The organism is Stagnihabitans lacustris (assembly GCF_025950525.1).
Taxonomy (GTDB): Bacteria; Pseudomonadota; Alphaproteobacteria; order Rhodobacterales; family Rhodobacteraceae; genus Stagnihabitans.
The window spans coordinates 110,960-222,339 of record NZ_JAPDGS010000006.1; the positions used below are offsets into that span (position 1 = coordinate 110,960).

General features: G+C 66.0%; 106 protein-coding genes, 1 tRNA gene and 1 pseudogene. 60 read left to right on the forward strand and 48 right to left on the reverse strand.

Features of this window, described 5'->3' with window-relative positions:
• Positions 1–92 precede the first annotated feature (92 nt).
• The 3 genes from aspS to NX862_RS14670 all read left to right on the forward strand — a co-directional run bounded on the left by aspS (position 93) and on the right by NX862_RS14670 (position 3,278).
• Positions 93–1,871 (forward strand): aspartate--tRNA ligase, encoded by a 1,779-nt coding sequence (gene aspS, locus NX862_RS14660; protein WP_264494674.1) that lies wholly within the window; start codon positions 93–95, stop codon positions 1,869–1,871.
• Between the two features lie 169 nt (positions 1,872–2,040).
• Positions 2,041–2,511 carry a DUF1993 family protein gene (locus NX862_RS14665; RefSeq protein WP_264494675.1) on the forward strand — a complete coding sequence of 157 codons (471 nt, stop codon included), beginning with the start codon at positions 2,041–2,043 and terminating at the stop codon, positions 2,509–2,511.
• 59 nt (positions 2,512–2,570) lie between these two features.
• Entirely contained in the window at positions 2,571–3,278 is a 708-nt protein-coding gene (locus tag NX862_RS14670) for a GNAT family N-acetyltransferase (protein WP_264494676.1), read from the forward strand.
• 78 nt (positions 3,279–3,356) lie between these two features.
• Here NX862_RS14670 and NX862_RS14675 read toward each other — a convergent pair whose 3' ends face one another.
• Entirely contained in the window at positions 3,357–3,608 is a 252-nt protein-coding gene (locus tag NX862_RS14675) for a DUF167 domain-containing protein (RefSeq protein WP_264494677.1), read from the reverse strand.
• Positions 3,609–3,714: 106 nt separating this feature from the next.
• On the opposite strand from NX862_RS14675, the gene NX862_RS14680 reads away from it, so the two are divergent.
• Positions 3,715–4,287, forward strand: a complete 573-nt coding sequence (locus tag NX862_RS14680; protein WP_264494794.1) for a nitroreductase family protein — start codon at positions 3,715–3,717, stop codon at positions 4,285–4,287.
• Positions 4,275–4,970, forward strand: coding sequence for an EI24 domain-containing protein (locus tag NX862_RS14685; protein WP_319800887.1), 696 nt, complete (start codon positions 4,275–4,277; stop codon positions 4,968–4,970). Before NX862_RS14680 ends, NX862_RS14685 begins: the two co-directional genes overlap by 13 nt.
• On the opposite strand, the gene NX862_RS14690 is transcribed toward NX862_RS14685, so the two are convergent.
• Both NX862_RS14690 and mce read right to left on the reverse strand, forming a co-directional pair.
• Positions 4,936–5,229, reverse strand: a complete 294-nt coding sequence (locus tag NX862_RS14690; RefSeq protein WP_264494678.1) for a DUF1467 family protein — start codon at positions 5,227–5,229, stop codon at positions 4,936–4,938. The two genes, NX862_RS14685 and NX862_RS14690, sit on opposite strands and share 35 nt — an antisense overlap.
• A complete protein-coding gene (gene mce, locus NX862_RS14695) occupies positions 5,226–5,624 on the reverse strand; it encodes a methylmalonyl-CoA epimerase (RefSeq protein WP_264494679.1) in 399 nt (132 codons plus the stop codon). The genes NX862_RS14690 and mce overlap by 4 nt, the downstream gene beginning before the upstream one ends.
• A gap of 174 nt (positions 5,625–5,798) precedes the next feature.
• Between mce and NX862_RS14700 the strand changes: the two genes are divergently transcribed.
• The gene (locus NX862_RS14700; protein WP_264494680.1) at positions 5,799–6,449 is read left to right on the forward strand and encodes a response regulator; all 651 of its coding nucleotides are present in this window, start codon (positions 5,799–5,801) and stop codon (positions 6,447–6,449) included.
• Here NX862_RS14700 and NX862_RS14705 read toward each other — a convergent pair.
• The gene (locus tag NX862_RS14705) at positions 6,446–6,673 is read right to left on the reverse strand and encodes a DUF8831 family protein (RefSeq protein ID WP_264494681.1); all 228 of its coding nucleotides are present in this window, start codon (positions 6,671–6,673) and stop codon (positions 6,446–6,448) included. The genes NX862_RS14700 and NX862_RS14705 overlap by 4 nt on opposite strands.
• A 108-nt stretch (positions 6,674–6,781) precedes the next feature.
• Between NX862_RS14705 and NX862_RS14710 the strand changes: the two genes are divergently transcribed.
• The 3 genes from NX862_RS14710 (at position 6,782) to NX862_RS14720 (ending at position 8,236) form a co-directional block, all read left to right on the forward strand.
• The gene (locus NX862_RS14710) at positions 6,782–7,033 is read left to right on the forward strand and encodes a DUF6455 family protein (RefSeq protein WP_264494682.1); all 252 of its coding nucleotides are present in this window, start codon (positions 6,782–6,784) and stop codon (positions 7,031–7,033) included.
• Between the two features lie 96 nt (positions 7,034–7,129).
• A complete protein-coding gene (locus NX862_RS14715; protein ID WP_264494683.1) occupies positions 7,130–7,480 on the forward strand; it encodes a hypothetical protein in 351 nt (116 codons plus the stop codon).
• Positions 7,481–7,594: 114 nt separating this feature from the next.
• Positions 7,595–8,236, forward strand: coding sequence for an EF-hand domain-containing protein (locus NX862_RS14720; RefSeq protein ID WP_264494684.1), 642 nt, complete (start codon positions 7,595–7,597; stop codon positions 8,234–8,236).
• 38 nt (positions 8,237–8,274) lie between these two features.
• On the opposite strand, the gene carB is transcribed toward NX862_RS14720, so the two are convergent.
• Positions 8,275–11,619, reverse strand: a complete 3,345-nt coding sequence (gene carB, locus NX862_RS14725) for a carbamoyl-phosphate synthase large subunit (protein WP_264494685.1) — start codon at positions 11,617–11,619, stop codon at positions 8,275–8,277.
• 335 nt (positions 11,620–11,954) lie between these two features.
• Entirely contained in the window at positions 11,955–13,541 is a 1,587-nt protein-coding gene (locus NX862_RS14730) for an amino acid permease (protein WP_264494686.1), read from the reverse strand.
• A gap of 257 nt (positions 13,542–13,798) precedes the next feature.
• Between NX862_RS14730 and NX862_RS14735 the strand changes: the two genes are divergently transcribed.
• Positions 13,799–14,905, forward strand: a complete 1,107-nt coding sequence (locus NX862_RS14735) for an aminodeoxychorismate synthase component I (protein ID WP_264494687.1) — start codon at positions 13,799–13,801, stop codon at positions 14,903–14,905.
• A 14-nt stretch (positions 14,906–14,919) separates the two neighbouring features.
• Complete coding sequence (locus tag NX862_RS14740; RefSeq protein WP_264494688.1) at positions 14,920–15,474, forward strand: aminotransferase class IV; 555 nt, start codon at positions 14,920–14,922, stop codon at positions 15,472–15,474.
• Here NX862_RS14740 and NX862_RS14745 read toward each other — a convergent pair.
• The 4 genes from NX862_RS14745 to NX862_RS14760 all read right to left on the reverse strand — a co-directional run bounded on the left by NX862_RS14745 (position 15,457) and on the right by NX862_RS14760 (position 19,024).
• A complete protein-coding gene (locus NX862_RS14745; protein WP_264494689.1) occupies positions 15,457–16,164 on the reverse strand; it encodes a CDP-alcohol phosphatidyltransferase family protein in 708 nt (235 codons plus the stop codon). The two genes, NX862_RS14740 and NX862_RS14745, sit on opposite strands and share 18 nt — an antisense overlap.
• Before the next feature lie 385 nt (positions 16,165–16,549).
• A complete protein-coding gene (locus tag NX862_RS14750) occupies positions 16,550–17,275 on the reverse strand; it encodes an EF-hand domain-containing protein (RefSeq protein ID WP_264494690.1) in 726 nt (241 codons plus the stop codon).
• A gap of 142 nt (positions 17,276–17,417) precedes the next feature.
• Positions 17,418–18,353: a tyrosine recombinase XerC gene (locus NX862_RS14755; RefSeq protein ID WP_264494691.1), complete on the reverse strand. Its 936-nt coding sequence runs from the start codon at positions 18,351–18,353 to the stop codon at positions 17,418–17,420.
• On the reverse strand, positions 18,341–19,024 hold the full coding sequence (locus tag NX862_RS14760; RefSeq protein WP_264494692.1) for a DUF484 family protein: 684 nt from the start codon (positions 19,022–19,024) through the stop codon (positions 18,341–18,343). Before NX862_RS14760 ends, NX862_RS14755 begins: the two co-directional genes overlap by 13 nt.
• A gap of 220 nt (positions 19,025–19,244) precedes the next feature.
• Here NX862_RS14760 and NX862_RS14765 point away from each other — a divergent pair, with 220 nt between their 5' ends.
• A complete protein-coding gene (locus tag NX862_RS14765; RefSeq protein ID WP_264494693.1) occupies positions 19,245–20,486 on the forward strand; it encodes a mandelate racemase/muconate lactonizing enzyme family protein in 1,242 nt (413 codons plus the stop codon).
• Positions 20,487–20,860: 374 nt separating this feature from the next.
• On the opposite strand, the gene NX862_RS14770 is transcribed toward NX862_RS14765, so the two are convergent.
• A complete protein-coding gene (locus NX862_RS14770; protein ID WP_264494694.1) occupies positions 20,861–21,166 on the reverse strand; it encodes a TFIIB-type zinc ribbon-containing protein in 306 nt (101 codons plus the stop codon).
• Between the two features lie 124 nt (positions 21,167–21,290).
• On the opposite strand from NX862_RS14770, the gene yghU reads away from it, so the two are divergent.
• Positions 21,291–22,124, forward strand: coding sequence for a glutathione-dependent disulfide-bond oxidoreductase (yghU, locus tag NX862_RS14775; protein WP_264494695.1), 834 nt, complete (start codon positions 21,291–21,293; stop codon positions 22,122–22,124).
• Here the strand turns inward: yghU and NX862_RS14780 are convergent.
• Positions 22,121–23,890: a beta strand repeat-containing protein gene (locus NX862_RS14780; protein ID WP_264494696.1), complete on the reverse strand. Its 1,770-nt coding sequence runs from the start codon at positions 23,888–23,890 to the stop codon at positions 22,121–22,123. The genes yghU and NX862_RS14780 overlap by 4 nt on opposite strands.
• Before the next feature lie 183 nt (positions 23,891–24,073).
• Here NX862_RS14780 and zapE point away from each other — a divergent pair, with 183 nt between their 5' ends.
• The gene (gene zapE, locus NX862_RS14785) at positions 24,074–25,162 is read left to right on the forward strand and encodes a cell division protein ZapE (protein WP_264494697.1); all 1,089 of its coding nucleotides are present in this window, start codon (positions 24,074–24,076) and stop codon (positions 25,160–25,162) included.
• Between the two features lie 65 nt (positions 25,163–25,227).
• Here the strand turns inward: zapE and NX862_RS14790 are convergent, their stop codons facing one another.
• Positions 25,228–25,794: a DNA-3-methyladenine glycosylase I gene (locus NX862_RS14790; RefSeq protein ID WP_264494698.1), complete on the reverse strand. Its 567-nt coding sequence runs from the start codon at positions 25,792–25,794 to the stop codon at positions 25,228–25,230.
• Between the two features lie 129 nt (positions 25,795–25,923).
• On the opposite strand from NX862_RS14790, the gene NX862_RS14795 reads away from it, so the two are divergent.
• The 4 genes from NX862_RS14795 (at position 25,924) to yddG (ending at position 30,161) form a co-directional block, all read left to right on the forward strand.
• On the forward strand, positions 25,924–26,745 hold the full coding sequence (locus NX862_RS14795; protein ID WP_264494699.1) for an EAL domain-containing protein: 822 nt from the start codon (positions 25,924–25,926) through the stop codon (positions 26,743–26,745).
• A gap of 186 nt (positions 26,746–26,931) precedes the next feature.
• Entirely contained in the window at positions 26,932–28,107 is a 1,176-nt protein-coding gene (locus tag NX862_RS14800) for an acetyl-CoA C-acetyltransferase (RefSeq protein WP_264494796.1), read from the forward strand.
• A 100-nt stretch (positions 28,108–28,207) separates the two neighbouring features.
• Positions 28,208–28,933, forward strand: a complete 726-nt coding sequence (phbB, locus tag NX862_RS14805; protein ID WP_264494700.1) for an acetoacetyl-CoA reductase — start codon at positions 28,208–28,210, stop codon at positions 28,931–28,933.
• Positions 28,934–29,309: 376 nt separating this feature from the next.
• A complete protein-coding gene (gene yddG, locus NX862_RS14810; RefSeq protein ID WP_264494701.1) occupies positions 29,310–30,161 on the forward strand; it encodes an aromatic amino acid exporter YddG in 852 nt (283 codons plus the stop codon).
• Between the two features lie 93 nt (positions 30,162–30,254).
• Here the strand turns inward: yddG and NX862_RS14815 are convergent, their stop codons facing one another.
• The 3 genes from NX862_RS14815 to NX862_RS14825 all read right to left on the reverse strand — a co-directional run bounded on the left by NX862_RS14815 (position 30,255) and on the right by NX862_RS14825 (position 31,491).
• On the reverse strand, positions 30,255–30,419 hold the full coding sequence (locus tag NX862_RS14815) for a YdcH family protein (RefSeq protein ID WP_264494702.1): 165 nt from the start codon (positions 30,417–30,419) through the stop codon (positions 30,255–30,257).
• 110 nt (positions 30,420–30,529) lie between these two features.
• Complete coding sequence (locus NX862_RS14820; protein ID WP_264494703.1) at positions 30,530–31,273, reverse strand: tRNA1(Val) (adenine(37)-N6)-methyltransferase; 744 nt, start codon at positions 31,271–31,273, stop codon at positions 30,530–30,532.
• Positions 31,270–31,491 carry a putative signal transducing protein gene (locus NX862_RS14825; RefSeq protein ID WP_264494704.1) on the reverse strand — a complete coding sequence of 74 codons (222 nt, stop codon included), beginning with the start codon at positions 31,489–31,491 and terminating at the stop codon, positions 31,270–31,272. The genes NX862_RS14820 and NX862_RS14825 overlap by 4 nt, the downstream gene beginning before the upstream one ends.
• Before the next feature lie 56 nt (positions 31,492–31,547).
• Between NX862_RS14825 and NX862_RS14830 the strand changes: the two genes are divergently transcribed.
• On the forward strand, positions 31,548–32,546 hold the full coding sequence (locus tag NX862_RS14830) for a polyprenyl synthetase family protein (RefSeq protein ID WP_264494705.1): 999 nt from the start codon (positions 31,548–31,550) through the stop codon (positions 32,544–32,546).
• Positions 32,547–32,716: 170 nt separating this feature from the next.
• Here NX862_RS14830 and NX862_RS14835 read toward each other — a convergent pair whose 3' ends face one another.
• Entirely contained in the window at positions 32,717–33,748 is a 1,032-nt protein-coding gene (locus NX862_RS14835) for a hypothetical protein (protein WP_264494706.1), read from the reverse strand.
• A 38-nt stretch (positions 33,749–33,786) separates the two neighbouring features.
• Entirely contained in the window at positions 33,787–34,257 is a 471-nt protein-coding gene (gene greA, locus NX862_RS14840; protein WP_264494707.1) for a transcription elongation factor GreA, read from the reverse strand.
• Positions 34,258–34,495: 238 nt separating this feature from the next.
• Between greA and NX862_RS14845 the strand changes: the two genes are divergently transcribed.
• The 3 genes from NX862_RS14845 to NX862_RS14855 all read left to right on the forward strand — a co-directional run bounded on the left by NX862_RS14845 (position 34,496) and on the right by NX862_RS14855 (position 38,839).
• Complete coding sequence (locus tag NX862_RS14845; RefSeq protein WP_264494708.1) at positions 34,496–36,145, forward strand: electron transfer flavoprotein-ubiquinone oxidoreductase; 1,650 nt, start codon at positions 34,496–34,498, stop codon at positions 36,143–36,145.
• A gap of 179 nt (positions 36,146–36,324) precedes the next feature.
• The gene (locus NX862_RS14850; protein WP_264494709.1) at positions 36,325–38,025 is read left to right on the forward strand and encodes a tetratricopeptide repeat protein; all 1,701 of its coding nucleotides are present in this window, start codon (positions 36,325–36,327) and stop codon (positions 38,023–38,025) included.
• Positions 38,015–38,839, forward strand: a complete 825-nt coding sequence (locus NX862_RS14855; protein ID WP_264494710.1) for a 4-(cytidine 5'-diphospho)-2-C-methyl-D-erythritol kinase — start codon at positions 38,015–38,017, stop codon at positions 38,837–38,839. The genes NX862_RS14850 and NX862_RS14855 overlap by 11 nt, the downstream gene beginning before the upstream one ends.
• Before the next feature lie 145 nt (positions 38,840–38,984).
• Here the strand turns inward: NX862_RS14855 and NX862_RS14860 are convergent, their stop codons facing one another.
• A complete protein-coding gene (locus NX862_RS14860; protein WP_264494711.1) occupies positions 38,985–39,773 on the reverse strand; it encodes an inositol monophosphatase family protein in 789 nt (262 codons plus the stop codon).
• A gap of 206 nt (positions 39,774–39,979) precedes the next feature.
• Between NX862_RS14860 and NX862_RS14865 the strand changes: the two genes are divergently transcribed.
• The 4 genes from NX862_RS14865 to NX862_RS14880 all read left to right on the forward strand — a co-directional run bounded on the left by NX862_RS14865 (position 39,980) and on the right by NX862_RS14880 (position 42,282).
• Positions 39,980–40,294 (forward strand): hypothetical protein, encoded by a 315-nt coding sequence (locus tag NX862_RS14865; RefSeq protein WP_264494712.1) that lies wholly within the window; start codon positions 39,980–39,982, stop codon positions 40,292–40,294.
• Positions 40,295–40,429: 135 nt separating this feature from the next.
• A complete protein-coding gene (locus NX862_RS14870; protein WP_264494713.1) occupies positions 40,430–41,140 on the forward strand; it encodes an energy-coupling factor ABC transporter ATP-binding protein in 711 nt (236 codons plus the stop codon).
• Positions 41,121–41,708 carry an energy-coupling factor transporter transmembrane component T family protein gene (locus NX862_RS14875; RefSeq protein WP_264494714.1) on the forward strand — a complete coding sequence of 196 codons (588 nt, stop codon included), beginning with the start codon at positions 41,121–41,123 and terminating at the stop codon, positions 41,706–41,708. The genes NX862_RS14870 and NX862_RS14875 overlap by 20 nt, the downstream gene beginning before the upstream one ends.
• Positions 41,709–41,745: 37 nt before the next feature.
• Positions 41,746–42,282, forward strand: a complete 537-nt coding sequence (locus tag NX862_RS14880) for a biotin transporter BioY (RefSeq protein ID WP_264494715.1) — start codon at positions 41,746–41,748, stop codon at positions 42,280–42,282.
• 4 nt (positions 42,283–42,286) lie between these two features.
• On the opposite strand, the gene NX862_RS14885 is transcribed toward NX862_RS14880, so the two are convergent.
• From NX862_RS14885 to aroQ, 3 genes are read right to left on the reverse strand one after another with little or no spacing between them, the layout of a single operon-like run.
• Positions 42,287–43,339, reverse strand: a complete 1,053-nt coding sequence (locus NX862_RS14885; RefSeq protein ID WP_264494716.1) for a thiolase family protein — start codon at positions 43,337–43,339, stop codon at positions 42,287–42,289.
• Positions 43,336–44,439, reverse strand: a complete 1,104-nt coding sequence (locus NX862_RS14890; protein ID WP_264494717.1) for an AMP-binding protein — start codon at positions 44,437–44,439, stop codon at positions 43,336–43,338. Before NX862_RS14890 ends, NX862_RS14885 begins: the two co-directional genes overlap by 4 nt.
• On the reverse strand, positions 44,436–44,870 hold the full coding sequence (gene aroQ, locus NX862_RS14895; RefSeq protein WP_264494718.1) for a type II 3-dehydroquinate dehydratase: 435 nt from the start codon (positions 44,868–44,870) through the stop codon (positions 44,436–44,438). The genes NX862_RS14890 and aroQ overlap by 4 nt, the downstream gene beginning before the upstream one ends.
• Positions 44,871–44,966: 96 nt before the next feature.
• On the opposite strand from aroQ, the gene dnaE reads away from it, so the two are divergent.
• Positions 44,967–48,398: a DNA polymerase III subunit alpha gene (gene dnaE / locus NX862_RS14900; RefSeq protein WP_264494719.1), complete on the forward strand. Its 3,432-nt coding sequence runs from the start codon at positions 44,967–44,969 to the stop codon at positions 48,396–48,398.
• A 147-nt stretch (positions 48,399–48,545) separates the two neighbouring features.
• Here the strand turns inward: dnaE and NX862_RS14905 are convergent, their stop codons facing one another.
• The 6 genes from NX862_RS14905 to NX862_RS14930 form a co-directional block, all read right to left on the reverse strand.
• Positions 48,546–49,127 carry a GNAT family N-acetyltransferase gene (locus tag NX862_RS14905; protein ID WP_264494720.1) on the reverse strand — a complete coding sequence of 194 codons (582 nt, stop codon included), beginning with the start codon at positions 49,125–49,127 and terminating at the stop codon, positions 48,546–48,548.
• Positions 49,124–49,684 (reverse strand): molybdenum cofactor guanylyltransferase MobA, encoded by a 561-nt coding sequence (gene mobA / locus NX862_RS14910; protein WP_264494721.1) that lies wholly within the window; start codon positions 49,682–49,684, stop codon positions 49,124–49,126. Before mobA ends, NX862_RS14905 begins: the two co-directional genes overlap by 4 nt.
• Position 49,685: 1 nt before the next feature.
• Positions 49,686–50,321, reverse strand: coding sequence for a hypothetical protein (locus tag NX862_RS14915; protein ID WP_264494722.1), 636 nt, complete (start codon positions 50,319–50,321; stop codon positions 49,686–49,688).
• Positions 50,322–50,343: 22 nt separating this feature from the next.
• Complete coding sequence (locus NX862_RS14920; protein ID WP_264494723.1) at positions 50,344–50,478, reverse strand: aa3-type cytochrome c oxidase subunit IV; 135 nt, start codon at positions 50,476–50,478, stop codon at positions 50,344–50,346.
• 152 nt (positions 50,479–50,630) lie between these two features.
• Positions 50,631–51,620, reverse strand: coding sequence for an MBL fold metallo-hydrolase (locus tag NX862_RS14925; protein ID WP_264494724.1), 990 nt, complete (start codon positions 51,618–51,620; stop codon positions 50,631–50,633).
• 22 nt (positions 51,621–51,642) lie between these two features.
• Positions 51,643–53,280 carry an acyl-CoA dehydrogenase family protein gene (locus tag NX862_RS14930; protein ID WP_264494725.1) on the reverse strand — a complete coding sequence of 546 codons (1,638 nt, stop codon included), beginning with the start codon at positions 53,278–53,280 and terminating at the stop codon, positions 51,643–51,645.
• 78 nt (positions 53,281–53,358) lie between these two features.
• Here NX862_RS14930 and NX862_RS14935 point away from each other — a divergent pair, with 78 nt between their 5' ends.
• From NX862_RS14935 to NX862_RS14945, 3 genes are all read left to right on the forward strand, one after another.
• Positions 53,359–54,303, forward strand: a complete 945-nt coding sequence (locus NX862_RS14935) for an L-threonylcarbamoyladenylate synthase (RefSeq protein ID WP_264494726.1) — start codon at positions 53,359–53,361, stop codon at positions 54,301–54,303.
• A gap of 274 nt (positions 54,304–54,577) precedes the next feature.
• Entirely contained in the window at positions 54,578–56,566 is a 1,989-nt protein-coding gene (locus tag NX862_RS14940; RefSeq protein ID WP_264494727.1) for a hydantoinase/oxoprolinase N-terminal domain-containing protein, read from the forward strand.
• 252 nt (positions 56,567–56,818) lie between these two features.
• A tRNA-Met gene (locus tag NX862_RS14945) sits at positions 56,819–56,895 on the forward strand.
• Positions 56,896–56,968: 73 nt separating this feature from the next.
• Here NX862_RS14945 and NX862_RS14950 read toward each other — a convergent pair.
• Both NX862_RS14950 and NX862_RS14955 read right to left on the reverse strand, forming a co-directional pair.
• Positions 56,969–58,288, reverse strand: coding sequence for an ATP-binding protein (locus NX862_RS14950; RefSeq protein ID WP_264494728.1), 1,320 nt, complete (start codon positions 58,286–58,288; stop codon positions 56,969–56,971).
• Positions 58,288–58,947, reverse strand: coding sequence for a response regulator transcription factor (locus tag NX862_RS14955; protein ID WP_264494729.1), 660 nt, complete (start codon positions 58,945–58,947; stop codon positions 58,288–58,290). Before NX862_RS14955 ends, NX862_RS14950 begins: the two co-directional genes overlap by 1 nt.
• A 130-nt stretch (positions 58,948–59,077) precedes the next feature.
• On the opposite strand from NX862_RS14955, the gene NX862_RS14960 reads away from it, so the two are divergent.
• The 6 genes from NX862_RS14960 to NX862_RS14985 all read left to right on the forward strand — a co-directional run bounded on the left by NX862_RS14960 (position 59,078) and on the right by NX862_RS14985 (position 64,721).
• On the forward strand, positions 59,078–59,497 hold the full coding sequence (locus tag NX862_RS14960) for a hypothetical protein (RefSeq protein WP_264494730.1): 420 nt from the start codon (positions 59,078–59,080) through the stop codon (positions 59,495–59,497).
• A 96-nt stretch (positions 59,498–59,593) separates the two neighbouring features.
• On the forward strand, positions 59,594–60,055 hold the full coding sequence (locus tag NX862_RS14965; protein ID WP_264494731.1) for a DUF2271 domain-containing protein: 462 nt from the start codon (positions 59,594–59,596) through the stop codon (positions 60,053–60,055).
• A gap of 1 nt (position 60,056) precedes the next feature.
• Positions 60,057–62,171, forward strand: a complete 2,115-nt coding sequence (locus NX862_RS14970) for a PepSY domain-containing protein (protein ID WP_264494732.1) — start codon at positions 60,057–60,059, stop codon at positions 62,169–62,171.
• Positions 62,152–63,030, forward strand: a complete 879-nt coding sequence (locus tag NX862_RS14975; RefSeq protein WP_264494733.1) for an FAD:protein FMN transferase — start codon at positions 62,152–62,154, stop codon at positions 63,028–63,030. The genes NX862_RS14970 and NX862_RS14975 overlap by 20 nt, the downstream gene beginning before the upstream one ends.
• Before the next feature lie 78 nt (positions 63,031–63,108).
• Positions 63,109–64,047 (forward strand): transaldolase, encoded by a 939-nt coding sequence (tal, locus tag NX862_RS14980; protein WP_264494734.1) that lies wholly within the window; start codon positions 63,109–63,111, stop codon positions 64,045–64,047.
• A gap of 221 nt (positions 64,048–64,268) precedes the next feature.
• A complete protein-coding gene (locus tag NX862_RS14985; RefSeq protein ID WP_264494735.1) occupies positions 64,269–64,721 on the forward strand; it encodes a thiol-disulfide oxidoreductase DCC family protein in 453 nt (150 codons plus the stop codon).
• A gap of 70 nt (positions 64,722–64,791) precedes the next feature.
• Here NX862_RS14985 and NX862_RS14990 read toward each other — a convergent pair whose 3' ends face one another.
• Positions 64,792–65,238 carry an Lrp/AsnC family transcriptional regulator gene (locus NX862_RS14990; protein ID WP_264494736.1) on the reverse strand — a complete coding sequence of 149 codons (447 nt, stop codon included), beginning with the start codon at positions 65,236–65,238 and terminating at the stop codon, positions 64,792–64,794.
• Between the two features lie 105 nt (positions 65,239–65,343).
• On the opposite strand from NX862_RS14990, the gene putA reads away from it, so the two are divergent.
• On the forward strand, positions 65,344–68,757 hold the full coding sequence (gene putA / locus NX862_RS14995) for a bifunctional proline dehydrogenase/L-glutamate gamma-semialdehyde dehydrogenase PutA (RefSeq protein ID WP_264494737.1): 3,414 nt from the start codon (positions 65,344–65,346) through the stop codon (positions 68,755–68,757).
• 113 nt (positions 68,758–68,870) lie between these two features.
• Here the strand turns inward: putA and NX862_RS15000 are convergent, their stop codons facing one another.
• The 12 genes from NX862_RS15000 to NX862_RS15055 all read right to left on the reverse strand — a co-directional run bounded on the left by NX862_RS15000 (position 68,871) and on the right by NX862_RS15055 (position 81,060).
• On the reverse strand, positions 68,871–69,074 hold the full coding sequence (locus tag NX862_RS15000) for a SlyX family protein (protein WP_264494738.1): 204 nt from the start codon (positions 69,072–69,074) through the stop codon (positions 68,871–68,873).
• Between the two features lie 434 nt (positions 69,075–69,508).
• A complete protein-coding gene (locus tag NX862_RS15005; RefSeq protein ID WP_264494739.1) occupies positions 69,509–69,940 on the reverse strand; it encodes a DUF1178 family protein in 432 nt (143 codons plus the stop codon).
• Between the two features lie 119 nt (positions 69,941–70,059).
• Entirely contained in the window at positions 70,060–70,599 is a 540-nt protein-coding gene (locus NX862_RS15010) for an NUDIX hydrolase (RefSeq protein WP_264494740.1), read from the reverse strand.
• A 94-nt stretch (positions 70,600–70,693) separates the two neighbouring features.
• A complete protein-coding gene (locus NX862_RS15015) occupies positions 70,694–71,893 on the reverse strand; it encodes a 3-deoxy-D-manno-octulosonic acid transferase (RefSeq protein WP_264494741.1) in 1,200 nt (399 codons plus the stop codon).
• 98 nt (positions 71,894–71,991) lie between these two features.
• Positions 71,992–73,419 (reverse strand): amidase, encoded by a 1,428-nt coding sequence (locus NX862_RS15020; protein ID WP_264494742.1) that lies wholly within the window; start codon positions 73,417–73,419, stop codon positions 71,992–71,994.
• Between the two features lie 129 nt (positions 73,420–73,548).
• Positions 73,549–74,574, reverse strand: coding sequence for an extracellular solute-binding protein (locus NX862_RS15025; RefSeq protein ID WP_264494743.1), 1,026 nt, complete (start codon positions 74,572–74,574; stop codon positions 73,549–73,551).
• Positions 74,575–74,626: 52 nt separating this feature from the next.
• A complete protein-coding gene (locus NX862_RS15030; RefSeq protein WP_264494797.1) occupies positions 74,627–75,376 on the reverse strand; it encodes an ABC transporter permease in 750 nt (249 codons plus the stop codon).
• A 37-nt stretch (positions 75,377–75,413) separates the two neighbouring features.
• Positions 75,414–76,391 (reverse strand): ABC transporter permease, encoded by a 978-nt coding sequence (locus NX862_RS15035; RefSeq protein ID WP_264494744.1) that lies wholly within the window; start codon positions 76,389–76,391, stop codon positions 75,414–75,416.
• Positions 76,388–77,449: an ABC transporter ATP-binding protein gene (locus NX862_RS15040; protein ID WP_319800888.1), complete on the reverse strand. Its 1,062-nt coding sequence runs from the start codon at positions 77,447–77,449 to the stop codon at positions 76,388–76,390. Before NX862_RS15040 ends, NX862_RS15035 begins: the two co-directional genes overlap by 4 nt.
• A gap of 73 nt (positions 77,450–77,522) precedes the next feature.
• Positions 77,523–78,938, reverse strand: coding sequence for an amidase (locus tag NX862_RS15045; RefSeq protein ID WP_264494745.1), 1,416 nt, complete (start codon positions 78,936–78,938; stop codon positions 77,523–77,525).
• 98 nt (positions 78,939–79,036) lie between these two features.
• Positions 79,037–80,686 (reverse strand): hybrid sensor histidine kinase/response regulator, encoded by a 1,650-nt coding sequence (locus tag NX862_RS15050; RefSeq protein ID WP_264494746.1) that lies wholly within the window; start codon positions 80,684–80,686, stop codon positions 79,037–79,039.
• Between the two features lie 62 nt (positions 80,687–80,748).
• Positions 80,749–81,060 (reverse strand): DUF6476 family protein, encoded by a 312-nt coding sequence (locus NX862_RS15055; protein WP_264494747.1) that lies wholly within the window; start codon positions 81,058–81,060, stop codon positions 80,749–80,751.
• A 17-nt stretch (positions 81,061–81,077) separates the two neighbouring features.
• Here NX862_RS15055 and NX862_RS15060 point away from each other — a divergent pair, with 17 nt between their 5' ends.
• The 6 genes from NX862_RS15060 (at position 81,078) to NX862_RS15085 (ending at position 86,833) form a co-directional block, all read left to right on the forward strand.
• On the forward strand, positions 81,078–82,118 hold the full coding sequence (locus tag NX862_RS15060; protein ID WP_264494748.1) for an RluA family pseudouridine synthase: 1,041 nt from the start codon (positions 81,078–81,080) through the stop codon (positions 82,116–82,118).
• A 244-nt stretch (positions 82,119–82,362) separates the two neighbouring features.
• Positions 82,363–83,256 carry an RNA polymerase sigma factor RpoH gene (gene rpoH, locus NX862_RS15065; protein WP_264494749.1) on the forward strand — a complete coding sequence of 298 codons (894 nt, stop codon included), beginning with the start codon at positions 82,363–82,365 and terminating at the stop codon, positions 83,254–83,256.
• Between the two features lie 490 nt (positions 83,257–83,746).
• Positions 83,747–84,469 (forward strand): phosphatidylserine decarboxylase, encoded by a 723-nt coding sequence (locus tag NX862_RS15070; protein ID WP_264494799.1) that lies wholly within the window; start codon positions 83,747–83,749, stop codon positions 84,467–84,469.
• Entirely contained in the window at positions 84,469–85,227 is a 759-nt protein-coding gene (gene pssA, locus NX862_RS15075) for a CDP-diacylglycerol--serine O-phosphatidyltransferase (protein ID WP_264494750.1), read from the forward strand. The genes NX862_RS15070 and pssA overlap by 1 nt, the downstream gene beginning before the upstream one ends.
• A gap of 63 nt (positions 85,228–85,290) precedes the next feature.
• A complete protein-coding gene (locus NX862_RS15080; RefSeq protein WP_264494751.1) occupies positions 85,291–86,295 on the forward strand; it encodes a Gfo/Idh/MocA family protein in 1,005 nt (334 codons plus the stop codon).
• A 265-nt stretch (positions 86,296–86,560) separates the two neighbouring features.
• Positions 86,561–86,833, forward strand: coding sequence for a DUF4389 domain-containing protein (locus NX862_RS15085; RefSeq protein ID WP_264494752.1), 273 nt, complete (start codon positions 86,561–86,563; stop codon positions 86,831–86,833).
• A gap of 221 nt (positions 86,834–87,054) precedes the next feature.
• Here NX862_RS15085 and NX862_RS15090 read toward each other — a convergent pair whose 3' ends face one another.
• From NX862_RS15090 to NX862_RS15105, 4 genes are all read right to left on the reverse strand, one after another.
• On the reverse strand, positions 87,055–87,612 hold the full coding sequence (locus NX862_RS15090; protein ID WP_264494753.1) for a carbonic anhydrase: 558 nt from the start codon (positions 87,610–87,612) through the stop codon (positions 87,055–87,057).
• A gap of 263 nt (positions 87,613–87,875) precedes the next feature.
• On the reverse strand, positions 87,876–89,711 hold the full coding sequence (locus NX862_RS15095; RefSeq protein WP_413694579.1) for a M3 family oligoendopeptidase: 1,836 nt from the start codon (positions 89,709–89,711) through the stop codon (positions 87,876–87,878).
• Positions 89,712–89,768: 57 nt separating this feature from the next.
• Entirely contained in the window at positions 89,769–90,470 is a 702-nt protein-coding gene (locus tag NX862_RS15100; protein ID WP_264494754.1) for a hypothetical protein, read from the reverse strand.
• Between the two features lie 119 nt (positions 90,471–90,589).
• A complete protein-coding gene (locus tag NX862_RS15105) occupies positions 90,590–91,531 on the reverse strand; it encodes a ligase-associated DNA damage response exonuclease (protein ID WP_264494755.1) in 942 nt (313 codons plus the stop codon).
• A 220-nt stretch (positions 91,532–91,751) separates the two neighbouring features.
• Between NX862_RS15105 and NX862_RS15110 the strand changes: the two genes are divergently transcribed.
• Genes NX862_RS15110 through NX862_RS15125 form a run of 4 tightly spaced genes read left to right on the forward strand, consistent with a single transcriptional unit; the run spans position 91,752 to position 95,681 of the window.
• Positions 91,752–93,161, forward strand: a complete 1,410-nt coding sequence (locus NX862_RS15110) for a circularly permuted type 2 ATP-grasp protein (protein ID WP_264494756.1) — start codon at positions 91,752–91,754, stop codon at positions 93,159–93,161.
• A 3-nt stretch (positions 93,162–93,164) separates the two neighbouring features.
• Positions 93,165–94,112, forward strand: a complete 948-nt coding sequence (locus NX862_RS15115) for an alpha-E domain-containing protein (protein ID WP_264494757.1) — start codon at positions 93,165–93,167, stop codon at positions 94,110–94,112.
• On the forward strand, positions 94,112–94,915 hold the full coding sequence (locus tag NX862_RS15120) for a transglutaminase family protein (protein ID WP_264494758.1): 804 nt from the start codon (positions 94,112–94,114) through the stop codon (positions 94,913–94,915). Before NX862_RS15115 ends, NX862_RS15120 begins: the two co-directional genes overlap by 1 nt.
• 40 nt (positions 94,916–94,955) lie before the next feature.
• Positions 94,956–95,681, forward strand: coding sequence for a proteasome-type protease (locus tag NX862_RS15125; protein ID WP_264494759.1), 726 nt, complete (start codon positions 94,956–94,958; stop codon positions 95,679–95,681).
• A 333-nt stretch (positions 95,682–96,014) separates the two neighbouring features.
• Here the strand turns inward: NX862_RS15125 and NX862_RS15130 are convergent, their stop codons facing one another.
• Complete coding sequence (locus NX862_RS15130; protein ID WP_264494760.1) at positions 96,015–96,467, reverse strand: GNAT family N-acetyltransferase; 453 nt, start codon at positions 96,465–96,467, stop codon at positions 96,015–96,017.
• 236 nt (positions 96,468–96,703) lie between these two features.
• Between NX862_RS15130 and murD the strand changes: the two are divergent.
• The 13 genes and pseudogenes from murD to ftsZ form a co-directional block, all read left to right on the forward strand.
• Positions 96,704–98,122: pseudogene (gene murD, locus NX862_RS15135) on the forward strand (UDP-N-acetylmuramoyl-L-alanine--D-glutamate ligase); the annotation flags it as partial.
• Between the two features lie 49 nt (positions 98,123–98,171).
• The gene (locus NX862_RS15140) at positions 98,172–98,645 is read left to right on the forward strand and encodes a GFA family protein (RefSeq protein ID WP_264494761.1); all 474 of its coding nucleotides are present in this window, start codon (positions 98,172–98,174) and stop codon (positions 98,643–98,645) included.
• Positions 98,646–99,099: 454 nt separating this feature from the next.
• The gene (locus tag NX862_RS15145; protein WP_264494762.1) at positions 99,100–100,263 is read left to right on the forward strand and encodes a peptidoglycan glycosyltransferase FtsW; all 1,164 of its coding nucleotides are present in this window, start codon (positions 99,100–99,102) and stop codon (positions 100,261–100,263) included.
• Positions 100,263–101,351, forward strand: coding sequence for a UDP-N-acetylglucosamine--N-acetylmuramyl-(pentapeptide) pyrophosphoryl-undecaprenol N-acetylglucosamine transferase (locus NX862_RS15150; protein WP_264494763.1), 1,089 nt, complete (start codon positions 100,263–100,265; stop codon positions 101,349–101,351). Before NX862_RS15145 ends, NX862_RS15150 begins: the two co-directional genes overlap by 1 nt.
• Positions 101,348–102,751, forward strand: coding sequence for a UDP-N-acetylmuramate--L-alanine ligase (gene murC, locus NX862_RS15155; protein ID WP_264494764.1), 1,404 nt, complete (start codon positions 101,348–101,350; stop codon positions 102,749–102,751). The genes NX862_RS15150 and murC overlap by 4 nt, the downstream gene beginning before the upstream one ends.
• A 345-nt stretch (positions 102,752–103,096) precedes the next feature.
• Entirely contained in the window at positions 103,097–103,357 is a 261-nt protein-coding gene (locus NX862_RS15160) for a DUF2484 family protein (protein WP_264494765.1), read from the forward strand.
• Positions 103,354–103,596, forward strand: coding sequence for a DUF2484 family protein (locus NX862_RS15165; RefSeq protein WP_264494766.1), 243 nt, complete (start codon positions 103,354–103,356; stop codon positions 103,594–103,596). Before NX862_RS15160 ends, NX862_RS15165 begins: the two co-directional genes overlap by 4 nt.
• A 267-nt stretch (positions 103,597–103,863) precedes the next feature.
• The gene (locus NX862_RS15170) at positions 103,864–105,324 is read left to right on the forward strand and encodes a hypothetical protein (protein ID WP_264494767.1); all 1,461 of its coding nucleotides are present in this window, start codon (positions 103,864–103,866) and stop codon (positions 105,322–105,324) included.
• A gap of 56 nt (positions 105,325–105,380) precedes the next feature.
• Positions 105,381–106,307 (forward strand): UDP-N-acetylmuramate dehydrogenase, encoded by a 927-nt coding sequence (murB, locus tag NX862_RS15175; RefSeq protein ID WP_264494768.1) that lies wholly within the window; start codon positions 105,381–105,383, stop codon positions 106,305–106,307.
• A gap of 30 nt (positions 106,308–106,337) precedes the next feature.
• Positions 106,338–107,252: a D-alanine--D-alanine ligase gene (locus tag NX862_RS15180; protein WP_264494769.1), complete on the forward strand. Its 915-nt coding sequence runs from the start codon at positions 106,338–106,340 to the stop codon at positions 107,250–107,252.
• On the forward strand, positions 107,240–108,121 hold the full coding sequence (locus NX862_RS15185) for a cell division protein FtsQ/DivIB (protein WP_264494770.1): 882 nt from the start codon (positions 107,240–107,242) through the stop codon (positions 108,119–108,121). Before NX862_RS15180 ends, NX862_RS15185 begins: the two co-directional genes overlap by 13 nt.
• Positions 108,118–109,452: a cell division protein FtsA gene (gene ftsA, locus NX862_RS15190; RefSeq protein ID WP_264494771.1), complete on the forward strand. Its 1,335-nt coding sequence runs from the start codon at positions 108,118–108,120 to the stop codon at positions 109,450–109,452. Before NX862_RS15185 ends, ftsA begins: the two co-directional genes overlap by 4 nt.
• A 210-nt stretch (positions 109,453–109,662) precedes the next feature.
• The gene (ftsZ, locus tag NX862_RS15195) at positions 109,663–111,210 is read left to right on the forward strand and encodes a cell division protein FtsZ (protein ID WP_264494772.1); all 1,548 of its coding nucleotides are present in this window, start codon (positions 109,663–109,665) and stop codon (positions 111,208–111,210) included.
• The last annotated feature ends 170 nt before the right edge of the window (positions 111,211–111,380 follow it).

Here is a 111,380-nt window from a genome sequence, read left to right on the forward strand (position 1 = left end):
TGAAAGGTGGGCGCGCTGCTTCCCCGCTTGACTTCCCTTTGCGCCTTGGGTCTATCGGAGGCCAAATCTGACGCCTCGCAAAGGGGATGCCCATGCACGCCTATCGCAGCCATACCTGCGCCGCCTTGAACACTGCCCATGTGGGTGACACGGTCCGTCTTTCGGGCTGGGTCCACCGGGTCCGCGACCACGGCGGGGTTCTTTTCATCGACCTGCGCGACCATTACGGGATCACCCAGGTCCTGGCCGACAGCGACAGCGCCGCCTTTTCCGAGATCGAAAAGGTCCGCTCGGAATGGGTCGTGCAGATCGAGGGCCGGGTGAAGGCGCGCGATGCTTCGCTTGTGAACCCCAAGCTGCCCACCGGTGAGATCGAGGTCTATGCCACCGGGCTGACGGTCCTGGGCGAGGCGCAGGAACTGCCCTTGCCGGTCTTTGGCGATGTGGAATACCCCGAGGAAACCCGGCTGACCTATCGCTTTCTGGACCTGCGCCGCGAGAAGCTGCACAAGAACATGATGCTGCGGTCGAACGTCGTGCGCCACCTGCGCAACGCCATGTGGGATCAGGGCTTCAACGAGTTCCAGACGCCGATCATCACGGCCTCCAGCCCCGAAGGTGCGCGCGACTTCCTGGTGCCGTCCCGTCTGCATCCCGGCAAGTTCTATGCGCTGCCCCAGGCCCCACAGCAGTTCAAACAGCTGATCATGGTGGCCGGTTTCGACCGCTATTTCCAGATCGCGCCCTGCTTCCGCGATGAAGACCCGCGCGCTGACCGTTCGCCCACCGACTTCTACCAGCTTGACGTCGAGATGTCTTTCGTCGAGCAGGAAGACATCTTTGCCGCCGTCCAGCCCGTGATCCAGGGCCTGTTCGAAAAGTTCCGCCCCGAGTGCAAGACTGCGACCGATTGGCCGCGCATTCGCTATAACGACTCGCTGCTGTGGTATGGGTCGGATAAGCCCGACCTGCGCAACCCGATCAAGATGCAGATCGTGTCCGAGCATTTCCGGGGATCGGGTTTCGCCGTCTTCGCGAAGCTCCTGGAGCAGGAAGGCACCGAGATCCGCGCCATCCCGGCGCCGAAGGGCGGCAGCCGCAAGTTCTGCGACCGGATGAACGCTTTCGCGCAAAAAGAGGGTCTGCCCGGCATGGGCTATATCTTCTGGCGCGAGGCCGAGGATGGGTCGGGCATGGAAGCCGCAGGTCCCCTTGCCAAGAACATCGGGCCCGAGCGGACCGAGGCGATCCGTCAGCAGCTGGGCCTTGGCCTTGGCGATGCGGCCTTCTTCCTTGGCGGCAAGCCCGAGGCCTTCCAATCGGTTGCAGGGCGTGCGCGCAATGAGATCGGGCGGGAACTGGGGCTGGCCGAAACGGACACCTTCCGCTTTGCCTGGATCGTCGATTTCCCGATGTATGAGAAGACCGACGAGGGCAAGATCGACTTCTCGCACAACCCGTTCTCGATGCCGCAGGGCGGGCTACCGGCGCTGCAGGGGGATCCGCTGCAGGTCTATGCTTACCAGTATGACCTGGCTTGCAACGGCTACGAGCTGATTTCGGGTGGCATCCGCAACCACAAGCCGGAAATCATGTATAAGGCCTTTGAACTGGCCGGCTATCCGAACTCGGAAGTCGACAAGCGCTTTGGCGGCATGGTCAAGGCGTTCAAATATGGCGCGCCGCCCCACGGCGGTTGCGCCATGGGGATCGACCGCGCCGTGATGCTTCTGGCCGATGAGGCGAACATCCGTGAGGTCATCATGTTCCCGATGAACCAGCGCGCCGAGGACCTGTTGATGGGCGCTCCGTCGGAGCCGCTGAACGAACAGCTGCGCGAATTGCGGCTGCGCGTGATCCCGAAGGACTGAGGCAGATCCCGGGCTAGGCAGGCCAACCAGAGCGACCTTGCCTGGAACGGCGCTCTGCTTCAACCGCGTAGCCCGGGGTATACCCCGGGTCTTGCCGGGCAAGCCCAAGAAACCTTGCCAAATGCGACATGCGGGGCCACTCTGGCCTCGCATTGCATTTCGGGGCCTCATGTCGCTTTACACCGCCTGCGTGCCGGTCTTTCGCCACTACCTCGCCCGGGCGCAGGAGATGGCCGAGGCCTATCCGGAGGTCTTGGGCGCCCACATCGCCGACGCCTTCCCCGCAGGCCAGCACTTCGCCACCGCGGCGGGCTTTGCCTTGCGGGTGGCTTGCCCCTTGGCGGGGCGCGACATCCCCGACCTGCCGCGTGCGCTGTCGCCCCGCCTGGCCGTGGTGCGCGCGACGCTGGGCGCCATGCGGCCCGAAGAGTTCCAGGGCGCCGAGGCGCGGCGCATCCAGCACAAGGCCGGTTTTGCCGATCTGGACCAATCCGCCGAAGAGTTCGTTTACCTTTACGGTGTGCCGAATTTCTTCTTTCACCTGACCATGGGATATGCGGCATTGCGTGGGGCCGGGGTGGCCTTGGGCAAGGCGGATTTCGACGGGTTCCACGCCTATCCCCGCGATTTCCGCTTTTGATCAAAAGCCCTTGCGTCCGAATGGCCCCTGACGCAGTCTGATCCGAAAGAGGTGCCGCCATGACCAAGACCTTCGGCTTTGCCCTGCCCGATTGGACCCCGCCCCCCGCCCCCACGGGCGAGACCCTGACCGGTCATTGGGTGCAACTGGAGGCCATGGACCCCGATGCCCATGCCGCCGACCTGTTTCGCGCCTATTCCGCGGCCGATCAGGTCTGGGACTATCTGCCTTACGGCCCGTTTTCCTCGGCCAGCGGCTATCACCGCTGGGCCAAAGAGAACGCCTGTGGGGCCGATCCGCTGTTTTATGTGCTGCGCAATCGGTTGACCGGGCAATGTGGCGGGGTGGCCTCGTATCTGCGGATCACGCCGGGGTCGGGGTCGATCGAGGTCGGCCATATCAACCTCGCGCCCGAGATTGCGGGGTCAAGGGCCTCGTCCGAGGCGATGTATCTGATGATGGATTGGGCCTTTCGCAACGGCTATCGGCGCTATGAATGGAAATGCGACGCGCTGAACATGCCCAGTCGCAAGGCGGCGCAGCGGCTGGGGTTTTCCTATGAGGGCATCTTTCGCCAGGCCACGGTCTACAAGGGGCGCAACCGCGATACGGCCTGGTTCGCGGTGATCGACCAGGATTGGCCCGCGCTGAAAGAGGCCTGGCGGGTCTGGCTGTCGCCCGCGAATTTCAACGCCGAGGGGCGGCAGAAAGAAAGCCTTGCCGATCTGACGGGCCTTGTGCGGGTGTCATCAGACCCGGCGCTGTGACCTGTCCGGGAGAGCGCCGATTTTTCACAGAAAAATCGCCGTCTCCCGGAGGGGGCGATTTTGCTGCGCAAAATCGTTTCAGTCCAGGCGGAAGACCTTGTCCCGCGATGTCGCCCCTTTGATCAGCGTCAAGCGGCTCTTCGCCACCCCAAGCGCATGGGCCAAAAGCTCGGCCACCGCCGCATTGGCCTTGCCGTCCTCGGGCGGGGCCGTCACCTCGGCCTTCAGCACCTCTCCCTCGCTCAACTGGTTGCGCCGCGCCCTTGGCGTCACATGCAGGGCGAAAACCGCCCCCGGGACCGCGCGTTCGGCCCATGCGCCTTTCTTCATGGCCCCTCTTCTCTGCCAGCCCTGCGGCGCTTATCTGCCTTTGCGGCAGGCTTGACCCGCGGCCCGACCCGCGTCAAGCCTACCGCCAAAGGAGACCCCCATGACCGTGCCGACCACCGCGCCCATGACCGCTTTCGATTTCCTCGCCCGTCGCCGCTCACATTCGGCCAAGTTCTTTGATCCCGCCGGGGCCGTCCCCGACCGCGCCGCGCTGGAGCCCATCTTGCAAGCGGCGCTGCGCGTGCCCGACCATGGCAAGCTGGAGCCCTGGCGGCTGGTCGTGTTGCAAGGCGCGTCGCTGCGGGCCTTGGGGGACATCGCAACCGACCTTGCGCCCGATGCCGAGGCTGCGGCCAAGGGGGCTGCGATCTATCAGACCGCGCGCCTGGCGGTGGCGGTGATTTCCGCGCCCAAGGATTTCCCCAAGGTGCCAGAGGTTGAACAGCGCGCCTCGGCCCATGCGCTCTGCCTGAACCTGGTGAACGCGGCCGAGGCTGCGGGCTGGGGCGCCTGCTGGCTGACCGGCTGGCCCGCCCATCACCCGGATTGGGCCGCCCGCGCCTTGGGCTGCACCGGGGCCGAGCAGGTCGCCGGCATCATCCACATCGGCACGGCAGGCCCCGAGGCCCCCGACCGCCCGCGCCCCGACCTGGCAAAAATCGTGGAGTGGCGCGCGTGATCTTTCAGGCTTTCTTTGCCGCCCTGGGCCAGATGACCGACCCGCGCTTCATCCGCGTGTTGTGGCGCGGCGTGGCGCTGTCGGTCGGGCTTTTGGCCGCCCTCGGCCTGGCCCTTTGGTTCGGCGTCGAAAGCCTGATCCCGGGGGCCGTGACCTTGCCCGTCATCGGCACGGTTGGAGGCCTGGGGATTGCGGCCACGATTGGCGTGATCCTGGCCATGGCTCTGGCCTCGGTCTTTCTGATGGTGCCGGTCGCTGCGGCCTTTTCGGCGCTGTTCCTGGACGAGGTCGCCGATGCCGTCGAGGGAGAACATTACCCCGGCCAGAAGGGCACAGCGCTGAGCCTGTCCGAGGGCCTGGCCGACAGTGTCGTCCTGTTCCTTGTCATGGTCGTGGTCAGCCTTCTGGCCCTGGCGCTGTCGGTCTTTTTGGGGCCTTTCGGGCCCATGCTGTTTTGGGCGCTGAACGGCTGGCTTTTGGGGCGAGAGTATTTCCAGATGGCCGCCCGGCGCCATTTGCCCCGCGATCAGGCCCGCGCCCTGATGCGGCGCCATTCGGGGACACTCTGGCTGGCGGGGACCTTGATGGCCGCGCCCCTGTCGCTGCCCCTGGTCGGGCTGTTCATCCCAGTTCTGGGCGCCGCGACCTTTACGCACCTTTTCCAGCGTCTTCGAAATACTTAAGAAGCTGGAAGTAATCCGTATCCCGGATCGACACGACCTCTGACATGATAAAGGCGCAAAGTGCGGCCCAAAGCACCAGGGTGATCCAGGTCGTCAGCCGCGCCTTGCGGCCGATCTGGGGGTCAACTGGGGCCGAACGGGCCGAGCCGGGGACGACCTCTCCGGCCGCGGCCTGGCTGATCTGGCGCGTCGGCAGGATGCAGAGGAACACCATGAACCAGATGACAGAGAAAAGGACGAAGGCTCCGGTGATGGTCATGCTTGCTCCAGCTCGATCAGGGTGCCGTTGAAATCCTTGGGATGCAGGAAGATCACCGGCTTGCCATGGGCGCCGATCTTGGGCTCGCCCAGGACCCGCGCGCCCTCTGCGACCAATTTGGCGCGGGCGGCCTGGATGTCCACCACCTCGTAGCAGATGTGATGGATGCCGCCCGAGGGGTTCTTTTCCAGAAAGCCCGCGATCGGAGAATTGGCGCCCAGGGGCGTCAGAAGCTCGATCTTGGTGTTGGGCAGGGTGATGAAGACGACGGTCACGCCATGGGCGGGCTCGTCCTGCGGGGGGGCGACCTCGGCGCCAAGCGCGCCTCGGTAAATCGCTGCGGCGGCCGTGATATCGGGCACGGCGATGGCAACGTGGTTCAGGCGACCGATCATCTTGTCCTCCGTTTTCCGCGGTTATGGGGGGTGGGGCGCGGCCTGTCCAGCCTTGCGATTTCGCGGCGGCATTAGGTAAGCCTTAAGGATGATGTGGTCTGTTGAAGAGAATCTCGGGGACCTGTCATGCCGCATCTGTCGACCTTGGAACTACCTGACCTGCCAATTTCCTTGATGGCAGAGGAGATGGCCGATCTGCCCCTGCGCGGGGTCACGATCCTTGCGGTCGAGGACAGCCGCTTTGCCTCCGAATCGCTGCGGCTGATTTGCCGGCGGCTGGGGGCGCGGTTGCGACGCGCCGAAAGCCTGGAGACGGCGGGGGCGCATCTGCGGCTGTATCGGCCGGATGTGGCGATTGTCGATCTGGGCTTGCCCGACGGCAGTGGCGAAGAGTTGATCCGCGACCTGTCGGCCCGCAATCCGCGGCCCGCTGTGATCGCGATTTCCGGCGACGGGGATCGGCGGGGGGCGGCGCTGGCGGCCGGGGCGGATGCTTTCCTGGAAAAGCCGATTGCCGGGGTGACGGATCTGGCCTTCCTGCTGCGGCGCCTGTTCCCGGAACGCGCGGGCAAGGTGACATCGGGCGAGGGCGTGGTGCCTGACCGGCTGGCGCTGCGTGATGATCTGGTCCATGCGGTGGACCTGCTGGACCACCTGCCCGGACCAGAGGGGGAGGCCTATGTGGCGGGCTTTGTTCACGGCCTTGCGGTCGATTCGGGCGACAAGGCCTTGGTGGAGCTTTCGTCGGCCCATGCCGACAAGGCCTCTTTGCGGGCAGCGATCCTGGCCCGGCTGACCAACAGCGGCCCGGCCTTCGGCGACTAACGCTTGGGATAGACGCCTTCGGGCAGGTTCAGCGCGGCCATCAGGTCGCGGACCTGGGACAGGGACAGGGTGATGCGCACCGGTTCGTCCAGCATCGGGTCAATCTGTTCCAGGACAACGCAATCTTCAAAGGCCAGGATGGTGGCATCCTCGGCGCGGGGCTCTTCGCCCTCGTCGATCAGGGTGATGGCGGTGTGGTCGAATTCGTGTTCGATGGTAAACATGGGGTCAGCATAGGGGGGGCAGGGGCGCGGGGGAAGGGGCTTGATCCAGATCAAGGCGGGACGGCGGCGTCGGATCATGCTGGAGGTCTTGCAAGTCAGGAGGTTGCGATGATGGGCTATGTCGAGGCGCCACGGGCCTGGGGTCTTACGCGGGGGATGGCGCGGGCCGTGGGGCTGGACCTTGTGTCTGCGGTGACAGAGGGGTGGTTAAGCCGGACAGAGCTGGGCTGCTTGGTCGAGACCTGTGAGGCTTGCGACCAATCGGCGCGCTGCACGGCCTGGCTTGCCGTGACCCTGCGGACCGAGGCTTTGCCCCCCTATTGCCGCAACGCCGCGGCGCTGGGGGCGTTGCAGCCCTGAAGTCGGGGCCTGGAGTATTGGCCTGAAGTATGGGCCTGAAGTATGGGCTGTTCCCGCGCTTTGCCCCGGTGCATCATGGGGCAAAGGGAGAATTCGATGCATTTTACGCCCCTCGGACGCGCCATCGCGCGGGCCTATCTGGTGGTCTATGACCTGGCGATGCGGCTGGGCACAGTGCCGGGCGCCTTGGTGTTGGGCTATGGCCCGATCCTGCTGGCGATGGCCGCTTTTCTGGTCAAGACCGCGGTCTTTGACCCTTGGCTGGGCAGTTCCGGCGCGACCTTGGCGATTTTCGTTGCTTTTGCGACCTTTGGCCCCTTGATGAACACCGGATCAAAGATCGTGACCGAGATCATGCAGCTGCGCCGCCAGGGCGCCTGGCCCGGGGACGTGCCGACACTGCGCCGGATCGAGGCGCTGCGGGCCTGGGCAAAGACGCGGGATTGACGAAAATCCCCCATAGATTCGGGCGCCTTATCCTGTAATTCCAAAGGCTTCGTAAACCGCGGTCTTTCAAGATGGCCAGGGCCCGCCACGGGTCGCGACCAGAAAGGAAGACCTATGATTTCTGCCCTGAGTGGAAGCAGCGCCCTGACGCTGCTTTCGGTCTTTGGGCGGGGCCAGGCGGCCAGCGGGGTGCAAGAGACCCGCGCGGCTGCGCGCCCGCCCCCTCCACCGCCGCCCCCGCCCGCGGGCAATGGCGCCTCTGCCCAGTCGATTTTCGAGTCGCTTTTGGGCAGTGTCGACACCAAGGACCTGATTGCCGGTCTGGATCAGGATGGTGACGGAACGTTGGGCACCGAGGAGCTGACCTCGGCCTTCCAGCAGGCCACGGGTGATCCTTTGGCTCAGTTGGTCTCCAACATCATCGCCAACCTTGACGGCGATGGTGATCAGGCGGTCAACGCGGACGAGCTGACCTCGGGGCTGGAGCAACTGGCCGCCTCGGGTCCGCAGGGGCATCCCGGCGGCCCACCCCCCGGCCCGCCTCCAACCGACGCCAGCGACGCGGCCACAAGTCTGATCAACGGTTTGGACAGCGACGGCGATGGCACGCTCAGCGCCGAAGAGCTGGCCGCCGCCTTCGAGACCAAATCCACAGCGACGGCCAACGCGCAAAAGTCGCTGCAAGAGCTGCTGTTCACCCTTCTCCTGGAAGGGAAGGATCAGCAGAACCCGGCCACAAGTGCTTATGCCGCCTAAAGAAAAGCGGCCCCGGGATCACCGGGGCCGCTTGACAATTACCCCTGCAGGGTCCGAACCCCATAGCCCTCGCCCCTCGCCTTCATCGCGGCGACAACCGCGATCGAGGCCGCGGCCGTGGTGAAATAGGGGATCTTGTCCATCAGGGCAGACCGCCGGATATCGCGGCTGTCGTTGATGGCTTGCGTCCCCTCGGTCGTGTTCATCACCACGGCGATATCGCCGTTTTTCAGCCGGTCGACGATGTTCGGGCGGCCCTCATAGACCTTGGCCACCGCGGTCGCAGGGATGCCCAGACCACCAAGCCAGGCGCCGGTGCCGCGCGTCGCCACGATTTCAAACCCCATCGCCACCAGGTCGCGGGCGGCTTGGGCCAGGGCCTCGGACTTGTCGGCATCCTTGACCGACAGGAAGACGCGGCCGGACTCGGGCAGGGTCACGCCCGCCCCCATCTGCGCCTTGAGGAAGGCCAGCGCAAAGGTCCGGTCCCAGCCCATGACCTCGCCGGTCGAGCGCATCTCTGGCCCAAGCAGCGGATCGACGCCTGGGAAGCGGGCGAAGGGAAGCACGGCCTCCTTCACGCTGAACCAGGGGGTTTGCGGATTGGCCAGCGTGTTCGGATCGGCCAGCGGAAGCGGGCTGTCGGGACCGACGCCCTGCGGATAGGGCGCGCGCATCGGGAAGTTCGACAGCGGCTCGCCGGCCATCAGACGCGAGGCGATGGCGGCAATCGCGCTATCGGTCGCCTTGGCCACGAAGGGCACGGTGCGGGACGCACGCGGATTGACCTCCAGCACGAAAATCACGCCGTCCTTGATGGCGAATTGCACGTTCATCAGGCCCACGACATGCAGCGCGCGGGCCATGACAACGGTCTGCCGCTTCAGCTCTTCGACGATCTCGGACGAAAGGCTGTGGGGCGGCAGACAGCAGGCGCTGTCACCCGAATGGACGCCGGCTTCTTCGATATGTTCCATGATTCCAGCGACATGGACATTCTCGCCGTCACACAGGGCATCCACATCAACCTCGATGGCGCCCGACAGATAGCTGTCCAAAAGCACCGGGCTGTCACCCGAGACCTGCACGGCGGTCGAGATATAACGCTCCAGCTGGGCGTCGTCGCGCACGATCTCCATCGCGCGGCCACCCAGGACGAAGGAGGGACGGATCACCAGCGGATAACCCACGTCCTTGGCCACGGCAAAGGCCTCGTCGCGGCTCCGCGCCGTGCCGTTGTGCGGCTGTTTCAGGCCCAAGTCCTGCAACAGACGCTGGAACCGCTCGCGGTCTTCGGCCAGGTCGATGGCGTCGGGCGTGGTGCCAAGGATCGGGATGCCCTCATTCGCCAAGGCCTGCGCCAGCTTCAACGGCGTCTGGCCGCCGAACTGGACGATGACGCCATGCAAGGTGCCGTTTTCCTGTTCAACCCGCAGGATTTCAAGGACATGTTCCAAGGTCAGCGGTTCGAAATACAGCCGGTCCGAGGTGTCATAGTCGGTCGAAACCGTCTCGGGGTTGCAGTTAACCATGATGGTTTCATAGCCCGCCTCGGTCAGGGCATAGCAGGCATGGCAGCAGCAATAGTCGAACTCGATGCCCTGGCCGATCCGGTTCGGACCGCCGCCCAGGATGACGACCTTTTTCGCGCCCGAGGGCCGGGCCTCACATTCCACATCGCCCATCGCGGGGACCTCGTAGGTGGAATACATATAGGGTGTCTGGGCTTCGAACTCGGCGGCGCAGGTGTCGATGCGCTTGAAGACCGCGGTGACGCCAAGGTTGCGCCGCGCGCGACGGACCTGGGCTTCGTCGCGGCCGGTCAGCTTGGCCAGGCGGGCATCGGTGAAGCCCATCATTTTCAGTTTGCGCAGGCCATTCGCCTCGACCGGAAGGCCGTTTTTGCGGATCTCGGCTTCGGCGTCGATGATTTCGCGGATGCGCGAGAGGAACCAGGGGTCGAAAGAGGTGATGGCGTTGATGTCGTCATTGGTCAGCCCGTGGCGCATGGCTTGGGCGATAACGCGCAAACGGTCGGGCGTGGCTTTGGACAGCGCCAGCGTGATGGCGGCGCGGTCGGGCGCGCCCGTCTTCGCAACACCGGGGATGGCGATCTCGTCAAACCCGGAAAGCCCGGTTTCCAAGGAGGCCAGCGCCTTTTGCAGGCTTTCGTGGATCGTGCGGCCAATCGCCATGACCTCGCCCACCGATTTCATCGCGGTGGTCAGGTTGTTTTCCGACCCCGGGAATTTCTCAAAGGCAAAGCGCGGGATCTTGGTGACGACATAGTCGATCGAGGGTTCAAAGGACGCCGGCGTGACCTTGGTGATGTCGTTGTCCAACTCGTCCAGCGTATAACCGATGGCGAGTTTCGCCGCGATCTTGGCAATCGGAAAGCCAGTGGCCTTGGAGGCCAGGGCCGAGGACCGCGAGACGCGCGGGTTCATCTCGATCACGACCATGCGGCCGTCGGCCGGGTTGATCGCCCATTGCACGTTGGAGCCGCCAGTTTCCACACCGATCTCGCGCAGCACGGCGATACTGCCGTTGCGCATGATCTGGTATTCCTTGTCGGTCAGCGTCAGGGCAGGGGCCACGGTGATGGAATCACCGGTATGCACGCCCATCGGGTCGATGTTTTCGATGGCGCAGACGATGATGGCATTGTCGGCGCGGTCGCGCACCACCTCCATCTCGAATTCTTTCCAGCCGAGAAGGCTTTCGTCAATCAGAACCTGGGCGACCGGAGAGGCCTCAAGCCCCGATTTCACGATGGCCTCATAGTCGTCGCGATTATAGGCCACGCCGCCACCGGTGCCGCCAAGCGTGAAGGCCGGGCGGATGATCGCGGGCAGGCCCACGTATTCGATGGCGGCCATGGCTTCGGCCAGGCCTGCCGCGATGTCATACTTTCCGGTGGCGAGTTTCGGGGCCGCGATGATCGTGGCCTTGGGGTTTTCCAGGCCGATGCGGTCCATCGCCTCGCGGAACAACTTGCGATCTTCTGCCATTTCGATGGCATGGCGCTTGGCCCCGATCAGCTCCACGTTGAACTTTTCCAACACGCCAAGGTCATCCAAGGCCAAGGCGGTGTTCAAGCCGGTCTGCCCGCCCATCGTCGGCAACAGCGCGTCGGGGCGCTCTTTCTCGATGATCTTGGCGACGACTTCGGGGGTGATCGGCTCGATATAAGTGGCGTCGGCCAGGCCTGGATCGGTCATGATCGTGGCCGGGTTCGAGTTCACCAGAATGACGCGATACCCTTCTTCGCGCAAAGCCTTGCAGGCCTGGGCGCCGGAGTAATCGAATTCGCAAGCCTGCCCGATGACGATGGGCCCGGCCCCGATGATCATGATGGATTTGATATCGGTTCTCTTGGGCATCTCATTCTCCAGGTTCAGCGGGGGCGGGCAAACTGGCGGGGTTATAGGCGGAATGTGGCGCGGCGCAAGGCGAAATCGGCGGGAGGCGGCGCCCAAGCCAGCCGTCCTGCCCAAGCCAGCCGCCCTGCCCAAGCCAGCCGCCCTGCCCAAGCCGGTGGGCCAGCGCCGCCCTTTGCCGTGGCGACTGGCGCACAGGTTTCCGGAACGTCGGGGCAAGGCGTCCGGGGTGACGGCGGCGCAATCCCGCCGGATGGGGCAAAACGACCGGCCGGGGCGCCGCTTCCATGGCAAAGGGCCGGGAGTGACCCCGGCCCTTTCCGACGATCCCGTGAGGATCAGAGCTTTTCGCCGACCTTGGCTTCGGCCGCCGCAATGGCCGCCTTGCGCTTGGCGATGCGGTCGCCCGTGGGCGGACCCTCAAAGCGGCGGTTTTCCACCAGAACCCAAAGCACCAGCGCCACGGCGATGAAGCCACCCACCACGTAAAGCACACGCTCATTCGGCGGGGCCACGGCGATGAAGAGGATCACGCCCATGCCGATGACCGACAGCAAGGTCACAAGCTTGTAAAGCCCCGCGCTCATCGCCCAGGGGCCCGGCTGCGGCCATTTCGGCCCGCCATAGGCGAACATCCCGGCCACCAGCGGCACAGTGAAGGACAGGAACAGGAAGACCAGGGTCGAGTTCACCACGATCACGTAGATTGAGGTCTCGCCGACTTTGATCGTCATCGCCAGCATCACATACAGGATGCACAGCACCGTCGCCGTCCAGATCGCATTCACCGGCGTGCGAAACTTCGGGCTGACCGTCGACAGGGCCTTGGACCCCACCGGCAAGCCGTCATCGCGCGAAAACGCAAACAGCATCCGGCTGGCCGACGTCACCGTGGCCAAGCCGCACAGCAGCTGGGTGATGAAGATGAAGACATAGATCAGCGTCACCAGCGGCGCCGGCAGCACTTCGCTCATCGTCCAGAAGAAGATGCCGAAGCCCTTGGAGGCGCCCTCGGTCATGTCCGGGATCGCCAGGGTGATAGCGCAGACCATGATCCAGCCGACCAGCGACGACCAGACGACCGCCGACACGATGCCCGAGGGCACGGACTGGGCGGCGTTCTTGGTTTCCTCGGAGGTATGGGCCGAGGCATCGTAACCGGTGATCGTATAGACCGGCAGCAGCAGGCACAGCAGAAACAGATAGCTCATGTTGTCGGACTGCGGGAAGACATTGCCGCCGACCTCACCCGAGTAGTTGGTAAAGGTCCACAGCCGCGAGATGTCGATCCCCGGCGCGTAAATCAGCAGCGCCACGACCATGACGGCGGTCGTCGCAAAGATGATCCAGCCCGAAACGTCGGTCAGGAAGGTCGTGGCCTTGATGCCCACGTGGTTGAACACGGCCTGAATGACCGTGATGATGGCCACGAAGATCACGATCTCCATGTCCGACGAGGGCCAGGGCGTCACCGCCCCATCGGCGCCGGTGGTGCCGAACAGGCCGCCAAAAGCGCCCTGAAAGAAATAGGCCGTCCCGATGTTGATCGCGCCCAGAACGGTGATCAGCCCCAACAGGTTCAGCCAGGCCGTCAGCCAGCCCCAGAACCGGTTGCCCAGGATCGAGCCCCAGTGATAAAGCCCGCCCGCCGTCGGAAAGGCCGAAGCGATCTGCGCCATGGCCAGCGCGAACATGCCCGACAAAAGGCTGCCCACGATCCAGCCGATGCCCGCACCCGCGCCGCCAATCGAGCCGATGGCCTGGGCAAAGGAGTTGATCCCGCCCGACAGGATGCAGATGATCGAGAACGAGATCGCAAAGTTGGAGAATTTCGACATCGACCGCGACAGCTCTTGCGCGTAGCCCATGCCGTGAAGGACCTTCATGTCCTCGTGCTTCTCGTGGTCGGAATAGTCGTCCGCCATAGTCCCTCCATGTATTTTTTGCCGCTTGGACCGCGGCTTGTTATGGGGCGCTGCGACATTCTGTCCGCCCTGTCCCAATGAAGCCACGAATTTTCATTCTGTCCAGCGCTGAATAGATATTTACAGGATTGCTTCAGCCCGCCCCGCCTGACTTGGGCCCCCGCGCGGCCCCGGGGTCGTTTTCGGCGGAAAATCGGGCCGTTCCGCTCTGGCGCGGGGGGCGCGGGCGCTCTAGGTCTGGGGCGAAGGAGATTGCGATGATCCTGATGGAACATGGGCCGGGCGGGCCGGTGCGCTTTGACGGCCCTTGTGCGGTGATCACGGCGCGCAGGCCCGAAGAGGTCCTTCCGGCGCTGCAGGCCCTGGACGCGGCCCGGGCAAAGGGCAAATGGGTCGCGGGCTGGATGGCCTATGAGGCGGGCTTTGCGCTGGAACCGGCCTTGGCGCGGCTGGCGACCGAGGGTCCTTTGCTGGCCTTTGGGGTCTATGACGGGCCGCAGGACTTTGCCGTGCCCAAGCCCGGCCGTGTGCGGATCACGGCGCCGCGGCCCTTGGTCTCGTGGCCCGATTATGCGGCGGCCATGGCACGGGTGAAGGCCTATATCGGCTCTGGCGACTGCTATCAGATCAACCTGACCTTCCCGATGGAGTCCCGTTTGTTGCAGGGCTCGGCGCTGGAGCTTTATGCCGCGCTGCGGGGGCAAGCGGTGGGCTATGGCGCCTATGCCGCCCTGCCGGGGATGCCGGTGCTGGTCTCACGCTCGCCCGAGTTGTTCTTGCGCACCGATGCGGCGGGCCGGATCGAAAGCCGCCCGATGAAGGGCACGGCGCCGCGCGACCCCGACCCGGTGCGCGACCTGCAACTGGCCGAGGAACTGCGGGCCAGCGAAAAGGGCCGGGCGGAAAACCTGATGATCGTCGACCTTTTGCGCAACGATATCAGCCGCATCGCCAAGGTCGGCTCGGTCCGCGTGCCGCAGCTTTTCAGCGTCGAGGCCTATGCGACCGTCCATCAGATGATCAGCCGCGTGGTGGGCGATCTGGTCGAGCTGCCTGCGATGACCCGGCTGATGGAGGCGCTTTTCCCCTGCGGGTCGATCACCGGGGCGCCAAAAATCCGCGCCATGGAGATCATCGCCGAGGTCGAGCCCCATGCCCGCGGCCCCTATTGCGGCGCGATCGGCTGGATGGCACCCGATGGCGCCAGCTGTTTCAACGTCGCCATCCGCACGCTGCAATTGACCGGCGACCGGATCCGGCTGAACGTCGGCGGCGGCGTGGTGCAAGACAGCACGGCGGAAGGCGAATGGGAGGAGGCGCATTGGAAAGCGCGCTATCTGAACGGGCTCGTGACCCCGGACTAAGGCTGATCGAGACGATGCTTTGGGACGGTGCGGCCTATCCGCGCCTGGCCCTGCATCTGGCGCGGTTGACCCGGTCGGCGGGGGCTTTGGGCTGGGCTCTGCCGCGGGTGGACTTGCCCGCGCCGGGGTCCGCTGCCCGCGTGCGGCTGATGGCCGATGCCACGGGCGCGGTCACTGCCGAGGTCTTTGGCCTGCCGGATGCCAAGCCGGAATGGGTCGTCAGCGTCTCCGGGGTGGTGCTGGCGCCAAGCCCGCTGCGCAGGTTCAAGACCAACGCCCGCGCCGATTACGAGGCCGCGCGGGCCGCGATGCCCTGGGACGAGGCGCTGATGGTGAACCCGGCGGGCGAGGTCTGCGAGGGCACGATCACGACGGTCTTCTTTGACCGCGGCCAGGGCCTGCGCACGCCGCCGCTGTCTTGCGGGCTTTTGGAGGGGGTCTTGCGGGCCGAAATCGCCGCCCCCGAAGAGGTCCTCCGCATCGAAGACCTGCCCCGCGTGCGGCTTTGGGTCGGCAATGCCCTGCGCGGGCTGATCCCGGCGCGGCTGGCCTCAGGCGATGCGGTCTGACGTCCGCTCGGGCAGGATCTGTTGCGCAATCCCCGCGAGGCACAGATACAGAGACGCGGCCAAAAGCAGGTAATGCACGATCCCGCCTTCGTTGAAGTCCAGCCAGGCCGACTGTCCCGCCGTCACCAGCCACAGGATCGAGACCCCCAGATTGACCGGATACCACCGCGGCGTCCGCGTCGGGTGGATGAATTTCAGGTTCAGGAACATGGCCACGGTCAAAAGGACGACCACCGCCAGCACCACATTCGGCCCGGGGTTCAGCGCGAAAAGCACGAGGACGACCATGTTCCAACAGGCGGGAAAGCCCGCAAAGCTCTTGTCCTTGGTCTTCATCCGCGTGTCGGCGAAATAGATCACCGAGCCATAGATCAAGGCCCCCAGAGCCAGCGCGCCCAACACCCCTTGCAACATGCCATTGGCCCACAGCGCATAGGCCGGGATGAAGACATAGGTCAGGTAGTCGACGATCAGGTCCATCAGCTCGCCGTCATGGATCGGCCAGTTGGTCTTGGTGTCATAGCGCCGCGCCAGCGGGCCATCGACCCCATCGACGATCAGCGCCAGAAGCAGCCAGAGGAACATGAGGCTCCATTGCCCATCGACGGCGGCCAAAAGCGCCAACATGGACAGGACCGCTCCGGTGGCGGTCAACAGATGGACAAGCAGGGCTTTGATACGGATCGGCATGGCCGCCTGATGCCCGCAAAACCGGCGCAATGCAAGCTTTCAGGCGCGGTGGGGCGGTATTGCAGCGACGGAATTCGGATGCCTTGCCGACCGCCGGGCCGGGGGGCGAGGCTCTGCGCGCACCGATTTGCGGCAGTCGGCGCCTTGGGTCGAGGTGGCGCATCCCGGGCAGGCGGCGGGTGACAGGGGCGGATGGGCGACGGTCCGGTCAGACGCGGCCGAGAGGGGTAATGAGGTCTGGCCGGGCAGGCTGTTGGGGGCGGGATGCAAGATGGGGCCGGATCAGGTCAGACGCGGCGAGGACAGGTTGGCGCGAAACTTTGGGCGCCCAATCCCCTCGCGGCTCAGGCTGGGATCGGTCCGGGCGTCATGCGCCCGCACCAACCTAGCCCAGCAACTTGTCCTGCATCTGGGCGGCGATGGCCTCACGGGCCTCGGCGGTGGATTGCCCGCCCTCCGGATTGACCCGCAGCGAGAAGATCGCCTCATACATCGACTTTGGCGCGGCGGTGGGGCGCGACACGAAGCCCGGCGCCGCCGACGGCAGCCCCTCGATCGGGAGGCCAAGCGCTTGCGCAACCTCGTCACGCGACAGCGTGTTGGACCCATCGGCATCCAGCTGCGCCATGACCTGTTCCAGAAGCGGGTTGACCCCGTTCTGATCCGCCGCGGCAGAGCCGCCAAGCCCCGCCACCGCCGCGGTCAGTTCATTGGCCGAAATCGCCTGATCGCCGTCACTGTCAACGCGGGAAACGATGCCGGAAACCAGACCCGCGACCGAAGAAAAGGTCCCGGAGGAGGCCACGGATTGATAGGCCTGCATCAATTCGGCCGCCGACAAGGTGCCGCTGCCATCCCGATCCAGCGCCGAGATGGCCTGCGACGACAGGTCGGCGGGCGCGCCGGTCTGATCGACAAGGGCGGCGAAAAGGCTTTCAGGCGTGGTGCCGCGATTTGCATCGGGCAGGGTATTGGAGACCGCCGGACGCAAGGCGACCGGGCTGACATCATCGGCCGGGGCTTGCGACTTCGGCCGGCCGAACAGCGACAGAAGCGCGCGGCTTCCGGCACCGGACAGGGCAGAGATCATGACCGTTCCTTTCTGGACCATGCCCACTTCAAGCGGGCTGACAATCACTTTCCCACAGACTGGTTTCCCAATCCCTAAGGCGCCAAATTGAATTCTTAAAATGCAATCCTTTCACCCCTGAATCAGGGCAAATGCGCTAACGCCCTGCCGAATCAAGCCAGGCTCAGGCCCGGGGATGCGAGGCCGCATAGACCTCCATCAGCCGCGCCGCATCGACGGCCGTATAGGCCTGGGTGGTCGACAAAGAGGCATGGCCCAACAGCTCCTGGATCGCGCGCAGATCGCCGCCCGCCGACAGAAGATGCGTCGCAAAAGAGTGCCGCAGCGCATGGGGCGTCGCGGTCGAGGGCAGGCCAAGACGCAGCCGCGCCTGCTCCATCGCCAGGGCAATCAGCCGCGGGTTCAGCGCGCCGCCGCGGGTGCCGCGGAACAAAGGTTCATTGCGTTCAACGGGATAGGGGCACAGCCGCACATAGACCGCCACCGCCTCACGCGCGACGGGCAGGACGGGCACCAGCCGCTCTTTCCCGCCCTTGCCGGTGATGCGCAGCACGTCGGGCAGGGGGAAACTGGCCCCCGTCAGACCCAGCGCCTCGGAGATCCGCAGCCCGCAGGCATACAGAAGCGTCGTCACCGCAAGGTCGCGCGCGCCCACCCAGCCCTCACGCGCGGCGCCCATGTCTGCGATGACCTCGGCCGCGCCATCCACCGACAGCGGCCGCGGCAGCTTGCGCAGATATTTCGGCCCCCGCGCCTGCAGGACGACGGTCGGGTCGATCTCTTCGCGGTCGGCCAGCCAACGCATGAAATTGCGCACCGAAGACAGCGCCCGCGCCAGCGACCGTGCCGAAAGCCCGCGGTCGCGCTCATGCGCCATCCAGGCGCGCAGGTCGGTCTGGTTGACTTGGCCCAGGGTCGCCACCCCCTCTGCCCCGCCATGATAGCCGGACAGAAAGGCCAAAAATCCCCGTAAATCAGCGGCATAGGCGTGAAGCGTGCGGGGCGAACAGCCCTTTATGGCCGAAAGATGATCCAGCCAGCGCGTGATGGCCGCCTGTTGTCCTTCGGAAAACCCGGACGAGACATCTAGGCCAGCCATTTCCGCATCACCCTTTCGAACACGCCGCCGAAAAAGATCAGAAGGTCGGTGCCATGGGTCGGTTTGAACTGGTGCGGGTCCTCGGCGCCCATGGCCAGAAGGCCGGGCAAACGCCCCTCGCCCAGGTCCAGCCGAAGCAAAGCCTCCGACCTGATCCAGTCGCCCTTGTCGCCATAGATGCCGCCCGGATCGGGCAGGGTCTGGCGCAGCATCACCGGGCGGGCCATGGCGCGCCCCCGCGTCAGATAGTCGTTCACAAAGCCCGGTTTGGCCGCATAGATCGCCCCGGAGGCCGGATCGGGCACCGGGCCTTCCGACCGGGTCTCGATCACCAGACGGATCGCCTCGACGCGCAGGGTCTGGGTCACGGTGCCGGTCAGGGTCGCCAGAAAGCCTGCGAAATCCATAGGTTCCAGCAGCTGCAGGATGGCGCGGTGAACCTGGTTCGTGCCGGCCAGGTTCTCGTAGGCCGCCGCGATCACTGTGCGATGCGTGTCCTCCAGCCGGTCAAGCTTTTGGTTCAGCCGCTCCATCGCCAGGCCGCGCAGGTCGACGACATTGCCCCCCACCGCCCGATCATTGGCGCCAATCAGCGCCTGCATGACGTCGCGGTCCTCGAGCAAAGCCTCGGGCGCGGCGAGAATCCGATCTCGGGTGTCTTGGTCGATCATATGGGCCTCATGTCCGGCTCTGACGGCCGATTTGCGCGCAGTATAGGCGATTTCCCGGCAAAGTCCCGATGGAAAATGCAGATTGTGCGGCCTGAGTCCGTGGCGCCACATGCGTCTTTTGCGACATCACCTGTCGCGGAGGCCGTTTGCGACATGCCTTGTCGCGGGGGCGCAAGGGGGCGCGCGGCCGGACGCTTAGGCTGGAAGCCGGAGGTGGCCAATGAAACTGAAGGACCTTGAGATTTTTGTCGTGGCGCCGCCTGCGCCGGGTTGGGGCGGGCGCTATTGGATTTTTACCAAGCTGACGACGGATGACGGGATCACGGGTTACGGCGAATGTTATGCCTCGACCGTGGGTCCCAAGGCGATGAAGGCGGTGATCGAAGACGTCTTCGAACGCCATATGCAGGGCGAAAACCCCGAAAACATCGAGCTGATGTATCGCCGCGTCTATTCCAGCGGGTTCACCCAGCGCCCCGATCCCACGGTCATGGGCGCCTTTTCGGGGCTGGAGATCGCCTGTTGGGACATCCTGGGCAAGGCGCGGGGCCGTCCGGTCTGGGCTTTGCTGGGCGGGCGGATGAATGACCGGGTGCGGTCCTACACCTATCTTTATCCCGAACCCGGCGAGGATGCCGCCGAATTCTGGGTCAATGCCGACATGACCGCCGAGGCGGCGGCGCGTGCAGTCAAGCAGGGCTTTACGGCGGTGAAGTTCGACCCCGCCGGCCCCTATACGATCCGCGGCGGGCATGAGCCTGCGATGTCGGATATCTCGCGTTCGGTGGACTTCTGCCGGAAAATCCGCGCGGCGGTGGGTGACAAGGCCGATTTGCTGTTCGGCACCCATGGCCAGTTCACCACCCCGGGCGCGATCCGGATGGGGCAGGCCTTGGAGCCCTTCAACCCGCTGTGGTATGAAGAGCCGATCCCGCCCGACAACCTGCTGGAATTCGCCGAAGTCGCGCGCCACATCCGGATTCCCCTCGCGACCGGAGAGCGGCTGACCACCAAGGCCGAGTTCGGGACCCTTCTGCGCGCCGGTGGGGTCAAGATCCTGCAACCGGCCTTGGGGCGGCTGGGCGGGATATTGGAGGCGAAGAAGCTCTCCGCCATCGCCGAGATTTTCAACGCCGAGATTGCCCCGCATCTGTATGCCGGGCCGGTGGAATGGGCGGCCAATATCCATCTGGCGGTGTCGATCCCGAACCTGTTGATGGCCGAGACGATCCAGACCGGCGGCGCCTTTCACCTGGCGCTGATCAAGCACAGCCTGAAATGGGAGGACGGCTATATCCTGCCGCCTGAAGGTCCGGGTCTGGGGATCGACTTCGACGAGGACCTGGCGCGGGCCCATGCCTATGAGGGGTCGGGCCTGCATCTGCAGATGCAGGAAGCACCCTGTGATTACCGCCACGGCAACCGGTTCGAGGGCGGGGCCCCGGCGTATAACCCGCAGTAGGGGGGGGCTGCAAAGGGGATCCTGCCGACTGCACCGTCAGGTTGGTGCCTGATGCCGCGTCCTGCCGACTGACAGGGCGGGCTCTGCCGACTGCACCGTCAGGTTGGCGCTTGATGCCGCGTCCTGCCGACTGAAAGGGGGTCCTGCCGACTGCACCGTCAGGTTGGTGCCGGATGCCGCGTCCTGCCGACTGAAAGGCCGGGCTCTGCCGACTGCACCGCCCGCATCCGCTTGGGACGCGTCGTCCTGCCGACTGACAGGACGACGCCCGGTCTATCGGTGACGGCGGCCCCAAGCGACCGGGGGCGCGCCATGGGTTTTCGGCGAAAAGTCTTGGCGCGCCTTGGGCTGCTGCAAGGCGGCCGCTGACAGGCTCAGAAGTCGAACAGCTCGCCCAAAAAGCTCTCGCGCTTGCGCTTGCCGTGATAACGGTCGTCATAGCGATCCTTGTCGGAACGATCCTTGTCATAGCGGTCATCGCGGCGTTCTTCGCGGTAGACCGGCTGGGCGGCCTGAGGCGGGGGAGGGGGCGCCGCGACGGCCGGGGCGGCCGCGCGTTCGATGATCTTGTCCAGCTCTCCGCGGTCCAGCCAGACGCCCCGGCATTTGGGGCAATAGTCGATCTCGACCCCCGAACGGTCGGCCATCACCAGGGTCTCACCATCCACCGGACATTTCATCTTGGGGCTCCTTTTCGCCGTGTTGCAATGCACAGATGGGGGTTCAGAATTGCACTGCAAGACCCATTGAACTTGATGTGACCAAGCCCTACCCCTTTTACCCAAACCATCCCGGAGATCGCGCATGACCGACGCCTATATCCCCCCGAAAGTCTGGACCTGGGACAAGCCCAACGGCGGGCAGTTCGCCAGTCTGAACCGCCCCATCGCGGGCGCCACCCAAGAGGCAGAGTTGCCGCGCGGGGCGCATCCGTTCCAGCTGTATTCGTTGGCCACGCCCAATGGGGTCAAGGTCTCGATCCTGTTCGAGGAATTGCTGGCCGCGGGCCATGCCGCCGAATACGACGCCTGGCTGATCTCGATTTCCAAGGGCGACCAGTTCGGCTCGGGCTTTGTCGGCGTGAACCCGAATTCCAAGATCCCGGCGCTGCTGGACCTTTCCGGGCCCGAACCCCTGCGTGTGTTTGAATCCGGCTCGATCCTGGTGCATCTGGCCGAGAAGTTCGGCGCCTTCCTGCCCGCATCCGGCCCCGCGCGGACCGAGACCTTCAACTGGCTGATGTGGCAGATGGGCAGCGCGCCCTTCCTGGGCGGCGGCTTTGGCCATTTCTTCGCCTATGCGCCGGAAAAGCTGGAATATCCGATTAACCGCTATGCGATGGAAGCCAAGCGCCAGATGGATGTGCTGGACCGCCACCTGGCGGAAAACGAGTTCATGGCGGGCGATTATTCCATCGCCGACATGGCGATCTTCCCGTGGTATGGGCATCTGGCCTTGGACAAGTCCTATCCCCGCGCCGGAGAGTTCCTGGACGTCGCCGGCTATACCAACGTCAAGCGCTGGGCCGATCAGCTGATGGCGCGGCCCGGCGTGATCCGCGGCCGCATGGTCAACAAGAACTGGGGCGACGAGGGCCAGGTGGCTGAGCGCCACTCGGCCGCCGACTTCCCGGCTTAAAGCACAAAATTCGCCGCGGTCAGTGTCACGAGATTGCCCAAGACGATCTCCATGTCATTGGCCGTGGCGCCTGGCCCGCGCACCTCGATCACGGTGGTGCCGCCGGTCTGATACCAGCGGACCTCTGCCGCAGCGCCGGTGAAGGCCGCGTTTCCACGGTAGGTGAAGGCATTGTCCAGCCCCCCCGCCACCGGGTCGATCAGCGCAAGGTTGATCAGATCGACCGTCTCGAAGGCGGTGATGCGGTCGATGCCCTGCGCCGCCTGGCTGTCGGTATAGGCGGCATAGATGAACTGGTCCGCCCCCGCCCCGCCGTCCATCGTGTCGGCCTTGATCCCGCCGTTCAGCGAGTCGTTGCCCGCCCCGCCATACAGCTGATCCGCCCCGGTGGCCCCGCTTAGCCCATTGGCAAAGCCATCGCCGGTCAGGATGTCGTTCTGCGCCGAGCCGAAAAGGTTCTCGAACCCCGAGACCGACAGGACCCCGGCATCCAGAAAGCTGTAGGTGTTGGTGGCCATGTTCGCCACCACGCCCGCCGGATCGGCAATGGCGTCAAAGCGCAGCGTGTCCGACCCAAGCCCACCGGCCAAAGTGTCATTGCCGGTGCCGACAAAGATCTGATCGTCGCCGCCCCCGCCGTTCAGCAGATCGTCGCCCTCGCCCGCGCGGATCGTGTCGCGGCCCACCCCGCCGAAGATGCGGTTGTTGCCCATCCCGCCCTCCAGGCTGTCATTGCCGCCAAGGCCGCGCAGCACGTCATCCCCCGCATCGCCGATGATCCAGTTGTCGGTCGTCGTCCCGATGCCGAACATGCCGGTGGCGCCGATCAGGCTTAACTTCTCGATCCCGGCCGACAGGCGGAAGTTGGTCGAGGCCTGGACCCAATCATATCCCCCCGCCGTGTCGACGATGACGATATCGGCGCGGTCGACGAAATAGCTGTCATTGCCCGCCCCGCCAAAGACCGATCCCATGACCCGCCCGCCGGTCTGGTAAAAGACATTGGTCCCGTTGCCCAGCGTCACATCCCCCATGACCAGCCCGCTGATGCGCACCACGTCATTGTTCGAATTCAACCGGATATGGCCGTTGATCGTGCCCGAGTTGAAGATATTGCCCGACAGCGAGGCCGTCACATTGCCCTCGATCAGGCCAGAGTTGCGCAGCGTCAGCGAGCCGTCGACCTGAATGGCCGCCTCCAGCACCGAAGCGTTCAGCAAGTGGCCGGTGTTGGTCAGCGTCACCGCGCCATTGCCGGTGGCAAAGATGGTCGCCCCGGTGCCCGCGGTGGACAGCATGCCGGAATTGGTGATCACCGCCCGCGTCGTGGTGTTCAGCGTCAAGGATAGCGCCGCGCCAGCCGTATTGCCCAGCCCCAGCAGCGATCCGGTATTGCCAAAGTTGATCTGGCTGCCCGCCGCCACCGCCGCCAGGCTGATCCCCTGACCGCCGCTGATCTGGCCGGCATTGGACAGCGCAAAGTTGCCCGAAAACGTGCCCGAAACCGCCGCAAGGTCGATCCCGGCCGCGATGATCGACCCGGTCGCGGTCACTGTGACCGATGTGGCCCCGACCGCGTTCAGCGTCAGCGGGCTGGCCGTCGTGGCCGCAATCGCGCCATAGCTGATCAGCGTGGCATTGCCCGACATGGTCACGGCCGAGCCCACCGTGGACAGGACAGAGCCAGACCCCGCCACAATCCCGAATTCCGAGGCGCCAAGCACCTGGCCCGCAGTCGTATTCGTTGAAATCACAAAAGAAGACATCCGATTCTCCGGCACGCGTTGTTCATCGCCCGCCTGTCTTCCCATCCCCGCCCTAGGATTTCCTTTCCATCGCTTTCAACTGACCGAAAATATATGCCTCATTTTACACGATTGCGGGGCATAGTGCGAACCGGGCGCGCGGGCAGTGCTTTTCCCGCGCCTCGTGATTTGGTATGCGACGGTATGCGACAGACCCTGCCCGAAATCCTCGATCACCGCGTGGCCCTGGGCGAGATCCGGGCCGACCCGTTGCAGGCCGCGCTTGCCGTCCGGCTGGAACCGCTGCGCGCCTGGCTGGAAGAGTTCGGGGCGCGGAAATCCGGGCTGCGGGCGCTGTTTGCACGCGCGCCTCAGGTGCCCAAGGGGATCTACCTTTGGGGCGGTGTCGGGCGCGGCAAGTCGATGATGATGGACCTGTTTTTCAACGCCACCGACCTGGGCGCCAAGCGGCGCGTCCATTTCCATGCCTTCATGCAAGAGGCCCACAAGGCCATGCATCTGGCGCGGCAAAAGAACATCGAGGACGCCTTGGCGCCCTTTGCCGCCGAATTGGTGGCCGATATCCGCCTTCTGGCCTTTGACGAGATGCAGATCACCGATATCGCCGATGCGATGGTGGTGGGGCGGCTGTTCGAAAAGCTGTTGGCGGGGGGGGTGGTCATCGTCGTGACCTCGAACCGCGCGCCAGAGGAGCTGTATAAGAACGGGCTGAACCGGGCGCTGTTCCTGCCCTTTATCGCCATGCTGCGCGACCGCTTTGACGTGCTGGAACTGGACAGCCCGCAGGACTATCGCCAGAACCGCCTGGCGGGGGCGCAGGTCTATTTCCACCCCGCAGGCGCCACCCGGGGCGAGATTGCGGCGATCTGGGCCGACCTGACGCGCGGCGCCGAGGTCGGGCCGCTGGCCTTGCAGGTGAACGGCAGGACGCTGGACCTTGCGCGCTATGCCAATGGTGCGGCGCGCTGCTCTTTCTGGGAGCTGTGCGGGCGGCCTTTGGGGCCGGGCGACTACCTGGCGCTGGCGGCGGCCTGTAGGGTTCTGGTGCTGGAGGATATCCCGCAGCTGTCCTCGGCCAATTACAACGAGGCCAAGCGCTTTGTGACCCTGGTGGATGCGTTATACGAAGGCAAGGTCCGGCTCATCGCCTCGGCCGCGGATGAGCCGGAGCGGCTGTATCTGGAGGGCACGGGGTCCTTCGAATTCGCCCGCACGGCAAGCCGCCTGCGCGAGATGCAGGGGGCGGAATGGGGCGCGGACCGGGACGGGTGACACTTGCGGCACCCCACGCCCCCCGAAGGGCTCCCACCCCCCCACCCGGCGCCCTTCGGGGGGCTTCACTCTGCGCCTTTTGCCCGGTGGCAGGTGGCCAGGTGGTCGTCGATCAACCCGCAGGCCTGCATCCAGGCATAGACGATGGTCGGGCCGACAAAGGTGAAGCCCGCCTGTTTCAGCGCCTTTGACAGGGCGCGCGAGGCCTCGGATTCCGTCGGGATGTCGCCATGGGTCGCGGGGCGGTTCACTTGCGGCTGACCCCCCACATGACGCCAGCAAAACCCGGTGAAATCGGGGATCGCCAGATAGGCGCGGGCGTTCTTCACCGTGGCCGCGATCTTGCCGCGGTGGCGCACGATGCCGGGGTTTTGCAAGGCGCGGTCCATGCGCGCCGCGTCCCAGAGCGCGATGCGGGCGGGGTCAAAGCCCTCGAACTCGGCCCGGAAAGCGTCGCGCTTGCGCAGGATCGTGATCCAGGACAGCCCCGCCTGAAACCCGTCCAGGATCAGCTTCTCCCACAGCGCGCGGGGGTCGTATTCCGCCACCCCCCATTCGGTATCGTGATAGGTCCTGTAAAGCGGGTCAGTCCCGCACCAGGTGCAGCGCGTCAGGTCATCGGGGGCGGTCATCTTGGGGCCTATTGTTTCGGATTTTGCACAAAACCGGGAATTCACACGCGGTTTACGAATGTCGCAGAGATTGGAAGCCTTGGGCAGGGGTCTTGTGTTACGATCCTTGCGGAAAAGCTTGAGGGCGCGATGAGCATGAACTTCGGATCGGGGCTGGAAAGCCCGCTCGGTGTGGCTGTCTCGATGGCCGATCGCGAAACCATGGACATGGTGCGCGAGGCGATCCGCCTGCGCCGCGTGGCCCTGGCCTATCAGCCCGTGGTCCTGTCGCGCGACCCCGCGCGGGTGGCCTTTCACGAAGGCCTGATCCGCGTGCTGGAGCCCAACGGCCGCATCATCCCGGCCGCCGATTTCATCCCCGTGGTCGAGGCCACGGAACTTGGCCGCGAGATCGACTGCGCCGCGCTGGACCTTGGCTTGCGGGAACTGGCGCTGCATCCCGATTTGCGGCTGTCGATCAACATGTCGGCGCGCTCTATCGGCTATCCGCGCTGGATCAGGGTGCTGAACGCCGGGATCGCCGCCGGCCCCACCGTGGCAGAACGCCTGATTCTTGAAATCACCGAAAGCTCTGCCATGACCGTGCCGGAGCTGGTCGTGGCATTCATGGAAGAATACCAGGTCAAGGGCGTGGCCTTTGCGCTGGACGATTTCGGCGCGGGCAATACGGCGATCCGCTACTTCAAGGACTTCTTCTTTGACATCCTGAAGATCGACGGCCAATTCGCCCGCCGCATCCACCGCGACCCCGACAACCGGGCGCTGGTCGCTGCCATGGTCTCGATTGGCAAGCATTTCGAGATGTTTACCGTGGCCGAGGCCGTGGAATCCCCCGAAGAGGCCGCCTGTCTGCAGGACATGGGCGTCGATTGCATGCAAGGCTATCTGTTCGGCGCCCCCTCGGTTCAGCCGCCCTGGGCGCCCGATCTGGCCGCGCGCAAACTGGCCTGACCCTTTGCGCTGACCAGACCTTTGCGCTGACATGACAGGTTATGCGTTTTCCGCATGACGCTGCGGCAATCTGGCCGCAACCCGGTCGCACGCAAAAGTTGATTTTTAACCCTATCCCGTCTAGGCCATGCTGCAGAGCGGCATGGAGGAGCCAGCCGCGCCAGGATGGAAAAGGGCGAGGATACCATGACCAATGTCGTGATCGTTTCGGCGGCGCGGACCGCTGTCGGCAGCTTTAACGGGGCCTTTGCAGGCACCCCCGCCCATGACCTGGGGGCCGCGGTGATCGAAGCCGTCGTCGCCCGCGCCGGTGTCGAAAAGACCGAGGTCGAGGAAGTGATCCTGGGCCAGGTTCTGACCGCGGGTCAGGGGCAGAACCCGGCACGTCAAGCCGCGATCAAGGCCGGTCTGAACAAGGAAGCCTCGGCCTGGGGCATCAACCAGGTCTGCGGCTCGGGCCTGCGGGCCGTGGCTTTGGGCGCGCAGCATGTGCAGTTGGGCGATGCCGGGATCGTCGTGGCCGGCGGCCAGGAAAACATGAGCCTCTCGCCCCATGTCGCGAACCTGCGTCCGGGCCAGAAGATGGGCGACATGACCTTCGTCGATTCGATGATCCGCGACGGGCTGTGGGACGCGTTCAACGGCTATCACATGGGGATCACCGCCGAAAACGTCGCCAAGCAGTGGGACATTTCGCGCGAGGTTCAGGATCTTTTCGCTTTGGCCTCGCAGAACAAGGCCGAGGCCGCGCAGAAGGCTGGCAAGTTTGTTGACGAAATCGTCCCCTTCCTGATCAAGACCCGCAAGGGCGATGTGACGGTGGATGCCGATGAATACATCCGCCATGGCGCCACCTTGGAGTCGATGTCCAAGCTGCGCCCGGCCTTTGCCAAGGATGGCTCGGTCACGGCGGGCAATGCCTCGGGCCTGAACGATGGTGCGGCGGCGGTGCTGCTGATGTCCGAGGCCGAGGCCACGCGCCGCGGCCTGACGCCGCTGGCCCGGATCGCGTCCTATGCGACGGCCGGTCTGGACCCGTCGATCATGGGCGTCGGCCCGATCTTCGCCAGCCGCAAGGCACTGTCCAAGGCCGGCTGGTCGGCCGCCGATCTGGATCTGGTCGAGGCGAACGAGGCCTTTGCCGCCCAGGCCTGCGCCGTCAACAAGGACATGGGCTGGAACCCGGACGTGGTGAACGTGAACGGCGGCGCCATCGCCATCGGCCACCCGATCGGCGCTTCGGGCGCGCGCATCTTGAACACGCTGATCCACGAGATGAAGCGGCGCGGCGCCAAAAAGGGCCTCGCCACGCTGTGCATCGGCGGCGGCATGGGCGTTGCCATGTGCCTCGAAGGTCTCTGACCCCGACCCCTGCGAAATTCTGTCACAGTCGCCCTTGCGCAATAAAGTTGCGCAAGGGGGCTGAAATCTATTACCTATTTCTCTGTAGAGGGAGGACGACATGACGAAAGTGGCTCTGGTGACGGGGGGGACCCGCGGTATTGGTGCGGCCATCTCGCTGGCTTTGAAGGCGGCGGGTTATACGGTTGCGGCGAATTACGCGGGCAATGACGAGGCGGCGGCGAAGTTCACCGCCGATACGGGGATCAAGGCCTATAAATGGTCGGTCGCCGATTACGACGCCTGCAAGGCGGGGATTGCCGCGGTCGAGGCCGAACTTGGCCCGGTGGCGGTCCTGGTGAACAACGCCGGCATCACGCGGGACGCGATGTTCCACAAGATGACCCCGCAGATGTGGAAAGAGGTCATCGACACCAATCTGAACGGTGTCTTCAACATGACCCATCCGCTGTGGTCGGGGATGCGGGATCGCAAGTTTGGTCGCGTGGTGAATATCTCGTCGATCAACGGGCAGAAGGGTCAGGCGGGGCAGGCGAACTATTCCGCCGCCAAGTCGGGCGATCTGGGCTTCACCAAGGCGCTGGCGCAAGAGGGCGCGCGGGCGGGGATCACGGTCAACGCGATCTGCCCCGGCTATATCGCGACCGAGATGGTGAAGGCGATCGACGCGAAAGTCCTGGCCGAGCGCATCATTCCGCAAATCCCGGTGGGTCGTTTGGGCGAACCCGAGGAAATCGCGCGGATCGTGGTGTTTCTGGCCTCGGAGGATGCCGGGTTCATCACCGGGTCCACGATTTCCGCCAATGGTGGGCAACTGTTCGTCTGAGCGGGGTCCCTTCGGGTTCAGAGGCCTGAAAGGCCCCTGAACCCGAAGGGAGGAAGCGGGGGGCTCATGCCACTTGTTTCTTGAACCAGTGGCGAACCAAATGGCATACCCCCCGCCCCCCAACCAAAGGGGCGCACGCGCCCCTTTGGAAACCCCGTGGATATTTGGATCAGTATGAAACGAGGCAGGTGGCCTTGTGATCCTTGGCGATTTTGCCTGCTTGAGGGCCGTTCCCGTGATTTAGGGGCCGCTCCTGTTCTTTATGTCCCCACCGGCATGACCCCAGCCACGCACCCATTGCCACATTTGCCGCAAAACCTTGTCTTGAGGCCGGGCAGGGGCTTGCCCCCCCGGATATCTTCCCCCCAATAGAGCCATGGAAAAGACAAAAGCCACCTGGATCGGGTTCACCGCGGTTTTGATGTGGGGGGCGCTGGCGGCCCTGACGATCGGCACCGCCCCCGTCCCCCCCTTGCAGCTGAACGCGATCTGCTTTGCCCTGGGCGGCGGCATCGGCCTGGGCTGGATGGCCGCCACGGGGGGCTTTCATCGCCTGAAGGGCATCTCTTGGAAGGTCTATGCCTTTGGCACAGCAGGGCTTTTCGGCTATCACCTGATCTATTTCACGGCCTTTCGCCTGGCGCCCTATGCCCAGACCAGCCTGATCGCCTATCTTTGGCCTTTGTTCATCGTCCTTTTCTCGGGCCTCTTGCCCGGAGAAAAACTCCGCCCGCTGCACCTGATTGGCGCCGCCCTCGCCTTTGCCGGCGCCGCCCTCATCGTTCTGGGCCGGGGTGCCGCGATGGGGCCGGGCGCGGGGCTTGGCATGGGGCTGGCCTTTCTTTGCGCCCTGACCTGGGCGGGCTATTCCATCCTGTCGCGCAGGCTGGGCGATGTCCCGACCGAGGCGGTGACGCTTTATTGCCTGGCCACCGCCGCCCTGTCGGCCCTGTGCCACCTGGCGCTTGAGACAACGGCCTGGCCTGCCACCGCCGCTGGCTGGGGCGCGACCGCAGCCCTGGGCCTTGGCCCTGTAGGGCTGGCTTTCTTCACCTGGGATGTGGGGATGAAACGCGGCGACATCCAGCTTTTGGGAACGCTGTCTTATGCCGCGCCGCTTTTGTCGACGCTGATCCTGATCGCCACCGGAGGCGCAGAGCCCACGGCCAGCCTGGCCCTGTCGGCCCTGTTGATCACGGCGGGCGCGGGCCTCGCTTCGCGCGCCTGAAACGAAAAGGGCGACCCGCAGGCCGCCCTTCCCGATCCGTCAGAGCCGCAAACCGCTCCCCCGCATCGGGGGCAGCCGGCTTGGCCCGATCCCTTAGTTGGAAAGCCGCGTGATCTCCTCTTTGATCTTCAGCTTCTGCTTTTTCATCTCGGCGATTTCCAGATCGCTGGTGGCGGGGCTGCGTTGCGCCACTTCCACAGCGGTCGAGAGGTTTTCGTGCTTCCGCTTCAGCTCGGCGATATGCGAGGCAACGGACATGGACTTCTCCTCATTCTGGTTTCTCAGAACCCCAGTGAGCCATGAAAAACCGAGTCTGTCATCAAAACTTCACGTCCATACAGCCGAAAGTTGAGTCAACGATTCCTTAATCAGCCAAATTCCGCCAAAAGCCCCGCGCCCATGCGCAGAATTTCGTTGGCGCGCGGCGTATAGCCCTCGCGGTCGCCCTCATGCGCGGCGCCCCGGTGCAGCACCAGGGGCGCCAGCATCCGAAACCCGGCGCGGCCGCCCTTGCGCGCCCGCAGAATCAGCCGCTTGGCCTCGCGGCCTTCGCGGGGCAGCAGCGGCAGGACCCGGGCCGAGCCCATTTTCCCAAGCGCGCCAAGCACTTCGGGCAATCCTTCGGTGGAAAAGATCATCGTCAGCCAGCCGCCCGGCTGCAACCGCCGCGCCGCAGCCTCGACCCACAGCGCCAACCCCATCTCGGCGCGAAGCGCGATGTCGCGGCCCAGAACCGGCGAGGGCGTGCCGCCCTTCGGATAAAACGGCGGATTGGCGATCACATGGTCAAAGCTGCGCCGCAACCCCGCAGGCATCACCGACAGGTCCCCGGTCACAACCTCTAGTGCCACGCCGTTTTCGGTCGCATTGCGCCGGGCAAGGTCGGCGTAATCCTCTTGCAGTTCCAACCCCGCCTGCACCAGACCCGGCACCCGCGCGGCCAAACACAGCGACGCCGCCCCCGCTCCGCAGCCCAGGTCCAGCACGCTTTGCCCTGCAGTCGCGGGGCAGGCCGCGGCCAAAAGCACCGCGTCATTGGCCGCCCGGTAGCCCTTTGCGGGCTGCCACAGATGCAACCGCCCGCACAAAAACGCGTCATGGGTCAGGCTCACTTCAGCGCCTCGGCCGGGAAATCATTGTCGACCAGCACGGCGCGGGCGATGAACCAGTCGCCATCCGCCACCATCAGGCGGCGCGGCAAAAGGAAGCTTGACCCGGTCAGGACGCTCGTGTGGACGTCCAGTTCAAAGGCCGCTATATCCTCGCCGGCAAGCAGGGCCTGCGCAAAGGGGATCAGGGTCGGATCGGTGGTCGAGACGAGCAATCGCATGACCAAAGACCTAACCCCCCAAGACAGGCCCGTCGAGTGCCTCTGAGGGTTTGAAAATGAATGTGACCGCCGCGCTGAAACCGCAAGACGCCCTGGCCGCCCATCTGGAGGCGGATATGGAGGCGGTCAATATTCTGATCCGCGCGCGCATGGCCAGCAAGCATGCCCCCCGCATCCCGGAAGTGACCGCGCATCTGGTCGAGGCGGGCGGCAAGCGTCTGCGCCCGATGCTGACCTTGGCCGCGGCGCGGCTTTGTGGCTATCAGGGGGCGGATCATGTGAAGCTGGCCGCCACGGTGGAATTCATTCACACCGCGACGCTGTTGCATGACGATGTGGTCGACGAAAGCACCCAGCGCCGGGGGCGGCCGACGGCCAACCTGTTGTGGGACAACAAGTCCTCGGTTCTGGTCGGCGACTACCTGTTCGCCCGCAGCTTTCAGTTGATGGTCGAAACCGGGTCCTTGCGGGTTCTGGATATCCTGGCCAATGCCTCGGCCACGATTGCAGAGGGCGAGGTGCTGCAACTGACCGCAGCGCAGGACCTGAAGACTGACGAGGGCATCTATCTGCAGGTGGTGCGCGGCAAGACGGCGGCGCTGTTTTCCGCCGCGACCGAGGCGGGCGGGGTGATCGCGGGCGCCTCCGAGGATCAGGTGAAGGCGCTGTTCGACTATGGCGACGCCTTGGGCATCGCGTTTCAGATTGCCGACGACCTGCTGGATTACTCCGGCACGGCCGCGGCGATCGGCAAGAACGTGGGCGACGACTTCCGCGAGCGCAAGGTGACGCTGCCGGTGATCAAGGCGGTGGCTGCGGCCTCCGAGGCCGAGCGGGCCTTCTGGGTGCGGGTGATCGAAAAGGGCGAGCAGCACGACGGCGACCTGGAACAGGCGTTGCGGCTGTTGACCACCTCGGGCGCGCTGGAGGCCGCGCGTCAGGACGCCTTTGGTTGGGCGGCCAAGGCGCGGGCCTCGCTCGGTGCGCTGCCGGACCATCCTTTGCGCGGCATCCTGTCGGATCTGGCCGATTACGTGGTCAGCCGGTTGAACTGAGGCGGGCCCTGCCGACTGCACCCCGGCACGGCGCCTCCCCCTCCGCGCCCTGCCGACTGAGGGGTTGGCGCAACCGCTGTCGCACCTGCCGGCACCTCGTCACCTGTCTCCGAGCCGGTTGGGGCGCAGCCCCAGAGGCGAGACATCGGCTTGCGGCGTCAGCCGCTCGTTTAATCGAAGGTCCCGGTCACGCGGCCAAACAGCATGAAGGCCCGGGCCGTCCGCGTATCCGACAGCGCCGACAGTTGCGCATCCGTCGCCTTGGGCTCCATCGCGACGAAGGCCTTGTCGAAGCTGCGCAAAAAGTGATGCGCCACGTCGCGGAAAATCTCGTCCTCGCGCATCCGCGCCGCAGTCAGCGCCAGGCAGGACCGGTCGCGTATCCCGCCCAGGGGGGCAATCGCCCGCCCCCGCTCACCGGTGGCGAACTTGCGCCACAGCTCCGGCTTGGCGCGGTCGGGTGCCAGGTCGTCCATATAGATCCCGTCCTCTGCCAGCAGGTTCAGCACATCTTGCGAGGCCTGGATCAGCTTGGAGGCCAGCCGGTCCCCCAGCGCCAACTTCAGCGCCGCAAAGGCGCGCTGGTCGTCGGGGCTGTCGGGGAAATGGATGGCGCGCAGGAAATCTTCCATCGACAAGGGCTCGCCGCTGTCCTCGGGCGCATCCAGCGCGAGGCCGGGTTGCTCCTCGATGCGCAGGGTCGCGACGGGCGACTCGCGGCGGGTCTGAAAGGTCAGGCGCGGGCTTTCTTCGGCCGGGGGCGGCGCCACCGGTGCCGCTGCTGCCGCGGTCGCGACAGGGCGCGGCGCATTGGCCGCCTGCCGGCGCATCTGGTCCATGACCATCTGCAGCCGCTCTCTTTCGCCGCGCAAGCGCCGCAGCTGGTCCAGCGCGACCGCAAGCACCCAGATCATCGCCATCGGCAAGACGACACTGAACAGGGCAAGGCCGCGGGCCACAAACCCCTCGGGCGCCGTGCCATACCAGACAAAGACGCCCAGCCCGATCCAGCAGACCGACAGGGCCAGCGCGCCCACATAGGCGCCCGAAGACACCGCCGGCGCCAGGTCTGGCGGCAAAATGGCGGTCCCGCCGCCCGACATGGTGGGGCCCAAGCCTGCGCCCGGACGCAGGGCACCGCCCAGGCTTGGCGCCTCGGCGTCCGGCCCTGCGGTTTCCTCTGTGCCATTGGTCTCGGTCATGGGCCTGCTCATTTCCTGGCCGTCCGGCCGGGTTTCCGTCAGATGTAACGGATGCTCAGCACTTCATAGCTTTTCTGGCCGCCCGGGGTCTTGACCTCGACCGAATCGCCCTCGTCCTTGCCGATCAACGCGCGGGCCAGGGGCGAGCGCATGTTCAGCAAACCGCGCTCCAGGTCGGCTTCGACCTCGCCCACGATCTGATAGGTCTTTTCCTCGCCGGTGTCTTCGTCGGCCAGCGTCACCCGGGCGCCGAACTTGACCGTGCCCGACATGCGCGAGGTGTCGATGACCTCGGCCCGGCCCAAGATCGCCTCAAGCTCCTTGATGCGGCCTTCCACGAAGCTCTGCTTTTCGCGCGCCGCGTGATATTCGGCGTTTTCCGACAGGTCGCCATGTTCGCGCGCCTCGGATATGGCGCGGATGACGGCGGGACGTTCCACCGACTTCAGGTTTTTCAGTTCTTCGTCCAGCGCGTCGTAACCGCCGCGCGTCATCGGGATCTTTTCCATCAGCCTGCTTCCGCAAAGAACAAGGCCACGGCCTTTTCCGGCCATGACCTTGCGATTGCCCCCTTTAAAGGCAGGATGGCGCTGAATTGCAAGGGGGAAGGCGCGAATAGGCGCAAGCCCGTCGGGCCTGCGATAGAATCTTGCGTCTGGCCTGCAATGACAAGGTGTTTCCTTGCGGGGAAACGTTGACCTCATGCTGCGCTTGCGGCAAGGAAAGCAAAACAGGAAGGGGCCGGGCATGACCGAGATCGTTCGCGAAGAGATGGAATACGACGTGGTCATCGTGGGCGCCGGGCCTTCGGGCCTGTCGGCGGCGATCCGGCTGAAGCAGTTGGACCCGGACCTGTCCGTCGTGATCCTGGAAAAGGGCTCCGAGGTCGGCGCCCATATCCTGTCGGGCGCGGTGCTGGACCCGTCGGGCCTCGACGCGCTTTTGCCTGACTGGCGGACGATGGGCGCCCCGATCAAAACCGCGGTCACAGAGGACAACTTCTATATCCTTGGGCCGGCGGGGCAAATGCGCATCCCGAATTGGCCGATGCCGCCCCTGATGAACAACCACGGCAATTACATCGTGTCGATGGCCAATGTCTGCCGCTGGATGGCGGGCGTGGCCGAAGGCCTGGGCGTCGAAATCTTCCCGGGCATGTCCTGTTCAGAGCTGGTCTACGGTCCCTCGGGCGAGGTGCGCGGCGTGGTGGCGGGCGAGTTCGGCAAGCAGGCCGATGGCACCCCGGGCCCGTCCTATGAGCCCGGCATGGTGCTGGCCGGCAAATATGTCTTCCTGTCCGAAGGCGTGCGGGGGTCCTTGGCCAAAGAGGTCATCGCGAAATATGACCTGTCCAAGGGGCACTCGCCGCAGAAATTCGGCCTTGGCATGAAAGAGATCTGGCAGATCGACCCCGCCAAGCACCACGAAGGCCGCGTGACGCATACGATGGGCTGGCCGCTTGGGTCGAACGCCGGCGGCGGCTCCTTTATCTATCACCTTGAAAACAATCAGGTCTATGTGGGTTTTGTCGTTCACCTGAACTATGAAAACCCGCATCTTTACCCCTATATGGAGTTCCAACGCTTCAAGCATCACCCGATGGTGGCCGACCTCCTGAAGGGCGGCAAGCGCGTGGCTTATGGTGCAAGGGCGATCAGTGAGGGCGGCTATCAGTCGATCCCCAAGATGGTGGCGCCGGGCGTGGCACTTCTGGGCTGCACCGCGGGCCTGGTGAACGTGCCGCGCATCAAGGGCAACCACAACGCCATGCTGTCGGGCAAGGCAGCCGCCGAGGCCGCCCATGCCGCCATCAAGGCGGGCCGGCGGGGCGACGAGCTGACGACCTATGAAACCGATGTCCGTCAGGGCGCCATCGGGGCCGACCTGAAAAAGGTCCGCAACGTCAAGCCGCTGTGGAGCCGCTTTGGTCTGATCGCCAGCCTCTTTGGCGGCGGCGCCGACATGTGGGCCAACACCTTTGGCATGACGCTTTTCGGCACGCTGAAGCATGACAAGACCGATGCGCAGGCCACCGGCAAGGCGTCCAAGTTCAAGCCGATCGACTATCCGCGCCCCGATGGCGTCCTGTCCTTTGACCGGCTGACCAATATCGCCTTTTCGGCCACCAACCACGATGCCGACCAGCCCGCGCATCTGCGGTTGAAGGACCCTTCCATCCCGATCCTGGTGAACCTGCCCGAATATGACGAGCCGGCGCAGCGCTATTGCCCGGCGGGGGTCTATGAGGTGGTGCGCGAAGAGGGCCGCGACCCTCGGTTCCAGATCAACTTCCAGAACTGCGTCCATTGCAAGACCTGCGACATCAAGGACCCGTCGCAGAACATCACCTGGACCACGCCCCAGGGCGGCGGTGGGCCGAACTACCCCAACATGTAAGCGGGTCAAGCCCGCTTGGGTCCAACATGTGAGCTGGTCAAGCCCGCTTTGACCCAACATGTGGCACCACCGGCCCTTGAAGGTCACCGAAAATTGCGAAAGGCCCGGGGTCGCGTCCCCCGGGCCTTTCTTGCATCCCGCGCCCGGGGCCTTTAGCCTGCACCCAGAAGGAGACCTCCATGCAACCCATCTCGCGTCTTGGTTCCGTCCTGGTTCTGGCCCTGTCCCTGCCGCTTGCCGCCGGGACGCCCGCGATCTCGCAGGCCGGGCCCCAGGCCAGCGCCGGGGCCTATCTGGCCGCGCGCTCTGCCATGGCCGAGAATGACTTCCCCGCGGCGGTCGATTGGTTCACCCAGGCGCTTGCCGCCGATCCGGCCAATCCCGACCTGTTGGAAAGCGCTATTGCGGCCGAACTGGCCATGGGCGCGCTGGACAAGGCGGGCGCGCTTGCGGCGGCGATGGAAAAGGCGGGGCATCAAAGCCAGATCACCAACCTGGCGCATCTGGCCAGCCTTGGGGCCGCGGGCGACTATGCCGCGATCCTGCAGGCCCAGGACGCGGGCCGCAAGATATTCCCCATGCTGGACCTTTTGATCCAGGCTTGGGCCGAGGTTGGTGTGGGCAAGATGTCCGAGGCGGCCGTGACCTTCGACAAGATCATCGCCGATCCGGGCTCGGCGCCCTTGGGCATGTATCACAAGGCCCTGGCCCTGGCGCAGACCGGCGACTTCGAGGGGGCGGAGGCGCTGTTTTCCGACCCGAAGGCCGCGGGCGTTTCGGGTCTGCGGCGCGGCATCGTGGCGCGGGTCCAGGTGCTGAGCCAGCTGGAGCGCGGCCCCGAGGCCGTGGCCCTGATCGACGAAAGGTTCGGCGCGGTGCTGGATGCGGGCATGGCCGACCTGCGCCGCAGGGCCGCGGCGGGCGAACCCATCCCCTTTGACCTGATCCACGACGCGCGCGAGGGTCTGGCCGAGGCGTTTTTCACCTGGGCCACGCTGACGACGCAGGAAAACGACCTTCTTTCGCCGCTGTTGTCCGCCCGGATCGCGGCAGGGCTGCGGCCCGACCATGTCGAGGCGCAGTTGATGGCGGCCCGGCTTCTGGACCAGATGGGCCAACATGACTTGGCCATCACCGCCTTTCAGGCCGTGCCCGAGGGCGACCCGGCCTATGTCTCTGCCGTTCTGGGCCAGGCCAATGCCGCGCTTTTGGCCGGTCGCGCAGGCCAGGCGGTCGAGCTTTTGACCACCTTGTCCCAGCGCGAGCCCAAGGACCGCACCGTCCTCGCCTCGCTGGGCGACGCCCTGCGCGCCGATGGCAAATGTGACGCGGCGATCACGGCCTATGGTGCGGCGATTGCCACGATTGTCACGCCGGGGCCGGGGGATTGGCCGCTCTATTACCGGCGCGGCGGCTGTGCGCAGGTCGTGGGCGACTGGGCTGCCGCCGAAAAGGACCTGAGCTTTGGCCTGACCCTGGCCCCCGACGAGCCGCGCTTGTTGAACGAACTGGGTTACGCCTGGGTCGACCGCGGCGAGAACTTGGACCGCGCACTAGAGATGCTGCGCCGCGCCGTCGCCGGGGCGCCCGATCAGGGCTATATCCTGGACAGCCTGGCCTGGGCCTATTACCGGCTGGGGCAGTATGATCAGGCGGTGGCCCCGCAAGAGGCCGCCTCGCAGTTGATGCCGGTCGATCCGGTCGTGACCGATCACCTGGGCGATATCTATTGGGCCGTGGGGCGCGTGCGCGAGGCCGAATACCAATGGCACCGCGCGCTGTCGTTCAAGCCCGAAGAGAAAGACGCCGCCCGCATCCGGTTGAAACTGGAAAAAGGGCTGGACGCGGTTCTGGCGGATGAAAAGCGGAATGGCGGCTGAGATCGAACGGCGCGCCCGGGCCAAGGTCAACCTGGCGCTGCATGTGACGGGGCGGCGGGGGGATGGCTATCACCTGCTGGACAGCCTCGTGGGGTTTGCCGATTTCGGCGACGTGGTGCGGGTCAGGGCCAGTGACGTGATGTCGCTGACCGTGACGGGGCCCATGGCGGCGGGGCTTGGCGCGGGCGAGGACAACCTTGTCCTGCGCGCGGCCCGGCTGATGGGACGGCCCGCCGCGATCACCTTGGACAAGCATTTGCCGCTGGCCTCGGGGATCGGCGGCGGCTCTGCCGATGCGGCGGCGACGCTGCGGGCCCTGGCGGACCTGCATGGCGTGGATCTGCCCGATCCCGCCGCGGTGCTGGGGCTTGGGGCCGATGTGCCGGTCTGCCTGCTGGGCCGCCCGGCGCGGATGGCGGGGATCGGTGAGGACCTGACCCCGCTGCGCCTGCCGCCCGCCCATCTGGTGCTGGTGAACCCCGGCGTGACCGTCTCGACGCCCGAGGTGTTCCGCGCGCTGACACGGCGCGACAATCCGCCCTTGCCGGTGATGGGCGATGTCCCGGATGCGGCGGCGCTGGCCGATTGGCTGGCGGGGACGCGCAACGACCTGCAAGAGCCCGCCTTGCGCCTGCGTCCCCAGATCGGCGCGGTGCTTGCGGCGCTAAATGCGGTGCCGGGATGCCTTGTGGCGCGGATGTCGGGCAGCGGGGCGACCTGCTTCGGGCTGTTTGCCGAGGCCGCTTTGGCCGAGGCCGCCGCCCTGTCCCTGGCGCGACCGGGATGGTGGGTGCAGTTCGGGGCTCTGGTCTAGGCCTTGGCCGGATGGTCCGCTGTGGCAAAGGCTTGCGCCTCTGGCGCTGCTTTGGGTCAGGGGAGGCCAAAAAGCAAAACGCCGGCCCCCGAAAGCAAAACGCCGGCCCCCGTGGGACCGGCGTTTATCCTGCGGGCCGGGGCCCTCAGTCGTTGCGGATCACCTTGGCAAAGGCCGAAAACAGCTCGCCATTGGCGCAGACCACCGAGCCATGGTCAAACGGCGTCATCCCCTCGCGGATGCTTTCGACAAAGCCGCCCGCTTCCTTGACCAAGAGCAGACCCGCCGCCATGTCCCAGATCTTCATCTCGCGTTCCCAGAACCCGTCGAAACGACCCGCCGCCACATAGGCCAGGTTCAACGAAGCCGCGCCCCATTCGCGCACCCCCGCCACCTGCGGCATCAGCCGCGCGAAATCGGCAATCGTGCCGGGCAGGGTCCGCTTGGAAATCGCCGGAACCGAGGTCGCAAAGATCGACTCGGACAGCGACCGCCGCCCCGAGACCCGCAACCTCCGGTCGTTCATCCAGGCGCCCGAGCCCTTTTCGGCCCAGAACATCTCGTCCTTGGCCGCATCAAAGACCACGGCGGCCACGATCTCGCCCTTATGCTCCAGCGCGATGGACACCGCCCAATGCGGCATCCCGTGCAGGAAGTTCGTCGTCCCGTCCAGCGGATCGACGATCCAGCGCCGCGTCGGGTCCGTGCCCTCGACCGGCGTGGATTCCTCGCCCACCCAACCGTAGTTCGGGCGCGCCTCCATCAGGTCCTCGCGGACCAGACGTTCCGCCTCGCGGTCGGCCTTGGTGACGAATTCCCCCGGCCCCTTGGTCGAGACCTGCAGGTTTTCAACTTCGCGGAAGTCCTTGACCAAAGCACGGCCCGCTTTGCGGGCGGCCTTGATCATCAGATTGATATTGGCGCTGCCTTGCATCGGGCACCTTCACTTATGGCATCTTATGGAACGAAGGGGGGCTTACATGGGAATGGGCCGAAAGGAAAGGGGGGAGGGGGAAAGGAAAGGGGCGGAAGGGGATTGCGGTTAAGAGCGCCCAAAACCGCGATTGGTGCGAATATGGAAAAACTGTGGCGACAATTTGACGGATTGGCGGCGCGGGGGGGTGGGGCCTAGGGTGAACCATGGCCCAAGCAACATTCGACGATTTCACCCAGATCACCGCGCTGTGGCACCAGGTTGCCCGGCGCAGCCAGGCGCGTGACGCGGCAGAGCCGCAGATCTTCAACCAGCTGGCCATGGCGCTATCGGGGCGTTTGCCGCGCGATGGCTCTGCCGCCTTGGCCGAACTGCACGCGCTGGCGGATGCCATCGCGGGTCGCGGCTTTCTGGCCTGGGACGCGCAAGCGCCGATCACCGGCCATGACCCCCATGACCGCGTCGCCCTGACGGCTGAAAGCTTTCAGCGCCTGGTGTCAGCCTGCAAAAAGACCCTGTGACCGCCAAGACGCCCTGGTCCGGCAACACGCCCTGGCCTGCCACAAAGCCCTGTGACCGCGCCGGGGTTCAGGGACCATACCGTCCTGTCCACCGCGCCCTTTGACCCCAGGACGTTTTCCCGCTAACCCCGGCCCATGAGTGGCATCCATCTGAACGACGTCAGCCTGTCCCTGCAGGGCAAGCCGATCCTGACCGGGATCGACCTGCACCTGACCGAGGCCCGGATCGGCCTGATCGGGCGCAACGGGTCGGGCAAGACCTCGCTGTTGCGGTTGATGGCGGGGCTGGTGGCGCCGACCTCGGGCCGGGTGACGGTCGAGGGCGCAAGCCCCACCGACCGCAAGGCGCTGTTGCGGTCGCTGGGCATCCTGTTTCAGAACCCCGACCACCAGATCCTGTTTCCGACCGTGATCGAGGAACTGTCCTTCGGCCTGATCCAGCAAGGCGTCCCCAAGGCCCAGGCCCAGGCCCGCGCCCGTGACGCCCTTACCGCCGAGGGCCGCGCGCATTGGGAAAAGGCCGCGACCCACACCCTGTCGCAGGGCCAGCGGCAATACCTGTGCCTTTTGGCGCTGCTGTTGATGGCGCCGCGCTGGCTTTTGCTGGACGAGCCCTTTGCGGCGCTGGACCTGCCGACCGAGGCCCGCCTTCGCCGTCGACTGGATGCCTTGCCGCAACGCCTGATCACCATTTCCCATGCGCCAGCCGCGGTCGAGCGCTGTGACCGCGTCCTGTGGCTGGAGCAGGGGCGTATCCGGGCGGATGGGCCGCCCGCCCAGGTCCTGCCAGAGTTCCGCGCCCAGATGGCCCGGATCGGAGAGGCCGATGCTGACACTGACCTCTAGCCGCCACACCGCCCTGCATGACTGGAGCGCGGGGGGCAAGCTTGCGGGGCTGGCGGTGTTTTCGGTTGCGCTCTTTGCGCTTCCGGGGCTGTGGTCCCTGGCCGGGCTGGGCTTGCCGCTGGCCGCAACCCTGGCGCTGGGGCTGTTCCCAGAGTGGCTGCGGCTGTTTCGGCCTTTGGTCTGGATGGGCCTTGTGATCCTGGCCTGGCATGGGCTGACCGGCACGGCGCCTGAGGGCCTGACCGCGGTCCTGCGCATGTTTGCGGCCTTTGGCGCGGCGAACCTTGTGACCATGACCACGCGGTTGACCGATATGCAGGCGGTTTTCCTGTGGCTTGCCCGGCCCTTGGCCCCCGTGATCCCGCCCGCAAGGCTGGCGCTGGCCATGGCGCTGGTGATCCGCTTTGTCCCGGTCCTGGCCTTGCGGGCGGATCAACTGTCGCAGGCCTGGCGCGCCCGGTCGCCCCGTCGCATCGGCTGGCCCCTGGTCTTTGCCATCACTCTGGCCGCCCTGGACGATGCCGAACATGTGGCCGAGGCCTTGCAAGCCCGGGGCGGCACAGAGTAACGCTGCAGATGCAAACAGGTCATCCAAGGAGACCCCGATGGAACGCAGCCTTACCCGTATCGCGCTTTTTGCCGCTTTGATCGCAGCGCTTGGGCTGATCCCCAAGATCGACATGGGCATCGGCGTGCCGATCACGGCGCAGACCCTGGGGGTGATGCTGTGCGGCACGATCCTTGGCGCGCGCAATGGTGCGCTTGCCGTGTTGTTGTTCCTGGCGCTGACCGCGCTTGGCCTGCCGCTTTTGTCGGGCGGGCGCGGCGGGATCGGCGTCTTTACCTCGGCCTCGGCCGGGTTCCTGATCGGCTGGCCAATTGCGGCCTTTGTCACCGGCGCGCTGATGGGCTGGATGAAAGAGGTCTCGACCGCGGGCACCTTCAACGCGGCCGTGGCCGGGGGCATCGGCGTGGTCTATCTGTTCGGCGTCCCAGGCATCGCTTTGGTCGCGGGCAAACCCCTGGTCGAGGCGTTCTGGGGCTCGATGGTCTTTGTGCCGGGCGATGTGGTCAAGGCGGGGATTTGTGCGCTGGTGACGGTGGCCGTGGCCCGCGCCCGTCCGGGTCTGGTGCAGGCGTAAAGGGTCACGCCCGCAGCAGCAGGGCGGTCCCAAGCCCGCCCGCCGCCGCGATGGCGGCCAATCCCAGCGCGCCCGGGCCCAGGCCATTCAGCCCGTGATACAGGCTGACGGCCAGCACCGAACCCGAGGCGCCAATCGGATGGCCCCGCGCCAAGGCGCCCCCTTTGACGTTGACAAGGCCGGGGTCAAACCCGGCCTTTTCGATTGTGGCAAGGGCTTGGGCGGCAAAGGCCTCCATCAGCTCGATCCGGTCCAGCCGCTGCGGCCCCAGAGCGGCGATGGCGGCAAGGGGGGCCAGGCCCGGGTCCTCGGGCGCGGCGCCCAGGGTCACACCGCCCAAGAGCTTGACCGGACGCGGCCCGATGGGATCGCGGCTGACCACGACAAAGGCCGCGCCATCCGCGCTGACCGCCGCATTGGCGGCCGAGATCGGGCCGTGGATCGCCCGGGCGCGGGCGGCCAGCGCCGGCGTCAAGGCCCGGGTGAAGGCGTCGCGGTCAAGCCCCGCCAGCGGCACAAGGCCGCTTTGCGGCTGGGCCCGCGCCTTGGCATGGCTGGCCACCGCATAGGCGTCCAGGGCCGCGCGGTCATGGCCCATCTGCGCCGCCAGCCGGGCGGCCGCCTCGGCCATGTCAGGGTCGCGGGCGGGGAAGGGGGCAAAGGCGGGGCGGTCATATTCCACGCCGCCCGGACGAGTCAGGCGATGGGGCCTACGTGAGTGGCTTTCGGCGCCGCCTGCCACCACGATCCGGGCGCCCGCGCGCACCAAGGCATCGGCCAACAGGATCGCATCCAGCCCGCCGACGCATTGCCGGTCGATGGACAGGCCCGCGACACGCTCGGGCAGGCCAGCCGCCAGCGCCGCCATCCGCGCCGGATTGCCGCCGCCCCCCAGCGCGTTCGACAAGATCACCTCGTCGACCTGATCGGGCGCGATCCCGGCATCGGCAAGCGCCGCCCGGATCACCGGCGCCGCCAATTCATGCGGCAAAAGCCCCGCCAGCGCGCCGCCAGAGGGCGCAACCGGGCTGCGGCGGGCGGCAATGATCCAGGTCATAATGCGGACAGGTCGGTTTTGCCCGAAGCCAGCATGGGCCAGGTCGCGGGTCTGCGGATTTCACGCGGGGCCTTTAGCGGGCCGAACGCCTGACGCAGCGCAGGCAACAGGGCGGCGTCCGGGGCCGTGCCCATCACATGAGCGATCAGGCGCGCGCCGCGCAGGGCATCGGGGGTGGCGGTGACAGCGGCACGGGTGACGCCGGGTTGCGCCATAAGAAAGGCCTCGATCTCTTCGGGATAGGCGGCTTGGTCGGCGACCTTGACCATGCGCGACAGGCGGCCACGCAGATACAGGAACCCGTCCTGCAGCCAACCGGTCTCGCCCAGGACCAGCCAGTCGCCCACCCAGCGCGCAGAGCCGGGGTCAGAGGCGTAACCCGTGAAAAGATAGGGGCTTTTGACCCAAATCTCGCCCTCTTCGATGCGCAGATCAACCCCGGGATAAGGCCTGCCGACCGAGGCTTCGGGCGTGTCGGGACCTGCAAGGGTGACAAAAGAGGCCTCGGCCGCGCCATAAAACTCGTGGATGGTGCAAACGGGCGCCCGGGCGCGAAAGGCCGCGCGCAGGCCCGCATCCAGCTTCGATCCGCCGACCAGCAGGCACCGCAAGGCCAGCTCTGGGCCGGATGCCTCCAGGATCAGGCGCAGTTGTGCGGGCGTGGCGTAAAGCAGGTCGATCCCGGCCAGCGCCGCCCCCTGCGCCCGGGGGGACAGATGCGACAGCACATGCAGGTCGGCCCCAAGCGACAGGCTTTCCAGCGCGCCATACAGCGCCAGCGAATGAACCAGCCGCCCCAGAACCGCGGTCCGCACCCCGGGTCCGATGCCGAAAAGCCCCTGGTTGACGGCGAAAGAGGCCTGCCAGCTGGCGGCGGTCCGCGCGATGCGGCGGGGGTGGCCCGAGGTCCCGCCGGTCAGGGTCTCGAAGCCGCGGGGCGCGCCGCTTGGTTCAACGCTTGGGCCGCCGATGCGAAAATCATGCGCGCCCAGGTGGCACAGTGATTGCGGATCATCGGGCAGGGCGCCCGACTGCGGCGCCCCTGGCCGCAGCGCGTCGCCGGCAAAAAGCCGCGCCTGCGGATGCCACAGAAAGCTCACGCCAGAAGATGGGCGAGCCGGTGCAGCGCCATGACATAGCCCTGCGTCCCGCAGCCCGCGATGACCCCATCGGCGCGGCCCGAAACAAAAGAGTGGTGCCGAAAGGCCTCGCGCTTGTGGATATTGCTGATATGGACCTCGATCACCGGCCCGTCGAAAGCGTTCAAGGCATCCAGGATCGCCACCGACGTGTGCGAATAGGCGCCGGGGTTGATGATGATGGCGGCGGCCTCCAGCCGGGCCTGTTGGATCAGATCGACCAAGGCGCCCTCGTGGTTGGACTGGTGCGCGCGCAAGCCCAGCCCCATGCTTTCAGCCAGGCGCGTGCAAAGCGCCTCGACATCAGCCAGCGTCTCGCGCCCATAAATCTCGGGTTGGCGCTGGCCAAGCAGGTTCAGGTTCGGGCCGTTCAGGAGGAAGATGGTTTTCATAGGCCAAAGACTAGCCGGGCGGGGCAAGTGCGGCAAGCCCTGGGGTATGCCCAGGGGCCCCTTCCGCCGGACGGCCGGCAAGGATAGGCTGGCCCCATGGCACCGACCCGATTCATCCACCTGCGCACCCATACCGAGCATTCCCTTCTGGAAGGCGCGGTTCCCGTCAAAAAGCTGGTCAAGATGGCCAAGGCGATGGACATGCCCGCCATCGCCGTCACCGACACCAATGCGATGTTTGCCGCGCTGGAGTTCAGCGTGACCGCCTTGGGCGAGGGGGTGCAGCCCATCGTGGGCCTGCAAGTCTCGGTCGCCTATGAGGTGGCGGCGCCGGGCGAAAAGCCCCGGCCCCCGGCGCCCATGGTCCTGCTGGCACAGAACGAGGCCGGGTATATGGGGCTGATGCGGCTGAACACCTGTCTTTACGTCGATAAGGGCGGCCAGTTGCCCCAAGTGACGCTGGAGGACCTGGAGGCCAATGCCGAGGGCATCATCTGTCTGACGGGCGGCGCGGGCGGGCCCTTGGGGCAGATGCTGGTGGCGGGGCATATGCCAAAGGCGCGGGCCTTGGCCGAACGGCTGGCGCGGGCCTATGGCGACAGGCTTTACATCGAGCTGCAGCGCCATCCCGGTGAGGGCGGGGCCCTGACGCCGGACGAGGCGGCCAGTGAGCCCGGCTTGGTGGCCCTGGCCTATGACCTGGGCCTGCCCCTGGTGGCCACCAATGATGTCTATTTCCCGAAATCCGACATGTATGAGGCCCATGACGCGCTGATCTGCATTGCCGAGGGCGCCTATCTCGACCAATCGACCCCGCGCCGCCGCCTGACCCAGCAGCACTATTTCAAATCTGAGTCCGAGATGGTGGCGCTCTTCGCTGACCTGCCCGAGGCCTTGGAGAACACCGTCGAAATCGCCCGCCGCTGCGCCTATGCGGCGCAAAAGCGCAAGCCGATCCTGCCGAAATTCGCCGATGACGAGGTCGAAGAGCTGCGCCGTCAGGCCTGGGAGGGGCTGAAGAACCGCCTGGCCGTGATCCCCCATGCCGCCTCGGTTCAGGTCTATGAGGACCGTTTGCAGTTCGAACTGGGCATCATCGAGAAGATGGGCTTTCCGGGCTATTTCCTGATCGTGGCCGATTTCATCAAATGGGCCAAGAACCACGGGATTCCGGTGGGGCCGGGCCGGGGGTCAGGCGCCGGGTCCCTTGTGGCCTATGTGCTGACGATCACCGACCTTGACCCCCTGCGCTATGCTTTGCTGTTTGAACGGTTCTTGAACCCCGAACGGGTCTCGATGCCCGACTTCGACATCGACTTCTGCATGGACCGCCGCGAAGAGGTGATCCGCTACGTCCAAGAGAAATACGGCCGCGACAAGGTGGCGCAGATCATCACCTTTGGCGCTTTGCTGTCCAAGGCCGCGGTCCGCGATGTGGGGCGCGTCCTTCAGATGTCCTATGGCCAGGTCGATCGCCTGTCCAAGATGATCCCGCTGGAGGGGGTCAAGCCCGTCTCCATCACCAAGGCCTTGGCCGATGAACCGCGCCTGCGCGAGGCCGCCAAGGAAGAGATCGTGGCCCGCCTGTTGAATTACGCCGAGCAGATCGAGGGGCTGTATCGCAACGCCTCCACCCATGCGGCGGGCGTGGTGATCGGCGACCGGCCGCTGGATCAGCTGGTGCCGCTCTATCAGGACCCGCGCTCCGACATGCCCGCCACCCAGTTCAACATGAAATGGGTCGAGGCCGCGGGTCTGGTGAAGTTCGACTTCCTGGGGCTCAAGACGCTGACCGTGATCCAGAATGCGCTGGACCTGTTGGCCTTGCGCGGCGTGACCTTGGATATCTCGTTGATCCCGCTGGACGACAAGCCCACCTATGACCTTTATGCGGCCGCCAAGACGGTCGCGGTGTTTCAGGTGGAATCTACCGGCATGATGGACGCGCTGCGGCGCATGAAACCCACCTGTATCGAGGATATCGTGGCGCTTGTGGCGCTTTATCGCCCCGGCCCGATGGAGAACATCCCGGTCTATTGCGAGGTGAAGAACGGCCTGCGGGACCTTGAAAGCCTGCATCCGACCATCGACCCGATCCTGAAGGAAACCCAAGGCATCATCGTCTATCAGGAACAGGTGATGCAGATTGCCCAGGTGATGGGCGGCTATTCCTTGGGCGGCGCCGACCTGTTGCGCCGAGCGATGGGCAAAAAGATCGCCGAGGAAATGGCCAAGGAGCGGCCCAAGTTTATCGAAGGTGCCGCCAAGACCCATGGCATCGACGCCAAGAAATCGGGCGAGGTCTTTGACCTCTTGGAGAAATTCGCCAACTACGGGTTCAACAAATCTCACGCTGCCGCCTATGCGGTGGTCAGCTATCAGACCGCTTACCTGAAGGCCAATTACCCGGTCGAGTTCATGGCCGCCGTGATGAACTGCGACCTTCACCTGACCGACAAGCTGGCGATCTACAAGCGTGAGGTCGACAAGCTGGGGATCAAGACGGTCGCGCCCTCGGTCAATGCTTCGCTGGCGAAGTTCACCGTGCGCGACGGCCAGGTTGTCTATGCCTTGGGCGCGCTGAAGAATGTCGGCGTCGACGCGATGGAGATGATCGTGACGGCGCGCGGGACCAAGCCGTTCAAGACGCTGTTCGATGTCGCCCGCCGCGTCGATCTGAAACGGGTGGGCAAGCGGCCTTTGGAGATGCTGGCCCGGGCCGGGGCTTTCGATGAGCTGGATGGCAACCGGGCGCGGGTCTTCGAGTCGCTGGATGCGCTGGTCGCCTATTCGGCGGCGGTGCATGAGGCCAGCGCCTCGAACCAGGTGTCGCTGTTTGGCGAGGCGGGGTCGGACATTCCTGAACCGCGCCTGATGGGGCGCGACGACTGGCAGCCGATCGAACGGCTGGGGCATGAGCATATGGCGGTGGGCTTTTACCTGTCGGGGCATCCGCTGGATGACTATATGCCCGCGCTGCGGCGCAAACAGGTGCGGACCCTGACCGAGATCACGCGGGACTGTGAGCGGGGCCCGATGGTGGCCAAGATCGCGGGATCGGTCAGCGCCAAGCAGGAACGCAAATCGGCGCGCGGCAACCGGTTCGCCTTTGTGTCGCTGTCCGATCCGACGGGGCTATATGAGGTGACGGTGTTTTCAGACACGCTGGAGGCCGCGCGCGACAACCTGGAGCCCGGCCGCAACGTGGTCTTGACGGTGGAGGCGACGTTGGAGGGCGAGACGCTGAAACTGCTGTGCCGCGGGGCGGAGCCGGTGGAAAAGGTCGCCGAAGCCGCGGGTGCCCAGGCGATCCGGGTGCATCTGAACCGGGCCGAGGCGGTGGGGTCATTGGCGGGCTTGCTGGCGCGGGTCGAGGGCCGCTCGCGGGCCTCGGTGACGCTGTGCGTGCCGGGACCGGATGGCGACGAGGTCGATGTGGTCCTGCCCGGGGAATTCCCGCTGACGCCGCAGATCAAAGGGGCGATCAAGGCGATGCAAGGCGTCGTCATGGTCGAAGACCTGAACTAAGCGGAGCTTCGCAAGGTTTTTTACCTCGCCTCTGGCCTGCGGCCAACCGGCTTCAGGTTTGGTTCTGCCTCTGGCCTTCCGCCAACCGGCTTCAGGATGGGTCACGCCTCTGGCCTTCCGCCAACCGGCTTCAGGATTGGCCCTGGATCAGAGGTCGCGCACCATGGTGACGGCCGCGGCAAAGCCGAAGAAGGGGCGCAAGAGGCCGATGCCCTGGGTCTTGGTCTCGGCATAGCCGAGGCGGGCGTAAAGCGCCCGGGCGCGGGTGTTTTCGCGCACCACATCCAGGCGGATGCCGGGATAGCCGCGCAACCGCGCCTCGGCGGCGATGGCGCCCATCAGCGCCCGCCCAAGCCCCTGGCCGCGGTGGCCTTCGGCGACACAGAGCCCGTCCAGCAGGAAGTTGCGGTTGTCGACCTCGGACGACAGCCTGCGCAACAGAGCCCCGCGCCAGGCCCCGCCCCAGGCGCCATGCACCGCCACAAGGTCGGCCTGATCGCCCACCGCAAAGCTGCCCTGCGGCGTGCGAAAGCCTGCAAGGCCCAAGAGGCGGTCGCCCTCCAGGGCCACGATGGCGTGATCGTCACGGATCACCCGGGTCAGATAGGCCAGCGCCTTGGCTTCGGGTCCCATGACGCGGCCAAGCTTGCCGCCAAAGGCCTGCCAATAAAGCGCCGCCGCCTGGGGACGCAGGCCCGGGGGCAGGCCCAGTTGCAGGTGGGCGCTCATCCGTGGGCTTCGATTGCGGCAATGTCCTCGGGCGCATTGGCATTGGCGAAAGAGCCCGCGGGCCAGCGCGCCCGGCCCGCGGCGCTGGCAAAGTCGCGCAGGCGGGGCGTGGCGCCCGAGGCGAGGAAAGCCGCCAGCGGGTCCAGCTGTGCCATGGTCCAGAGGCCCCAGGTCGGGTGCTGGTCGATGCTCTCGGCCAGGGCGCCGGTGTGCCCTTCGGCGGCAAGGCAAAGACGCGGCACCAGGTCGCCGGGAAAGATCGGCCCGTCGCAAGGCGCGCTGACCAGGGCCGTGGCGCCCTGCGCCTGCGCCCAGATCAGGCCCGACAGGATGCCCGACAGCGGGCCCATCGGCGTCTGGTCGGGCAGGACGGGCAGGCCGGTCCAGCCAAACCGCCCCGCATCGCCATTGGCGGAAATCGCCAGATCGGAGACCTGGGGCGACAGCCGTTCGATCACATGGGCGATCATCGGGCGGCCCTGAAGGGGCACAAGCGCCTTGTCGCGGCCCATCCTGCGGCTTTCTCCACCGGCCAGGATCAGCCCCAGGATGCGCATGTCAGGACCCCAGTTGCGCCCAGGTCTGGCGTTCGACGCCCGTGCCGGTGGCCACCGGGATCTTGCGCACCACGCCGGTATCCTCGGCATGGATGACCTCGGTCACGCCGGGCACCTTGGCGAAATCCCGCGCCAGCGCCTTGGGGAACATGGTCGAGCCCACGGCCTGCATCCCCGGCAGATCGCTCAGGATGCCGGCGATGGAATTGGCGCAAAAGGCCTTGCCGACCGAACCTTCCTGGATCGCGGCGGCGATGGCGGCATCGGCCACCTCGACCGGGACCACGACGGTTTGCATGACGGCGCGGAATTTCTCGCCGCTTTGATAGTTCAGATAAGAGGCCAGGACCGTGTCGGACATGCCGTAATGCAGGTCTTCGCGTTCGGGCGCCCAGGGGGCGTTCAGCTCCCATGAGCCCGCAGGGTCAAAGAGCACGCGCTCTGACCCCGAGATCAGAAGGCCGGAATGAACCCCCTCGCCCGAGCGGTTGTTGACCGATGTGATCAGCGTGATTGTGGCGGGCGGCGGCGCGCTATACCGCACGGCCGCGATTTCGGCATCAGAGGCCCATTTGTGATCTGCCGTGCAGGCAGAGGTCACGGCCAGGGCGGCCAAAAGCATCAGGCGGCGCAACATTCGGAACCTGTCTGTGAAAGGGTCAGGCGTTGGCAAGCGCCATGACGATCAGCGTCAGGGCCGCAAGCGCAAAGCCCCAGATGACCATCTTGATGAAGCCCAGGAAGGTCTTCTCTTGTGCGCGGATGTCCATCTTGCCGGGAATATGTTCGCCCATGATGCGGTCCTTTCGTGTCTTGTGGCGTGGCGCCGTTTGATTGGCTCTAGCCGATTCAGGCTGGCCTGTCACGGGGGGGATTGCGCTTTGGCTGCAGCTTCACAGGGCCGTTACAGAGTTGGGGCCGCCACAGGACGGGGACGGCGGTTGGATCACAGGGCCTGCCACAGAAAGGCGCCCTGGGGTCCGGGATGACGGGCCGCGCGGCCTAGGGCTTGCAGGTGGTTCAGATGGGCCAGGGTCTCGGCCAGGGCCAAGCCGAATTCGCCGGGGCCGATCTCGCGGCGAAACAGCGCGGGAAAGCACTCGACGGCGCGGCGCGGGGTGGCCAGCAGGGCTTGCAAGCGGTCAAGGCCCTGGGCGTGTTCGGCCTGCAGTTCGGCGATGCGGGGGCCAAGGCCGCGAAAGGGGCGCTGATGGCCGGGCAGGATCATCTGGCCCCGGTCCAGGGGCGCCATGGTCGCAAGACTGGTCAGGTATTCGCCCAAGGGGTCGGCCTCGGGCTCTGTCGGGTAAACCCCGATGTTGGGCGAGATGCGGGGCAGCACCTGATCGCCCATCAGGACCACATCGTCGGACCACAACGTCAGGTGATCGGGCGCATGGCCTTGCCCCAGGCGGACGCGCCAGTGACGGCCCGCGGCTTGCAGCGTGTCGCCTTCGGACAGGCGGGTGAAACCCGGGGGCAGGGGGGCCATCGTGTCGGAGGCGCGAAAGGCCCGGGCGCGGCGGTCGTCGATCTGGGGGGCGGTCAGGCCCGCGCGGGTCAGGAAAATCGCGGCCTCGGGCGGGAAGGGATCGGGGTCCAGCGTCAGCATCCGGGCATAAAGCCAGGCGGTGCGTGAGGTCATCAGCTCCGCCCCCCGCGCCTGAAACCAGCCCGCAAGGCCCATGTGGTCGGGGTGGTGATGGGTGACGATGACACGGGTGACAGGCCGCGACCCCAGCGCCTCGGTCCAGAAGGCGCGCAGGTCAGGGCTGTCGATGCCGGTGTCGACCAGGGTCAGGCCCGTGTCGTCCTCCAGCAGATAGGCGTTCACATGGTTCAGCGCCCAAGGCAGGGGAAGCCGCAGCCAGCTTATGCCGGGGGCGACTTGGACGGGATGGGGGCCCTCGGGCGGGTCAAACGGATAGGTCAGCATGGGGTCATGCTGGCATGGGCGGTCAGCCGGGGAAAGGGTCCAAATCGGCTGATCCCATGGCGGCCTCGGCCATCCAGGCGCCGGCGCGGGGGAGAAGCCGGGTGACGGTGAACTGGGCAAGGCCCTGACGGGACGGGTCCTGGGCTGCGGCCTGAAGGTGGTAATAGGCCCCCAGCACCTGCGCATAGGCCCGCAGATAGGCCGTGGCCGCCCCCGCCCGGTCCAGCGCCGATTGCGCCAGCAGGTGATGGGTGGCCTGGGTCAAGGCCGCCAGCCAAGGGTCAAGGACCTGATGGCGCCCCGTCATCTCGGCAATCAGCGCCAGCGCCTCGGCGCCGTCATCCATCATCTTGCGCCCCACAAGGTCTAGCGCCTGGATGCCATTGGTCCCCTCATAGATCGAGGTCACACGGATGTCGCGGGCCAGTTGCGCCGCCCCCGTGTCCTCGATGAAGCCCGCGCCGCCATGAACCTGGATGCCCAGTTGCGCCACATGGTTGCCGGTTTCCGTGCCGTAAGCCTTGGCGATGGGGGTCAGGAAGGCCGCCCTTGAGGGGCTTTCGCCCAACCGCGCCCGGTCGATCGCCACGGCACAAGACAGCGCAATGGCGCGGGCCGAGAAGGTCTCGGCGCGCATCTCGGCCAACATGCGGCGCACATCGGGGTGGCCGATGATCGTGGCGTCACCATAAGAGGTGCGCCCCTGCACCCGGGTCGCGGCCCAGTCCATCGCCATCTGACAGGCGGCTTCGGCCACCGAGACGCCCTGCATCCCCACCCCAAGCCGGGCGTTGTTCATCATGGTGAACATGGCCGCCATGCCTTTGTTGGGCGCGCCGACCATGCAGCCCCGGGCGCCCTGGAACTCCATCACCCCGGTGGGCGAGCCATGCAGGCCCAACTTATGCTCCAACCGCGCGACCCGCAGGCTGTTGGCCGCGCCGAGGGTTCCATCCGCGTTGGGAATGACCTTCGGCACCATGAACAACGAGATGCCGCGGGTCCCCTCGGGCGCGTCGGGCAAGCGGGCCAGGACCAGATGGCAGGTGTTGGCGGCGAAATCGGTATCAGCCCAGGTGATATAGATCTTCTCGCCGGTGATGGCATGCGTGCCATCTTCCAGCGGCTCGGCCCTGGTGCGCAGGGCGCCGACATCCGATCCCGCCTGAGGCTCTGTCAGGTTCATCGTGGCGGTCCAGTCGCCGGCAATCAGGCGGGGGATATACAGCGCCTTTATCGCCGGAGAGGCGTGATGCTCCAAAGCCTCGATTTGTCCTTGGGTCATCAGCGGGTTCAACTGCAGGGCCAGACAGGCCGAGCCCATCAGCTCATTGACCACCGTGGCCAGCGTCATCGGCAGGCCCATCCCGCCATGTTCCGGGTCGGCCGCGATGCCGATCCAGCCGCCCTCGGAAATCGCCCGGAACCCCGCGCCAAAACCCGGCGAGGTGACAACCCGGCCATGATCCAACCGCGCCGGATGCAGGTCGCCCGCGCGGTTCAAGGGCGCCAACACCTCTTCCGACAGGCGCGCGGCCTCGGTCAGGACCTGGGTCACGGTCTCGGGCGTGGCCTCGGCAAAGCGGTCACGGGCGAGGGCGTCAAACCCCAAGAGCTGCATCAGCAGGCGGTGATCACCCAAAGGAGCCCGATATCCCATGCTTCCAATCCTTCTCGCGGCGCGGTAATCCCATCAGGCACCCAAGGCCCGCAATCGGCAAGAAAGACGCTGCGTCAGATGGAGAAGACCCTTATCCTGCGCCCGGACGCCGCCGGGATCACCGAGGCTGCGGCGCTCTTGCGGGCGGGCAGGCTGGTGGCCTTTCCGACCGAGACGGTCTACGGCCTTGGCGCGGATGCGACCAATGACCTGGCCGTGGCGGGGATCTTTGCCGCCAAGGGACGGCCGCGCTTCAACCCGCTGATCGCGCATGTGTCCTCGATGGAGATGGCGCGGGGCATCGCCCATTTCGACGCCCGCGCCGAGGCGCTGGCAGAGGCCTTCTGGCCCGGCCCCCTGACGCTGGTCCTGCCAAGCTTGGGGGCGGTCTCCGATCTGGTGACGGCAGACCTGCCGACTGTGGCGCTGCGCTTTCCCGCCCATCCGACCGCCCGGGCGCTGATTGCCGCCGTGGGCAGGCCCCTGGCTGCGCCCTCGGCCAATCCCTCGGGCAAGGTCTCTCCGACCCGGGCCGATCATGTGCTGGCGGGGCTCTCGGGGCGGATCGCGGCGGTGATCGACGATGGGGCAAGCGCGGTGGGGGTGGAAAGCACGATCCTGGGGCTGTTCGACCAGATCACCCTGTTGCGCCCCGGTGGGCTGAGTGTCGAGGCGATCGAAGCCCTGGTGGGCCCGCTTGCCCTGGCTCAGGCCTCCAGCCTGCCCAATGCGCCCGGCCAACTGGAAAGCCACTATGCGCCGGATGCGCCAATCACGCTGAACGCCGTGACCCCGGGTCCGGTCCACATCGGCTTCGGCCCTGGCCCCGCCACGCTGAATCTCTCGCCCCGTGGCGATCTGACCGAAGCCGCAGCCAACCTCTTTCACAGCCTGCGCGAGGCCGACCGCTTGGCGGCAGGCCGCCCGATCACCGTGGCCCCCATCCCCGAAACCGGCCTTGGCCGCGCGATCAACGACCGCCTGCGCCGTGCCGCAGCCCCCCGGCCCGGAACGCCGGAATAGCCCCCCGGCAGCCTCCAAGGCCCATCTCCGCGCCACCGCTGGCCAAAGTCTCCGGCGGCCTCTTTCCATTCATCTTTTCATAAATATCCCACGGGAGGGTCCGGGAGGGTGTGAAACCCTCCCGGGGCTTGCCACAAGACATCGGGGAGGGTGTGAAACCCTCCCGGGGCTTGCCACCTGCGCCACGCCATGTCGCTTTCGACCTGTTCCCCCACCCCTCTTCGCCCTAAAACAGCCGAAAACCTGCGACCCCGAACCCGCAAACGGAGCGAAAATGGCCTATTTCCTTGGCGTCGATACCGGTGGCACCTATACCGATGCCGTGATCTTGGACGAAGAAGCCTCCAAGGTGCTTGGCAAGGCCAAGTCGCTGACCACGCGGCACGATCTGGCCCTTGGCATCGGCAAGGCGGTCGATGCGGCGCTGACGGCGGCCCATATCGCGCCCACGCAGATCTCCATGGTCTCGCTCTCGACCACCTTGGCCACCAATGCCCTGGTCGAGGGGCAAGGCGGCCGTGTGGCGCTGCTGTTCATCGGGTTCGACGAAGACGACCTGACGCGCTCGGGCCTGACCGAGGCGCTGAAGGGCGACCCGGTCTTGCGCCTGGCGGGCGGCCATTCCCATGCCGGCACCGAACTGGCCCCCCTGGACATGGCGGCGCTGGAAACCCAGGTGGCGGCCCTGGGCCCCGAGGTCATGGGCTTTGCCGTCGCCGCCCGTTTCGCCACCCGCAACCCCGCGCATGAAATTGCCGCCCGCGACCTGATCCGCCGCGTCACTTCCCGCCCCGTCACCTGCTCGCACGAGCTGTCCGCCAAGCTGAACGGGCCGAAGCGCGCCCTGACCGCGGTCTTGAACGCCAGGCTGATCGGGATGATCGACCGCCTGGTCTCGGCCTGCGAGCGTCATATTGCCGCCGTCGGCATCACCGCCCCCCTGATGGTCGTGCGCGGTGATGGCGCCTTGATCTCGGCCGCCCAAGTCCGCGAACGCCCGATCGAGACGATCCTTTCGGGCCCCGCCGCCTCGATCGTCGGCGCGCGGTGGCTGACGGGGGCACAGGATGCGCTGGTGTCGGATATCGGCGGCACGACGACCGATGTGGCGCTGTTGAAGGGCGGATTGCCCGAGATCGACCCCGAAGGCGCCCGCGTCGGCGGCTTTCGCACCATGGTCGAGGCGGTGGCGATGCGCACCACCGGCCTTGGCGGCGATTCCGAGGTGCATCTTGTGACCGAAGGCCTGCAAGGCGCCCTGCGTCTGGGGCCGCGCCGCTTGATCCCGGTGTCCTTGCTTGCCACCACCGAAGGCCCGATGGTCCATGCCGCCCTTGACCGCTGGCTGTCGACCGAAACGGCGGGCGAATTCGACGGCCGCTTCGTGATCCCGATGTCGTCGAACACGGCAGGCCTGTCGCCGCGCGAGGCGGCGGTTCTGGCGCGCATCACCGCCCCCATGCCGCAGGCGCAGGCCCTGTCCTCGCGCCTGGAGGCTGCGGCGATGGAGCGTCTGGTGGCGCGCGGCCTTGTGATGCTGTCGGGCGTGACGCCGTCCGACGCCTCCCATGTGCTGGGGCGGCTGGAGGCCTGGGATGGCACGGCCGCGGAAAAGGCGCTGAGGCTGCTGGCGCGGCGGCGGGTGGGCTCGGGCGACCGGATCGCGGTGGATGGGCCGACCCTGGCGCAATCCGTGATCGACCAACTGACCGCGCAGACCGTCGATTGCCTGCTGGAGGCGGCCTTTGGCGAAGACGGCCTGCCCGAATCCGCCGTGACCCATCCGCTGGCCCGGGCGGCGCTGCGGGGTCACAAGGGCGTGCTGGACCTGCGGCTGTCGCTTTCGGTGCCGGTGATCGGGCTTGGCGCCTCGGCCCCCAGCTATTACGGCGCGGTGGGCGATGTCCTGGGCTGCCCCATGATCCTGCCCGAACATGCCGGCGTGGCCAATGCCATCGGCGCGGTGGTGGGGCAGGTCAGCCAAAAGGCGCAAGGCATCGTGACCTCGCCCGGAGAGGGGCGGTTCATCGCCCATCTGCCCGAGGGCCTGCAGACCTTCCAGACCCGCGACGCGGCCTTGGATGCGCTGGAGACCGCTTTGCGCGCCGAGGCCGCCACCCGCGCCCGTGCCGCCGGGGCCGAGGACCTGCGGGTCACAGCCGCCCGCGACATCCGCGAAGCCCTGGTCGAGGGCCATCCGATGTTCATCGAGGCCACGGTGACAGTGACCGCCTCGGGCCGCCCCCGCGTGGCGCATGGGTAAGGGCGGGCTTGCCGCGTGGAAGGCCAGGCCGCAGCAACTGCAGCCGACCGGCAAGGACCGGTGGCGTCAAAGGGTCTGCGGGCCGCTGTGTCTGCGGCGCAAAGTGGGCAATCGTCCCAAAGGCCCTGTCGACTGCGGGGCAGGGCTTGCGGTTCCCGCGCGGTCTTGGCCCCAGGGCGCCGCAATCTCTTACAGGGATTTGCGTTTCCCCCCTTGACGCTGCCCGGGGGGGCCACTAATCAGCGCCGCAGTGGCTAGGTAGCTCAGTTGGTTAGAGCATGCGACTCATAATCGCAGGGTCGGGGGTTCGAGTCCCCCCCTCGCCACCACCGAATTCCGCAAATCGCCTGCAAACCGCTCTCCCTTCGGGATTGAGCGGCTTGCGGGTTTTTTGCCCTGGGGTCAGCGCGGCAATGTCACCCTGACCTCCAGCCCGTCCGGCCTGCCCTCGGGCGGCGAGAGAAAGCGCAGGTCTGCGCCCGAGCGTTCGGCGATGGTCGATACGATGGCCAGGCCAAGGCCCATGCCCTGGCTGTCCTCGCCCTTCTCGAAGCGCTGACCCAACCGGGCCAGGGTCTTGACGTCCAGCACCGGGCCCGCGTTCACCACCCGCAGGACGCCATCCGCCGATAGCGCGACATCGACCGGCACGCCCGCGGCCCCGTGGCGAAGCGCATTCTCGATCAGGTTGCGCGCCAAAATCCCCAGCGCGTCGGGCAGCGTCACGGAGAGGACCGGCGCGTCGGGCAGGGCAAGCCGCACTTCGCCCCCCGCCCGCGTCGCATCCTGAACCACGATCCGCAGCGCGGTCCGCATGTCCGAGGCCTCGCCCGTGATCCGCCCCCCTTCGGCGCGGGCCAATTGCATCAGCTTTTCCGAGGTCCGCATCAGGCGTTTCAAGGTCGCCTCGATCTCGTCCACCCGGGGCGCCGCTCCGGGCAGTTCCGCCCGCAGACGCTGCAGCTGGGCGATGGCGCCGGCCACCGGGGTGCGCAGTTCATGCGCGGCATGAGAGGCAAAGGCGCGCTCGGCCTGAAAGCCCGCATCCAGCCGGGTGAACAGGCCGTTCAACGCCTGGGTGATGGGCTGCAGCTCTGCCGCGCCAGCCGGCGCAAGGGGCGACAGGTCCTGCACCCCACGCAGGCCGACCGCCGCCCGCAGATCGCGCAGGGGGCGCAGGCCGCGCCGCACGGCCCAGGCGATGCCCAAAAGGCTAAGCGGCAAAAGCACCGCCAGGGGCAGGACCAGCCGCAGCATCAAGGCTTGCACCAGCGCCGCCCGCCCCGTCAAAGGCGCCGCCACGGTGATCGTCAGCCCCGCCCCGCTGGCCGTATAAAGCCGATGCGTCTCGGTGTCGGAAAACCCTTTGGGCGGCGCGGGCGGCAGGACCGCCGTCCCCTTGGAGGCCAGAACAACCCCGCCGCTGTCCGTGACGCGGTAGATGGTGCGGCCGCGCAGGTCCCCCCGGGTGTCATCGTCGTGGTCGTCGTCATGGTCGCGCCTTTCGACCTCGCCTTCTTCGACCTCGCGGTCTTTGCGCCAAGGTTTGGCCCCCTGTGCGGCCAGCGGCAGGATGCGTTCGGCCGTGGCGCGCAGGTCGTCATCAAACAGGGTCCGGACCTCGCGGCTAAGGCGGTCGGCCGTCAGCCCCGCAGCCGCCAGCCAGAACAGCGTCGCCCCCAGCCCCACGATCAGCATCAACCGCCCCTGAATGGACCGCATCACGGTCTCCCCAGCCGGTAGCCCAGGCCCCATTCGGTCTTGATCACCCAGGCGCCCAGCTTTTTGCGCAGGCGCGACACATGGACCTCGATCGCATTGCTGTCGACGCCCTCGCCAAAGGTGTAAAGCCTCTCTTCCAGCTGCGCCTTGGACAGGACCTGGCCGGGGCGGGCCAGAAAGGCTTCGAACAGCACCCATTCCCGCGCGGTCAGGGGGACGGGGCGGCCCGCCAGGTGGATCGTGCGGGCGGCGATGTCGATGTCCAGCGCGCCCAGCGTCACCAGCGGGTTCGGATTGCCCGCATAGCGGCGCGCAACCGAGCCGATGCGGGCCGAAAGCTCTGACAGGTCAAAGGGTTTGACCAGATAGTCGTCGGCGCCGGCGTTCAGCCCCTCGATCCGGTCGCTGACCTGATCCAGCGCGGTCAGGATGATGACGGGCGTGACCTCTCCGCGTCCGCGCAGCGTCCGCAGAAAGGGCAGGCCACGGCCATCGGGCAACATCAGGTCCAACAGGACAAGGTCAAACGCGGTGGTGTGCAGCGCAGCCCCCGCCATGTCCAGCCGCGTGACCCAATCGACCGAATGGCCATCGGCGGCGATCTGGTCGCGCACCGCGGCGCCCAGCACCGTGTCGTCTTCGATCAAGAGGATGCGCATGGGGGTCTCCTTTGTGCTGTCTTACTGCGCGGCAAAGCTGACGGAAAGCTGAAGCAGGTTTGTGGGCGCCGTCAGGAACCCGTCAGAAGCCGGGCCCATATCGGGGTCATCGCAAGTGATGGAGCAGATGATGAAACCGAAAACCAAAGCGCTGTTGGCCGCCCTGACCGTCCTGTCGCTGACCCAGGCGGGCTTTGCGCAAGTCTCGACCGTGCCGCCCCTGGCGCCCAAGGTCGAAAGCCCCGCCGTGCAGGTGGAGTATGAGGAAGAGGAAGAGGGCTGGTTCGGCCTCTTTGGCCATGACAAGGGAGACCATGGCGGCAAACATGGGGGCCACCGCCGCGGGGGGCATGACGACGACGGCGATGATGAGCGCGGCGATGACGGCGATGATGACGGCGACGATGATCGGGGTGAGGGCGAGCGCGGCGAGGATAATGACCGCGGCGCCGCAGCTGCGCCCTGCGCTCAGGACGCCCAAGGCGCCTGCAAGCCGCCGGCCAATGGGCTGTTCCAAAACGGCACCGCACCCAAGGCCCAGACGAACTGACCACCCAAGGCGCAGACCAGCATAACGCCCAAGGCGCAATCAACCGACGGCCCAAGGGCCCGGACGCGCTTCGGGCCACCCTGTGAAAGGACCAAGATGAAGACCCTGACCGCGATCCTCACCGCCTCGACCGCTTTGGCCGCCTTCCCGGCCATGGCGCGCGACGTCACCCTGACCACGACGCTGAACGCCTATGGCGGCGATGGAGCCTATCTGGCCTATTACGTCACCGATGCCAGCGGCGCCTATGCGGGCAGTCTGTGGATGGCGGGGGGGCGCACCAAGTATTACCGGCATCTGTCGGGCTGGTCCCAGGCCTCGGGCGGGGATACGTCCGAGGTCGCGGGCATCACCGGCGCCTCGGTTGGCGCGGGGCAGACGCTGACCCTGACGCTGGACCTGGCCGACAGCCTGTTTGACGCGGGCTATGTGCTGCATGTCGATGCCGCCGTCGAACATATGCGCGACAGTGCCAACGAGGTCGAAGTGCCCCTGACCTCGGCCGGACAAAGCGTGTCGGGCGGGACCTATATCCAGACCCTGTCTTACGGCCAATAAGATGACCCGCCCCCTGCATCGCCTGACCGGCCTGATCCTGGGCCTGTTCCTGACCGTGACCGCGCTGTCGGGCGCCGCCCTGGCTGTATTCCCCGCGTTTGAGGCCTGGACCGCCCCCGCCTTGCCCGCCACGGCCTTTGAACTGGTGGCCAGCGTGACCAAGGCCCTGCCAGGGGTCCAGGAGATCGCGGTGTCGGCCTCGGGTCAGGTGACGGCCTATACGGCAGAGGGCGGCGTGGTGGTCGATGCGATGACGGGGCAGGCCTTGGCCAAGGTCGCGCCGCAACCTTGGCTGATCTGGCTGGAAAACCTGCACCGGGCGCTGTTTTTGGGCGACACAGGGCGGATCGCGGTCGCGGTCTTGGCGGCGGCCATGCTGGGGATGTGCGTGACCGGGGCGCTGTTGCTGGCGCGGCGGGCGGGGGGCTGGCGGGGGATGCTGGCGGGTCAAAAGGGCGCGGGGTGGGGGCGTATCCATGCCGAGGTCGCGCGGCTGGCGGCGCTGGGCCTGATCCTGTCCTCGCTTTCGGGGCTGTGGATGACGGCTGCGACCTTTGACCTGTTGCCGGCCGCGGCGGGGGCGGACTATCCCGCTGCGGTCTCGGGGCGGACGGGGGCCGTGTTGCCCTTGGACTTTCCGGCCAAGGACCTGCGCGGCCTGACCTTGCCGGGCGCCGACGAGCCCGTGACGCTGACCACGGTGGACGGCGAATTCATGATCGACCAGGGCACCGGCGCGGTCCTGACCCAGGCCGCCCCGACCTGGGCCGACCGCATCACCGCCTGGGCCGAGCTGTTGCACACCGGGCGCGGGGCGGCCCTGTTGGGCGTGATCCTGGGCCTGGCCGCCCTGACGACGCCCTTTCTGGCGCTGTCGGGCGTCTTGATGCGGGGCCTCACTCGCCGCCGCAGCTTTGGCCCGGCAGATCAGGCCGAGACGGTGATCCTTGTGGGCTCTGAGGGCGGTGCGACCTGGGGCTTTGCCGAAACCCTGGCCCGCACGCTAAAGGGTCCGGTTCACCTTGCCGCGCTGCAGGATTTCGCGCCCGAGGCCTGGCCCCGCGCCCAACGGCTGTTGATCCTGACCGCGACCTATGGCGACGGCGAGGCGCCTGCCTCGGCCAAGGGCTTCCTGGATCGCCTGGCCAAAGCGAAACCCACCATGCCGCTTGCCGTCCTGGGCTTTGGCGACCGGTCCTTTCCGCGCTTTTGCGCCTATGCCGTCGAGGTCGCCCGCGTGGCCCGCGCCGGGGGCTGGCCTGAATTGACCCCCCTTGCCACCATCGACCGCCAAAGCGGCCAGGACTTCGCCCACTGGGGCAGCGCGCTGGGCGCGGCCTTGGGCCAGGACCTGAGCCTGACACATCACCCCGACTTGCCCGCGACGCAAAGCCTGACCCTGACCACGCGGCGCGACTATGGCCAGGCGCTGCAGATGCCGGCCGCCATCCTGCGCTTTGCCCTGCCAAACCGCAGCCTTTGGGCGCGACTGACGGGGAAGGGCGGCTTTCAACCGGGCGACCTTCTGGGCGTGATCCCTCAGGGCGCGACCCTGCCGCGGTTCTATTCGCTGGGCTCGGGCGCGCGGGACGGCTTTGCCGAGATCTGCATCCGCAAGCATGAGGGCGGGCTTTGCTCGGGCCAATTGCATGCGCTGCGTCCCGGTGATCAGGTTCGGGCCTTCATCCGCCCCAATCCCGCCTTCCATGCCGGCCGCCGCCCGTTGATCCTGATTGGCGCGGGCACCGGGATCGGGCCTCTGGCGGGTATTATCCGCCATGCGCGCCGCCCGGTGCATCTGTTCTTTGGGATGCGCCACCGGGACCACGACTTTTACCACCAAGAGGACCTGACCGAATGGCAGGCGCAGGGGCGGCTGACCGGTCTGACGCTGGCCTTCTCCCGCGGGGATCGCCCGCATTACGTGCAGGACGCCTTGCGCGATCAGGCCGTCACCCTGCGTGAGGCCATGGCCAAGGGCGCCCGCATCATGGTCTGCGGCGGGCGCGAGATGGGGCAGGGGGTGCGTGCCGCCCTGACCGAGATCCTGGCGCCTCTGGGTCTTACGCCCGACCAATTGGCCAAGGAGGGCCGCTATGCCGAAGACATCTATTAAGCTGAACGGCCCGACGATGGGCGCGCGTTGGCAGGCGCAGACGCATCAGGATTGCGACCCCGCCCCCCTGCAAGCGGCGGTGGACGCGGTCGAGGCGCAGATGTCGCTTTGGCGGCCCGACAGCGATCTTTGCCGGGTGAACGCCGCCGCTTGTGGCGCCTGGACCGACCTGCCCGAGGCGCTGACCGAGGTGCTAAGCGCCGCCTTGCAGATCGGTCGCGCCTCGGGTGGGGCGTTCGACATCGGGCTGGGCGATGCCTGGGCCGCCTGGGGCTTTGGCCCCGCGCCGGCGTCAGAACCGGCGATCCTTGCCGCCCGCCGCCCGCGCCTTCCGGTCCATGAGCTTTTGGAGCTGGACGCCCCCAACCGCCGGCTTTGCAAGCACGGCCCCGTGACCCTGGACCTGAACGGCATCGCCAAGGGTTACGGCGTCGACCGCCTGACCCGGGCCGCCCGGGCGCAGGGCGTCACCGAGGGCCTGTTCGCCATCGACGGAGAGTTGCGCGCCCTGGGTGGCCCCTTTCCCGTCGCGGTCGAGGCGCCGATTGTGGGCCACCGCGCCGCCCATTCCATGCTGGCGCTGCAGGATGCGGCGGTGGCGACATCGGGCACCTATCGGCATTTCGTCACCGTGCAGGGGCGGAGGTTGTCGCATCTGATCGACCCCGCCACCGGGATGCCCCTGACCGATCCGCCCGATCAGGTCACGGTCCTGGCCCAGGACTGCATGACCGCCGATGCCTGGGCCAAGGTCTTCATGGTGCTGCCGCCCGCCCGCGCCCTGACGCTGGCCGCGGTGCAAGGTGTCTCGGTGCTGGTGCTTGGTCCCCATCCCTTCGCCACCGGGGTCTTCGCCTGACGTTTGCCGCTTTCCCCCGGGCGCAATCCCTGCCTATAAAGACCGCGGCCCATGTGGAACGACTTGTCGGAGGAACCTATGTCCAGCAAACTTGACCAACTTCGCCAGATGACCGTCGTGGTCGCCGATACCGGCGATATCGACGCCGTGCGCCGCCTTGGCCCGCAAGACTGCACGACCAACCCGTCTTTGGTGCTGAAAGCCGTCCAAAGCCCCGCCATGGCCGAGACCCTGGCCGAAACCGTCGCCCGCCTGAAGGGCGTGGCAAGCCCGGTCGATGCGATCATCCTGGACCTGACCATCGGTCTTGGCACGCAACTGGCCGGGATCGTCCCGGGCCGCGTGTCCACCGAAGTCGATGCGCGGCTTTCGTTCGACAAGACGGCGTCCATCGCCAAAGCCCATCAGCTGATCGAGGCCTATGCCAAGGCTGGCGTGTCCAAGGACCGCATCCTGATCAAGCTGGCCTCGACCTGGGAGGGCATCCAGGCCGCCCGCGAGCTGGAGCGTGAAGGCATCCAGTGCAACCTGACGCTGCTGTTTTCGATGGCTCAGGCCAAGGCCTGCGCCGATGCGGGCGCCTTCCTGATCTCTCCTTTTGTCGGCCGCATCACGGACTGGTTCAGCAAATCCACCGGCCAGACCTATACGCCGGAAACCGATCCGGGCGTGTTGTCGGTGCGCCGCATCTATGACCATTACAAGTCGCATGGCATCGCCACGGTCGTCATGGGCGCCTCCTTCCGCAACCCGGGTCAGATCGAGGCCCTGGCGGGCTGCGACCGGCTGACGATTTCCCCCGACCTGATTGCCAAGCTGGCAGAGGATATGGGCGATTTGCCGCGCAAGCTGGTGGCGGGCGCCGCGGGGGCACCGGCTGCTGTGACCACCGAAGAGGCCTTCCGCTGGGAGCATAACGAGGACGCCATGGCCACCGAAAAGCTGGCCGAGGGCATCCGCAACTTCAATCTTGACGCGATCAAGCTGGAGAAGATGATCGCAGAGAAGCTTGCCTGAATCAGGAGGCCCCGGCTCAAACCCGGGGCGCCTTATCGCGGATGAAACGCAACGCCAGGAGGTTTTCATGGCCAAGGGTCTGAACAAGCGCAAAGACGTCAAGAAACCCAAGAAAGAGGTCGCGGCCAAGGCTGCGGTCTCGGCGGTCAAGCTGACCTCCAAACCCAAAGAGTGAACCTGACCCCGGGCCTTTGCGCCCGGGGCGTTTGTTTGGGATCGCCATGGACCACAGTTGGCGCCAGGACCCCGCCGTTCCGGCCTTCGACGACACCGTGCCCGTCGCGTTGATGGACGCCGAATGTGCCATCTGTTCCTGGGGCGCGCGGATGATCCACCGGCTTGACCGATCCGGCCGCGTGCGGATCTGTCCGATCCAAAGCCCCTTGGGCCGGGCTTTGCTGGCGCATCACGGGTTTGAACCGCGCGACCCCTCGTCCTGGCTTTACCTGGATCAGGGTCGCGCCCATTCCGATTTCGATGCGGTCATTCATGCGGGCGAAAGCTTTGGCGGCTGGGGGCGGCTTTGCGCGGTCCTGCGGTTGATCCCGAAACGGCCGCGCGATTGGCTTTACCTGCAGCTGGCGCGGAACCGTTATCGGATATTTGGCCGGGGCGACCTGTGCGGCCTGCCTGACCCCGGGCTTCAGGCGCGCATCCTGCGGCCCCCGGCGTAGGGCGGGTTTCAACCCGCCGTCCCCGGCGGCGCTTCGCTTCAGCCGCGTAGCCCGGGGTATACCCCGGCCTTCAGTCCTTCACCGTCTCCATCGCCACATAGGTCGATGTGCCCGCCACATGCGGCAGGGCCGAGATCCGCTCTCCCAGCACCCGGCGATAGGCCTGAATGTCTGCGGTCCGCACCTTCAGCAGATAATCAAACCGGCTGGCGATCATGTGACATTCCTCGACCTCTGGCACGGCCTGAACGGCCCGGTTAAAGGCCTGCAACGCCGCCTCGCGGGTGTCCGACAGCCGCACTTCGACAAAGGCCACATGGGCCTGACCCATCGCCACCCTGTCCAGCCGCGCGCCATAGCCGCGGATGACGCCCTGGGCCTCCAGCCGCTTGATCCGCGCCTGCACCGGGCTTTTCGACAGGCCCACCTTTGCCCCGATGTCCTGCGCCGAAAGCCGCCCCTCGCCCTCCAGCACGGCGAGGATCGCCAGATCAAAGCTGTCCAGGTCGTTTGTCATGTCTGAACCCCTTATTTCCGGCCAAATGGCCTGCGAAACTCCCGATCCCGGGAAAATTGCCTGACATTCCCCTGATATACTGGCGCAAATCATAGGGGAAGCATCATGGACCATATTCTGACCCACGCCAGCCTGGAAGATGAAGCCTCCCTGACCGCCGCGAACCTGACCGCCGCCGCCCTGACGCCCGCCGACCGCGCCGCCATCACCGCCACGGGGGCCGATCTGGTGGCCCGTATCCGCGCCAGCGCCAAGCCCGGTCTGATGGAGGTCTTCCTCGCCGAATATGGCCTCTCGACCGATGAGGGTATCGCGCTGATGTGCCTGGCCGAGGCGCTTTTGCGTGTCCCTGACGCCCCCACGATGGACGCCTTGATCGAGGACAAGATCGCCCCGGCCGATTGGGGCCGCCATCTGGGGCGGTCCTCCTCCAGCCTGGTGAACGCCTCGACCTGGGCCCTGATGCTGACCGGCAAGGTGCTGGAGGACCGCGAGCCGGGTATCGTCTCCCACTTGCGGGGCGCCATGAAGCGGCTGGGCGAACCCGTGATCCGCACCGCCGTCTCCCGCGCCATGAAGGAAATGGGCCGCGCTTTCGTGCTGGGCGAGACGATCCAGGCGGCGATGGACCGGGCGCGAGACCTGGAGTCCAAGGGCTATACCTATTCCTATGACATGCTGGGCGAGGCTGCCCGCACCGAAGCCGACGCCCACCGCTATCACCTGTCCTATTCCGCCGCGATCACTGCCATCGCCCGTGCCGCGACCCATGGCGATATCCGCACCAATCCGGGGATTTCGGTGAAACTCTCGGCGCTGCATCCGCGCTATGAAGTCGCCCGCCGCGCTCAGGTGATGGAGGAACTGGTGCCGCGCCTGGCCTCGCTGGCGGGTCTGGCCAAGGCTGCAGGCATTGGGCTGAACATCGACGCCGAAGAGGCCGACCGCCTGACGCTGTCTTTGGAGGTCATCGAACAGGTCCTGTCCGACCCCTCCCTGAAGGGCTGGGAGGGCTTTGGCGTCGTCGTCCAGGCCTATGGGCGGCGTGCGGGCGCGGTGATCGACTGGCTTTATGCGACCGCCGAACGCCTTGACCGCAAGATCATGGTCCGCCTGGTCAAGGGCGCCTATTGGGATGCCGAGATCAAGCGGGCCCAAGTCATGGGCCTGACCTCTTTCCCGGTCTATACGCGCAAAGAGGCCACCGATGCCTCCTATATGGCGAACGCCCGCAAGCTGCTGTCGATGACCGACCGCATCTATCCGCAATTCGCCACCCACAACGCCCATACGGTCGCGGCCGTGTTGCATATGGGCCGCGACCTGCCGAACGGCGCCTACGAATTCCAGCGCCTGCATGGCATGGGCGAACGCCTGCATGACCTGGTGCTGGAAGGCCACGGCACGCGCTGCCGCATCTATGCGCCGGTGGGGGCGCACCGCGACCTTCTGGCCTATCTGGTGCGCCGGCTGTTGGAAAACGGGGCGAATTCCTCTTTCGTCAACCAGATCGTCAATGCCGAGATTCCGCCTGCGAAAGTCGCCGCCTGCCCGCTGACTGCGCTGGAGACCCCGCGCCCGCAGCCCGTGCCCTCGGGGCCGGACCTCTTTGGGGCGCGGCGGAATTCGATGGGGTTTGACCTGACCGATGCGGGCGACCTTGAACGGATCGAGGCCGCGCGGGGCCCCTTCCGCGCGATGATCTTCGAGGCGGGACCACGGATTGCCGGGGCGGTTGTGGGGGATCGGCGGTTGGGCGTGGCCAATCCGGCGGATGGGTCACTGACGGGGCATGTGGTGACAGCGGCGCTGGCCGATGCGGAAACCGCCCTTGCCGCCGCCCGTCCTTGGGATGCCGCGAACCGCGCTGAGGTCCTCAACCGCGCCGCCGACCTTTACGAGGCCAATTTCGGGGCGATCTTTGCGCTTTTGGCGCGTGAGGCGGGCAAGACCCTGGGCGACGCCGTGGCCGAACTGCGCGAGGCGGTGGATTTCCTGCGCTATTACGCCGGGGGCACCAAGGGCGCACCGCGGGGGGTATTTGCCTGCATCAGCCCCTGGAACTTCCCCTTGGCGATTTTCACGGGGCAGGTGGCTGCGGCTTTGGCCACCGGGAACGCGGTCCTGGCCAAGCCTGCCGAGCAGACGCCCTTGATTGCGGCCCTGGCGGTGGATTTGCTGCATCAGGCCGGGGTGCCCCTGACCGCGCTGCAGCTGCTGCCTGGGGATGGGACGGTGGGCGCGGCCCTGACGCGGGACCCACGGGTGGACGGCGTGGCCTTTACCGGATCAACCGAGACGGCCCTTCTGATCCGCCGGTCGATGGCCGAACACCTCGCCCCGGGCGCGCCCCTGATCGCCGAGACGGGCGGCCTGAACGCCATGCTGGTCGATTCGACGGCCCTGCCCGAACAGGCCGTGCGCGACATCATCGCGGCCAGCTTCCAATCGGCCGGGCAACGCTGTTCGGCGCTGCGCTGCCTTTATGTCCAGGAGGACATCGCCCCCCATGTCCTGACCATGCTGAAGGGCGCGATGGAGTGTCTGTCGCTGGGCCAGCCCTGGGATCTTGCGACCGACATAGGCCCGGTGATCGACGCCGAGGCGCGTGCGGGGATCGAGGCCCATATCGCGCTGGCGCGGGCCGAGGGGCGGGTTCTGTTCGAGATGAAGGCTCCGGGCACAGGGACCTTTGTGGCGCCCACGGTGATCAAGGTCCCGGGGATTGCGGCGATGACGCGTGAGATCTTTGGCCCGGTGCTACATGTGGCGACCTTCCGTGCGGGTGAAATCCCTGCAGTGATCGCGGCGGTGAACAAGACCGGTTACGGGCTGACCTTTGGCCTGCACTCCCGGATTGATGACCGGGTGCAAGAGGTCGTGGCGGGGGTTCATGCCGGCAACATCTATGTGAACCGCAACCAGATCGGGGCGGTCGTGGGCAGCCAACCCTTTGGCGGAGAGGGGCTTTCGGGCACCGGCCCCAAGGCGGGCGGGCCGCATTACCTGGGCCGGTTCGTGAAGGGGGCTCTGCCGACTGCAGCGATGGCACCTGATGCGGCGGCCGTGGCCCTGCCGACTGAACCTGAGGCGCGGGTGACGGCGGCCCTTTTGGCCGCACCGGGGTCAGGCCTGGTCGAGGTGCTGGACCTGCCCGGCCCCACGGGCGAGTCCAACCGGCTGTCGGTCCTGACGCGGGCGCCCTTGCTGTGCCTGGGGCCGGATGTGGCGGCCCAAGTGGCTGCGGTGCAGGCCTTGGGCGGCGTGGCGGTGGCGGCGCAGGGCCTGACGCCCGAGGCGCTGACGCGGCTTGGCGGCTTTTCGGGCGCGCTGTGGGGCGGGGATGAGGCTACGGGCCGCACCTATGCCCGCGCGCTAGCCCAGCGGCAGGGTCCGATCCTGCCCCTGATCACCGGCGCCCCGGACCGCGCCCATGTGATGCAAGAGCGCCACGTGTGCATCGACACCACGGCCTCTGGCGGGAATGCGCAATTGCTGGCCGAGGTGGGGCAGGACTGAGGCATCAGCCCCGCCGTTGGCTGCAGGCTCCGGCCGTCAGCGAAAGGGCCCGTCCAAAACCCACCCCCGAAGCCCACCTCCGAAACCCACCCCCGAAGCCCACCTTTGTCCGTCTACCAATGCGGCGGGCGGACATTGGCGGCCGGGGTCTCCTGGCCCAGGGCCTCGCGCTCGGCCTCGCGTTCCACAAGCAGGCGGACCAGCCGGTTCAGCCGGTCGATCTCCTTGCCCTGACCCGTGACCATGTCCGAGAGATCCTCCACCCCCCGCATGAGATGCGCCACGCGCTCTTCAAGGGCCTGCACGCGTTCCATCATCCATCCGTTCCTTTCACAGAAGCCTGGCAACGCCATTCCGGTTATACCAAGGCCCGCCACGACGCCAGACACGGGTCTATCGGTTTCCAAAAGTGCAATCTTGCCCGTTTGGGCAGGGGGCAGGGGAGGGGGGCAGGAGGAGAGCGTGGGTAGGAGGACAGGGGTTCAGGGTGCGTGCGATTTGTTTCGCAACTGGTTCCACACACAAGTGGCCTGAGCCCCGCTGTTGCCCCGCTATCGGGAGACCGGGCCAAAGACTCGGGCGAAAACGCTCTCTCAGACGTGCCCTCACTCAGACTCGGCCCCCACTCAGACGGGCCCCCACTCAGACGTGCCCTCACTCAGACTCGGCCCCCACTCAGACTGGCCCCCACTCAGACGTGCCCCCACTCAGACGGGCCCTCACCCAGACTCGGCCCAACCAACACCTGCCCTCAATTCGACTTGCGGGTCGGCAGGAAGGGCAGGGGCGCCACCGGGACGCCCTCTTCCAGCAGGGCCATCGCCTCTTCGGGCCGCGCCTCGCCATAGATCGACCTTTCGGGCGCGTCGCCCAGGTGCATCGCCCGCGCCTCGGCCACGAAGTTCATGCCGACATAGTCGGAATTGGCCTCGACATGGGTTTTCAGCGCGGCAATTGCTGCCGCACGTTCGGCCTCGGCTGCGGCCGCCTTCGAGACCTCGTCCGCGGCCCGTGCCAGACCCGAAGCCACCTGCGGCGCCATCAGCGCCTTGTCCACCGTGCAAGACCCACATTCGGGGCAGGCGACATGGCCAGCCGTCCGCAGCCCGTCAAAGGCTTCGGCCGATTTGAACCAGCTTTCGAAAGCATGGCCCGCCTGACATTTCAGCGCGTAACGGATCATCTGCGCCCCTTGTTTCTGCCTTTGGTGTCGGCCCATGGCCTGCGCCGCGCCCAGTCTTGCAGATAGGCTTTACCCAAACGTTTCCAAGCCCGAAAGCCCCCCAAACTTCCAAACCCGGCCTAGCCCTTGGCCTTGCGGTGGCGGGCGGGGGGGGCCACCAGGCCGGGGTCTTGGGCCAGGGCCAGGAACAGATCGGACAGGCCGGTTTCGGCGACCAGGCCTGCGGCCTCTTCGGCATCGAACCATTTGCGCCGCCGCTCTTTGCGTTCGGGCCAGCGCGATTTGACCTCGCGCAAGCGCAGCGGATAGACCGTCACACAGCAAGACCGCACCGAGCGATCCCGCAAGACCTTGTCATAGACGAAACGCCCCAAAGGATCGGCCGAGACCTTGCCAAGCGCCCCGGCCTCTTCCCAGGCCTCGCGGGCGGCGGCCTCTTCGGGGGCGATGCCCTCCATCGGCCAGCCCTTTGGGATCACCCAGCGCCCGGTTTCGCGCGATGTCACCATCATCACCTCGACCCGGCCCTTTTTCAGCCGCCAGCACAGCGCGGCCATCTGGCCAAGCGCCGATGGCGAAACCGGACCCAGAACGGGTCCCGTGTCGGTAAAGTTGTCCCCGGACCCGTCGGGGCGCGGGGGGGAAATGGAAATCGACATCGGCTGCTCGATCGCACGGGTTACAGGGGCGCTCTTGTGTCGGGCGCATCATCTGAGTTTGGCACGTTGTCGCGGTCATGCAAGTCTGCTTGCGTCACTTTCGGGCGATGAGGGACAAAAGCGCCGCGATCAGGGCCGTACCGTCGCCGCTTTGGGCAAGGCAGGCGGCGGCGGCCTGGGCCATGCGGTCCTGGGTGGCGCCGTCCAGGGCCGTCAGTGCCGCGGGCGACCAAGGCAGAGCCGCGCCCTTGGCCTGCAGCGTGGCATAGGCGGCCTGAAAGTTCGCCACATGCGGCCCGTGCAGGATGGCCGCGCCGTGGCGGGCGGGCTCCCACGGGGTATGGCCGCGCTTGTCGACCAACGAGCCTCCGACAAAACAGGCGCCGGCCATGGCATACCAAAGGTCCATCTCGCCCATCGTATCGGCCAGAAAGACCCGGGGGCCGGTTGTTTGGGGCGCGCTGCTTTGGGCAACGGCGGGCATCTCGCCGCGAGAGCGTCGGCCAAAGGTCAGGCCGCGGGCGGCGATCAGCTTTGCCACCGCGTCGCCGCGCCTTGGGTGGCGGGGGGCCAGGATCAGCAGGTCGAAGGGCGGGGCGAGGGCATCCAGGATCAGCGCCTCTTCGCCGGCATGGGTCGAGGCCGCCAGCAGCACCCGCGCCCTTTGCCCCCGCGGCGCCCAGGTGGGTTGGGGCAGGCGGGCCGTCGCCGCGGCCTTCAGGTCAAAGACCGGACCCGGGGCCAAGCCAAGCGCCGCCAGCCTTTCGGCGGTCTGTGAATCCTGAGCCGACACCAGCGCCGCGCCTTGCAGAAAGCCCAGGCCCGCGCGGCCCCAGAACCGCGCCGAACGCTCGGACATCCGCGCGCCGATCAGCGCAAAGGGCAGGCCGCGGGCGCGCAGCATGGTGAAACGGTGAGGCCAGAATTCGGCCTCCAGGTTGATCAGGGCGCAGGGCGGCTGGCGCAGAAACCGCCGCAACGCCAGGCCAAGGTCCAGCGGCGCCAGGCTGACACGCACGCCGGGCAGGCCCCAGCCCGCCACCATGTCGCGCCCCGTCACGGTCGAGGCGGTGACAAGGACGGGGCCTTGGGCGGCCAGGGCCTCGATCACCCAGCGCGCCGAGGCAAGTTCGCCGTTGGAGGCGCCATGGACCCAAATGGCCCCCGCAGCCGGGGAGCCGCCCAGGCGCTGGTTCAGGTCCCGCAACGTCTCGCGCCGCAAAAGCCGCCACAGAGCCAGGCCCAGCATCAGCCGGGGCAGCAGCCAGAACAGAAGGCGGAAGGGCAGGGTCATGGCGATGGCTTAGCGCGGGATCGGGCCAAGGGGAAGATGATTGGCGGCCCCGCCGCGCGTGCCGCCGTTTGTCCTGTAAGGCTCTGCCCCCGCCCCCCTCAGGTCTTGGCGTCGCCTTGCAGGACCGGCGGCCGCTGTCCAGGCCAATCGGTCGCCAGATGCCAGGCCTGCCCCATGGCCAGCACCGCCGCATCGGCCCCCACCGGGCCCGCCAGCTGCAGCCCCATCGGCAGGCCCTGCGCGCCAAATCCCACCGGCAGCGACAGGCAGGGCAGCCCGGCCAGCGAGACGGGGATCACCACCTCCATCCAGCGGTGATAGGTGTCCATCCGGGTGCCCGCGATTTCGGCAGGCCAGCGCAGATTGACATCAAAGGGCCAGACCTGCGCCGTGGGCAAAGCCAGCGCGTCGAACCGCTGGAACAGCCGCGCCACCGTGGCATACCAGGTCGAACGGATCACGCTGGCACGGTAGACCAGTTCGGCGCTCATGCCCGTGCCGGCCTCGATCTCCCACAGCGTCTCGGGCTTGATCTGCGCCCGTTTCGCCGGGTCCGCCACCAGGTCGGCAAAGCCGTTGGAATTCAGCATCGCCCGCAAAGTCACCCAGGCGCGCCAAAGATCGCCTGCCGGGAAGGGCGGCGCCACCTCTTCGACCACGGCGCCCAGGGCCTCCATCTGCCGCAAAGCGTTCCGGCAGATATCCAGGACGCCGGGTTCCATCGCATAGGCCCCGCCCCAGTCGCCCAGCCAGGCGATGCGCTTGCCCCGAAGGCTGGCGCGCTCCAGCCCCGCGGTGAAATCCGACGGCGCCCGGCCAAAGGGCACCTCTGGATTGCCCCCCGCCTGCACCGCCAAAAGCCGCGCCACGTCCTCGATGGTGCGCCCCATCGGGCCCTCGGTGGCCAGGGTCGCCAGAAAGCTGTCCCCCTCGGCATCGGCGGGCACCAAACCCCACGAAGGCCGAAACCCATAGACGTTGCAGAACCCGGCCGGATTGCGCAGCGAGCCCATCATGTCCGACCCATCCGCCACCGGGATCATCCGTGCCGCCAGCCCCGCCGCCGCCCCGCCCGAAGAGCCCCCCGCCGTGCGCCCCAGGTCATAGGGGTTGCGCGTCGCGCCAAACACCGGGTTGAACGTATGCGACCCATGGCCCCATTCGGGCGTGTTGGTCTTGGCCACAAAGATCGCCCCCGCGCCGCGCATCCGGGCCGCCAGAAGATCATCCTTCACCGGCACGACATCGCGATACAAAGGCGAGCCCCAGGTGGTCCGCAGCCCCTTGGTTGCACACAGATCCTTGACTGCCAAAGGCAGCCCATGCAGCCAGCCGCCCGCGCCGTCATCGGCCGCCCGCGCCTCGGCCATCAGATCATCGGGATCGCGCAACGACACCAGCGCATTGACCGCGCCATTGACCGCAGCAACCCGCCCCAGATGCGCCGCCATCACCTCGGAGGGCGCAAAATCCCGCCCCGTAATGCCCCGGGAAAGGTCCGAGGCCGACATTTCCCAAAGTTCCATCGCGGGCCCTTTCAACTTGGCGTAAATATCCCCGGGGAGTTGTCAAAGGGGCGCGGGCGCCCCTCTGAAGATGATGTCTGGGGGAGGGCAAGGCCCTCCCCCAGTTGGGCGACGCCAAAGGCGGCGCAATCACTTCTGCAGTTCGGTCCAGATCGCGGTGATATACTCTTGCGACTTGCCGGTGCAGGTCTTCAGGAACACGCCTTTGGCCTTGAACTCCTCCGGGATGGCGATTTCGGGCGCATCCTTCATATCGGCCGGCATGAACTCTTCCGACCCGGTGATCCCGTTGCCATAGCGCGCAAAGGCCGAGATCAACGCGGCATTTTCGGGCAAGGCGATGAAGTCGAGGAACTTGTAGGCCTCTTCGACATTCTTGGCATCCGACAAAAGCATCACCTGATCCATGAAGATCGGGAAGCCTTCCTTGGGATAGCCAAAGCTGACATCGGCATTGGCCAGACGCGAGCGGAACATCGCGCCGTTCCAATAGACCGTCGCCTTGACGTCATTCGAGCCCATCTTTTCGGTCATGCCGTAGTCCATCGAGACCCATTTCGGCTTGGCCTCCAACAGCTTGTCGCGGACCTTCTTCATCAACTCGGCATCCTCCGAGCAGGGTTGGCCGCCCAGATACATCGTGGCCATGGCCAGGACGTCGTTCATCTCGGGCGTCACGTTGATCTTGCCTGCGACTTCCGCCGGCGGGTCCAGCCAGATGGCACTGGTGTTGATATCGCCGGCATAAAGCGTCTTGTTCATGCCGATGCCGGTCGTCCCCCACTGCCACGGGATCGAGAATTTGCGGCCCGGGTCATATTCAACGCCCATCCACTCAGGCGCGATATTGCCGTGATGCGGGATCTTGGTCAGGTCCAGTTCCTGAACCAGGCCCTTTTCCACATAGATCGGCACGTAATTGGCCGAGGGCACGACCAGGTCAAAGCCCGAACCACCGGCCTCGATCTTGGCCAGAGCCGTGTCATTGCTGTCGTAATCCGTGACCGTGACCTTGATCCCGGTCTCGGCCTCGAACTTGGCCAACAGCTCGGGGTTGGTATAGTCGCCCCAGTTGAACAGCTGCAATTCGCGCTCGGCCTGGGCGGTCGCAGCCAGTCCCATCAGCATCGCCGTCGCCGTCATCAGTTTTTTCATCACAAGCTCCCTGTTGTATCCGTCTTTTGTTGGTTTCAGTCTTTCTTGCGGGTCAGTCTTTCTTGCGGGTCAGGGCCATGAAGACCACCAGCAAGACCACCGTCAGCCCCAGAAGCATGGTCGAGATCGCATAGACCTCGGTCGAGACCTGACGCCGGATTTGCCCCAGCATATAGGTGGGCAAAGTGTCCTGCCCGGCCGATTTCACAAAGACGGTGATCACCACGTCATCCAGCGAGGTGACAAAGGCCAGCATCATCCCGGCCAATATCCCCGGCAAGAGCAAAGGCAGCGTCACCCGGCGAAAGGTCGCCCAGGGCGTCGCGTAAAGATCGGCGGCCGCGGTTTCCAGCGTCAGGTCCATGCTTTCCAGCCGCGCCCGGATCGGCAAATAGGCAAAGGGGATGCAAAAGGCCGAATGGGCCAGCACCAGATAGCCCATGCCCTGATAGCCAAGATTGACCTTGAACCAGGCGAAAAAGATCAACAGCGCCACCGCGGTCACGATCTCGGGCACCATCAGGGGCTGGTTGATCATCACATAGATGAAGGTCTGGCCCTTGAACCTGCCGCGCCGCGTCGTCCCCAGCGCGGCCATCGTCGCCACCGCGGTCGAGATCACCGCCGCCACCGCCGCCAGCCACAGGCTGCGGATCGTCGCGTCCTTGACCTGGTCATTGGCCCAGGCCTTTGTGAACCATTGCAGGCCAATGCCCTCCCAATGGGCCAGATCCTCGCCCGAATTGAAGGAATAGACCACCAGGATCACGATGGGCAGATACAGCGCCGCAAAAACCGTCATCGAGATCGTGGTAAAGCCCGGCAGATGGGTGACATCCTTAGCCACGTGTCACCTCCCGGTTCGCGAAACGCACATAGACGAGAAGCGCCGCCGTCACGATCACCAGCAAGGTGACGGACAACGAGGCCCCCAGCGGCCAATTCCGCCCCTGGCCGAATTGCAGCTCGATGAAGTTGCCGATCATCATCTGTTTGCCGCCGCCCAGGATGCGCGGCGTGACATAGGCCCCCAGTGCCGGCACAAAGACCAGGATCGACCCGGCGATGATCCCCGGCTTGACCACCGGCAGGATGATCCGCCGCAAGACCTGCAACCGGGTCGCATAAAGGTCGTAACCCGCCTCCAGCAGGCGCATGTCGAACCGGTCGATGGCGGCAAACAGCGGCAAAACCATCAGCGGCAGATAGACATAGGTCATGCCGATAAAGACGGCGGTGTCGGTATAGATGATCTGGATCGGCTCGGTGATCAGCCCCAACCCGATCAGGATATTGTTCAACAGGCCCTCGGTGCGCAGGATCTCGTTGATGGCGAGGGTGCGGATCAGCAGGTTGGTCCAGAACGGGATCGTGATCAGGAACAGCCACAGCCCGCGTTGGCGCTGTGGCCGGGTTGCGATGAACCAGGCGGTTGGAAAGCCCACGGCAAAGGTGAAGGCCGTCGTCATCAGCGACAGTTTCACCGACCGCCACAGGATCGACAGATGCGCGTCCTCCAGCCGCAGCGTGTCGTCAAACACGTCGCGGGTGAACAGGATGCCGGTCCAGGCGTCCGTCGAAAAGCCCCATTCGACATTGCCATATTCGCCCGGCGTCAAAAAGGAATAGACCAGCATGATCAGCAGGGGGCCAACCGCGGCCAGGGCCAACAGCACTAGGGCGGGGGTCGACAGCAGCCAGCCGCTGCGGACGCTGGCCTTGACCAAGGCCTGTTCGGCGGCAGAGGCCCCGGTAGAGGTTTGATTGCCGGACGCCGGTTTACTGGACGCCGTTTTACCAGACGCGGGCCCGCTCATTCTTCCAGCACCTGCAAGGCGCCCGGCACGAAGCGCAGCCCGATGCCCTGGCCGATCTGCAACCCACTTTCGCCATCCGAGGGCGATTGCAGGCGGGCCGTGACCTCGGTCCCGTCGGGAAGGGACATGTGACAATGGGTGTCGGTGCCGAAATAAACCAGGTTGGTGATCTTGGCCGGGATATCGCCCTCGGCCTCGGGGACGAGGCGCAGCTGTTCGGGGCGGATCGTCAGGGTGACGCGGTCGGCCTGCGCCGCAGGGGCCTGCACCACGATGCCGCAATCCAGCCTGTAACCCATGGGGTCCCGCGTCGCGCCCAGGAAATTCGTCTCGCCGATAAAGCTGGCGACAAAGCGGTTCTTGGGCCGGGTGTAGATCTCTTTCGGGCTGCCCACCTGTTGCAGATGGCCCGCGCTCATGACGCCGATCCGGTCGGACATGGTCAGCGCCTCTTCCTGGTCATGGGTGACAAAGACAAAGGTGATGCCGGTCTCGGTCTGCAGACGTTTCAACTCGATCTGCATTTCCTTGCGCAGCTTCAGATCCAGCGCCGACAGGGGTTCGTCCAACAGCAGAACCTTGGGCTGCGGCGCCAGCGCCCGCGCCAGGGCCACCCGCTGTTGCTGGCCGCCCGAAAGCTGGCTGGTCTTGCGATGGGCCAGGGGCTCTAGTTTGACCAGAGCCAGCATTTCCGCGACCCGGGCCGTGACCTCGGACTTGGACTTTCCCAACATTTCCAGCCCGAAAGCGACGTTCTGCGCCACGGTCAGATGAGGAAACAGAGCATAGGACTGGAAAACCGTGTTCACCGGGCGCTTGTTCGGCGGCAGGGTGGTGATGTCGGCACCGTCCAGCAGGATCGTCCCGCCCGAGGGCATTTCGAACCCCGCAATCAGGCGCAAAAGCGTGGTCTTGCCGCAGCCCGAGGGGCCCAGCAGGGTAAAGAACTCTCCCTTGCGGATGTCCAGCGACACATCGTCCAAGGCGCGGACGGCGTGATCCCCCTGGCCAAAGGCCTTGATGACGTTCTGGGCCGATATGGCGATGGTTTGGTTCACCGCTCACTCCCTGTTGTTTTGATCATATTGGCGCCGCGCCGCGCGCAACTGCAAATGATTCTTGCAGTCGCGCTCAAATTCCGGGCTTTCGTCCGGCCCAAGGTGCCGCAAGCTCCAGTTCTGCACAAAAAGCGATCAGCTCTTCGTCCTGGCCAAAGGGGGCGGCGACATGGATGCCGACGGGCAGGCCGCCCACCATGCCAAGCGGCACCGAGGCCGCGGGTTGCCCGCTGGCGTTGAAGATGGCGCAGAAGGGGGAATAGGCGAAAATCCCTTTGTCGCCCGTGCGATAGGCCACGTAATCCTCGGTGTCATGGCTGAACCGGCCAACCTGGGCCGGCGGCTCGGCCAGGGTGGCGGACAGCAGGATGTCGATGCCCGCGAATTCGGCGGCCATCTGGCGGCCAAAGGCATGGATCTCGCCCACCGCCTGCAAATAGCGCAGGGGCGACAGGCTTTCGGCATGGGCGACCGCCCCGCGTGAGACACCCTCGACCAGGTCGGGGCCTAAATCCCGCCCCTTCAGCCCCGACCGCACCGAAAGCGCCGTGCCCACCGCGACGATATCGGTCCAGGCCCGCATCATCATCGCCACATCAGCCTTGACCTGATGCTGGGTCACATGATGCCCAAGGCTTTCCGCCAGGGCCGCGGCGTCGCGGACCTGACCTGCCACCCCGGGGTCAATCGGCGCCCCGGTAAAGGTCGTGTCCACCACCCCCACCCGCAGGCGGCGCGGCGGGCGCGAGATCGCATCGGCATGGGACCGCGCCAAAGCGGGCGCCACATAGGGCGCGCCCAGGTCCGGCCCCATGCAGGCATCCAGCATCCGTGCGGTATCGCGGACCGACCAGGTCAGAAAGCCGTCGATCGCCATCCCAGCCCAGCCCTCGCCCGAAAAGGGCCCGTCGGGCAGCCGTGCCCGCGTCGGTTTGAACCCGAAAAGCCCACAGCTGCTGGCCGGGATGCGCACCGACCCGCCGCCATCCGACCCATGGGCAAAGGGCACGATCCCCGAAGCCACCGCAGCCGCAGCCCCGCCCGATGACCCGCCCGAGGTGCGGCCCAGGTCCCAGGGGTTGCGCGTCGGCCCGCCGTAAACCGCGGCCTCGGTGGCAGCCCCGATCCCGCCCTCGGGTGAGGTCGTGCGGCCAAACGTCACCACGCCCGTCGCCGCGATCCGGTCAAAGATCGCGCTGTTGGCCGGATAGCGCGTCTGACCATAAAGCCGCGTGCCGTTGAACGAGGGGAAATCGACCGCCTCGCAGCCCAGGTCTTTCAGCAGAAAGGGGACGCCGTGGAACGGGCCGCGGGGCAGGGTGGCCAGTGACTGCCGCGCGACCTGTTCTTGCATCAGCACCACAGAGTTCAGGCGGGGGTTGACCTCTGCCACCCGGTCAAGTGCGGCCTGAAGCAGGTCAATGGGCGAAACCTCGCGTCGGGCCACGGCCTCGGCCCAACCCGTTGCATCCTTGTCGCGAAAATCCATCTGCCACCCCCGGTTTTGCCCAAGGCTCCCCCGGGGGGCAGGCGCTGTCCTGCCCATCCGCGCCGCAGCCCCGTCGTTTTCAGCCCCGATCTGCGGCGCTACTGCAAAGCCGCGACGCAGGGGGTCAGCGCCTCGCGCAGCTTTTCCAGCGTCAGGGGCTTGACCAGATGGCCGTCAAAGCCCCCGCGCGGCGCGGCTTCGGCCGAAACGGCGATGACCGGCGGCAGGTCGGCGCCGAGGTCTTTGGCCAAAAGGTCGCGCGTTTCGGCGCCGCTGAGCCCCGGCATCAAAAGGTCCATCAGGATCACATCCGGCCGCGCCTCGCGCACCATCTGCCGCGCCGCCTGCCCATCCGGGGCCTGCAGCGCCTCGGCGCCCAAAAGCCGCAAATAGGTCGCAGCCACCAGCCGATTCGTCGCGATGTCATCGACCACCAGCACCCGCAGCCCGTCAAAGCGCAGATGCGGCACGGTCGGGGCCTCGGCGGGGGGCTGGATATAGGGCAGGGTCAACAGGAACTGCGCGCCCTCCCCCTGAGGGTCGCTGCCGGATTCGGTGCGGGCTGGCAAAAGCACCAGATCGCCCCCCATCCGCCGCGCCAGCATGCGCGAGATCGACAGGCCAAGCCCGGTGCCCGGCGCCAGTTCCTGACCGCGCACAAAGGGTTCGAAGATGCGCTCGCGCAGGGCCTCGGGCACGCCGGGGCCATGGTCGCTGACCTTGATCCACAGGTGGTTGCCCGCAAGCCCCGCCTCCATCCGCACCTGGCCCGATTGGCCATATTTCACGGCGTTGGACAGCATGTTGGACAGGCATTGCCGCAGCCTTTTGCCATCGGCCCAGGCCTTTTCCGGCAGGTCTGGCGCCAGGTCCAGGTCCAGCTGCATCCCGTGGTCCTCGAACTGGCGGCCAAACAGCTGCACGGCGCAGCGGATCTGGCCATGCAGGTCGATGGTCTGGGGGCGGATCGCCAGGGCCTCGGCCTCGATGGCGGAGAGGTCGAGGATATCCTCCAGCAGGTCGCCCAGGTCGCGGGCCGATTGCACCAGAACCGCCATCCGCGCCTTGGCCTCGGCATCGGGCGCGGTCATGCGCTCGGCCTCGGACAGGCCGATGATCGCGTTCAGGGGCGTGCGCAGCTCATGCGAAAGCTGAGCCACGAATCGGGTCTTGGCCTTGTTGGCATGGGCCGCCACCTCACGCTCGTGGCGCAAATCGGCCTGCAGCCGGTGCATGGCCTCGATCGTCAACAGCGCATAATAGATCGCCGCCCCAAGGCTAAGCGTCGTGACGGCCAGGGTCTCCCAGTCGCCCACCCGGGCCCAGGCCCAGGTGTTGACCCCCAGCGCCACGACCGAAGTCCCCAAGGATGCCGAGCTGGACAGCGGGCGATGGACATTGCGCAGCGTCGAATGGTGGATCAGCGCAATCAGCACCAGGGCCAAGGCATAGGCCTTGGCCAGGGGCGCATCCACCAGCCAGGACAGCGCCGGAAAGGCGGTAAACGAGGTCGACAGCCCCATGTTCACCACCAGCGCCCAAAGATAGCGCCCCGGCGTTTCAGATGGGTTCAAGTCGCGCAACAACCGCAGCGTGGCAAAGTCGAAGATCACGTCCAGCGCAAAAAAGACCAGGGTGATCCACAGGGGCTGATAGGCCAGCCCCAGGCCGAACGCCAAGGTGACAAGCGCCCGCCGCCGCAGGGCAAAGCGGCTGAGCACGTCATATTGGTGGCGGATTTCGCCCACTGATTGCCGGCGGGCAAAGTCCACAAATCGCTGGGGCCGAAGGGTTGCGGGCATGGGGGCTTTCAGGGTGCGGGTCTTGTGATGGCGATGTCCTGCCAAGGCGTGCCGTCGGCGCCGAAAAGCCGGATGTGGTCATCCGATCCGACGATGGCAATCCAGCCGCGCCCGAATGTGACCGCCTGTGGGCTGACGCCCTGGGGCAGGGTCAGGCCCTCTGGCAGCGCGGGGGGCGCGGTCGGGTTCGGCAAACGGGTGACAAGCAGCCAGACGACCGCTATGACACCGCCAATCATGCTGGCGGTCAGACCGATCACCAGCCACTTCAAAAGCACCACCGACCCCGGCAGCGCCACTTCTGTCTCTTTGGACGTCACTTATGGACCCTTCACGCATGACTTACTCCGACGACGATTCGCCCGAGGAACTGGTCCTCGTGGTTCCGGCCGATGCAAACGACCGACTGGATAAGGTCCTGATCTCTCTGATCCCAGAGGAGGCAGGCATTTCGCGCAGCAGGCTTTCCAGGATGATCGCCGAGGGTTCCTTGCTAAAGGATGGTCATCCCGTGGCGGATGGCAAGTCCAAAGCGGTTGCAGGCGACGTTTTCCTTCTGAAACTCGATCCGGCCGAGGTGGTCGAGACCCTGGCCGAGGATATCCCCCTGACCGTGGTCTTTGAGGATGACGAGCTGATCGTGATCGAAAAGCCGGTGGGGATGGTGGTGCATCCCGCCCCCGGCACGCCGCGCGGGACCCTGGTCAATGCGCTGCTGCATTACTGCGGCGACAGCCTGCAGGGCATTGGCGGCGAACGCCGGCCGGGCATCGTGCATCGCATCGACAAGGACACTTCGGGCCTGTTGGTCGCCGCCAAAAGCGACCGGGCGCATCATGGCCTGTCGGCGCAGTTTGCCGCCCATACCGTTTCGCGCCGCTATCTGGCGGTGGCGCATGGCGTGCCCCAGGCCTCGGACCCCAGGTTGCGCGGCTTGCGCGGGATCAGCATGGAGGCCGGGGGCATCGTCAAGATCGCGACCGAACTGGCGCGCCACCGGAACGACCGCCAGAAACAGGCCGTGGTCTGGGACGGGGCGGGGCGCCATGCGATCACGCGGGCCCGGGTGATGGAGGATTACGGCACGGCAAGCCTTTTGGAATGTTGGCTGGAAACCGGGCGGACGCATCAGATCCGCGTTCATATGGCCTATGCGGGTCATGGGCTTGTGGGCGATGCGACCTATGGCGGGACGCGGAAACTGCCGGTGAAACTGCCCGGCGCCGCCCTGGCCAATGCCTTTCCGCGCCAGGCTTTGCACGCCGCGACCCTGGGGTTTGACCATCCGCTGACCGGCGAGCGGCTGGAGTTCCGCTCTGATCCGCCGGCCGATTTCGTGGCCCTGGTCGAGGCGCTGCGCCTGCCGCCGCCGCTGTAATCCAGGCTGTGACTTGGTCTGTGACCCACACGGTTTCGTGAGGCCATTTCGCAGGTCCGCCCTGCAAAATGGCAGGGAAATCGCGCTGGCGCGGCGACGGAAACAGGTTCAGATTCCGTTCATCAGGGTATGATAGCCCTTCGGTCCTGTCGGGCCCGGTCTTGAAGAACGCCAAAAGGGTTCTTACGTGATCGGGTTCAGGGCCGGGGGCGCGAACGCACCGGCACGAGGAACAGGGGGCGCTATGAGCACCTACGCTAATCTTCCGGCACCCAGCCCCGAACAGGGGTTGAACCGGTATCTGCAAGAAATCCGGCGTTTTCCGCTTTTGGAGCCGGAACAGGAATATATGCTGGCCAAGGCTTGGGTTGACCGTCAGGACAGCCAGGCCGCGCACCAGTTGGTGACGTCTCACCTGCGCTTGGCGGCCAAGATCGCCATGGGCTATCGCGGCTATGGCTTGCCCCAGGCCGAGGTGATCTCTGAGGCCAATGTGGGCCTCATGCAGGCGGTCAAGCGGTTTGATCCCGAAAAGGGCTTTCGGCTGGCGACCTATGCGATGTGGTGGATCAGGGCCTCGATCCAGGAATATATCCTGCGGTCCTGGAGCCTGGTGAAGCTGGGCACGACCAGCGCGCAAAAGAAGCTGTTCTTCAACCTGCGCAAGGCGAAAGCCAAGGTCGGCGCGCTGGAAGAGGGCGATTTGCGGCCCGAAAACCTGGCTCAGATCGCCAAGGATCTGTCGGTCTCGGAGGCCGAGGTGATCGCGATGAACCGGCGGCTTTCGGGGGGGGATGCCTCGCTGAACGCCTCTGTCGGGTCCGAAGAGGGCGCGAGCCAGTGGCAAGACTGGCTGGAGGACGAGGACAGCGACCAGGCGGGCGACTATGCCGAGCGCAACGAAATGGACGCGCGGCTGACGCTGCTGACGCGGGCGATGGACGCCCTGAACGACCGCGAACGCGATGTCCTGACCAAGCGGCGCCTGGCCGAAGAGCCGGTGACGCTGGAGGATCTGTCGGCCAGCTATGGCGTCTCGCGGGAGCGGATCCGCCAGATCGAGGTGCGGGCCTTTGAAAAGCTGCAATCCCGGATGCGCGAGCTGGCGGTGGAAAAGGGCATGATCGTGCCGGCTTGAGGGCTGAGGCCCAAGGCTTGGGGTTTGAGGCCGCAGGCTTTTGCTTCGAGCCTTGGGCTTCAGGCGTCAGGCGAGACTCCCAAGGCTTGGGGTCTGATGCTGTGTGGTCTGGAGCAGAATGGCCCCGGGGGTCTCCGGGGCCGAAGTTTTTGGGGCGCGGGCGTATGGACCATCGCTTGTTCGCGCCCACACCGACCTGGGACCGGCGCCCCGGCCCCAAGGGCCAGGGCGCCTCTTTTGGCCGCGGCGCTGACTCGGACCGGGCAGAGGACCTGACCCTTCCGATCAGAGTCCCAGCCCTTCCCAAACAATCTCAGTCCTTCCCGTTCAATCACGGTCATCCCCGGCACGCCCCATCCTACCCGTTCACGCCCCGTCCTCCCCTAGCAGTCCCGGGCCACCCCACCCCGCCTGCGCATGGGCTTCACATCTTCGGCCCCGCCCCCATCGGAAAACCCGGGAATGGTTGCACCCCGCGCGCCCCCCGCGTATCACCAAGCCTGATACGAGGAGACGCGACATGACCATGCTTGGCACTTTTCTGAAACCGATGCATCCCGAGGGCTGGCGCTTTTTGCCGATCTTTGCGGGGGTCACGCTGGTCTTTTTCTGGCTGTGGGAGCCGCTGGGCTGGCTGGGCGTCGGCCTTACCGTCTGGTGCTATTACTTCTTTCGCGACCCGGTGCGGTCGGTGCCGCAGGGCGACAGCCTGATCATCTCGCCGGCCGATGGGGTGATCTCGCTGATCGAACCCGCCGTGCCTCCGGCCGAATTGGGCATGGGGCCGCAGCCCCTCTTGCGCGTGTCGGTCTTCATGTCGGTCTTCAACTGCCATGTGAACCGCATGCCCATTGGCGGCCGGATCGAGACCATCGCCTATCGCCCCGGCACCTTCGTCAATGCCTCCTTGGACAAGGCGTCCGAGGACAACGAGCGCAACGCCCTGCTGATCGAGACGGCGAACGGCACCCGCGTCGCCGTGGTGCAGATCGCGGGCCTGATCGCGCGCCGCATCCTGTGTTTCGCCAAGCCCGGCCAGTCCTTGCGCACCGGCGACCGCTTTGGCCTGATCCGCTTCGGCTCGCGCTTGGATGTCTATCTGCCGGCGGGCGTGGCGCCGATGGTGGCCTTGGGTCAAACCATGATCGCGGGTGAGACGGTGATTGCCGACCTGTCCTCGGATGCCGCCGCCCGGCCCGCGCGGAGGGAGTGATGGACCCCCGCCCCGATCAGCGCCCCCGCGAACTGCACCTGACGCAGCTTTTGCCCAACCTGATGACGATTTCGGCCATGTGTTCGGGCCTGACCGGGATCAGGTTCGCGGTCAACGGGCAGTTTGCTTTGGCGGTGGCGATGATCCTGCTGGCGGCGGTGCTGGACGGCCTTGATGGCCGCGTGGCGCGCCTGTTGAAGTCGGAATCCGAGATGGGGGCCGAACTTGACAGCTTTGTCGACTTCGTCAACTTTGGCGTGGCGACGGGGCTTGTGGTCTATCTTTGGGGCCTTGCGGGGCAGCAATCGGGCGGCTGGATCGCCACCTTGATCTATGCGTCCTGCTGCATGTTGCGGCTGGCGCGGTTCAACATCGGCAACCGGATGGAAAAGGCGGAAGGAGAGCCCGCCTCGACCTTTACCGGGGTGCCTGCGCCTGCGGGTGCGATGCTGGCCCTGATGCCGATTTACGTGGCCTTCATCTGGCCCGGCGCCAAGCTGCCGCCCTTTGGGCTGATGCTGTGGATGCTGCTGGTGGGCGGGCTGATGATCAGCCGCATCCCGACGCCGTCCTTCAAATCGGTGACGGTCTATGCCGAAAACGTCCGCTTTGTCGTCATCGGCTTTGTCGCCATGGTCGCGGCGCTGTTGACCTATCCCTGGCAGACCATGCTTCTGATCGACCTGGCCTATATCGCCGTGATCCTGCAGTCGCTGTGGCAGTTCCGCAAGAACCGCCGCGGCTTGCGCGGCCTCTGACCCCGGCCCGCTTGCGAGGCTTGGCCCTTTCCCCTAGCCTGTGGTCAAAGTGGAGGGGTGATCATGTCAGCGGTAAAATGGGGAATTCTCGGGGCGGCGAAGTTTGCGCGCGAGCATATGGCGCCGGCGATTCATGCGGCTCATGGGGCCGAGCTTTACGCGCTGGCAACCGCCTGGCCGGACAAGGCCGAGGGCTTTCGCGCCTTTGCGCCGGGGGTAAAGGTCCATGACAGCTATGACGCACTGTTGGCCGACCCAGAGGTCGAGGCGGTCTATATTCCGCTGCCCAACCATCTGCATGTGCTGTGGACGCTGAAAGCCCTGGCTGCGGGCAAGCATGTGCTGACCGAAAAGCCCATCGCCATGCATGCCCGCGAGGTCGACCAGATCATCAACGCCCGTGATGCTGCCAAAAAGCTTGCGGCCGAGGCCTATATGATCGTCTTTCACCCGCAATGGCAGCGGGCGAAGGCCTTGGTCGAGGAAGGCGCGATCGGCCGGGTTTTGCATGTCGATGCTGCGTTTTCCTATAACAACAAGGAAGACCACGACAATATCCGCAACAAGCCCGAAACGGGCGGCGGCGGCATCCGGGATATCGGGGTCTATACCTATGGCTCGGTGCGGTTCGTCACCGGGGCAGAGCCGCAAGAGCTGACCTCCAAGATCCGGCGCGAGAATGGCGTGGATGTCTGGGCGCAGGTCTTTTCGGTGATGCAGGGCGCGGCCGGAAGTTCTGTGGGCCGCTTCACCTATTCCGCCATGACCTCGATGCGGCTGCACAACCGGCAAGAGGTGGTGTTTCAGGGAGAGAAAGGCATGATCCGGGTGGCCAATGCGCCCTTCAACGCCGGGGTTCACGACCAGGCGCAGGTGGAATTGCACTTGCCGGGCAACAAGGTCGTGGTCGAACGCTTTCCGGGCGTCAACCAATACAAGCTGCAGGTCGAGGCCTTTTGCCACTCGGTCCGCACCGGGGCGCCCTATCCCTGTCCGCTGGAATTCGTGCGCGGCACCCAGGCCATGATCGACCGGGTCTTCCAGATGGAAAGCGAAGTGACGCTGTAGGCGCCGAGGGTTTGCGCCGAGGATTTGTGCAGAGAATTTTTGGTGCAAATGTTTGGCGCAATCCCAAGCTTCGGCGGGAAAGCCTCCACGGCCACAGCAGAGGCCTTTGCTGCGACGTTCTCGTGGCAGCCGCCACGGCCCGCCGTCACGAATGCCCCCCTCCCCCACAGCCCCCTGTGACGACAGGTCACGGGGGAATTCGTGTGGGAGGTGATGCAATGCGGCGATGTCCTCCCCATGTCTGGGGCTGATCCAGGAGGACAGAATGACCGAAGTTTCCGAGCCCAAATCCGCCAAGACGTCACTGTGGATGCGGCTTTTTTGGGTGATGGTCGTGGCGTTGCTGATGGGGGCGGCCACGACGCTGGTGCATATCCTGGCGCTGCTGCAACTGATCGTCATGGCGACCTCGCAAGGCGCGCCCAATGCCGAGATCCAGGCCTTTGGCTTGACGCTGGGCGCCTGGCAGGCCAAGGCCACGCGTTTTCAACTGGGCCAAAGCGAAGAGCGGCCTTGGCCTTGGTCTAAACTGGATTGATGTTTTCGAACCTTTCGGCGGTGGATGCCGCCGCCTAAAGGCCGATAGTTGCCCTTTTACGGAATTTCGTGACGCCCCCCGGGGTTTGCGCCCCGGGTCGGCCGGGCACGGGGATGCCGCACACCCCGGCCTCGCGTCAAAAGACCCTTAGTGGCCTGGCGCGTGATCCGCGGGGCGCACCCACCCCGGCCTCGGGCCAAAAGGCCACCCCGCCTGTCGCGCTAATGCGTGACCTCTTCCGCCGCGTGGTCGCCCCCGCCCTCTGCCCCGTGTTCGGCGTTCTGCGCGGCCTCTGCGTCGGACGCCGAAGCATGGTCGGCCATGGCCTCGGGGCGCAGCCGTTCGACCGAGCCGTCCAGGTTCATGAGGAAGCCTTTGACATGCAATTCTGGGAACCGTTGAAGCGCGACCTCGGAGAACTGCGCCAGGACCGCGGTATGGGCGGCCAGTTCCGCCTGGGGATCGGCCACGACATCCTCGCCCAGGGCCAGCTTGGCCGCGCCGCAGTCACGGTGGTCGATGACCACGATTTCGCGCACGGAATGGAGCTTGACCGCCAGGCCGACATGTTCCCAGAACACATCATGCCAAGGTTCGAATTGCGGATGGACCGCCCCCAGCGCACCGCCCGCCAGGATCACATGGTCATAGGAATTGCGGTATTGCATCTGGTTCATCATGATCGCCAGATCGTCGATCAGGCGGAAATCCATGCAGGACAACAGGATCGCATCCGCATGCCCCCCCGCCCGCACAGGTGAGGCCATCAAGGCCGCCATTCCCGCCATTCCTGTCAGAAACCCGCGTCTGCCCAAGCCCGATTTTTCCAGCCCCTTATGAGGGCAGGTGGAAAGTTGACACATCGCATACCTCACCGAAACACACACCGCGTTACAGCGTAAGGCCGAAGTGCCAAGAATGTCTTAAGACGCGCCTCTTGCCATCGCGGGGGCGAAACCCGGGGTATACCCCGGGCTACGCCGTTGACGCAGAGTTCTGTTCCCCCAAACCTCGGGATGCCGCGTAGCCCGGGGGCGCCCGCTTACTCCATCGCCTCCAACTCGTCGATGAAGCCCGCGATCATCGACAGGCCACGATCCCAGAACTTCGGGTCCGACAGGTCCAAGCCAAAGGGCGCCAACAGCTCTTTGTGGTGCTTCGATCCGCCGGCCTTCAGCATCTCGAAATACTTGTCCTCAAAGCCCGCCATCCCTTCGGCATAGGTCGCATAAAGCGCGTTCACCAGCCCGTCGCCGAAGGCATAGGCATAGACGTAAAACGGCGAGTGGATGAAATGCGGGATATAGCACCAGAAGGTCTCGTATCCCGGCTGGAATTCAAAGACCGGCCCCAGACTTTCGGCCTGCACCGACATCCACAAGGCGTTGATATCCTCGGGCGTCAACTCGCCTTCGGCGCGGGCGGCGTGCAGCTTGCATTCAAAGTCGTAAAACGCGATCTGGCGAACGACCGTGTTGATCATGTCCTCGACCTTGCCGGCCAGCAGGGTCTTGCGTTCGGCCTGGGACGTCGCGCCATCCAGCAGGCGGCGGAAGGTCAGCATCTCGCCGAAGACGCTGGCGGTTTCGGCCAGGGTCAGCGGGGTAGAGGACAGCATCTCGCCCTGACCCGCCGCAAGCACCTGATGGACGCCGTGACCCAGCTCATGCGCCAAGGTCATCACGTCGCGCGGTTTGCCCAGGTAGTTCAGCATCACATAGGGATGCACGGTGGTCACGGTCGGATGGGCAAAGGCGCCCGGAGCCTTGCCCGGCTTCACCCCCGCATCAATCCAGCCCTTGTCATAAAAGGGCTGGGCGATCGCGGCCATGCGCGGGTCAAAGGCGGCATAGGCGCCCTGCACGGTTTGAACCGCCTCATCCCAGGGCACAAGGCGCGGGTTTTCCTGCGGCAGGGGGGCGTTGCGGTCCCAGGTCTGCAGGCGGTCCAGCCCCAGCCACTTGGCCTTCAGCTTGTAATAGCGATGGGACAGCTTGGGGTAGGAGGCCACGACGGCATTGCGCAGCGCCTCGACCACCTCGGGCTCCACATGGTTTGACAGGTGGCGCCCGGCTTGGGGGCTGGGCATCTTGCGCCAGCGGTCGTGGATTTCCTTTTCCTTGGCGAGCGTATTGGTGATCCGCGCGAACAGCTTCACGTTGGTCTGGAAGACCTCGGCCAAAGCCGCAGCCCCCGCGGCCCTGCGGCCCCGATCCGGGTCGGTCAGCAGGTTCAAGGTGGCCTCCAAAGGCATGGCCTCACCATCCACGACGAACATCAGCCCGGCCATCGTCTCATCGAACAGCTTGTTCCAGGCGCTGGCGCCCACGACGCCCTGATCATGCAGGAACTGTTCCAATTCCGCCGAAAGCTGGTGCGGCCGCATCGCGCGCATCCGGTCAAAGACGGGCTTATACCGGGCCAGCGCCGGGTTCGCCTCCAGCAGCCCCGAAAGATGCGCATCCTCCAGCGTGTTGAACTCTAGCGAGAAAAACACCAGATGCGCGGTGAAATCGGTGATCTGGCCTTCGCAATCGGCCATGAACTTGGCGCGCTCGCCGTCCAGCGTGTTCTGGTAATAGCGCAGCCCGGCATAGGACATGACGCGGCCGGCGGTGGTCTCGATCCGCTCATAGGCCTGGACGCAATCCAGCATCTGATCGGCTGACAGCGCCGCCAGCTTGCCCTGATAGCTCTCCGAGAACCCGGCGCAGGACTGTTTCAGCCACGAGATGTCGCGAGCCAGCTCCGGCGCATCGGGCGCGGTGTAAAGGTCGGACAGGTCCCAGGAGGGCAGATCGCCAAAGGCAGCGCCCCCGGCGTTGACGTCAAAGACCGGGCGGGGAAAACCTGGGCGGGGCAGGGGGAATTGCATCATGGGAACCTCGGAGGACTGTTTTCCCATAGATAGGCGCGGGCGGGGCAAAAGGGAACCTCACCCTTCGGCGATCTGATCGGCCGAGGCGCCCTTTTCCCAAGCCAGCACACGCGCCCCCACAAGGTCATGGCCGATCTTGCGGCGTTTGTTGATCACCCGCGCGTCCCAGCCGATGCGAAAGACCTGTTCGGCCCGGACGGACCGCAGGGGGCCAAAGCGTTCCAGCACCGCGCCGCGCGCCCAGGCCAGGACCTCGGCGCCATGGGGACCCAGGGGCAGCTTGGCCAAGGGCACCAGCCCATTGCCGCGCCGCACCGCGAATTGGCCCTGATCGCCCTCGATCATGGTCAGGACGGCCAGACATTCCCCCGGCCCCCCCGCCTCTTCGACGACCACATCGCGCCGCGCGCCCGAGATCAGCCGAAAGAACCAGGCGCGCTCGGTGGGAGACATCCGGGCGGCAAGGGCAAAGACCCCCTCGGTGGTGACGCGCGCCACCTCGTCCAGCGTCACGGGCGCGCCAAGCCCCGGCCCCATGAGCAAAGCCGCAGCCTCCGCCCGATCCCCACAAACCCCCAGACAAGAGGCCGCCAGTTCCGGCGAAAGCCCCTCCGTCACGCGCGCCCAAATCTCCCCCATCGCCATCACTTTGCGCCCCGCCAGCACCTCTCGCGCAAGCTCTGGTGCGGCAAAGCCATGCCCCGCAAACCGCGCCCCGGTCGCAGGCCCGCCCTCCAGAAACGCCGCCAGATCCTTCATCGCCCGTCTTTCATACTGATCCAAATACTCCCGGGGAGGTCTGGAGGGGCAGGAGGCCCCTCCAGCCTGGGGTTTCGGGGCCAGGGGGTTCGGGGGGAGCGAGCCCCCCGAATTCACCCCTACCACGCCTCGGACAGATAGCCCCGCCCGCGCAGCCAGCCCGCATATTCCGCGCGGTAGCCGTGCAGGCAGATGACCCGCCCGGCCCCGGTGGCCTCTACCGCCGTGTTCAAGCCGCCCCAATCCGCATGATCGGACAGGACAAAAGCCCGGTCCACCCCGCGGCGCCGCGCGGCCAAAGCCATCCAGCCCGAGGCCGCTGCAACCCGGGCCGGCCCCAGCCCCAAGGCCCAGTCCGAGGCCATGCCCTGCGGCGTGGCCACCACCAGCGCGCCCTTGGGGACCGTCCCGCAGACCGTGGGCGGCAAAGCATACCCCGCCCCGCGCAGGACCTCTGTCATGGCCTCGACCGTGGGATGGGTCGCCAGCGCCCCCGGCAGGTCCAGGGCGGCAAGCCCCGCCAGCAGCCGTTGCGCCTTGCCAAAGGAATAGGCCAGCACGACCGATGTCAGCCCCAAGGCCACATTCTCCGCCCACCAGTCGCGCAGTGCGGCAAGAACCTCGGCCTCGGGCGACCACTGAAAGATCGGCAGGCCAAAGGTCGTCTCGGTGATGAACGTGTCGCAAGACACCGGCTCAAACGCCTCGCACAGCGCATCGCGTTCGACCTTGTAGTCGCCCGCCGCGACCCAGACGCCAGAGGCCCCCTCGATCCGGATTTGCGCCGAGCCCGGCACATGGCCCGCGGGGTGAAAGCTGACCACCACATCGCCGATCCGCCGCTTTTCGCCATAGGCGATCCCCTCGGCCGTGATGCGCCCCAGCCGGTGACGGATCACGGGCAGGGTGCCCGCGCTGCACAGATAGGACCCCATGCCCCGCGCCGCATGGTCGGAATGGCCATGCGTGACCAAGGCCCGGTCCACCTTGCGCATCGGGTCGATGTAGAAATCCCCAGCGGGACAATAAAGCCCCTCGGGCCGCCGTTCGATCAGGTCCATGGCCCAAGGATAGGCCGCGCTGGGGCCTTTGGGTAGGGTGCGTGCTGGGGGGCGGGGAAAGCTGCGCCTTGGGCCGGGGATATTTGGGTCAATTTGAAAGGGGCGTCCGCGCGCCATTTGCACAAATTTCGCGCAGTTTTCCCCCTTTGCACCTTTTTCCCGCGTCCCCCCCTTTCGCCTGCGCCCCGCCAAGGCTTTACTCGGACAAAAGGGAGGCCGCATGACCCACTTCAACGAGATGTTCGAGTCCGATCAGGTCCGCTCGCCCTATGCCGGTCTTCAGGCCTGGATGAACGGGATGCCCGCCGCCCTGCGCGTCCAGAAACAGGCCGAGGCCGAGGCGCTGTTTCGCCGCATCGGCATCACCTTCGCCGTCTATGGCGAGGGCGGCGATCCCGACCGGCTGATCCCCTTTGACATGTTCCCCCGCGTCTTTACCCATTCCGAATGGGGCAAGCTGGAACGTGGCATCAAGCAGCGCGCCAAGGCCTTGAACGCCTTTCTGACCGATGTCTATGGCCGCGGAGAGATCATCCGCGCCGGCCGCATCCCCGCGAACCTGGTCTATCAAAACGAGGCCTATGAACGCGCCGTGGCCGGGTTCGTTCCGCCGAAAGGGGTTTATTCCCATATCGTTGGCATCGACATCGTCCGCACCGGCCCCACGGATTTCTTTGTGCTGGAAGACAACTGCCGCACGCCTTCGGGAGTCAGCTACATGCTGGAATCCCGCGAGATGATGATGCGGATGTTCCCCGACCTGTTCCGCGAAAACCGCATCGCGCCGGTGGATGGCTATCACGAGGCCTTGCGCCGCACGCTGATGTCGGTGGCGCCGCAGAAGTGTCAGGGCGATCCGACGGTCGTGATCCTGACGCCCGGCCATTTCAACAGCGCCTATTACGAACACTCTTTCCTGGCCGACCTGATGGGCGTCGAACTGGTCGAGGGCGCCGATCTGTTTGTCGATGGCGAATATGTCTATATGCGCACGACCGAAGGGCCCAAGCGCGTCGATGTGATCTATCGCCGGATCGACGATGCCTTTCTGGACCCCCTGTGCTTCCGCCCTGATTCCATGCTGGGCGTGCCGGGGTTGATGGATGTCTACCGGTCTGGGGGCGTCAGCATATGTTCCGCCCCGGGCGCAGGCGTCGCCGATGACAAGGCGGTTTATACCTATGTCCCCGAGATGATCCGGTTTTACCTGGGCGAAGAACCGATCCTGCAAAACGTGCCGACCTGGAAATGCGCCGGGACCGATGACCTGAAATACGTGCTGGAGAACCTGCCGGAACTGGTGGTCAAAGAGGTCCATGGCTCGGGCGGGTATGGGATGCTGGTGGGGCCGAAATCGACCAAGGATGAAATCGAGACCTTCCGCCACAAGATCCTGAAGGACCCGTCGAACTATATCGCCCAGCCGACGCTGTCGCTTTCGACGACGCCGACCTTTGTCGAGGAAGGTGTGGCGCCGCGCCATGTCGACCTGCGGCCCTATTGTCTGGTAGGGGAACGTATCGAACTGGTCCCCGGCGGCCTGACACGGGTGGCGCTGCGCGAAGGCTCGCTGGTCGTGAACTCGTCCCAGGGTGGCGGCGTCAAGGATACCTGGGTTTTGGCGGAGTAAGTCATGCTATCAAGAACCGCCGACAATCTGTATTGGATCGCCCGCTATATGGAGCGCGCCGAGACGCTGGCCCGTCTGCTGGAGGTGGGCGCGCGGATGTCGCTGTTGCCCACCGCGCAGGGCTTTCGCAATGAATGGGAGTCGATCCTGAACGCCACGGGCCAGACCGCGGCCTTTCAAAAGAAATACGACAGCTTTGCGCAGCGCAACATCGAGAGCTTTTTGTTCTTTGACCGTGACAATCCCTCGTCCATCGCCTCGTCCCTGACGGCCGCGCGGGAGAATGGGCGGATCGTGCGGACGGCCTTGACGGGGCAGGTCTGGGACGCCTTGAACACCACCTTTCAAGAGCTGCGCCAGATCGAACGCACGCCGCGCAGCCAGCTGGAGCTGTCGCGGCTGACCGACTGGACGACCAAGCAGACCGCGATGCTGCGCGGCGCCATAGATGCGACGCTGCTTCGCAACGACGGATACGACTTTTTGAACCTGGGCTTTGCAATCGAGCGCGCCGATGCCACGGCGCGGATCATTGACGTGAAGTATTACGTTCTGCTGCCGCGTGCCGGGGTGATCGGGGCGGGGGCGGAAAACGACCAATGGGCCATGCTGTTGCGCGCGCTGAACCTGAACCGCGCCTTTCACTGGGCCTATGGTGGCGAGTTGACCGCCCACAAGATCGCGCATTTCCTGATCCTGAACCCGGCGTGTCCGCGGGCCTTGATGACCTGCGGGCAAGAGATCGACACGGCGCTGAAGCACCTGGCACAGCTTTATGGCCGCGACACCGAGGCGCAGCATCTGGCGCAGGGGCTGTTGCAGGGCCTGTCGGCCGCGACCCCCGAGGCGATCTTTGAAGAGGGTTTGCACGACTTCCTGACCCGGGTGATCCGCGAGACGGCGGCGCTGGCCGGTGCCGTCCATGACAGCTATCTGTCGGGAGACATGTGATGCTTCTGCTTATCGACCACCTGACGCGCTATCGCTATGACGTCCCGGTGCGCGGGGTCGTGCAAAGCCACCGCCTGACGCCCTCGCTTCACGACGGCCAAGAGGTCATCGACTGGCAGATCGAGGTTTCGGGCGGGGTCATGGGGGGCAGCTTTCGCGACGGGGCGGGGGATGTCGTGCAGGGCTGGTCGGTCAAGGGGCCGGTGCGCGAAATCGAGGTCCGGGTGCGCGGCCGCGTGGCCACGAACGACACGGCCGGCGTTCTGCGCGGCCACCGCGAAAGCGTCGCGGTCGAGGCCTATTTGCGCGAGACGCAGTTGACCGAACTGGCGGGGGGGCTTGCGACTTTGGCGCGGCTGGCCGAGGGGGCAGAGAACCGGCTTGCGGCCTGTCACCTGTTGTCGTCCGCGGTGTCCGAGGCCGTGGCCTATACGCCCGGCGCCACCCAGATGCACACCACCGCCGCCGAGGCTTTGGAGGAAGGCGAGGGCGTTTGTCAGGACCACGCCCATATCCTGTGCGCCGTCGCGCGGGCCAATGGGGTGCCGGCGCGCTATGTCTCGGGCTATCTTTTGGCCGAGGGCGCGGCGCATCAGGCGGCCCATGCCTGGGCGGAACTTTTCGTGCCGGGCCTGGGCTGGGTCGGGTTTGATCCGGCCAATGAATGTTGTCCGGATGCGCGCTATGTGCGGCTGGGCTCTGGTCTGGATGCGCGAGAGGCGGCGCCAATCCGCGGCTCTGCAAGGTCCACGGGGGCGGAAACCCTGGATGTGACGGTTGCGGTTCTGGCCACGCAGCAATAGGGTCCCGCCCTGACGCTTGGCGCAAGAGACGGAGACTGTGATGACCTATTGTGTGGGGCTTTGCCTTGATGCCGGGCTGGTTTTGTTGTCGGACACCCGCACCAATGCGGGGCTGGACAATATCTCGACCTATCGGAAGATGTTCTTTTTCGAAAAGCCCGGCGAAAGCGTCATCGTGATCATGACGGCGGGGTCTTTGTCGGTGACACAGACCGCCATGGCACGGCTGCAAGAGGCGATTGACGCGCCGGATGCCGATGAGACGACCTCGATCCTGAAGGCGCCAACGCTGCTGAAGGCGGCTTCGATCATCGGCAATACCCTTGCGGCCACCCGGTTGGAGATCGACGAGAAGCTGTCGGCGATGAACCAGGGGGCAAGTGCGTCGCTGATCGTGGCGGGGCAGCGCAAGGGCGGGCAGATGCGGCTTTTCCTGGTCTATCCGGAGGGGAACTTCATCCAGGCCACCGAGGACACGCCGTTCTTGCAGATCGGCGAGCATAAATACGGCAAGCCGATCCTGGACCGGGTGGTCAAGATGGGGACGACGCTGGCCGATGCGCAAAAGGCGGTGCTGCTGTCGATGGATTCGACGCTGCGGTCGAACCTGTCGGTGGGGATGCCGCTGGACATGTGCCTGATCGAGCGCGACGCCTTGAAGGTCACGCAACGGCGTCGGATCGAGGCGGGCGACCCGCAGTTCCGCGCCATGTCCGAGGCCTGGAGCCGGGCCCTGCGCGACGGGTTCACGCAGATCGAGATCTGAGGGGGGGCGGGGGTGGGGCTTTGCCGTGGTCTGGGCCCCAGTCTTGGTATCTGCCCCAGTCTTGGTCTTTGCCCCAGTCTTGGTCTGTGCTGGAGTGTTGCGCGGGCGGGCGGGTGGGCCTCGGCTTCGCCTCGGCCTCCTCGGGAGAGGTCGAAGCTTTGTCAGGGGCATCGAGCCCCTGACAAAGCTGGCTGCCGCGGGCGCGTGGCAGGTGGCGGAGACTTCGGATCGGGCGCTGGCGGATGGCGTGACGGCTTGCGGCCGTGGCGACCCGGTCATCTTGCGCTTTGCCGCCGTTTGCGTCGCCCGAGGTAAACTCCGGGGCTTGGTCGGTCAGCCCGGGTAAGCCGGAACGGGCACCGAATACAGGATGAAGTCGCTTTTGGGCGCATAGCTGTCATAGAGCCTGCGGCCGGCATAGTTGAACTCTTGCGTCAGCCAGCGGACATTGCCGATGCCCCGCGCCTTGGCGAAACCGATCACATGGTCGATCAGCGCCCGCCCAAGACCGCCGCCGCGCTGGGTGGGGTCGACATAAAGGTCCGACAGATAGACCACCTTCCCCCCCGACAGCGACCGATGCATCAGCTGGTATTGCACAAGGCCCAGGGCCTTGCCCTCGACCTCCAGCAGGTCGCACCAGAAATCCTCGGCGCCAAAGATCCAGTCCCAGACGGCCTCGCGGCCCTCGGGCGTCGTCGTGGCCTTGTAAAACCCGGCATAGGCGGCAAAAAGCGCCTCCCAGGTGGCGCGGTCATCGGGCGTGAGGGGGCGGATCGTGGTCATTTCGGTCTCCTGCGGGGCTTTGGCCGGGGCTTGGGTCGGGCCTTTGATCGAGCCTCGGGGCGGGGGCGGCGTCAAGGGCTGCGGGGGCTGGGCCCAAGTCCAGTGGTGCGCAGGCTTTCGGTCCAGACTGCGGACCTTTGGCGGAAAATCATGACCCGTCAATGGCTTGCCCCATCCGTGCCGCCGCATCTTGCGCCTGACCCCTTTCCAGCCCATCTTCCGCGTCAAAATGGAGGCTTGCAATGATCCCGGTCCTTGGCGTCGAAGGTAAAAAAGTGGCGGTCCTGGGCCTTGGGCGCTCTGGCCTTGCAGCGGCGCGGGCCTTGCAGGCGGGCGGGGCAGAGGTCCTGTTGTGGGACGATGGCGAAGCGGCGCGCGCCAAGGCCGAGGCCGAGGGCTTTGCCTTGACCGACCTGATCCGCCGCGGCGGCATCGAGACGGCGGACCTGCTTGTGACCTCTCCGGGGATTGCGCATCTGTATCCCGCGCCCCATCCGGTGATTGCCCGCGCGATGGAGCTTGGGATTGCGGTCGACAATGACATCGGCCTGTTCTTCCGGTCCTATGCCACCGAAGAGTTCCACGACTTTGACCAGACCCCCAAGGTGGTCTGCATCACCGGATCAAACGGGAAATCGACTACGACGGCGCTGATCCATCACATTCTGGACGTCTCGGGGCGGCCTTGCCAGATGGGCGGCAACATCGGGGTTGGCGTGCTGGACCTGGAGCCTGCGCAAAACAACGAGGTCGTGGTGCTGGAGCTGTCGTCCTATCAGACAGAACTTGCCCGCAGCCTGACGCCGGATATCGCGGTTTTCACCAACCTGTCGCCCGATCATCTGGACCGTCACAACGGCATGGGCGGCTATTTCGCGGCCAAAAGGCGGCTATTTGCCGAGGGCGGGCCGGACCGCGCGGTGATCGGCGTCGATGAGGTCGAGGGGCGGTTTCTGGCGGGCCAACTGGCAGAGGGGCCGACGGATGACCGGGTGATCCGGGTGTCCTCGGGGCAAAAGCTGGAGGGCTATGCCTGGACGGTCTTCGCGCGCAAGGGCTTTCTGGCGGAGTGGCGGCGGGGCAAGCAGGTGGCCTCGGTCGATCTGCGGGGGATGGCGGGCTTGCCGGGCGCGCACAACCATCAGAACGCCTGCGCGGCCTGGGCGGTCTGCCGGACGCTGGGGCTGGCGCCCAAGGTGATCGAGGCCGCGATGGCCAGTTTCGCGGGGCTGGCGCATCGCAGTCAGGTCGTGGGCGAACGCGCGGGCGTGCGGTTTGTCAATGACAGCAAGGCCACCAATGTGGACTCGGCCGCTCAGGCTTTGCGGGCCTATCCGGCGATCCGCTGGATTGCGGGGGGGCAGGGGAAAGACGGCGGGATTGCCGCGCTGGCAGGCGAAATGGGCGCGGTGGTCAAGGCCTATCTGATCGGCGCCTCGGCGGCGGAGTTTGCGGCGCAGTTGGGCGCGGTCCCCCACGAGATCTGCGGCGATATGGCGACGGCGGTGGCCCGTGCTGCGGCCGAGGCTGTGGCGGGGGAGGTCGTGCTACTGTCGCCCGCGGCGGCGAGTTTCGACCAATACGCCAATTTCGAAATGCGCGGCGAGGATTTCACCGCGCAGGTCAAGGCGCTGTTGGGCCAAGGCGCCGCTTGACGCCCATCCCTGCGCCGCTTCATCATACCCCGAAATAGCGGAGGGCTGGATGGACGGACATTGCACCTGTGGCGCGGTCAGCTATCGGCTGACCCGCAAGCCGCTTTTCACCCATGCCTGCCACTGCACCTGGTGCCAGCGTGAAACCGGAGCGGCCTTTGCGCTGAACGCGATGATCGAGACCGAGGCGGTCGAGGTCACGGGCGCGGTTGACGAGGTGGTCACGCCCTCGGCCTCGGGCAAGGGCCAGGTGATGGCGCGTTGCCCGACCTGCCGGGTGACGCTTTACAGCCATTACGCCGGGGCAGGGCGGCTGATGGCCTTCGTCAGGGTGGGGACGCTGACGCGGCCCGCAGACTGCCCGCCGGACGTGCATATCTTTACCGCGACCAAGCTGCCCTGGGTCCTCTTGGCCCCCGCCATCCCGGCCTTTGCAGAGTTCTACCAAAGATCGACGCTCTGGCCGGCCGAAAGCCTTGCCCGACGGGCGGATCTTCTGGCCCGTCATGGGGTTGCGGGCTAGGGCCTGCTTCGGGCTCGGGTGCCTTGGCCTGAAGTCGGTTGAAGCGCGAGGAAGGGCGAGGAAGCCTGCAAGGGACCCCTGAACCCCGCGGAGGACCCATGTCGGTGAGCTTGGGGCAAGCAGGGCGGTGAAGGTCTTTTTCGAACAAGCGGGGGGCTTTCGCGCCGTCCACTCTCGCACCCTCCCGATCCCACCCCGTCCCGTTCCCTCCCCCCCCAGACTCTTCCCTCCCAGTCTCCCCACCCCCCCTCTCCCGATCCTGGTGGCACTTCTGCCGCCAGGACCCCGAGCCGGTTGGGCGCGGCACGCGACCAGAGGCGAGATATCGGCTTGCGGCGTCAGCCGCTCCACCTGGCTTAAGGAAATCACGCTAGCCACCAAGGCCGGATTGCGCTAACCTTGAACCTGATCCGGGACATAACCCGGGCGGGCAGTGATCAAAGCAGGCTTACCCATGACCGAGATGGTTTACGGTGCGATGCCCTCCAGGGCACGCGAACCGGTTCTTCCCCGTTGGTGGCGCACCATCGACAAATGGTCGCTTTCGGCCATTCTGGCGCTGTTCGGCATCGGCTTGCTGCTGGGTCTGGCCGCGTCGGTCCCGCTGGCCACACGAAACGGCCTGCCCTCGTTTTATTATGTCCAGCGCCAGGCCATCTTCGGCATCATGGCCCTGGCGACGATGTTCGCCTTCTCGCTTTTGTCGCCCCGGGCGATCCGGCGCGTGGGGGTCATGGGCTTTGCGATCTCGTTCCTGGCCCTGGTCCTGCTGCCCGTTCTGGGCACCGACTTTGGCAAGGGCGCGATTCGCTGGTATTCGCTGGGCTTTGTGTCCTTCCAACCGTCCGAGTTCCTGAAGCCTGGCTTCATCATCCTGGCCGCCTGGTCGATGGCCGCCGCCTCCGAGCTGAACGGTCCGCCCGGACGCTTGCTGTCTTTCATCCTGCTGATCGTGATCTTGCTGTTTCTGGCCACCCAGCCCGACTTCGGCCAATCCATGCTGGTTCTGTTCGGCTGGGGCGTGGTCTATTTCATGTCCGGCGCGCGGATGACCGTCATTGCCGGAATCCTGGGGCTGTTGGCCGTGGTCGGCAACTTTGCCTATCAGAACTCGGAACACCTGAAACGCCGGATCGACGGCTATCTGACCGCCGAGGTCGATCCGCGCAGCCAGATCGGCTATGCGACCAATGCGATCCAGGAGGGCGGCTTTTTCGGCGTCGGCGTCGGCAATGGCCAGGTGAAATGGACGCTGCCCGATGCCCATACCGACTTCATCATCGCCGTCGCCGCTGAGGAATACGGCCTGATCATGGTCATCCTGATCATCGCGCTGTATTCGACCGTCGTGATCCGCAGCCTGTTCCGCCTGATGCGCGAGCGCGACCCCTTTGTCCGCCTGGGCGGCGCGGGGCTGGCCTGCATCTTTGGCGTCCAGGCCATGATCAACGTCGGCGTGGCCGTCCGCCTTTTGCCGGCCAAGGGCATGACCTTGCCCTTCGTCAGCTATGGCGGGTCCTCGGTCATCGCGGCGGGGATCACGGTGGGGATGCTTCTGGCGCTGACCCGCACAAGGCCGCAAGGCGAAATCGCCGATATCTTCAAGCGGAGGCGCTGATGCCGCTTCTTCTGATCGCAGCCGGGGGCACGGGGGGGCATATGTTCCCGGCTCAGGCTCTGGCCGAGGCGATGATCGCCAAGGGCTGGCGGGTGAAGCTGTCAACCGATGCAAGGGGCGCGCGCTATGCGGGCGGCTTTCCGGCAGAGGTCGAACGCCAGGTGATCTCTTCGGCCACCTTTGCGCGGGGCGGGCCTTTGGCCAAGCTGGCGGTCCCGTTCCGCATCGCGGGCGGGGTGATCTCGGCCTATTGGCAGGCGCGGCGTGACCGGCCCGATGTGGTCGTGGGCTTTGGCGGCTATCCCTCGATCCCCGCCCTTGGCGCGGCTTGGGCTTTGGGCCTGCCGCGGATGATCCATGAACAAAACGGCGTCCTTGGCCGGGTGAACGAGGTCTTTGCGCGCCGCGTCGACAAAATCGCCTGCGGCACCTGGCCCACCAAACTGCCGCAAGGCGTGGTGGGAGAGCCTGTGGGCAACCCGGTCCGCCAATCCGTCCTGGACCGGGCCGGCGCCCCCTATATCCCGCCGGGCGATTACCCGATGTCGCTGGTGGTCATCGGTGGCAGCCAGGGCGCGCGGGTCCTGTCCGATGTCGTGCCCGCAGCCCTTGCGGCCCTGCCCGAGGCCCTGCGCCCTCTGCTGCGCGTGGCCCATCAGGCCCGCCCCGAGGATCAGGCCCGCGTCACCGCCACCTATCAGGCGGCGGGGATGGTGGCCGAGGTGCAGCCCTTCTTCACCGACATCCCCCGCCGCCTGTCAGAGGCGCAATTGGTGATCTCGCGCTCTGGCGCCAGTTCGATCGCCGATATCTCGGTCATCGGCCGCCCTGCCATCCTGATCCCCTTTGCCCAGGCGGCCGCCGATCACCAGACCGCCAATGCCACCGGCCTGACCCAGGCGGGGGCGGCGCTGACCATGCCGGAATCCGGGCTTGACGTTCCGCGCCTTTCGGCCGAAATCGCGGCGATCCTTCAGGCGCCCGAAAAGGCCGAGGCCATGGCCGCAGCCGCCCTGTCCGAAGGTCGCCCCGATGCCACAATCCGCCTCGCCGCCCTGGTCGAGGCTCTAGCCGGAAGCCCAAGATGAACGCGACGAAACTGCCCCTGGAACTTGGCCCGATCCACTTTGTCGGCATCGGCGGCATCGGCATGTCGGGCATTGCCGAGGTGCTGATCACCTTGGGCTATGCGGTGCAGGGCTCGGATGCGCGGGCGTCGAAGATCACGGATCGGCTGGTCGCCTTGGGCGCGCGGTTCTTTGAGGGCCAAAAGGCCGAGAACCTGGGCGAGGCGGCAGTGGTCGTGATCTCCTCCGCCATCAAGAAGGGCAATCCGGAACTGGAAGAGGCGCGGCGCCGCAAGCTGCCCGTGGTGCGCCGGGCCGAGATGCTGGCCGAACTGATGCGGCTGAAGTCGAATGTCGCCGTGGCGGGCACCCATGGCAAGACCACGACCACGACCATGGTGGCGACGTTGCTGGACAAGGGCGGCTTCGATCCGACCGTGATCAACGGCGGGGTGATCCACGCCTATGGGTCGAACGCGCGGGCAGGGGCGGGCGAATGGATGGTGGTCGAGGCGGATGAAAGCGACGGGTCGTTCAACCGCCTGCCTGCCACCATCGCCATCGTGACCAACATCGACCCCGAACACATGGAGCATTGGCACACCTTCGAGGCGCTGCGGAAGGGCTTCTTCGACTTCGTCTCCAATGTGCCGTTTTACGGCCTTGCGGTCTGCTGCACCGATCACCCCGAGGTTCAGGCTCTGGTCGGTCGTGTGACCGACCGCCGCGTCGTGACCTTTGGCTTCAACGCCCAGGCCGATGTGCGCGCCGTCAACCTGCATTACGAGGGCGGCCGTCCGGTCTATGACGTGCTGTTGCAGCACGAGGGCGGGGCGCGGATCGAGGGCGTGGTTCTGCCGATGCCGGGCGATCACAACGTGTCCAACTCCTTGGCGGCCATCGCGGTGGCGCGGCATCTGGGGATGAAGCGCGAAGAGATCAAGGCGGCGCTGGCGGGCTTTGGCGGCGTGAACCGCCGCTTTACCCGCGTGGGCGAGTGGAATGGCGTGACGATCATCGACGACTACGGCCACCACCCGGTCGAGATTGCGGCGACCCTGAAAGCCGCGCGCCGTGCCGTGGCCGACACGCCGGGCGCCCGCGTCATCGCCATCCACCAGCCGCACCGCTATACCCGTCTGGCCTCGCTGTTCGAGGACTTCTGCAGCTGTTTCAACGAGGCCGATGTGGCCGCCATCGCCGAGGTCTATGCGGCGGGTGAAGAGCCGATCCCCGGCGCCTCACGCGATGATCTGGTGGCGGGGCTGATCGCCCATGGCCACCGCCACGCCCGCGCTTTGCTGGACGAGGCGGACCTCGCGCGCCTGGTGCGCGAACAGGCGCGGCCGGGGGATCTGGTTGTATGCTTGGGCGCGGGGTCGATCTCGGCCTGGGCCAATGCTTTGCCGGGCAAGCTGTAGCCTTCTGGTAGCCGGGGGGGCTGCGCCCCCCCGGACCCCCCCATTCGGGGGGCTGCCGCCCCCCGAGCCCCCCGCTTCAAGGGGAGCACGCTCCCCTTGAAAATCCCCGTGGATATTTGGGCCAGTGTGAATAAGCCGCGCGGCTTTGGCCGGGGCTTTGCCATGCGAGGCGGGACGGCTTGCGCGAGCAACCGCGGGGGCTTCGGCTTTCATGCTTGCCCAAGTACTACCGCCGGAGGCGACCTGCTTCCTGGACCGCCTTGGGCACAGGATGGCACGAAAGCCCCCGTCTTTCGCCGCAATCCTGCCACCCGGCTCTGGCACCCAGTGCTTTGGAGGTGTCCCATGGCTTTGATCCTGTGTGGCGTGGTTTGGGTTCTGCTGGCGACGGTCACGGCCTTGTTGCCGATGCGGCGGCAGATGGTGCCGGGGCTGGCGCTTTTGGCCAGCGCGCCGGTGCTGATCCTTTGGGGGTTTCAGGCGGCGGGTCCGGTCTGGGGGGCAGGGTTCCTCTTGGCCTTCGGGTCGATGTTCCGCAGGCCGCTGATCTACTTCGGTCGCCGCGCCCTTGGCTTGCCCGTCACCGATCCGCGAGCCCGGTCATGAGCCTTCTCGCCGCCTGTCTTTGGGTCCTTTTGGCCCAGGTCATCACCATGCTGCCCACGCGCGACCACCATTGGCGCGCGGCCTATGGGTTGATGGGCTTGGCGGTGCCGGTGGGGGGGTGGCTTTGGGCGGAGCAGGGCTGGAGCGCCGCCCTGGTCTTTGCGCTGGCGGCGGGGAGCATCCTGCGCTGGCCTTTGAGGTATGGGGTCAGGTGGGTGACGGGGGGGAGGGTGGGCTAGGGCTGGACTTGCACGGCCGCTTTCGCGCAAGATGCGGGGATGAATGCGGAAGATATCAAGGATGAAGCCACCCTGAGGGCCTGGCTGGACGCCCGCCCCATTAGGACGCGGCAAACAGATGCGCTGTGGATCACGATCAGGTCCGCGGCCAGAGTCTTGCCGATTTGCGCCCAAGCGCGCACCTTCGGGTCACTTGGTGTCGACCGGGCAAATGGGCAAATGATCTTGCCGCTTTTTCGGTGCTTGCTGACCTCGGCCTGTGCGGAGATGTCGTCCTCCCTGCAGATCCCGACCGCTGCCAACCTTGCGTCCTACCAAGCCGCGGCGGTGGCGAAACCCAATGCGGGCGTGGATTCCGCTGTCCGTGCCATCGTTCTGGCAGCCGATATCGCGGCAGCAGGACCGTCGCCTGCCAAAAGCTATGTCGAGATCACAGCGGGTGACTGTGTCCGCGCGGCAGCCGATGCCGCGGGATATGCCGCCGCGCTTTTGGTTTCTGACGCCGAGGCCGATGCCACGCGCGTCCAGGCTTTCCGTCAGATTTGGGATCTGGCGCGGTCCGATGCACAGGCCCTGTCCGAGGGAAATCTTCTGCCCGATCCGTCGCTCTGGAAGGTTCCGCCCAAGTGGTTCCAAAGGGCCAATCACGCGACAATGGCCGATTTTGCCGATGATCCGCTGAAGGTTTGGGATTTCTGGCGCAGGTGGTGGAACAACGCCCTGTCGGGCCATATGTATCCGTCGCCCCTGATCGAACATGTCGCCCTGATCCCTGACGACATCTGGCAACAGGGCGCGGCGGCGGTTGCCGAAGAGATCCGGCGGATCGAGGCTCCTGTTCTCGGGCCGGCCGACCCATTGCCTGCGATCGAAAGCTTCCCGCTTTACCAGACGGCACACGCAGATTTCAGTTTCGACACGTTCAGTCGTCTGATGCGCATGGTGCCTTTCGATGAAGACATCGAAACCATCCAGGGCGAGGCCTTTGACAGGCTGAAGTCCGATATCGACTTGGCGCGCAAGACCCTTGAAGATCTGGTGCGCGCAGCCACCGCCTCGAACCGGCAGGCCACGGCAGAGTTGAAGGTTTACGCCAATGCCCTGATCGAGGAAATGGCGCGGGCCTCGCTGATCCAGAAACTGCGGGTCGGTCTTCTCATCGAATATGGGGCAAACCTCGACGATTTTCGCGGCTCGGAAGAGGCGATGTTCGGCCTGGGGCCGGTCCTTCCCAAGGCCCTTGCCAGGACGAACGAACGGCTGCTTGATTTGTTGCGCACGCATTTCGCCAAGACCCTGCTGCGGCTGCAATCCTCACCCTTGATGAAGATCTCGGCGTCGGATGACCCATTCGAGGTCGTGACCAAGCTGGAACAGGTTCTAAGGGATATCGAACGGAACGACGGCACGAATATTCCGGCGCTGGCGCCAGAGGATGTGGCCGCCCTGAAAAGCCTGCTGCATGAGGCGCGGCGCGAAGCGGTCCGCCTGTCGGGCGCCACCCATCCTGAAGCCATCGCAGCCAGCCGCGAAGAGTTCTCGCGGCGGGTTGTCCGGATGGCGGTCGATTTCGGTATCTATGCCTGGAAAGGCGTCGGTAGCGTCCAAAAGTCGATTGCCGGGCCGGATATCAATGTTGCCGATGCCATGATGCGGCGGTTGCTTATGTCGCAATCGGTGTCCGAGATGCTGCATAACCTCTGGACCTTTCTGCATCACATCCTCTGACCCCCTTCCCCCCCGCCCCCTCTTTCCGGCATAAGGCGCTGAAACGGAGGCCCTTCATGACCCAACTCCCGCAGACCCGTGGCACGCTGACCCCTGATCGGGCGCTGTCGGACCTTACCTGGCTGCGCGTGGGCGGGCCGGCGGAGTGGTTGTACCAGCCTGCCGATGAGGCGGACTTGGCCGAGTTTCTGCGCGACCTGCCCGGAGAAACCCCGGTCTTCGCCATGGGCGTGGGGTCGAACCTGATTGTCCGGGATGGCGGCCTCAAGGGCGTGGTCATCCGGCTTGGGCGGGGGTTCAACGCCATCTGCGTTCAGGGCAACCGGGTCATCGCGGGGGCGGCGGCTTTGGATGCTCATGTGGCGAAGAAGGCGGCCGAGGCAGGGGTGGACCTGACCTTCCTGCGCACCATTCCGGGCAGCATCGGCGGGGCGGTGCGGATGAATGCGGGGTGCTATGGGTCTTATGTCAAGGACCACCTGATCGAGGTCCGCGCCGTCACGCGGGGCGGAGACCCGGTGACGGTCCCGGCCGCCGACCTGAACCTGGCCTATCGGCAAAGCCAGATCCCCGAGGGCATGGTGATCCTTGAGGCGACGTTTGAGGCTCCCTCGGGCGACCCTGCCGCGTTGGAGGCGCGGATGGGGGACCAGATCGCCAAACGCGATGCCAGCCAGCCCACCAAGGACCGCAGCGCGGGCAGCACTTTCCGCAATCCGGCAGGCTTTTCCTCGACCGGAAAGGCCGATGACAGCCATGAGCTGAAGGCCTGGAAGCTGATCGACGAGGCCGGCATGCGCGGCGCCAAGATCGGCGGTGCGCAGATGTCGCCCATGCATTCGAACTTCCTGATCAACGCGGGCGGCGCCACGGCCGATGACCTTGAAAAACTTGGTGAAGAGGTCCGAAAAAGGGTTTTCCAAACCAGCGGTATCACGCTAGAGTGGGAAATCATGCGTGTGGGTGACTGCACGCCAAAATAACAACCGGCAAAGACCGGGTTGAGGCAGTAAATGGCGGGACACCTGAAAACAGGGCCCGTGGCGGTTTTGATGGGCGGACTCTCGGCCGAACGCGAAGTTTCGCTTTCGTCGGGGGCGCAATGTGCCCAAGCGCTGCGGGATGCAGGATATGACGTGGTCGAGATCGACGCCGGTCGGGATCTGGCCGCGCGTCTGGCTGACCTGAAGCCCGCCGTCGTGTTCAATGCGCTTCATGGCCGTTGGGGCGAGGACGGCTGCGTCCAGGGTCTGCTGGAGTGGTTGGCCATTCCCTATACCCATTCGGGCGTAAGGGCCTCGTCGCTGGCCATGGACAAGACCGCGGCCAAGGCGGCCTTTCAGGCGGCGGGGCTGCCGGTTGTGACCTCGGTCCTGGCGCGGCGCGACCAGGTGGCGGCGGCCCATATCATGCAGCCGCCCTATGTGGTGAAGCCCAACAACGAGGGATCGTCTGTCGGCATCTATATCGTCCATCCGGGCTCGAACGCGCCCCGCCTGGCCGAGACGATGCCCGAGGAAGTCATGGTCGAAACCTATGCGCCGGGGCGGGAACTGACGGTTGCGGTTCTGGGCGGCCGGGCCTTGACGGTGACGGATATCCTGACCCAAGGCTGGTATGATTACGACGCAAAATATGCGCCGGGGGGCTCTCGGCATGTGATCCCGGCGCAGGTCCCGGACGAAATCGCCGCGGCCTGCATGGATTACGCCCTGCGCGCCCATCGCGCCTTGGGCTGCCGGGGCCTGTCGCGCACCGATCTGCGCTGGGACGAGGCCCGCGGGCTGGATGGCCTGATCCTGCTGGAGACCAACACCCAGCCCGGCATGACGCCGACGTCGCTGGCCCCCGAACAGGCGGCCTATTGCGGCATCTCTTTCCCCGCGCTGTGCGCCTGGCTGGTGGAGGATGCCTCGTGCAATCGCTAGGCCGCGCCATCCCCCTGCGTCGCGACCCGGCGCCGTCCCGTTGGGCCTACCGGATGCAGCGCCTGTGGCTGACGCCGCTGTTTCGGGCCGGGATGCGGGTGGGGCTGCCGGTCTTTGTCGTCGTGCTGGTGGGTGGCGTCTATCTGTCCGACACCGTGCGGCGCGAGAATATGGGCGCGATGATCGCTACGATGCGCGACAAGGTGGCCGAACGCCCGATCTTCATGGTCAAGCTGTTGTCGATCACCGGCGCCTCGCCCGAACTGGCCGATGCGGTCCGCGCCCGGCTGGATGTGAAATTGCCGCAAAGCTCGTTGGACCTGGACCTGGATGCAATCCGCGAGGCGGCGGAGCGTCTGGATGCGGTGCAAGGCGCCGTGGTCCGCCTGGGCGCCGCCAATGTGCTGGAGGTCCAGATCACCGAGCGTACCCCCGCCTGGGTCTGGCGGTCGGAAGCCGGGCTGATGATGCTGGACGCTTCGGGCCACCGCATCGCCGGCCTGACCACGCGCGCCGACCGCGCCGACCTGCCGCTGGTCGCAGGCCAGGGCGCCGATACCGCCATCCCCGAGGCGCAAGCGATCCTTGCGGCCTCTCCTTGGGCCAAGCGTGTCCGCGGTCTGGTCCGGGTTTCGGATCGGCGCTGGGACATCGTGCTGGACCGCAACCAGACCGTGCTTTTGCCCGCCCATGACCCGGTCGCCGCCGTCCAGGCCCTGGCCAGCCTTGACCATGCCGAAGACATTCTTTCCCGCGATTTGACCGCAATCGACATGCGCAACCCGGATCGTCCGGTGCTGCGCCTTACCCCCTATGCCCTTGATGCCCTGCGCACGCAGGCCTCTGATATGCCGGAGCCCCAACTATGACCGATCTTTACCAGGCCCAACGTGCCATGCGGAACATGCGCCGCGCTGCCCTGCAACGCGGCGTGGTGGCGATCCTTGATGTGGGCACCTCGAAAATCGCCTGCCTGATCCTGCGCTTTGACGGGGTCGAGGATCAGGCCGAAAGCGATGGCATGGGGTCGATGGCCGGTCAGTCGAACTTTCGGGTGATCGGGGCGGCCACGACCAAATCGCGGGGCGTGCGGTTCGGGGAAATCAGCGCCATGAACGAGACCGAACGCGCCATCCGCACCGCCGTTCAGGCCGCGCAAAAGATGGCGAATGTGCGGGTCGATCACTGCATCGTCTGCTTTTCGGGCGGCGAGGCGCGCAGCTATGGCTTGGCTGGCGAAATCGTGCTGGAAGACGGTGTGGTCAAGGACAGCGACGTGGGCCGCGTTCTGGCCGCCTGCGATCTGCCCGACATCGGCGAGGGGCGTGAGGTCATCCATGCCCAGCCGGTGAACTTCGCGCTGGATCACCGCTCGGGTCTTGGCGATCCGCGCGACCAGATCGGCAACCGTCTGGCTTGCGACCTGCATCTTCTGTCGGTCGATGCTTCGGTCGTGCAGAACCTGTTGCATTGCATCAAGCGCTGCGACCTGGAATTGGCGGGCATCGCCTCTTCGGCCTATGTGTCCGGCATTTCGGCCCTGGTTGAAGACGAGCGCGAATTGGGCGCCGCCTGCATCGACATGGGCGGCGGGTCGACCGGCATCAGCTTTTTCATGAAGAAACACATGATCTTTGCGGATTCGGTGCGGTTGGGCGGCGATCACGTCACCAGCGATATCGCGCAAGGGTTGCAAGTGCCCTTCGCGGTGGCCGAACGCATCAAGACCAAGCACGGCGGGGTTCATGCGACCTCGATGGACGACCGCGAGATGATCGAGATCGGCGGCGACAGCGGCGACTGGGAAAAGGACCGCCGCCAGATCAGCCGGACCGAGCTGATCGGCATCATCCGCCCGCGTGTCGAAGAGATACTGGAACAGGTGGCCGAACGGCTGGAGGCCGCGGGCTTTGAAAGCCTGCCCAGCCAGCAAATCGTGTTGACGGGCGGCGCAAGCCAGATCCCGGGCTTGGACGGTCTGGCCAGCCGCATCCTGGGGCAAAGGGTGCGCATGGGGCGGCCCTTGCGCGTTCAGGGCCTGCCGCAAGCGGCCACGGGGGCGTCTTTCGCCTCGACCGTGGGCCTGTGCCTCTTTGCCGCCCATCCGCAAGATGAGTGGTGGGATTTTGACATTCCGTCGGAACGCTACCCGGCGCGGTCTTTGAAACGGGCGCTGAAATGGTTCAAGGACAACTGGTGAACGCTAATTGCGGTGGTCACCCCGAAATCCCGGGCCCTTATCGGCGTCAATCCCCATATTTTGTGGGGTTAGCGATGTTTTTTCGTGACCTTGGCCGCGCGCTTAGGTAGAATCACATTTAATGAGGCGTTTGCCATGGTTCTGGCGGCGCAAGTAACAGAGTAAAAGTCGCGAAACAGCGGCGGTGGCAAAGAAACGGCGGGACATCACATGGCTTTGAATCTGACGCTCGATAATGTGCATGAGGAACTGAAGCCGCGCATCACGGTCTTCGGGGTCGGCGGGGCAGGCGGCAACGCGGTCAACAACATGATCGAAAAGGCGCTTGAGGGCGTCGAATTCGTTGTGGCCAACACCGACGCCCAGGCGCTGCAGCAAAGCCGGTCCGGTCACAAGATCCAGATCGGGTTGAAAGTCACCGAGGGCCTTGGCGCCGGTGCCCGTCCCTCGGTCGGCGCGGCGGCGGCTGAAGAGTCGATCGAACAGATCGTCGATCACCTGGCGGGCGCGCATATGTGCTTTATCACCGCGGGCATGGGGGGTGGCACCGGGACCGGGGCCGCGCCGATCATCGCGCAGGCTGCCCGGGAACTGGGCGTGCTGACTGTCGGCGTCGTGACCAAGCCCTTCCAGTTCGAAGGCAACAAGCGGATGCGTCAGGCCGAAGAGGGCATCGAGGCCCTGCAAAAGGTCGTGGACACTCTTATTGTCATTCCGAACCAGAACCTCTTCCGTCTGGCGAATGAACGCACGACCTTTACCGAAGCCTTCGCCATGGCCGATGACGTGCTGTATCAGGGCGTCAAGGGCGTGACCGATCTGATGGTCCGTCCGGGCCTGATCAATCTGGACTTCGCGGACGTGCGCGCCGTGATGGACGAGATGGGCAAGGCGATGATGGGCACCGGCGAGGCCTCGGGCCAGGACCGCGCGGTTCAGGCGGCGGAAAAGGCGATTGCCAACCCGCTTCTGGACGAAATCAGCCTGCATGGCGCCAAGGGTGTGTTGATCAACATCACCGGCGGCTATGACCTGACGCTGTTCGAACTGGACGAAGCGGCCAATATCATCCGTGAAAAGGTCGATCCCGAGGCGAATATCATCGTCGGCTCCACGCTGGACCCGTCGCTGGATGGCGTGCTGCGCGTGTCGGTCGTGGCCACCGGCATCGACCTCAAGGCCCGCGCCGAAGCGCCGGTCCGTCGCCCCGTCGAACAGCCGAAAGCCGCGGTCGCCGCCCGTCCCGCGCCTCAGCCCGAGCCGATGCAACTGACCCAGCCGACCTTTGAGCCCAAGGCTTTTGAGGCCAAGCCCGAGCCGATCACCTTCCGCGCCCCCGAGCCGGAGCCCGAGATCGAAGAGGAAATGCCCGCCCCGGCCTATCGCCCGGCGCCGGAACAGCGCGCCGCCGCCGGGATGCGTGAGCCCGACGCCTCGACCTTCATCGCACCGCGTCCGCGCGCGATGGGCACGCCCTCGCCCGAGGCCATGGCGCGTCTGCAAGCGGCCGTGTCCAAGACCCCGGCGGCGCCCTCTGCGGCCCGCCCGACCGCGCCCGCGCCGAAACCCGCCGCAAAGCCCGTGGCCGAACGTCCGCGCTTTGGCATCGGCGGGCTGATCAACCGCATGTCGGGCTCTCATGCCGAGGCGGCGCCCGCGCGCCAGCAACCGGCCGTGTCCTACGACGAGGAAAACGAGCCCGCGACCGATCAGGACCGGATGGAAATCCCGGCCTTCCTGCGCCGCCAGGCCAACTGAACCTGACTTCACGAAATGTTACACCGGGGCGCCTTTGCGCCCCGGTTTTGTTTCATTTACAGGCGGTTCCGGCAAGTTTCAGGCCCTGTTACATTGAGTCATAAAGAGTGAGTTGTTTGTGCTGCAGCTGCATCCTAAACCCATTCGTAACAAGGGGCGATTCCGTCCCC

What these genes read in the sequence shown, in the direction of transcription:
- aspS (WP_264494674.1), top strand. Translation starts at nt 93, where the DNA reads ATGCACGCCTATCGCAGCCATACCTGCGCCGCCTTGAACACTGCCCAT.
- NX862_RS14665 (WP_264494675.1), top strand. Translation starts at nt 2,041, where the DNA reads ATGTCGCTTTACACCGCCTGCGTGCCGGTCTTTCGCCACTACCTCGCC.
- NX862_RS14670 (WP_264494676.1), top strand. Translation starts at nt 2,571, where the DNA reads ATGACCAAGACCTTCGGCTTTGCCCTGCCCGATTGGACCCCGCCCCCC.
- NX862_RS14675 (WP_264494677.1), bottom strand. Translation starts at nt 3,608, where the DNA reads ATGAAGAAAGGCGCATGGGCCGAACGCGCGGTCCCGGGGGCGGTTTTC.
- NX862_RS14690 (WP_264494678.1), bottom strand. Translation starts at nt 5,229, where the DNA reads ATGACCATCACCGGAGCCTTCGTCCTTTTCTCTGTCATCTGGTTCATG.
- mce (WP_264494679.1), bottom strand. Translation starts at nt 5,624, where the DNA reads ATGATCGGTCGCCTGAACCACGTTGCCATCGCCGTGCCCGATATCACG.
- NX862_RS14700 (WP_264494680.1), top strand. Translation starts at nt 5,799, where the DNA reads ATGGCAGAGGAGATGGCCGATCTGCCCCTGCGCGGGGTCACGATCCTT.
- NX862_RS14705 (WP_264494681.1), bottom strand. Translation starts at nt 6,673, where the DNA reads ATGTTTACCATCGAACACGAATTCGACCACACCGCCATCACCCTGATC.
- NX862_RS14710 (WP_264494682.1), top strand. Translation starts at nt 6,782, where the DNA reads ATGATGGGCTATGTCGAGGCGCCACGGGCCTGGGGTCTTACGCGGGGG.
- NX862_RS14715 (WP_264494683.1), top strand. Translation starts at nt 7,130, where the DNA reads ATGCATTTTACGCCCCTCGGACGCGCCATCGCGCGGGCCTATCTGGTG.
- NX862_RS14720 (WP_264494684.1), top strand. Translation starts at nt 7,595, where the DNA reads ATGATTTCTGCCCTGAGTGGAAGCAGCGCCCTGACGCTGCTTTCGGTC.
- carB (WP_264494685.1), bottom strand. Translation starts at nt 11,619, where the DNA reads ATGCCCAAGAGAACCGATATCAAATCCATCATGATCATCGGGGCCGGG.
- NX862_RS14730 (WP_264494686.1), bottom strand. Translation starts at nt 13,541, where the DNA reads ATGGCGGACGACTATTCCGACCACGAGAAGCACGAGGACATGAAGGTC.
- NX862_RS14735 (WP_264494687.1), top strand. Translation starts at nt 13,799, where the DNA reads ATGATCCTGATGGAACATGGGCCGGGCGGGCCGGTGCGCTTTGACGGC.
- NX862_RS14740 (WP_264494688.1), top strand. Translation starts at nt 14,920, where the DNA reads ATGCTTTGGGACGGTGCGGCCTATCCGCGCCTGGCCCTGCATCTGGCG.
- NX862_RS14745 (WP_264494689.1), bottom strand. Translation starts at nt 16,164, where the DNA reads ATGCCGATCCGTATCAAAGCCCTGCTTGTCCATCTGTTGACCGCCACC.
- NX862_RS14750 (WP_264494690.1), bottom strand. Translation starts at nt 17,275, where the DNA reads ATGGTCCAGAAAGGAACGGTCATGATCTCTGCCCTGTCCGGTGCCGGA.
- NX862_RS14755 (WP_264494691.1), bottom strand. Translation starts at nt 18,353, where the DNA reads ATGGCTGGCCTAGATGTCTCGTCCGGGTTTTCCGAAGGACAACAGGCG.
- NX862_RS14760 (WP_264494692.1), bottom strand. Translation starts at nt 19,024, where the DNA reads ATGATCGACCAAGACACCCGAGATCGGATTCTCGCCGCGCCCGAGGCT.
- NX862_RS14765 (WP_264494693.1), top strand. Translation starts at nt 19,245, where the DNA reads ATGAAACTGAAGGACCTTGAGATTTTTGTCGTGGCGCCGCCTGCGCCG.
- NX862_RS14770 (WP_264494694.1), bottom strand. Translation starts at nt 21,166, where the DNA reads ATGAAATGTCCGGTGGATGGTGAGACCCTGGTGATGGCCGACCGTTCG.
- yghU (WP_264494695.1), top strand. Translation starts at nt 21,291, where the DNA reads ATGACCGACGCCTATATCCCCCCGAAAGTCTGGACCTGGGACAAGCCC.
- NX862_RS14780 (WP_264494696.1), bottom strand. Translation starts at nt 23,890, where the DNA reads ATGTCTTCTTTTGTGATTTCAACGAATACGACTGCGGGCCAGGTGCTT.
- zapE (WP_264494697.1), top strand. Translation starts at nt 24,074, where the DNA reads ATGCGACAGACCCTGCCCGAAATCCTCGATCACCGCGTGGCCCTGGGC.
- NX862_RS14790 (WP_264494698.1), bottom strand. Translation starts at nt 25,794, where the DNA reads ATGACCGCCCCCGATGACCTGACGCGCTGCACCTGGTGCGGGACTGAC.
- NX862_RS14795 (WP_264494699.1), top strand. Translation starts at nt 25,924, where the DNA reads ATGAGCATGAACTTCGGATCGGGGCTGGAAAGCCCGCTCGGTGTGGCT.
- NX862_RS14800 (WP_264494796.1), top strand. Translation starts at nt 26,932, where the DNA reads ATGACCAATGTCGTGATCGTTTCGGCGGCGCGGACCGCTGTCGGCAGC.
- phbB (WP_264494700.1), top strand. Translation starts at nt 28,208, where the DNA reads ATGACGAAAGTGGCTCTGGTGACGGGGGGGACCCGCGGTATTGGTGCG.
- yddG (WP_264494701.1), top strand. Translation starts at nt 29,310, where the DNA reads ATGGAAAAGACAAAAGCCACCTGGATCGGGTTCACCGCGGTTTTGATG.
- NX862_RS14815 (WP_264494702.1), bottom strand. Translation starts at nt 30,419, where the DNA reads ATGTCCGTTGCCTCGCATATCGCCGAGCTGAAGCGGAAGCACGAAAAC.
- NX862_RS14825 (WP_264494704.1), bottom strand. Translation starts at nt 31,491, where the DNA reads ATGCGATTGCTCGTCTCGACCACCGATCCGACCCTGATCCCCTTTGCG.
- NX862_RS14830 (WP_264494705.1), top strand. Translation starts at nt 31,548, where the DNA reads ATGAATGTGACCGCCGCGCTGAAACCGCAAGACGCCCTGGCCGCCCAT.
- NX862_RS14835 (WP_264494706.1), bottom strand. Translation starts at nt 33,748, where the DNA reads ATGACCGAGACCAATGGCACAGAGGAAACCGCAGGGCCGGACGCCGAG.
- greA (WP_264494707.1), bottom strand. Translation starts at nt 34,257, where the DNA reads ATGGAAAAGATCCCGATGACGCGCGGCGGTTACGACGCGCTGGACGAA.
- NX862_RS14845 (WP_264494708.1), top strand. Translation starts at nt 34,496, where the DNA reads ATGACCGAGATCGTTCGCGAAGAGATGGAATACGACGTGGTCATCGTG.
- NX862_RS14850 (WP_264494709.1), top strand. Translation starts at nt 36,325, where the DNA reads ATGCAACCCATCTCGCGTCTTGGTTCCGTCCTGGTTCTGGCCCTGTCC.
- NX862_RS14855 (WP_264494710.1), top strand. Translation starts at nt 38,015, where the DNA reads ATGGCGGCTGAGATCGAACGGCGCGCCCGGGCCAAGGTCAACCTGGCG.
- NX862_RS14860 (WP_264494711.1), bottom strand. Translation starts at nt 39,773, where the DNA reads ATGCAAGGCAGCGCCAATATCAATCTGATGATCAAGGCCGCCCGCAAA.
- NX862_RS14865 (WP_264494712.1), top strand. Translation starts at nt 39,980, where the DNA reads ATGGCCCAAGCAACATTCGACGATTTCACCCAGATCACCGCGCTGTGG.
- NX862_RS14870 (WP_264494713.1), top strand. Translation starts at nt 40,430, where the DNA reads ATGAGTGGCATCCATCTGAACGACGTCAGCCTGTCCCTGCAGGGCAAG.
- NX862_RS14875 (WP_264494714.1), top strand. Translation starts at nt 41,121, where the DNA reads ATGCTGACACTGACCTCTAGCCGCCACACCGCCCTGCATGACTGGAGC.
- NX862_RS14880 (WP_264494715.1), top strand. Translation starts at nt 41,746, where the DNA reads ATGGAACGCAGCCTTACCCGTATCGCGCTTTTTGCCGCTTTGATCGCA.
- NX862_RS14885 (WP_264494716.1), bottom strand. Translation starts at nt 43,339, where the DNA reads ATGACCTGGATCATTGCCGCCCGCCGCAGCCCGGTTGCGCCCTCTGGC.
- aroQ (WP_264494718.1), bottom strand. Translation starts at nt 44,870, where the DNA reads ATGAAAACCATCTTCCTCCTGAACGGCCCGAACCTGAACCTGCTTGGC.
- dnaE (WP_264494719.1), top strand. Translation starts at nt 44,967, where the DNA reads ATGGCACCGACCCGATTCATCCACCTGCGCACCCATACCGAGCATTCC.
- NX862_RS14905 (WP_264494720.1), bottom strand. Translation starts at nt 49,127, where the DNA reads ATGAGCGCCCACCTGCAACTGGGCCTGCCCCCGGGCCTGCGTCCCCAG.
- mobA (WP_264494721.1), bottom strand. Translation starts at nt 49,684, where the DNA reads ATGCGCATCCTGGGGCTGATCCTGGCCGGTGGAGAAAGCCGCAGGATG.
- NX862_RS14915 (WP_264494722.1), bottom strand. Translation starts at nt 50,321, where the DNA reads ATGTTGCGCCGCCTGATGCTTTTGGCCGCCCTGGCCGTGACCTCTGCC.
- NX862_RS14920 (WP_264494723.1), bottom strand. Translation starts at nt 50,478, where the DNA reads ATGGGCGAACATATTCCCGGCAAGATGGACATCCGCGCACAAGAGAAG.
- NX862_RS14925 (WP_264494724.1), bottom strand. Translation starts at nt 51,620, where the DNA reads ATGCTGACCTATCCGTTTGACCCGCCCGAGGGCCCCCATCCCGTCCAA.
- NX862_RS14930 (WP_264494725.1), bottom strand. Translation starts at nt 53,280, where the DNA reads ATGGGATATCGGGCTCCTTTGGGTGATCACCGCCTGCTGATGCAGCTC.
- NX862_RS14935 (WP_264494726.1), top strand. Translation starts at nt 53,359, where the DNA reads ATGGAGAAGACCCTTATCCTGCGCCCGGACGCCGCCGGGATCACCGAG.
- NX862_RS14940 (WP_264494727.1), top strand. Translation starts at nt 54,578, where the DNA reads ATGGCCTATTTCCTTGGCGTCGATACCGGTGGCACCTATACCGATGCC.
- NX862_RS14950 (WP_264494728.1), bottom strand. Translation starts at nt 58,288, where the DNA reads ATGCGGTCCATTCAGGGGCGGTTGATGCTGATCGTGGGGCTGGGGGCG.
- NX862_RS14955 (WP_264494729.1), bottom strand. Translation starts at nt 58,947, where the DNA reads ATGCGCATCCTCTTGATCGAAGACGACACGGTGCTGGGCGCCGCGGTG.
- NX862_RS14960 (WP_264494730.1), top strand. Translation starts at nt 59,078, where the DNA reads ATGAAACCGAAAACCAAAGCGCTGTTGGCCGCCCTGACCGTCCTGTCG.
- NX862_RS14965 (WP_264494731.1), top strand. Translation starts at nt 59,594, where the DNA reads ATGAAGACCCTGACCGCGATCCTCACCGCCTCGACCGCTTTGGCCGCC.
- NX862_RS14970 (WP_264494732.1), top strand. Translation starts at nt 60,057, where the DNA reads ATGACCCGCCCCCTGCATCGCCTGACCGGCCTGATCCTGGGCCTGTTC.
- NX862_RS14975 (WP_264494733.1), top strand. Translation starts at nt 62,152, where the DNA reads ATGCCGAAGACATCTATTAAGCTGAACGGCCCGACGATGGGCGCGCGT.
- tal (WP_264494734.1), top strand. Translation starts at nt 63,109, where the DNA reads ATGTCCAGCAAACTTGACCAACTTCGCCAGATGACCGTCGTGGTCGCC.
- NX862_RS14985 (WP_264494735.1), top strand. Translation starts at nt 64,269, where the DNA reads ATGGACCACAGTTGGCGCCAGGACCCCGCCGTTCCGGCCTTCGACGAC.
- NX862_RS14990 (WP_264494736.1), bottom strand. Translation starts at nt 65,238, where the DNA reads ATGACAAACGACCTGGACAGCTTTGATCTGGCGATCCTCGCCGTGCTG.
- putA (WP_264494737.1), top strand. Translation starts at nt 65,344, where the DNA reads ATGGACCATATTCTGACCCACGCCAGCCTGGAAGATGAAGCCTCCCTG.
- NX862_RS15000 (WP_264494738.1), bottom strand. Translation starts at nt 69,074, where the DNA reads ATGATGGAACGCGTGCAGGCCCTTGAAGAGCGCGTGGCGCATCTCATG.
- NX862_RS15005 (WP_264494739.1), bottom strand. Translation starts at nt 69,940, where the DNA reads ATGATCCGTTACGCGCTGAAATGTCAGGCGGGCCATGCTTTCGAAAGC.
- NX862_RS15010 (WP_264494740.1), bottom strand. Translation starts at nt 70,599, where the DNA reads ATGTCGATTTCCATTTCCCCCCCGCGCCCCGACGGGTCCGGGGACAAC.
- NX862_RS15015 (WP_264494741.1), bottom strand. Translation starts at nt 71,893, where the DNA reads ATGACCCTGCCCTTCCGCCTTCTGTTCTGGCTGCTGCCCCGGCTGATG.
- NX862_RS15020 (WP_264494742.1), bottom strand. Translation starts at nt 73,419, where the DNA reads ATGGAACTTTGGGAAATGTCGGCCTCGGACCTTTCCCGGGGCATTACG.
- NX862_RS15025 (WP_264494743.1), bottom strand. Translation starts at nt 74,574, where the DNA reads ATGAAAAAACTGATGACGGCGACGGCGATGCTGATGGGACTGGCTGCG.
- NX862_RS15030 (WP_264494797.1), bottom strand. Translation starts at nt 75,376, where the DNA reads ATGACGGTTTTTGCGGCGCTGTATCTGCCCATCGTGATCCTGGTGGTC.
- NX862_RS15035 (WP_264494744.1), bottom strand. Translation starts at nt 76,391, where the DNA reads ATGAGCGGGCCCGCGTCTGGTAAAACGGCGTCCAGTAAACCGGCGTCC.
- NX862_RS15045 (WP_264494745.1), bottom strand. Translation starts at nt 78,938, where the DNA reads ATGGATTTTCGCGACAAGGATGCAACGGGTTGGGCCGAGGCCGTGGCC.
- NX862_RS15060 (WP_264494748.1), top strand. Translation starts at nt 81,078, where the DNA reads ATGACTTACTCCGACGACGATTCGCCCGAGGAACTGGTCCTCGTGGTT.
- rpoH (WP_264494749.1), top strand. Translation starts at nt 82,363, where the DNA reads ATGAGCACCTACGCTAATCTTCCGGCACCCAGCCCCGAACAGGGGTTG.
- pssA (WP_264494750.1), top strand. Translation starts at nt 84,469, where the DNA reads ATGGACCCCCGCCCCGATCAGCGCCCCCGCGAACTGCACCTGACGCAG.
- NX862_RS15080 (WP_264494751.1), top strand. Translation starts at nt 85,291, where the DNA reads ATGTCAGCGGTAAAATGGGGAATTCTCGGGGCGGCGAAGTTTGCGCGC.
- NX862_RS15085 (WP_264494752.1), top strand. Translation starts at nt 86,561, where the DNA reads ATGACCGAAGTTTCCGAGCCCAAATCCGCCAAGACGTCACTGTGGATG.
- NX862_RS15090 (WP_264494753.1), bottom strand. Translation starts at nt 87,612, where the DNA reads ATGGCGGCCTTGATGGCCTCACCTGTGCGGGCGGGGGGGCATGCGGAT.
- NX862_RS15095 (WP_413694579.1), bottom strand. Translation starts at nt 89,711, where the DNA reads ATGATGCAATTCCCCCTGCCCCGCCCAGGTTTTCCCCGCCCGGTCTTT.
- NX862_RS15100 (WP_264494754.1), bottom strand. Translation starts at nt 90,470, where the DNA reads ATGAAGGATCTGGCGGCGTTTCTGGAGGGCGGGCCTGCGACCGGGGCG.
- NX862_RS15105 (WP_264494755.1), bottom strand. Translation starts at nt 91,531, where the DNA reads ATGGACCTGATCGAACGGCGGCCCGAGGGGCTTTATTGTCCCGCTGGG.
- NX862_RS15110 (WP_264494756.1), top strand. Translation starts at nt 91,752, where the DNA reads ATGACCCACTTCAACGAGATGTTCGAGTCCGATCAGGTCCGCTCGCCC.
- NX862_RS15115 (WP_264494757.1), top strand. Translation starts at nt 93,165, where the DNA reads ATGCTATCAAGAACCGCCGACAATCTGTATTGGATCGCCCGCTATATG.
- NX862_RS15120 (WP_264494758.1), top strand. Translation starts at nt 94,112, where the DNA reads ATGCTTCTGCTTATCGACCACCTGACGCGCTATCGCTATGACGTCCCG.
- NX862_RS15125 (WP_264494759.1), top strand. Translation starts at nt 94,956, where the DNA reads ATGACCTATTGTGTGGGGCTTTGCCTTGATGCCGGGCTGGTTTTGTTG.
- NX862_RS15130 (WP_264494760.1), bottom strand. Translation starts at nt 96,467, where the DNA reads ATGACCACGATCCGCCCCCTCACGCCCGATGACCGCGCCACCTGGGAG.
- NX862_RS15140 (WP_264494761.1), top strand. Translation starts at nt 98,172, where the DNA reads ATGGACGGACATTGCACCTGTGGCGCGGTCAGCTATCGGCTGACCCGC.
- NX862_RS15145 (WP_264494762.1), top strand. Translation starts at nt 99,100, where the DNA reads ATGACCGAGATGGTTTACGGTGCGATGCCCTCCAGGGCACGCGAACCG.
- NX862_RS15150 (WP_264494763.1), top strand. Translation starts at nt 100,263, where the DNA reads ATGCCGCTTCTTCTGATCGCAGCCGGGGGCACGGGGGGGCATATGTTC.
- murC (WP_264494764.1), top strand. Translation starts at nt 101,348, where the DNA reads ATGAACGCGACGAAACTGCCCCTGGAACTTGGCCCGATCCACTTTGTC.
- NX862_RS15160 (WP_264494765.1), top strand. Translation starts at nt 103,097, where the DNA reads ATGGCTTTGATCCTGTGTGGCGTGGTTTGGGTTCTGCTGGCGACGGTC.
- NX862_RS15165 (WP_264494766.1), top strand. Translation starts at nt 103,354, where the DNA reads ATGAGCCTTCTCGCCGCCTGTCTTTGGGTCCTTTTGGCCCAGGTCATC.
- NX862_RS15170 (WP_264494767.1), top strand. Translation starts at nt 103,864, where the DNA reads ATGTCGTCCTCCCTGCAGATCCCGACCGCTGCCAACCTTGCGTCCTAC.
- murB (WP_264494768.1), top strand. Translation starts at nt 105,381, where the DNA reads ATGACCCAACTCCCGCAGACCCGTGGCACGCTGACCCCTGATCGGGCG.
- NX862_RS15180 (WP_264494769.1), top strand. Translation starts at nt 106,338, where the DNA reads ATGGCGGGACACCTGAAAACAGGGCCCGTGGCGGTTTTGATGGGCGGA.
- ftsA (WP_264494771.1), top strand. Translation starts at nt 108,118, where the DNA reads ATGACCGATCTTTACCAGGCCCAACGTGCCATGCGGAACATGCGCCGC.
- ftsZ (WP_264494772.1), top strand. Translation starts at nt 109,663, where the DNA reads ATGGCTTTGAATCTGACGCTCGATAATGTGCATGAGGAACTGAAGCCG.